107 protein-coding genes, 1 tRNA gene and 3 pseudogenes (1 of these 111 cut by a window edge) are annotated in these 113,347 nt (G+C 64.9%); 50 read left to right on the forward strand and 61 right to left on the reverse strand.

Annotated features, from left to right (window positions below; translation table 11 throughout):
* On the forward strand, positions 1-231 hold a 231-nt coding region (locus tag B5X73_RS10680; protein WP_139382740.1), incomplete at its 5' end, for an integrase core domain-containing protein.
* A 94-nt stretch (positions 232-325) separates the two neighbouring features.
* Here B5X73_RS10680 and B5X73_RS20640 read toward each other — a convergent pair.
* The 6 genes and pseudogenes from B5X73_RS20640 to hppD form a co-directional block, all read right to left on the reverse strand.
* On the reverse strand, positions 326-625 hold the full coding sequence (locus B5X73_RS20640; RefSeq protein ID WP_139382741.1) for a hypothetical protein: 300 nt from the start codon (positions 623-625) through the stop codon (positions 326-328).
* Positions 626-1,078: 453 nt separating this feature from the next.
* Positions 1,079-1,300 (reverse strand): annotated as a pseudogene (locus B5X73_RS20645) (FAA hydrolase family protein); the annotation flags it as partial.
* A 90-nt stretch (positions 1,301-1,390) separates the two neighbouring features.
* Positions 1,391-1,858 (reverse strand): annotated as a pseudogene (locus B5X73_RS10685) (fasciclin domain-containing protein); the annotation flags it as partial.
* Positions 1,859-2,046: 188 nt separating this feature from the next.
* Positions 2,047-3,027, reverse strand: coding sequence for a fumarylacetoacetate hydrolase family protein (locus B5X73_RS10690; RefSeq protein ID WP_079521674.1), 981 nt, complete (start codon positions 3,025-3,027; stop codon positions 2,047-2,049).
* Positions 3,028-3,042: 15 nt separating this feature from the next.
* Positions 3,043-4,353 (reverse strand): homogentisate 1,2-dioxygenase, encoded by a 1,311-nt coding sequence (gene hmgA, locus B5X73_RS10695; protein WP_079521675.1) that lies wholly within the window; start codon positions 4,351-4,353, stop codon positions 3,043-3,045.
* 48 nt (positions 4,354-4,401) lie between these two features.
* Positions 4,402-5,490: a 4-hydroxyphenylpyruvate dioxygenase gene (hppD, locus tag B5X73_RS10700; RefSeq protein WP_036115843.1), complete on the reverse strand. Its 1,089-nt coding sequence runs from the start codon at positions 5,488-5,490 to the stop codon at positions 4,402-4,404.
* An 89-nt stretch (positions 5,491-5,579) separates the two neighbouring features.
* Between hppD and B5X73_RS10705 the strand changes: the two genes are divergently transcribed.
* Positions 5,580-6,035, forward strand: a complete 456-nt coding sequence (locus tag B5X73_RS10705; RefSeq protein WP_079521676.1) for a MarR family winged helix-turn-helix transcriptional regulator — start codon at positions 5,580-5,582, stop codon at positions 6,033-6,035.
* 131 nt (positions 6,036-6,166) lie between these two features.
* Here the strand turns inward: B5X73_RS10705 and B5X73_RS10710 are convergent, their stop codons facing one another.
* Together B5X73_RS10710 and B5X73_RS10715 are read right to left on the reverse strand one after the other, a co-directional pair.
* Complete coding sequence (locus tag B5X73_RS10710; protein WP_043692373.1) at positions 6,167-7,675, reverse strand: peptide MFS transporter; 1,509 nt, start codon at positions 7,673-7,675, stop codon at positions 6,167-6,169.
* 70 nt (positions 7,676-7,745) lie between these two features.
* Complete coding sequence (locus B5X73_RS10715) at positions 7,746-8,594, reverse strand: tryptophan 2,3-dioxygenase (protein ID WP_079521677.1); 849 nt, start codon at positions 8,592-8,594, stop codon at positions 7,746-7,748.
* A 229-nt stretch (positions 8,595-8,823) separates the two neighbouring features.
* On the opposite strand from B5X73_RS10715, the gene pdhA reads away from it, so the two are divergent.
* From pdhA to B5X73_RS10735, 4 genes are all read left to right on the forward strand, one after another.
* Positions 8,824-9,903, forward strand: a complete 1,080-nt coding sequence (gene pdhA, locus B5X73_RS10720; protein ID WP_036118354.1) for a pyruvate dehydrogenase (acetyl-transferring) E1 component subunit alpha — start codon at positions 8,824-8,826, stop codon at positions 9,901-9,903.
* Between the two features lie 12 nt (positions 9,904-9,915).
* Complete coding sequence (locus tag B5X73_RS10725) at positions 9,916-10,896, forward strand: alpha-ketoacid dehydrogenase subunit beta (RefSeq protein WP_036115856.1); 981 nt, start codon at positions 9,916-9,918, stop codon at positions 10,894-10,896.
* A gap of 13 nt (positions 10,897-10,909) precedes the next feature.
* Positions 10,910-12,316: a dihydrolipoamide acetyltransferase family protein gene (locus B5X73_RS10730; protein ID WP_079521678.1), complete on the forward strand. Its 1,407-nt coding sequence runs from the start codon at positions 10,910-10,912 to the stop codon at positions 12,314-12,316.
* Between the two features lie 164 nt (positions 12,317-12,480).
* Complete coding sequence (locus B5X73_RS10735) at positions 12,481-12,771, forward strand: DUF6916 family protein (RefSeq protein WP_079521679.1); 291 nt, start codon at positions 12,481-12,483, stop codon at positions 12,769-12,771.
* Here B5X73_RS10735 and B5X73_RS10740 read toward each other — a convergent pair.
* From B5X73_RS10740 to B5X73_RS10755, 4 genes are read right to left on the reverse strand one after another with little or no spacing between them, the layout of a single operon-like run.
* Positions 12,764-13,285, reverse strand: a complete 522-nt coding sequence (locus B5X73_RS10740; protein ID WP_079521680.1) for a GNAT family N-acetyltransferase — start codon at positions 13,283-13,285, stop codon at positions 12,764-12,766. The two genes, B5X73_RS10735 and B5X73_RS10740, sit on opposite strands and share 8 nt — an antisense overlap.
* A complete protein-coding gene (locus tag B5X73_RS10745; protein ID WP_079521681.1) occupies positions 13,285-13,818 on the reverse strand; it encodes a phage tail protein in 534 nt (177 codons plus the stop codon). The genes B5X73_RS10740 and B5X73_RS10745 overlap by 1 nt, the downstream gene beginning before the upstream one ends.
* 21 nt (positions 13,819-13,839) lie before the next feature.
* The gene (locus B5X73_RS10750) at positions 13,840-14,370 is read right to left on the reverse strand and encodes a phage tail protein (RefSeq protein ID WP_079521682.1); all 531 of its coding nucleotides are present in this window, start codon (positions 14,368-14,370) and stop codon (positions 13,840-13,842) included.
* Positions 14,371-14,391: 21 nt separating this feature from the next.
* Positions 14,392-14,922 carry a phage tail protein gene (locus tag B5X73_RS10755; RefSeq protein WP_079521683.1) on the reverse strand — a complete coding sequence of 177 codons (531 nt, stop codon included), beginning with the start codon at positions 14,920-14,922 and terminating at the stop codon, positions 14,392-14,394.
* A 189-nt stretch (positions 14,923-15,111) separates the two neighbouring features.
* On the opposite strand from B5X73_RS10755, the gene B5X73_RS10760 reads away from it, so the two are divergent.
* Together B5X73_RS10760 and B5X73_RS10765 are read left to right on the forward strand one after the other, a co-directional pair.
* On the forward strand, positions 15,112-19,566 hold the full coding sequence (locus B5X73_RS10760; RefSeq protein ID WP_079521684.1) for a putative Ig domain-containing protein: 4,455 nt from the start codon (positions 15,112-15,114) through the stop codon (positions 19,564-19,566).
* Positions 19,567-19,647: 81 nt separating this feature from the next.
* Positions 19,648-20,112: a YehS family protein gene (locus tag B5X73_RS10765; RefSeq protein ID WP_043692352.1), complete on the forward strand. Its 465-nt coding sequence runs from the start codon at positions 19,648-19,650 to the stop codon at positions 20,110-20,112.
* 24 nt (positions 20,113-20,136) lie between these two features.
* Here the strand turns inward: B5X73_RS10765 and B5X73_RS10770 are convergent, their stop codons facing one another.
* The 4 genes from B5X73_RS10770 to B5X73_RS10785 form a co-directional block, all read right to left on the reverse strand.
* On the reverse strand, positions 20,137-20,457 hold the full coding sequence (locus B5X73_RS10770) for a hypothetical protein (protein WP_036115867.1): 321 nt from the start codon (positions 20,455-20,457) through the stop codon (positions 20,137-20,139).
* A gap of 42 nt (positions 20,458-20,499) precedes the next feature.
* A complete protein-coding gene (locus B5X73_RS10775; protein WP_079521685.1) occupies positions 20,500-21,921 on the reverse strand; it encodes a tryptophan--tRNA ligase in 1,422 nt (473 codons plus the stop codon).
* Positions 21,922-22,011: 90 nt separating this feature from the next.
* Positions 22,012-22,932 carry an arginase gene (rocF, locus tag B5X73_RS10780; protein ID WP_079521686.1) on the reverse strand — a complete coding sequence of 307 codons (921 nt, stop codon included), beginning with the start codon at positions 22,930-22,932 and terminating at the stop codon, positions 22,012-22,014.
* A gap of 93 nt (positions 22,933-23,025) precedes the next feature.
* Positions 23,026-23,958, reverse strand: coding sequence for an AraC family transcriptional regulator (locus tag B5X73_RS10785; RefSeq protein WP_217699769.1), 933 nt, complete (start codon positions 23,956-23,958; stop codon positions 23,026-23,028).
* 136 nt (positions 23,959-24,094) lie between these two features.
* Between B5X73_RS10785 and B5X73_RS10790 the strand changes: the two genes are divergently transcribed.
* Positions 24,095-24,925 (forward strand): oxidoreductase, encoded by an 831-nt coding sequence (locus tag B5X73_RS10790; RefSeq protein ID WP_079521687.1) that lies wholly within the window; start codon positions 24,095-24,097, stop codon positions 24,923-24,925.
* Positions 24,926-24,933: 8 nt separating this feature from the next.
* Here B5X73_RS10790 and B5X73_RS10795 read toward each other — a convergent pair.
* From B5X73_RS10795 to B5X73_RS10810, 4 genes are all read right to left on the reverse strand, one after another.
* Positions 24,934-25,009: transfer RNA gene (locus tag B5X73_RS10795), tRNA-Thr, on the reverse strand.
* A gap of 16 nt (positions 25,010-25,025) precedes the next feature.
* A complete protein-coding gene (locus tag B5X73_RS20650) occupies positions 25,026-25,943 on the reverse strand; it encodes an SPOR domain-containing protein (protein WP_079521688.1) in 918 nt (305 codons plus the stop codon).
* 65 nt (positions 25,944-26,008) lie between these two features.
* Positions 26,009-26,767: a type III pantothenate kinase gene (locus B5X73_RS10805; protein ID WP_079521689.1), complete on the reverse strand. Its 759-nt coding sequence runs from the start codon at positions 26,765-26,767 to the stop codon at positions 26,009-26,011.
* Positions 26,764-27,744: a biotin--[acetyl-CoA-carboxylase] ligase gene (locus B5X73_RS10810; protein ID WP_079521690.1), complete on the reverse strand. Its 981-nt coding sequence runs from the start codon at positions 27,742-27,744 to the stop codon at positions 26,764-26,766. The genes B5X73_RS10805 and B5X73_RS10810 overlap by 4 nt, the downstream gene beginning before the upstream one ends.
* A 200-nt stretch (positions 27,745-27,944) precedes the next feature.
* On the opposite strand from B5X73_RS10810, the gene B5X73_RS10815 reads away from it, so the two are divergent.
* Entirely contained in the window at positions 27,945-28,292 is a 348-nt protein-coding gene (locus B5X73_RS10815) for a hypothetical protein (RefSeq protein ID WP_036115884.1), read from the forward strand.
* 18 nt (positions 28,293-28,310) lie between these two features.
* Positions 28,311-29,075 carry a M90 family metallopeptidase gene (locus tag B5X73_RS10820; RefSeq protein ID WP_079521691.1) on the forward strand — a complete coding sequence of 255 codons (765 nt, stop codon included), beginning with the start codon at positions 28,311-28,313 and terminating at the stop codon, positions 29,073-29,075.
* 6 nt (positions 29,076-29,081) lie between these two features.
* On the opposite strand, the gene B5X73_RS10825 is transcribed toward B5X73_RS10820, so the two are convergent.
* The 5 genes and pseudogenes from B5X73_RS10825 to B5X73_RS10845 form a co-directional block, all read right to left on the reverse strand.
* Complete coding sequence (locus B5X73_RS10825; RefSeq protein ID WP_036115890.1) at positions 29,082-30,467, reverse strand: ATP-binding protein; 1,386 nt, start codon at positions 30,465-30,467, stop codon at positions 29,082-29,084.
* A 56-nt stretch (positions 30,468-30,523) separates the two neighbouring features.
* Positions 30,524-31,216 carry a response regulator transcription factor gene (locus B5X73_RS10830; RefSeq protein WP_036115892.1) on the reverse strand — a complete coding sequence of 231 codons (693 nt, stop codon included), beginning with the start codon at positions 31,214-31,216 and terminating at the stop codon, positions 30,524-30,526.
* Positions 31,216-31,545 (reverse strand): PepSY domain-containing protein, encoded by a 330-nt coding sequence (locus B5X73_RS10835; RefSeq protein ID WP_139382742.1) that lies wholly within the window; start codon positions 31,543-31,545, stop codon positions 31,216-31,218. The genes B5X73_RS10830 and B5X73_RS10835 overlap by 1 nt, the downstream gene beginning before the upstream one ends.
* Before the next feature lie 34 nt (positions 31,546-31,579).
* Entirely contained in the window at positions 31,580-32,593 is a 1,014-nt protein-coding gene (gene dusA, locus B5X73_RS10840) for a tRNA dihydrouridine(20/20a) synthase DusA (protein ID WP_079521692.1), read from the reverse strand.
* Between the two features lie 110 nt (positions 32,594-32,703).
* A pseudogene (locus tag B5X73_RS10845) lies at positions 32,704-33,710 on the reverse strand (IS3 family transposase).
* Positions 33,711-34,098: 388 nt separating this feature from the next.
* On the opposite strand from B5X73_RS10845, the gene B5X73_RS10860 reads away from it, so the two are divergent.
* The 3 genes from B5X73_RS10860 (at position 34,099) to B5X73_RS10870 (ending at position 37,039) form a co-directional block, all read left to right on the forward strand.
* Entirely contained in the window at positions 34,099-35,016 is a 918-nt protein-coding gene (locus B5X73_RS10860) for an endonuclease/exonuclease/phosphatase family protein (RefSeq protein ID WP_079521695.1), read from the forward strand.
* Positions 35,013-35,465 (forward strand): hypothetical protein, encoded by a 453-nt coding sequence (locus B5X73_RS10865; RefSeq protein WP_079521696.1) that lies wholly within the window; start codon positions 35,013-35,015, stop codon positions 35,463-35,465. Before B5X73_RS10860 ends, B5X73_RS10865 begins: the two co-directional genes overlap by 4 nt.
* A gap of 392 nt (positions 35,466-35,857) precedes the next feature.
* Complete coding sequence (locus tag B5X73_RS10870) at positions 35,858-37,039, forward strand: zinc ribbon domain-containing protein (protein WP_139382744.1); 1,182 nt, start codon at positions 35,858-35,860, stop codon at positions 37,037-37,039.
* Between the two features lie 189 nt (positions 37,040-37,228).
* Here B5X73_RS10870 and B5X73_RS10875 read toward each other — a convergent pair whose 3' ends face one another.
* Both B5X73_RS10875 and B5X73_RS10880 read right to left on the reverse strand, forming a co-directional pair.
* Positions 37,229-38,263, reverse strand: a complete 1,035-nt coding sequence (locus tag B5X73_RS10875; RefSeq protein ID WP_139382745.1) for a phage portal protein — start codon at positions 38,261-38,263, stop codon at positions 37,229-37,231.
* Entirely contained in the window at positions 38,263-39,063 is an 801-nt protein-coding gene (locus B5X73_RS10880; RefSeq protein ID WP_176167811.1) for a phage terminase large subunit family protein, read from the reverse strand. Before B5X73_RS10880 ends, B5X73_RS10875 begins: the two co-directional genes overlap by 1 nt.
* A 249-nt stretch (positions 39,064-39,312) precedes the next feature.
* Between B5X73_RS10880 and B5X73_RS10885 the strand changes: the two genes are divergently transcribed.
* Positions 39,313-39,570, forward strand: coding sequence for a pyocin activator PrtN family protein (locus B5X73_RS10885; protein ID WP_079521699.1), 258 nt, complete (start codon positions 39,313-39,315; stop codon positions 39,568-39,570).
* Between the two features lie 74 nt (positions 39,571-39,644).
* Here the strand turns inward: B5X73_RS10885 and B5X73_RS10890 are convergent, their stop codons facing one another.
* Positions 39,645-41,111 (reverse strand): Shedu immune nuclease family protein, encoded by a 1,467-nt coding sequence (locus tag B5X73_RS10890; protein WP_079521700.1) that lies wholly within the window; start codon positions 41,109-41,111, stop codon positions 39,645-39,647.
* A 704-nt stretch (positions 41,112-41,815) separates the two neighbouring features.
* Entirely contained in the window at positions 41,816-42,184 is a 369-nt protein-coding gene (locus B5X73_RS10895; RefSeq protein ID WP_079521701.1) for a hypothetical protein, read from the reverse strand.
* 654 nt (positions 42,185-42,838) lie between these two features.
* Between B5X73_RS10895 and B5X73_RS10905 the strand changes: the two genes are divergently transcribed.
* The gene (locus B5X73_RS10905) at positions 42,839-43,537 is read left to right on the forward strand and encodes a lysozyme inhibitor LprI family protein (RefSeq protein ID WP_217699770.1); all 699 of its coding nucleotides are present in this window, start codon (positions 42,839-42,841) and stop codon (positions 43,535-43,537) included.
* Positions 43,538-43,585: 48 nt separating this feature from the next.
* Positions 43,586-45,004: a peptidoglycan-binding domain-containing protein gene (locus B5X73_RS10910; protein WP_079521703.1), complete on the forward strand. Its 1,419-nt coding sequence runs from the start codon at positions 43,586-43,588 to the stop codon at positions 45,002-45,004.
* Positions 45,005-45,344: 340 nt separating this feature from the next.
* On the opposite strand, the gene B5X73_RS10915 is transcribed toward B5X73_RS10910, so the two are convergent.
* Positions 45,345-45,725 (reverse strand): hypothetical protein, encoded by a 381-nt coding sequence (locus tag B5X73_RS10915; RefSeq protein WP_051943962.1) that lies wholly within the window; start codon positions 45,723-45,725, stop codon positions 45,345-45,347.
* Positions 45,726-46,154: 429 nt separating this feature from the next.
* Here B5X73_RS10915 and B5X73_RS10920 point away from each other — a divergent pair, with 429 nt between their 5' ends.
* Positions 46,155-47,114 carry a YVTN family beta-propeller repeat protein gene (locus tag B5X73_RS10920; RefSeq protein WP_079521704.1) on the forward strand — a complete coding sequence of 320 codons (960 nt, stop codon included), beginning with the start codon at positions 46,155-46,157 and terminating at the stop codon, positions 47,112-47,114.
* Positions 47,115-47,157: 43 nt separating this feature from the next.
* Here the strand turns inward: B5X73_RS10920 and B5X73_RS10925 are convergent, their stop codons facing one another.
* From B5X73_RS10925 to B5X73_RS10945, 5 genes are all read right to left on the reverse strand, one after another.
* On the reverse strand, positions 47,158-47,544 hold the full coding sequence (locus tag B5X73_RS10925; RefSeq protein ID WP_079521705.1) for a VOC family protein: 387 nt from the start codon (positions 47,542-47,544) through the stop codon (positions 47,158-47,160).
* Positions 47,541-47,798, reverse strand: coding sequence for a hypothetical protein (locus tag B5X73_RS10930; RefSeq protein WP_079521706.1), 258 nt, complete (start codon positions 47,796-47,798; stop codon positions 47,541-47,543). Before B5X73_RS10930 ends, B5X73_RS10925 begins: the two co-directional genes overlap by 4 nt.
* A gap of 114 nt (positions 47,799-47,912) precedes the next feature.
* Complete coding sequence (locus B5X73_RS10935) at positions 47,913-48,248, reverse strand: J domain-containing protein (protein ID WP_051943965.1); 336 nt, start codon at positions 48,246-48,248, stop codon at positions 47,913-47,915.
* On the reverse strand, positions 48,245-48,958 hold the full coding sequence (locus B5X73_RS10940; RefSeq protein WP_079521707.1) for a hypothetical protein: 714 nt from the start codon (positions 48,956-48,958) through the stop codon (positions 48,245-48,247). Before B5X73_RS10940 ends, B5X73_RS10935 begins: the two co-directional genes overlap by 4 nt.
* A 5-nt stretch (positions 48,959-48,963) precedes the next feature.
* Complete coding sequence (locus B5X73_RS10945) at positions 48,964-49,800, reverse strand: DUF2167 domain-containing protein (RefSeq protein ID WP_079521708.1); 837 nt, start codon at positions 49,798-49,800, stop codon at positions 48,964-48,966.
* Positions 49,801-50,167: 367 nt separating this feature from the next.
* On the opposite strand from B5X73_RS10945, the gene B5X73_RS10950 reads away from it, so the two are divergent.
* Positions 50,168-50,992, forward strand: a complete 825-nt coding sequence (locus B5X73_RS10950; RefSeq protein ID WP_079521709.1) for a plasmid replication/partition related protein — start codon at positions 50,168-50,170, stop codon at positions 50,990-50,992.
* Between the two features lie 73 nt (positions 50,993-51,065).
* Positions 51,066-51,584, forward strand: coding sequence for a hypothetical protein (locus B5X73_RS10955; protein WP_079521710.1), 519 nt, complete (start codon positions 51,066-51,068; stop codon positions 51,582-51,584).
* Here the strand turns inward: B5X73_RS10955 and B5X73_RS10960 are convergent, their stop codons facing one another.
* From B5X73_RS10960 to xth, 5 genes are all read right to left on the reverse strand, one after another.
* Positions 51,585-52,418 carry a methyltransferase domain-containing protein gene (locus tag B5X73_RS10960; RefSeq protein ID WP_079521711.1) on the reverse strand — a complete coding sequence of 278 codons (834 nt, stop codon included), beginning with the start codon at positions 52,416-52,418 and terminating at the stop codon, positions 51,585-51,587.
* Positions 52,415-55,462, reverse strand: a complete 3,048-nt coding sequence (locus B5X73_RS10965; RefSeq protein WP_079521712.1) for a sensor histidine kinase — start codon at positions 55,460-55,462, stop codon at positions 52,415-52,417. The genes B5X73_RS10960 and B5X73_RS10965 overlap by 4 nt, the downstream gene beginning before the upstream one ends.
* Before the next feature lie 80 nt (positions 55,463-55,542).
* Positions 55,543-56,400, reverse strand: a complete 858-nt coding sequence (locus B5X73_RS10970; RefSeq protein WP_079521713.1) for an alpha/beta hydrolase — start codon at positions 56,398-56,400, stop codon at positions 55,543-55,545.
* Positions 56,397-58,559 carry a hybrid sensor histidine kinase/response regulator gene (locus B5X73_RS10975; RefSeq protein ID WP_176167812.1) on the reverse strand — a complete coding sequence of 721 codons (2,163 nt, stop codon included), beginning with the start codon at positions 58,557-58,559 and terminating at the stop codon, positions 56,397-56,399. Before B5X73_RS10975 ends, B5X73_RS10970 begins: the two co-directional genes overlap by 4 nt.
* Before the next feature lie 110 nt (positions 58,560-58,669).
* Positions 58,670-59,560, reverse strand: a complete 891-nt coding sequence (xth, locus tag B5X73_RS10980; RefSeq protein WP_079521715.1) for an exodeoxyribonuclease III — start codon at positions 59,558-59,560, stop codon at positions 58,670-58,672.
* A gap of 493 nt (positions 59,561-60,053) precedes the next feature.
* Between xth and B5X73_RS10985 the strand changes: the two genes are divergently transcribed.
* On the forward strand, positions 60,054-63,080 hold the full coding sequence (locus B5X73_RS10985) for a TonB-dependent receptor (RefSeq protein WP_079521716.1): 3,027 nt from the start codon (positions 60,054-60,056) through the stop codon (positions 63,078-63,080).
* A 100-nt stretch (positions 63,081-63,180) separates the two neighbouring features.
* On the opposite strand, the gene B5X73_RS10990 is transcribed toward B5X73_RS10985, so the two are convergent.
* Positions 63,181-63,573: a hypothetical protein gene (locus B5X73_RS10990; protein WP_139382746.1), complete on the reverse strand. Its 393-nt coding sequence runs from the start codon at positions 63,571-63,573 to the stop codon at positions 63,181-63,183.
* Positions 63,574-63,830: 257 nt separating this feature from the next.
* Between B5X73_RS10990 and B5X73_RS10995 the strand changes: the two genes are divergently transcribed.
* Complete coding sequence (locus B5X73_RS10995; protein ID WP_079521718.1) at positions 63,831-64,607, forward strand: ferredoxin--NADP reductase; 777 nt, start codon at positions 63,831-63,833, stop codon at positions 64,605-64,607.
* A gap of 74 nt (positions 64,608-64,681) precedes the next feature.
* Here B5X73_RS10995 and B5X73_RS11000 read toward each other — a convergent pair whose 3' ends face one another.
* Positions 64,682-65,344 carry a protein kinase family protein gene (locus B5X73_RS11000; protein ID WP_176167813.1) on the reverse strand — a complete coding sequence of 221 codons (663 nt, stop codon included), beginning with the start codon at positions 65,342-65,344 and terminating at the stop codon, positions 64,682-64,684.
* Between the two features lie 83 nt (positions 65,345-65,427).
* Between B5X73_RS11000 and B5X73_RS11005 the strand changes: the two genes are divergently transcribed.
* From B5X73_RS11005 to B5X73_RS11015, 3 genes are all read left to right on the forward strand, one after another.
* Complete coding sequence (locus tag B5X73_RS11005) at positions 65,428-66,198, forward strand: DUF3298 and DUF4163 domain-containing protein (protein WP_176167814.1); 771 nt, start codon at positions 65,428-65,430, stop codon at positions 66,196-66,198.
* Positions 66,198-66,680, forward strand: coding sequence for a DUF456 domain-containing protein (locus B5X73_RS11010; RefSeq protein ID WP_079521720.1), 483 nt, complete (start codon positions 66,198-66,200; stop codon positions 66,678-66,680). Before B5X73_RS11005 ends, B5X73_RS11010 begins: the two co-directional genes overlap by 1 nt.
* A 71-nt stretch (positions 66,681-66,751) precedes the next feature.
* Positions 66,752-68,518, forward strand: a complete 1,767-nt coding sequence (locus B5X73_RS11015) for a DUF885 domain-containing protein (protein WP_079521721.1) — start codon at positions 66,752-66,754, stop codon at positions 68,516-68,518.
* A 97-nt stretch (positions 68,519-68,615) separates the two neighbouring features.
* Here B5X73_RS11015 and B5X73_RS11020 read toward each other — a convergent pair whose 3' ends face one another.
* Positions 68,616-69,281: a PAQR family membrane homeostasis protein TrhA gene (locus tag B5X73_RS11020; protein WP_036115938.1), complete on the reverse strand. Its 666-nt coding sequence runs from the start codon at positions 69,279-69,281 to the stop codon at positions 68,616-68,618.
* Positions 69,282-69,392: 111 nt separating this feature from the next.
* Between B5X73_RS11020 and B5X73_RS11025 the strand changes: the two genes are divergently transcribed.
* Entirely contained in the window at positions 69,393-70,220 is an 828-nt protein-coding gene (locus tag B5X73_RS11025; protein WP_079521722.1) for a universal stress protein, read from the forward strand.
* A 161-nt stretch (positions 70,221-70,381) separates the two neighbouring features.
* Positions 70,382-71,050 carry an energy transducer TonB gene (locus B5X73_RS11030; protein WP_079521723.1) on the forward strand — a complete coding sequence of 223 codons (669 nt, stop codon included), beginning with the start codon at positions 70,382-70,384 and terminating at the stop codon, positions 71,048-71,050.
* Positions 71,051-71,092: 42 nt separating this feature from the next.
* Here B5X73_RS11030 and B5X73_RS11035 read toward each other — a convergent pair whose 3' ends face one another.
* Positions 71,093-71,386 carry a hypothetical protein gene (locus tag B5X73_RS11035; protein ID WP_036115944.1) on the reverse strand — a complete coding sequence of 98 codons (294 nt, stop codon included), beginning with the start codon at positions 71,384-71,386 and terminating at the stop codon, positions 71,093-71,095.
* A 163-nt stretch (positions 71,387-71,549) separates the two neighbouring features.
* Here B5X73_RS11035 and B5X73_RS11040 point away from each other — a divergent pair, with 163 nt between their 5' ends.
* Both B5X73_RS11040 and B5X73_RS11045 read left to right on the forward strand, forming a co-directional pair.
* Positions 71,550-72,128, forward strand: coding sequence for a cysteine dioxygenase (locus tag B5X73_RS11040; protein WP_079521724.1), 579 nt, complete (start codon positions 71,550-71,552; stop codon positions 72,126-72,128).
* A gap of 46 nt (positions 72,129-72,174) precedes the next feature.
* Positions 72,175-73,542: an FAD/NAD(P)-binding protein gene (locus B5X73_RS11045; RefSeq protein ID WP_079521725.1), complete on the forward strand. Its 1,368-nt coding sequence runs from the start codon at positions 72,175-72,177 to the stop codon at positions 73,540-73,542.
* A gap of 132 nt (positions 73,543-73,674) precedes the next feature.
* Here B5X73_RS11045 and B5X73_RS11050 read toward each other — a convergent pair whose 3' ends face one another.
* Both B5X73_RS11050 and B5X73_RS11055 read right to left on the reverse strand, forming a co-directional pair.
* Positions 73,675-74,688, reverse strand: coding sequence for a zinc-binding alcohol dehydrogenase family protein (locus tag B5X73_RS11050; protein ID WP_079521726.1), 1,014 nt, complete (start codon positions 74,686-74,688; stop codon positions 73,675-73,677).
* A gap of 22 nt (positions 74,689-74,710) precedes the next feature.
* The gene (locus tag B5X73_RS11055; protein ID WP_079521836.1) at positions 74,711-75,895 is read right to left on the reverse strand and encodes an MFS transporter; all 1,185 of its coding nucleotides are present in this window, start codon (positions 75,893-75,895) and stop codon (positions 74,711-74,713) included.
* A 115-nt stretch (positions 75,896-76,010) separates the two neighbouring features.
* Between B5X73_RS11055 and cls the strand changes: the two genes are divergently transcribed.
* Both cls and B5X73_RS11065 read left to right on the forward strand, forming a co-directional pair.
* Positions 76,011-77,432, forward strand: a complete 1,422-nt coding sequence (gene cls / locus B5X73_RS11060) for a cardiolipin synthase (RefSeq protein ID WP_079521727.1) — start codon at positions 76,011-76,013, stop codon at positions 77,430-77,432.
* Positions 77,433-77,584: 152 nt separating this feature from the next.
* On the forward strand, positions 77,585-78,346 hold the full coding sequence (locus B5X73_RS11065) for a carboxylesterase family protein (protein ID WP_079521728.1): 762 nt from the start codon (positions 77,585-77,587) through the stop codon (positions 78,344-78,346).
* Positions 78,347-78,405: 59 nt separating this feature from the next.
* Here B5X73_RS11065 and B5X73_RS11070 read toward each other — a convergent pair whose 3' ends face one another.
* The 5 genes from B5X73_RS11070 to B5X73_RS11090 form a co-directional block, all read right to left on the reverse strand.
* The gene (locus tag B5X73_RS11070) at positions 78,406-78,798 is read right to left on the reverse strand and encodes a hypothetical protein (protein WP_036115958.1); all 393 of its coding nucleotides are present in this window, start codon (positions 78,796-78,798) and stop codon (positions 78,406-78,408) included.
* Between the two features lie 30 nt (positions 78,799-78,828).
* Positions 78,829-80,061, reverse strand: coding sequence for an MFS transporter (locus tag B5X73_RS11075; protein ID WP_079521729.1), 1,233 nt, complete (start codon positions 80,059-80,061; stop codon positions 78,829-78,831).
* 92 nt (positions 80,062-80,153) lie between these two features.
* Positions 80,154-81,167, reverse strand: coding sequence for a Gfo/Idh/MocA family oxidoreductase (locus tag B5X73_RS11080; protein ID WP_079521730.1), 1,014 nt, complete (start codon positions 81,165-81,167; stop codon positions 80,154-80,156).
* Between the two features lie 2 nt (positions 81,168-81,169).
* Positions 81,170-82,162 carry an inositol 2-dehydrogenase gene (gene iolG, locus B5X73_RS11085; protein WP_079521731.1) on the reverse strand — a complete coding sequence of 331 codons (993 nt, stop codon included), beginning with the start codon at positions 82,160-82,162 and terminating at the stop codon, positions 81,170-81,172.
* Positions 82,155-83,021 carry a MurR/RpiR family transcriptional regulator gene (locus B5X73_RS11090; RefSeq protein WP_036118388.1) on the reverse strand — a complete coding sequence of 289 codons (867 nt, stop codon included), beginning with the start codon at positions 83,019-83,021 and terminating at the stop codon, positions 82,155-82,157. Before B5X73_RS11090 ends, iolG begins: the two co-directional genes overlap by 8 nt.
* A gap of 202 nt (positions 83,022-83,223) precedes the next feature.
* Between B5X73_RS11090 and B5X73_RS11095 the strand changes: the two genes are divergently transcribed.
* From B5X73_RS11095 to B5X73_RS11135, 9 genes are all read left to right on the forward strand, one after another.
* Positions 83,224-84,267: a sugar ABC transporter substrate-binding protein gene (locus B5X73_RS11095; RefSeq protein ID WP_051943979.1), complete on the forward strand. Its 1,044-nt coding sequence runs from the start codon at positions 83,224-83,226 to the stop codon at positions 84,265-84,267.
* Positions 84,268-84,284: 17 nt separating this feature from the next.
* The gene (locus B5X73_RS11100; RefSeq protein ID WP_079521732.1) at positions 84,285-85,445 is read left to right on the forward strand and encodes an ABC transporter permease; all 1,161 of its coding nucleotides are present in this window, start codon (positions 84,285-84,287) and stop codon (positions 85,443-85,445) included.
* A gap of 11 nt (positions 85,446-85,456) precedes the next feature.
* Entirely contained in the window at positions 85,457-86,245 is a 789-nt protein-coding gene (locus B5X73_RS11105) for an ATP-binding cassette domain-containing protein (RefSeq protein WP_036115970.1), read from the forward strand.
* A 15-nt stretch (positions 86,246-86,260) separates the two neighbouring features.
* Positions 86,261-88,231, forward strand: a complete 1,971-nt coding sequence (gene iolC, locus B5X73_RS11110; protein WP_079521733.1) for a bifunctional 5-dehydro-2-deoxygluconokinase/5-dehydro-2-deoxyphosphogluconate aldolase — start codon at positions 86,261-86,263, stop codon at positions 88,229-88,231.
* Positions 88,228-90,153: a 3D-(3,5/4)-trihydroxycyclohexane-1,2-dione acylhydrolase (decyclizing) gene (gene iolD / locus B5X73_RS11115; RefSeq protein WP_036115975.1), complete on the forward strand. Its 1,926-nt coding sequence runs from the start codon at positions 88,228-88,230 to the stop codon at positions 90,151-90,153. Before iolC ends, iolD begins: the two co-directional genes overlap by 4 nt.
* Complete coding sequence (iolE, locus tag B5X73_RS11120; RefSeq protein WP_079521734.1) at positions 90,150-91,058, forward strand: myo-inosose-2 dehydratase; 909 nt, start codon at positions 90,150-90,152, stop codon at positions 91,056-91,058. The genes iolD and iolE overlap by 4 nt, the downstream gene beginning before the upstream one ends.
* Positions 91,055-91,852 carry a 5-deoxy-glucuronate isomerase gene (gene iolB / locus B5X73_RS11125; protein WP_043692272.1) on the forward strand — a complete coding sequence of 266 codons (798 nt, stop codon included), beginning with the start codon at positions 91,055-91,057 and terminating at the stop codon, positions 91,850-91,852. Before iolE ends, iolB begins: the two co-directional genes overlap by 4 nt.
* A gap of 27 nt (positions 91,853-91,879) precedes the next feature.
* Entirely contained in the window at positions 91,880-93,403 is a 1,524-nt protein-coding gene (locus tag B5X73_RS11130; RefSeq protein ID WP_079521735.1) for a CoA-acylating methylmalonate-semialdehyde dehydrogenase, read from the forward strand.
* 115 nt (positions 93,404-93,518) lie between these two features.
* Positions 93,519-94,829 (forward strand): carbohydrate porin, encoded by a 1,311-nt coding sequence (locus B5X73_RS11135; protein WP_079521736.1) that lies wholly within the window; start codon positions 93,519-93,521, stop codon positions 94,827-94,829.
* A 97-nt stretch (positions 94,830-94,926) separates the two neighbouring features.
* On the opposite strand, the gene B5X73_RS11140 is transcribed toward B5X73_RS11135, so the two are convergent.
* Positions 94,927-95,118 (reverse strand): CPXCG motif-containing cysteine-rich protein, encoded by a 192-nt coding sequence (locus B5X73_RS11140; protein ID WP_036115984.1) that lies wholly within the window; start codon positions 95,116-95,118, stop codon positions 94,927-94,929.
* Positions 95,119-95,229: 111 nt separating this feature from the next.
* Between B5X73_RS11140 and B5X73_RS11145 the strand changes: the two genes are divergently transcribed.
* The 4 genes from B5X73_RS11145 to msrB all read left to right on the forward strand — a co-directional run bounded on the left by B5X73_RS11145 (position 95,230) and on the right by msrB (position 98,036).
* Positions 95,230-95,940, forward strand: coding sequence for an HAD family hydrolase (locus B5X73_RS11145; RefSeq protein ID WP_079521737.1), 711 nt, complete (start codon positions 95,230-95,232; stop codon positions 95,938-95,940).
* Between the two features lie 153 nt (positions 95,941-96,093).
* Entirely contained in the window at positions 96,094-97,023 is a 930-nt protein-coding gene (locus tag B5X73_RS11150) for a YihY/virulence factor BrkB family protein (RefSeq protein ID WP_303048759.1), read from the forward strand.
* On the forward strand, positions 97,020-97,367 hold the full coding sequence (locus tag B5X73_RS11155) for a glycine zipper 2TM domain-containing protein (protein WP_079521739.1): 348 nt from the start codon (positions 97,020-97,022) through the stop codon (positions 97,365-97,367). The genes B5X73_RS11150 and B5X73_RS11155 overlap by 4 nt, the downstream gene beginning before the upstream one ends.
* Before the next feature lie 78 nt (positions 97,368-97,445).
* Positions 97,446-98,036 (forward strand): peptide-methionine (R)-S-oxide reductase MsrB, encoded by a 591-nt coding sequence (gene msrB, locus B5X73_RS11160; RefSeq protein WP_079521740.1) that lies wholly within the window; start codon positions 97,446-97,448, stop codon positions 98,034-98,036.
* A gap of 90 nt (positions 98,037-98,126) precedes the next feature.
* Here the strand turns inward: msrB and B5X73_RS11165 are convergent, their stop codons facing one another.
* Positions 98,127-100,463, reverse strand: a complete 2,337-nt coding sequence (locus B5X73_RS11165; RefSeq protein ID WP_079521741.1) for a S9 family peptidase — start codon at positions 100,461-100,463, stop codon at positions 98,127-98,129.
* A gap of 117 nt (positions 100,464-100,580) precedes the next feature.
* Positions 100,581-101,393: an SDR family NAD(P)-dependent oxidoreductase gene (locus B5X73_RS11170; RefSeq protein WP_079521742.1), complete on the reverse strand. Its 813-nt coding sequence runs from the start codon at positions 101,391-101,393 to the stop codon at positions 100,581-100,583.
* A 173-nt stretch (positions 101,394-101,566) separates the two neighbouring features.
* On the opposite strand from B5X73_RS11170, the gene B5X73_RS11175 reads away from it, so the two are divergent.
* Positions 101,567-102,025 carry a PA2169 family four-helix-bundle protein gene (locus B5X73_RS11175; protein WP_036115995.1) on the forward strand — a complete coding sequence of 153 codons (459 nt, stop codon included), beginning with the start codon at positions 101,567-101,569 and terminating at the stop codon, positions 102,023-102,025.
* Positions 102,026-102,528: 503 nt separating this feature from the next.
* On the opposite strand, the gene B5X73_RS11180 is transcribed toward B5X73_RS11175, so the two are convergent.
* From B5X73_RS11180 to B5X73_RS11200, 5 genes are all read right to left on the reverse strand, one after another.
* Entirely contained in the window at positions 102,529-103,050 is a 522-nt protein-coding gene (locus B5X73_RS11180; protein WP_079521743.1) for a hypothetical protein, read from the reverse strand.
* Between the two features lie 60 nt (positions 103,051-103,110).
* Positions 103,111-103,884 carry a YdcF family protein gene (locus tag B5X73_RS11185; protein ID WP_079521744.1) on the reverse strand — a complete coding sequence of 258 codons (774 nt, stop codon included), beginning with the start codon at positions 103,882-103,884 and terminating at the stop codon, positions 103,111-103,113.
* Positions 103,885-103,950: 66 nt separating this feature from the next.
* Positions 103,951-104,322, reverse strand: a complete 372-nt coding sequence (locus B5X73_RS11190) for a response regulator transcription factor (RefSeq protein WP_079521745.1) — start codon at positions 104,320-104,322, stop codon at positions 103,951-103,953.
* Between the two features lie 64 nt (positions 104,323-104,386).
* Positions 104,387-105,031, reverse strand: a complete 645-nt coding sequence (locus B5X73_RS11195; protein WP_079521746.1) for a response regulator transcription factor — start codon at positions 105,029-105,031, stop codon at positions 104,387-104,389.
* On the reverse strand, positions 105,028-106,965 hold the full coding sequence (locus B5X73_RS11200) for a PAS domain-containing sensor histidine kinase (RefSeq protein WP_079521747.1): 1,938 nt from the start codon (positions 106,963-106,965) through the stop codon (positions 105,028-105,030). The genes B5X73_RS11195 and B5X73_RS11200 overlap by 4 nt, the downstream gene beginning before the upstream one ends.
* 254 nt (positions 106,966-107,219) lie before the next feature.
* Between B5X73_RS11200 and B5X73_RS11205 the strand changes: the two genes are divergently transcribed.
* Positions 107,220-107,780: a helix-turn-helix transcriptional regulator gene (locus tag B5X73_RS11205; protein WP_176167815.1), complete on the forward strand. Its 561-nt coding sequence runs from the start codon at positions 107,220-107,222 to the stop codon at positions 107,778-107,780.
* 3 nt (positions 107,781-107,783) lie between these two features.
* Here B5X73_RS11205 and wrbA read toward each other — a convergent pair whose 3' ends face one another.
* Positions 107,784-108,383, reverse strand: a complete 600-nt coding sequence (wrbA, locus tag B5X73_RS11210) for an NAD(P)H:quinone oxidoreductase (RefSeq protein ID WP_079521749.1) — start codon at positions 108,381-108,383, stop codon at positions 107,784-107,786.
* Between the two features lie 102 nt (positions 108,384-108,485).
* On the opposite strand from wrbA, the gene B5X73_RS11215 reads away from it, so the two are divergent.
* The 3 genes from B5X73_RS11215 to B5X73_RS21025 are packed head-to-tail and all read left to right on the forward strand — an operon-like array spanning position 108,486 to position 109,987.
* Positions 108,486-108,755, forward strand: coding sequence for a hypothetical protein (locus B5X73_RS11215; protein ID WP_079521750.1), 270 nt, complete (start codon positions 108,486-108,488; stop codon positions 108,753-108,755).
* A gap of 60 nt (positions 108,756-108,815) precedes the next feature.
* Positions 108,816-109,802, forward strand: coding sequence for a hypothetical protein (locus B5X73_RS11220; RefSeq protein WP_079521751.1), 987 nt, complete (start codon positions 108,816-108,818; stop codon positions 109,800-109,802).
* A gap of 8 nt (positions 109,803-109,810) precedes the next feature.
* Positions 109,811-109,987, forward strand: a complete 177-nt coding sequence (locus B5X73_RS21025; RefSeq protein WP_156108800.1) for a hypothetical protein — start codon at positions 109,811-109,813, stop codon at positions 109,985-109,987.
* A 37-nt stretch (positions 109,988-110,024) separates the two neighbouring features.
* On the opposite strand, the gene B5X73_RS11225 is transcribed toward B5X73_RS21025, so the two are convergent.
* Positions 110,025-111,593: an alpha-amylase family glycosyl hydrolase gene (locus B5X73_RS11225; RefSeq protein WP_079521752.1), complete on the reverse strand. Its 1,569-nt coding sequence runs from the start codon at positions 111,591-111,593 to the stop codon at positions 110,025-110,027.
* Positions 111,594-111,758: 165 nt separating this feature from the next.
* Here B5X73_RS11225 and B5X73_RS11230 point away from each other — a divergent pair, with 165 nt between their 5' ends.
* Positions 111,759-113,347 carry the 5' portion of an alpha-amylase family protein gene (locus B5X73_RS11230; protein WP_079521753.1) on the forward strand. Its footprint extends 67 nt past the window's final position, so 1,589 of the gene's 1,656 nt are visible here — the first part of the coding sequence; the start codon lies at positions 111,759-111,761; its stop codon lies beyond the right edge, outside the window.

Raw genomic sequence — 113,347 nt, forward strand, 5'->3', positions numbered from 1 at the left:
CACGGCATCGTTCAAAGCATGAGCCGAAAGGGGAACTGCTGGGACAACGCCGTCGTCGAACGCGTCTTCCGAAGCCTTAAACAGGAGTGGTTCGGCGAGGAAACCTTCCCGACCCGAGCTTTGGCATCACAAGACGCGATCGACTACCTGGTTCGCTATTACAACCACGAGCGCCTGCACTCCGCGCTCGACTACCGCCCGCCGGCCGAGTTTGAGAGGATGGCGGCTTAACGCTCCTATGCGTGGTCCTCAAATACCCGGCCACTACAGCCTTGCGCGCGCTGCTTTTAAAGAGAAGCCCCGCACGGCAACGTGCGGGGCTTTTTCATTCGTAGCGTAGAGATACGCCGATGACAAGCGTCTGCGCAAGCTGGAACAGTCCCGCAAGTGGCTTGGTGAACGGTCCTTTTGGATTGCCCGGTGCGACGCGAAAAACGTAGGTGTCCATTCCGACCCAACGCACACTTGTTTCGTGATTGCGGCCCGGAGCACCGCAATCCACGAGATGCGCCTCGCTCTCTTCGCCTACACTCACCCAGAGGCAGCCGTGCTGGCTGACCTCCTGCGCGGAAGATTGATCCCATCGCCAGTGAACAGTCACATTGCCGAGGGCACCGATGGGCACGCTCACGACCTGAGGCGACGCGGTTACGCTGCCTACCGGCGGCGGACAATTGTGGTAACACCGGACACCGCGGCCCCTCGTTGCTCGAATTCCACTTTCGCCGGGCCTCAAAGAAAGAGCATGAGCGAGCTCATCCCTTTGCTGCGGAGGCGGGTCGTAAGCGCGCGGCTCTCCGTCGACGCGTTTCCTGGTAAGCGAGAGGGCGTCGGCGATCGCATCATCACGCTCGCCGTCCTCCGGCCTTGTCGGTCCGCAAAACACAATGACCAGTGCGAACGCGGCACATCCGACGATCCAGCACACCGTCTTCATGACTTGATCCAATGAAAGGATCGGCACACGGTACCGCGCCAAGCTTACTTCTGCTGTAGGAATTCCCTGCTTCGGAGCTAGGCATGTTCTCCTGTCATCAGGGAACAGTACTTCCTTCGCCCACAGCGAGTGATCGAGCGATTATGCTTTCTGGACCACTTGCTCGATCGAACTGAAGATCGATACGCCACGCTTGTCGGTGACCTCGATTTTCACCGTATCGCCAGAGGACAGGAACGGCGTCGCCCGCTTACCGTCGCGCAAGGTTTCGACCGTGCACTGCTCGGCCAGGCAGGACGCGCCCTTACCGGTGTGTTCGTTGGCGATGGTGCCTGAGCCGACCGGCGTGCCGGCGGTGAGCGGAGGGGCCTTTCTGTAGAAGCGCGCTCCGCGCGCGATGCTCTAAAAAAGTAAGCCCCGCACGGAAACGTGCGGGGTTTTTTCATACCTGACTTACGGCGTCAGAACCTTGTCGACAACGTGGATCACGCCGTTCGATTGCAGCACGTCGCCAATGGTCACGTGCGCAACACCGCCCTTGGCGTCGGTCACTTCGAGTGTCTTGCCAGACTGCATCACCGTGAGCGGCTCGCCCTGAACCGTGGTCAGGCTCGCCTTGCCATTACCCTTGGTAATCAGTGCCATAAGGTCGGACGCGGTGTAGCGACCCGATACCACGTGATAGGTAAGAATCTTGGTCAGCGTCGCCTTGTTCTCGGGCTTGACCAACGTATCGACCGTACCGGCCGGTAGCGCATTGAACGCTTCGTTGGTTGGGGCGAACACAGTGAAGGGACCCGGTCCCGACAGCGTATCGACGAGCCCGGCAGCCTTCACGGCAGCAACCAGCGTGGTGTGGTCTTTCGAGTTGACGGCGTTCTGGACGATGTTCTTCGTCGGATACATCGCGGCGCCACCGACCATGACCGTCTTCTGCGCGTCCATGGCGTCGTCGGCGAAAGCAACATTGATCACGCCGCAAGCGGCCGTGAGGGCAAACGCGACGTGAAGCGTGCGAGCAAGCATGCGACTTTTCATGGCGGATCCTCTGTCCCCGTGATTGGGGTACCAATAGATACGCACGCATGAGTCGCCCGGATGCGGGGCCGTCAGTTTTTTTGAATGCGCTGTTCGATCGAGCCGAAAATGCTCACACCCTTCTCATCCGTGATGTCGATCTTCACGGTATCGTCGAAGGAAAGAAACGGCGTCGTCGGCTTACCGTCCCGCAGTGTCTCAACCGTACGCTGCTCGGCGAGGCACGAAGCCCCCTTGCCCGTGTCCTCATTCGCAATCGTGCCCGAGCCCACCAGCGTGCCGGCGGTCAACGGGCGCGTCTTTGCCACATGAGCAACGAGCTGCGAGAAGTCGAACTGCATATCGACACCGCACTCGGCCTCACCAAACCATTGGCCGTTGATCCACGTCCGCATCGGCAGGTGCAGCTTCTCGTCTTTCCACACGTCGCCCAGCTCGTCGGGCGTGACGAACACTGGCGACAGCGCGGAACGCGGCTTGGACTGCAGAAAGCCGAAGCCCTTCGCCAGCTCGCCGGGAATCAGGCCACGCAACGAAACGTCGTTGACCAGTCCGATCAGCTGAATGTGGCCAGCCGCCTGTGCGGGGGTCACGCCCATCGGCACGTCATCGGTGACGACCAGCACTTCGGCCTCAAGGTCGATGCCGAAGTCCTCGCTGGGCACGACGACCGGATCGCGGGGCCCAAGAAAGCCGGCGCTGGTCGCCTGATACATCAGCGGGTCGGTGTAGAACGAGGCCGGCACTTCCGCGCCACGGGCACGGCGGACGCGCTCGACGTGAGGCAGATAGGCACTGCCGTCGACGAACTCATAGGCACGAGGCAGCGGCGCGGCGAGCTTCGTCACGTCGAGATCGAAAGCACCGGTCGCCCTGCCCTCGTTGAGATCTTCCGACAATGCGTTGAGGCGCGGAGCGATGGCATTCCAGTCGTCGAGCGCGGCCTGCAACGTCGGCGCGATGCCCGCCGCTTTCACGGCGCGGGTTAGGTCACGACTGACGACGACCAGCGTGCCGTCACGGCCGCCTTCCTTCAGTGAAGCGAGTTTCATGGATGTCCTTTGCGATCAGACCGTCGGCGGCGTGAAGTGTTTCTTCAGGCCGCGCCAGCATTCGTAATAATCGCCCTGCAGCGCTTTGGATGCCAGCGCCTGGCGGGTGGGGCGGATGACCTTGCGGGTCTCGAACATGAAGGCCATCGTGCCCGTGATGTGGTCGGGACGCGAGACATCGGCGCCCGAGGCCTTCTCGAAACTCGCCGCGTCCGGGCCGTGGCCGCTCATGCAGTTGTGCAGGCTCGAACCACCCGGCACGAAACCACCGGCCTTCGCGTCGTACGCGCCATCGATCAGGCCCATGAACTCGCTGGCCACGTTGCGATGGAAGTACGGCGGGCGGAACGTGTGCTCCGCCACCAGCCAGCGCGGCGGAAAGATCACGAAATCCATGTTCGCCGTGCCCGGGGTGTCGCTGGCCGAAGTCAGCACGGTGAAGATCGACGGATCCGGGTGATCCACCGCGATCGAGCCTATCGTGTTGAAGCGGCGCAGGTCGTATTTGTAGGGCGCGTAGTTGCCATGCCACGCGACCACGTCGAGCGGCGAGTGGTCGATGGTGGCCGACCACAGCGCGCCCTGGAACTTCGCGATCAACGCAAAATCACCGTCGAGATCCTCGTAGGACGCCACTGGCGTGAGGAAGTCACGCGGGTGGGCAAGTCCGTTCGCGCCGATCGGACCGAGGTCGGGAAGGTGCAGCTGCGCCCCGAAGTTCTCGGCGACATAGCCACGCGCTTCGCCGTCCGGCAGCTCGACCAGGAAACGCACGCCACGCGGGACCACCGCGATCTCAAGCGGGGCGACGTCGAGCACGCCCAGCTCGGTGCGAATGCGCAAGCGACCCTGTTGCGGCACGATCAGCAGCTCGCCATCGGCATCGTAGAAGTAACGACCTTCCATCGAGCGATTGGCACAGTAAAGGTGGATACCGATACCCGCCTGCTCTTCCGCGCCGCCGTTGCCACCCATGGTGACCAGACCGTCGAGGAAATCCGTCGGGGTGGACGGCATCGGCAACGGATCCCAACGCATCTGGTTGGGTGTGGCCGGCGCTTCCTGGAAACGGTTATGGAAGGTCTCGTGGCCCAGCGCCGAGAACGGCGAGTGCTGCGCGGCGGGACGGATCCGGTACAGCCAGCTGCGCCGGTTGCGGTGACGCGGCGCGGTGAACGCGCTGCCGGACAACTGCTCGGCGTACAGGCCGTGAGCGACCTGTTGCGGCGAGTTCTGTCCGGTCGGCAGCACGCCGGCGACCGCTTCCGTGGCGAACTCGTTGCCGAAGCCGGTCTGGTAGGCGCGGGTGTCTTCGATGTGGCTCATCGGGGTCCTGTCGCGCGCGAGGCGCGCTCCTACGTGTCGACGGTGATCTTAGAGTACGCCGCGACGCATCTGGTCGCGCTCGATGGACTCGAACAGCGCCTTGAAGTTGCCGTTGCCGAAGCCCTCGTTGCCTTTGCGCTGGATGATCTCGAAAAAGATCGGCCCGATGTTGTTCTGGGTGAAGATCTGCAGCAGCAGCTTCTTCTTGGTCTCGTCGTCGGCGTCGATCAGCAGCTTGTTCTTCTGCAGGCGCGGGATGTCTTCACCGTGGTCGGGCACGCGGATGTCGATCACTTCGTAATACGTGTCCGGGGTCTCGAGGAAAGCCACGTCCTGCGCACGCATCGCTTCCACCGACTCGTAAATGTTATCGGTGAACAGCGCGATGTGCTGGATGCCCTCGCCGTTGTATTCGCGGATGTACTCGTTGATCTGCGACTTTTCGTCCGACGACTCGTTGAGCGGGATACGGACCATGCCGTCCGGCGCGGTCATCGCCTTCGACACCAGGCCGGTCTTGGCGCCCTTGATGTCGAAATAGCGGATTTCGCGGAAGTTGAACAGGCGCTCGTAGTAATCCGACCACTTCTGCATGTTGCCGAAGTGCAGGTTGTGGGTCAGATGATCGATGAAGGTGAGGCCGAAACCCTTCGGGTGCCGGTCGACGCCCGGAATCCACTCGAACTCCGAATCGAACACATCGCCCTTGGCGCCATAGGTATCGATGAGATACAGCGCACAGCCACCGATGCCCTGGATCGTCGGGACATTCAGCGCCAGCGTGTCGGCTTTGTCCGCGATCTTCTCAGCGCCATTCGACAGCGCGGTGGCCTGCACGTCGGTCGCCGGACGGTTGAAACGGATCGCGAAGCCGCAGGCGCTCGGACCGTGCGCGGCTGCGAAATCGGACGCGAAGGAGTTCGGCTCTTCGTTGACCAGGAAATTGCAGTCGCCCTGGCGATACAGGGTGATAGCCTTGGTCTTGTGCTTCGCCACGGCCGTGAAGCCAAGCTTCGGAAACAGCGTGTGCAGCAGCGCGCTGTCGGGCGCGGCGAACTCGACGAACTCGAAGCCATCGACACCCTGCGGGTTTTCGAAGGTGGTGACTTCCATACCGATATTGGGCTGGGCGCTCATGGGCGATACTCCTGGCTTGGGCACGGCTTACGCCGTCGACTCGCACCTTATAGTTTCACTTGTAACCATTTGCAAGGACCAGCGCAGCAATGACCTTTGAACCCGTGCCCGCCCATGCCCCGCTGGAACTGGAGCACTTCCTGCCCTACCGCCTGTCGATCCTGTCGAACACGGTGAGCCAGTCGATCGCCGCGGAGTACGAGGACCGGTTCCAGCTCAGCATGACCGAATGGCGCGTGATGACGATTCTGGCCCGGTTCCCCGAGATTTCGGCGCGGGAGGTGGTCGAGCGGACGGCCATGGACAAGGTCGCCGTAAGCCGGGCCGTGGCGCGGCTGGTCGAGAAGGGGCGCGTGGATCGGGGCACCCATGACGGGGACAAGCGCCGGTCCGTGCTGCAGCTGTCCGAGGCCGGATGGGCGATTCATGACGAGGTCGCGCCGATGGCGCGGGCGCATGAGCGGGATTTGCTCGCGAAGCTGGACGAGGGCGAGAGGGCCCAGCTCAACAGCATTCTGGACAAGCTTCTCGATACGGCGCGGTAAAACCACACCGCGACCGCTTATGTAGGAGCGCGCCCCGCGCGCGATGGGTGATGCGAGGTGGCGGCATTACCGAATCGCGCGCAAGGCGCGCTCCTACAGTGACACGAGGCGTTGTGAAACGAGACGCCGCGTCATTTCACCCCGTGCATCAACCGGTTGATCAGCGGTGCGATCACGAACAACACGATGCCTGCCCCGATCAAGAGCTCGAAGCTGAAGGTGAACCCGCTCAGCGCGGAGCCCACGGTCATCCCTGTCTCGCCGCTGATATGACCCGCCAGCAGGCCGGACAGGTTGTTGCCGATCGCCGTGGACAGGAACCACCCACCCATCGCCAGGCCGACCACGCGCAGCGGCGCCAGCTTGGTCACCATCGACAGGCCGATCGGTGACAGGCACAGCTCGCCGATGGTCTGCATGACGTAGCACAGCGCCAGCGGCCAGAACGGGATCAGGTTGTCCGTGCCGACGAGCGCGCTCAGCGCGTACATCAGCACCAGGAAACCCAGCGCGTTGAACATGAGGCCGAGGCCGAACTTGCGCGGAATCGACGGTTCCTTGCGGTGCCGTGCCGACCAGCCCCAGGCCAGCGCCACGATGGGCGCAAAGACCAGGATCGCCGCCGAGTTCACCGACTGGAACCAGCCGGTGGGAAATTCCCAGCCGCCGAACATGTGACGATCGACGATGTTCTGCGCGAGGAAGTTGAACGAGCTGCCGGCCTGTTCGAAGAACATCCAGAACAGCACGTTGAAGGCGAACAGCAGCAGCATGGCGATGACGCGGTGGATCTGGATGCGGTCGTGCCGGACGGCCTCGACGACCAGCATCGCGGCCACGCCGATGAAGAGCACGCCGAGCAGCCACGCGATGAAGATCGCACCCGCCTTGGCCATCAGCAGGTAGACCAGCGGAATGGCGACGAGGATGCCGACGATCACGGCGATAAGGCTCTTGCCCTCGTGGCGCTCCGGCGGCGGCACGCCGACGCCCTTGAGCTGTTTCTTGCCGATGAGGAACCAGATGAAGCAGATCACCATGCCGACGCCGGTGGAGGCGAAGACGGCGCGGTAGTTGTCCTGCAACGGCGTGTTGCTCATCACCGAGGCGATCCAGCCGGTGATCAGCGGGGCGAGAAAGCCGCCCATGTTGATGCCCATGTAGAAGATGGTGAAGCCGCGATCGCGGCGGTCATCGCCCTGCGGATAGATCTGGCCGACCAGTGAAGAAATGTTCGGTTTGAACAGGCCGTTGCCGACGATCACCGTGGCCAGACCGGCGAGGAACACCTGCTGGTTCGGCACCATCACCATGAACAGGCCCGCGCCCATCACGGCGGCGCCGACGAGGATCGAGCGCTGGTAACCGAGGATGCGGTCGGCGACCCAGCCGCCGAAGATGGCCGACGCGTAGACCAGCGCGAGGTACGCGCCATAGGTGCGGCTGGCGTAGCCCTGCCCCGACGCATCGCCCTTGAAGAACTCCGCCACGATGTACAGCGTCAGCGCCCAGCGCATGCCGTAGAAGGCGAAGCGCTCCCAGAACTCGGTCATGAACAGCATCCACAAGGGGCGCGGATGCCCCAGGGTCTGCGGATAGTCGGGCACGGGCCGTGTCTGGCTTGGGGCGGTCGGTGTCATGGCTTCCCTTGGCGATGGATCGGTCGATCGATCAAGGGTGTTTAGCTGGACCGGGCGGGAACGTCAAATGTCAGGTGCCCAGGATGGTGCGTACTTCGATCAGCTCGGGGAAGAAGCTCTGCTCGAGCGCCTTGCGCAGGAAAGCCACGCCGGAGGAACCGCCGGTGCCGGTGCGGAAGCCGATGATGCGCTCCACGGTTTTCATGTGGCGGAAGCGCCAGAGCTGGAACGATTCCTCGATATCCACGAGTTGCTCACTGAGATGGTACTCAGGCCAGTGGCTGGCGGTGTTTTCGTAGATGCGCTTGAAGACCGGCAGCAAGGCGGGTTCGCGCTGCCACGGCTGGCTGGTATCGCGTTGCAGCACGCTCGACGGCACCGCGTGCCCGCGGCGTGCGAGGAACCGCAGGTATTCGTCGTACAGCCCGGGTGCCTCGAAAGCAGCCCTGAGGCGCTCGTGGGCAAGCGGATCGTGCTCGAACACGCGCAGCATGTCGGCGTGTTTGTTGCCCAGCACGAACTCGACGATGCGGTACTGCAGCGACTGGAATCCGGAGGACGGACCGAGCACGTCGCGGAACTGCAGATACTCCGTGGGGGTTAGTGTCTCGAGCACGCCCCACTGCTCGTAGAGCTGGTGCTGGATATGTTTGACACGGGCAAGGATTTTCAACGCGCGATCGACGTCGTCCACGCGAAGATGCACCAGCGCCGCGTCCAGCTCGTGGATCAGCAGTTTCAGCCAGAGCTCCGAGGTCTGGTGCTGGATGATGAAGAGCATCTCGTCGTGCTGGGGCGGGTTGCTGCGGGGCTCCTGCGCGGACAGCACCTTGTCCAGTCGCAGGTAGTCGCCATACGTGAGGCGCCCGTCGAGGTCGGTACGGATGCCCGGTTCGAGGTCGCGCTGAGGATTGGTCATGGGTGAGTCGATTCGCAAAAAGGAGTCTGGAAGCCCTGAAACCCGCGCCACGCCGCCATTCCGGGGCTGCGACGGCCGGTCTCATGCTGCGCCGTGCCTTGCCGGGTGATAATACCCCTGATATCTAGTCCGGCTCGCAATGATCGAAAAGCCGCTCGTGCCCCGCTGGATGGGCCGTCCGCTTCCCCACTCGTGCGTGTCGTTTCTAACCTTCCCCTGGGAGCGAGTCGTGTCCGTCGCCGCCAAGTTCGAAATCGAATACCTGCAGTACCTTGACCAGGATGGCAAGGAAACCGGTAAGGAACTCCCTGAATTCGCAAAGGATCTCGACCATATGGTCGAGCTCTACAAGCTGATGGTCTCCACACGCGTCTTCGACGCCAAGTCGATCGCGCTGCAGCGCACCGGCAAGCTCGGTACCTACGCGTCGTGCCTCGGTCACGAGGCCGCGCACGTCGGTATCGGCAGCGCCATGCGACGTGAAGACTCCCTCGCGGTGTCCTACCGCGAATACGGCGCGCAGCTGTATCGCGGCGTCAAGCCGCGCGAGGTCTACACCTACTGGGGTGGCGACGAGCGTGGCAACGACTTCGCCGACGCCCCCGCGCACGACTTCGCCTGGTGCGTGCCCATCGGTACGCAGTGCCTGCACGCCGCCGGTTCGGCGCTCGCCTTCAAGATCCGCAAGGAACCGCGCGTGGCGGTCTGCACGATCGGTGACGGCGGTTCGTCCAAGGGCGACTTCTACGGCGCGATCAACGTCACCGGTGCGCAGAACCTGCCGCTGGTCGCCGTCATCGTGAACAACCAGTGGGCCATCTCGGTCCCGCGCCGCATCCAGAGCGGTTCCGGCACGCTGGCCCAGAAGGGCATCGCGGCCGGCCTGTTCTGCATCCAGGTGGACGGCAACGACATCATTGCAGTACGCAAGGCGATGGAAGACGCGCTCGAGCGCGCCCGTTCCGGCCAGGGTGGCAGCGTGATCGAAGCGGTGACCTACCGCCTCGGCGACCACACCACCGCCGACGACGCCCGTCGCTACCGCGGCGAGCAGGAAGTGAAGGACGCCTGGGAGCGCGACCCCGTGCCGCGCCTGCGCAAGTGGCTCGAAGCCAAGGGCAAGTGGGACGACGCGAAGGAAGAGGCCTGGAAGGCCGAGTGCGATGACTGGATGGACAACGAGGTCAACGCGTACCTGGAGACGAAGAACCAGCCGGCCACGGCGATGTTCGACTACCTGTACGCCGAAGTCCCGGCCGACCTCGAAGCGCAGCGTGACTACGTCGCTTCCCTCGATCGCAAGTCGTAAGGATCTCTTCCCATGGCACAAATCACTCTGATCGAAGCAGTGACCCAGGCGCTCGCCTACGAAATGCGCAACGACGAAAGCGTCGTGGTGCTCGGTGAGGACGTCGGCGTCAACGGCGGCGTGTTCCGCGCCACCCAGGGCCTGCAGGAACAGTTCGGCGAAGAGCGCGTCATCGACACGCCGCTGGACGAAGGCACCATCGCCGGCCTGACCATCGGCCTGGCCGTGCAGGGCATGAAGCCGGTCGCCGAGGCGCAGTTCGAAGGCTTCATCTACCCGATGATGGAGCACATCGCCTGCCACGCCGCGCGCATGCGCAACCGCACCCGCGGTCGCATGACCGTGCCGGCCGTGTGGCGCGCCCCCTGGGGCGGCGGCATTCGTGCGCCGGAGCATCACTCCGAGGCCAACGAGCACCTGTTCACCAACATCCCGGGCCTGCGCGTGGTCATGCCGTCGTCCCCGGCGCGTGCCTACGGCCTGCTGCTCGCCGCCATCCGCGATCCGGATCCGGTGATCTTCTTCGAGCCCAAGCGCATCTATCGCCAGTACAAGGAAGAAGTGCCCGATGACGGCGAAGCGCTGCCGCTCGACGTGTGCTTCGTGCTGCGCGACGGCACCGACGTCACGCTGGTCACCTGGGGCGCGCAGGTCAAGGAATGCCTCGAGGCCGCCGACGAACTCGCCCAGCAGGGCATCAGCGCCGAAGTCATCGACGTCGCCACGCTGACCCCGCTGGACTTCGACACGATCGCCGAGTCGGTCGGCAGGACCGGCCGCTGCGTGATCGTGCACGAGGCGCCGAAGACGGCCGGTTTCGGCGCGGAAATCGCCGCCCGCCTGTCCGAGGAATGCCTGTACAGCCTGCTCGCGCCGGTCGAGCGCGTCACCGGCTTCGATACCCACATCCCGCTGTTCCGCCTGGAAATGAAGTACCTGCCCAGCGTCGAACGCATCGTCGAAGCCGCCCAGCGCACGCTCGCCGCCTCCTGAGGAAACGATAGACATGGCCGACATCAAGACCTTTTACCTGCCGGACCTCGGCGAAGGCCTGCCCGACGCGACCGTCGTCGAGTGGCACGTCAAGGAAGGCGACACCATCAAGCTCGACGCCCCGCTGGTGTCGATGGAAACCGCGAAGGCCGTCGTCGACGTGCCGTCGCCCTTCTCCGGCACCGTGAAGAAGCTGCACGGCGGCGTGGGTGACATCATCGAAACCGGCGCGTCGCTGGCCGACTTCGAAATCGATCCGAACGCCCGCCAGCGTGCCGAAGCCGAATCCACGGGTCACCACCACGGCCCGAAGAAGAGCGTCGGCAGCCCGGCACCGGATGACGCGTCCAAGGTCGTCGCCTCCGACGACGGTGGCGAGATCGAATCCGATGGCAAGGCCCCGGCACAGCGCGAAGACGAAGGCACCGTCGTCGGCGCCATGGTCAGCGGCAACGCCGTGCACACCGAGCAGGTCTCCAGCGCCGGTGGCGTCAAGGCCGTACCGGCCGTGCGCGCGCTGGCGAAGAAGATGAAGATCGACCTCACCCGCGTGTCGCCCACGGGCGCCGGTGGCGTGATCACCATGGCCGACGTGAAGAACGCCGCCGCCAACGGAGGCGCCGCGCTCGGCGCATCCGGCTCGCAGCCTGCCGCACCCGCGCGCCCCGCCTCGGCCCAGCACCTGGCACCCTCGTTGCCCGAGCCGGGTCCCGCCCCCTCGCGTACGCCGGTGTCGCTCGCCGGCAAGGCCGTGCGCACGGCGCCTCCGGGCAAGGACGCGATGGGCCAGCCGGAACAGCTCAAGGGTGTCCGCCGCAACATGGCACGCGTCATGGCCGATGCGCATGCCCAGGTCGTCCCGACCACGATCGTCGACGATGCCGATCTGCATGCCTGGATCGGCAAGCAGGACATCACCGCGCGTCTGATCCGCGCCATCGTCGTGGCCTGCAAGGCCGTGCCGGCGCTCAACGCCTGGTTCAACGGCAAGGACCTGACCCGCACGCTGCATCCGCACGTGGACATCGGCATCGCTGTGGACACCGAAGACGGCCTGTTCGTGCCCGCGCTGCGTAACGCCGACGTGCTCGACGGTGCCGGTGTCCGCGCCGCGATCAAGCGACTGCGTTCGTCGGTCGAGGATCGCAGCATCCCGGCATCGGAACTCTCCGGCTACACCATCAGCCTGTCCAATTTCGGCATGTTTGCCGGTCGTTACGCTACGCCGGTGGTGGTGCCGCCGACCGTTGCGATCATCGGTGCGGGCAAGCTGAGCCACGATGTGGTCGCCGTGATGGGCGGTATCGAAGTGCATCGCCGCATGCCGCTCTCGCTGACCTTTGACCACCGCGCGGCCACCGGCGGCGAAGCGGCGCGCTTCCTCAAGGCGATGATCGACGATCTGGGCCTGCCGCAGTAAGTCGCAGCGATCCTGTGGGTCCATTCGCGCGCGGGGCGCGCTCCTACACGATGGTGTAGGAGCGCGCCCCGCGCGCGATGCTTGCAGTTTGTAGGAACGCACCATGTGCGCGATGCTCCCCCCATCGCAACCGACCTGCCTTGCAGGTCACCGGGAGGGCACCCATGCAGTTCTTCGAGATGCACCACTTCGCCGGCCATGTGAACGAGACCTTCGAGGCCGACGTCGACACCGGGGACGGCAACGCGCCGTTCGTGCTGATGCAGGTGCAACCGCTGGCTTCGGCGTCCTCGTTCCGCCAGGCGTTCTCGCTGCTGTTCCACAACACGGCGGCCATTCTTTTCGCCCAGCGCACCTACACGATGCGCCATCCGCAACTGGGCGAATTCGGTATCTTCCTCGTGCCCGTCGCGCGCGATCGCGACGGCTTCGTCTACCAGGCCGTCTTCAACTAGCGCGCATGCGCCGGTGCATGCCGCCGGCCGCGCCTTCATCGACGAATCCCAGACGCTCGTAGAGCCGCATGGCGGCGGGATTGTTCACGGCCACGCTCAGCGTGACGGCGGGAGCGAGAGCACGCGTCGCCCGCAAGAGCGCCGTGCCGATACCCTGCCCGCGCGCGTCCGACACGAGTGCGATGTCGACCACGTGCCACGCCTCCCCGGTCACGTCGAGGTAGTAGCGACCGATGTCACGACCCTCACGTTGAAGCACGAAGAAACGTGCGCGGGGGAAGTGACTGATGAAGTGAATGTGCTGCATGCCGAACTGCTGGTCGGAAAAAGCCATGCGTTCCGCTTCCGCCCAGCCGGTGCCTGCCAGCTCGTCGTCGCGCGTCTGCCGATACAGCACGCGCAGGAAAGGAAGGTCGCGCTCGTCGCAATCCTTCAGTCGTAGGCCGGCGACCGCCACTGACTCCGCCAGCTTGTCATCGGCATGACCCGCGACGGGAAAGCCCGGCAGGCGCATCAGTTGAAGTTCGGATAGACGCCCTGCAGCGCGATGCAAAAATTCAGCGCAAGGGACGGCTGTCGGTTTTCGTGCGGCAGCCCGGAACCGGCCGGCTGTATCGCCAGCGGAGACATCGACGTGGACGGCACGGCGCCCGGGAGGAAAGGCGATGTCGTGCTGGGAGTAACCAGCGCGCTGCCTGCGGAGGGAACCGAGGTTCGTTTGGTCTGATCGCGTTGTGCATAAATCGTCGCAGCGTGTCCGTGCGATGGCATCTCCGTCATGGTCAGCGCATGTTGGAATTCACCGTACGCATTGCCCGCCGACCGCGGCGTCAGCCCTGGCCCGGCACCGATGCCCCCGGGCGCACGCGAGGTGAGGTTGGGCAACATGAAGGTCGAGGAACCGTTGCCGCCGTAAGTGATCCCCAGCAAGGAATACAGCGCCGTGTACTGCGTCACCGGCAACGTCGCACCGTTACAGAATGCCCAGTCGACCGGGGCGAAGTCGAAGGCGAAAACCTGTATTTCGCCGAAGTAAGGTTCGGTCATGTCGTAGTCGCCTGCGAGGGATCAGGAAGGAGTGGGATAGATGCCGGTGTACGCGATGCAGAACGGCACGCTCAGGGTCGGCATGAGATTGTTGTGCGGCTGCGAGCCCCCCTGATTGCCGACGGCGGACACCGCCAGCGCGTAGCTGGTCAGGCCCGTACTGTCCGGGGTGTACATCGTGTCGGGCGCGATGCCGCCGAGTACGGCACCCGAGCCGGGCGTGGCGCTGGTACCCGCGTCGGTGGTCGCCACGCACGTATGGTTGTGCATGGGCAACTGAGGCGTGGATAGTGTCACCGTTTCGGTGCCGACTTTCTGCCCTGGCACGTAGCTGGAGAGCCCGGGCCCCTGCCCTTGCCCGACCGGGATCCGGCCGCGCATATCAGGCACGCCGAACGTGTTGACCCCGTCGCCGCCGTAGGTGGTGCCCAGAAGGACGTACAGCGTCTCGTAGTCACTGATCGGGACCAGGCTGCCGTCGCAGGCGAGCCACCCATCCGGCACGCGACTGAATCCGAACATGCGTATCTCGCCGATGTAGCACTCTGACATGGTCGATCTCCTGGTTCGGCGTCAGCTGCGTGACGGGAAGATGCCGGTCATGGCGATGTTGAAACCGAGCGCGCTAAGAGGCTGCAGGTTGGGATGCGGCTGACCGCCGCCGGCCATACCGATCGTCGAAGCCGCCAGCGGCGTCGGATGGCCCGGCGTGGCATAAAAATTCTCCGCACCCGAGCCACCGTAGAGCGCATTGGTGGGCAGCTTTACGGTGCCGGCCAGTGTGGTGGCATTCAGGGGATGCGTGTGTGCAGGCATCTGGCTCTGCAGCAAGGTCACGGTCTCGAGACCCGCCGTCGAGCCGACGGCATACGCCGGCGGTTGCCAGTTTGGATCGACCGAAGGTCCCGAACCCACCGGTGTACGACTGCGCAGGTCGGGCAGCCCGAACGTGGTGCGGCCGTCGCCGCCGTAGTGCACGCCAAGCAGCGAGAACAACGCCTGGTTCTGCTGCACTGGCATCAACTGGCCGTTGCATGCCGCGAAACCCCTGGGCGCGAAGCTGAACCCCGCGAGCATGATCTGCCCGACGAAATAGTTACTCATCCGATATCCCCTGCGTTCTACCGCGTCAGCCGACGGCTGCGTCCATGGACTGTGGTCCATGGAAAGAGTGCAAACAAGTGGTTGGATTCAAGTTCACGTCAACGTTGCCGATTAGACACACTGGTGGCGTCGAACGGCTGCGCATAATGCGCTCGCAGGCGACTGCTTCAGCGGGATTCAGGGGTTCACATGACATCGTTATTCTTCGGCGGCCGTCCTGCGGTCGCGCCGGCTCGTACGCGTTTGCGCGCGACTTCGTGGCTGTTCGGTGTGTGCCTGCTCGTTCTGAGTGGACTCGCGCACGCTATCGGTTGTCCGCCGCAATCGATTACCGTCGCTTCAGGCGGCTCTGTCAAAACCGACCTGACCAGTTGCTCGGCGACAGGCATCGGTGGTTACCAGAGTCCGCCACAACACGGTCTCAACCAGAACAGTGACAACAACAACTCGACCAGCCAGGTTTTCTACACGAACAATGGAGACGGTTCGACCACCGACAGCTTCTCCGTTATCGACAGTGACGATAATTCGGTGATCCCCTTCACCGTCACGGTGCAGCAGACCAGCCCGTCCGTCACGACGACCACCCTGCCCGACGCGACGGTAGGCACCGGGTACAACCAGTCGCTGGCCGCGTCGGGCGGCTCGACGCCGTACACCTGGAGCCTGACCGGCGGTAGCCTGCCCAACGGCCTCACCCTTTCCTCGGCAGGCGTAGTCACTGGCACGCCGACCCAGGCCGGCAGCTTCAACCCAGTGTTCACGGTGACCGACAGCGGCAACCGCACCGCGTCGCGTGCCATCGCTCTCAACGTGTCCGCCCCGACCCTGGCGATTACGCCGGCGACACTGCCTAACCCCGTGATCGGGACGGCCTACAGCCAGACGCTCGGCACGTCCGGCGGTACCGCGCCGTATACCTATTCGATCAGCGGCGGCACGCTGCCGCCCGGCATCAGCGTCTCCAGTACCGGCAACGTGTCCGGCAACGCGACGACGCCCGGCAACTACAGCTTCACCGTGAGCAGCACGGACAGCTCCACGGGCAGCGGCGCGCCTTTCAGCACGACGCGGACCTATGCGGTCACCGTCAGCGCACCCACGATCACGGTCGCTCCGGTCACCTTGCCGAACCCGACGGTCGGTGTGGCCTATTCGCAAACTATCAGCGCTTCGGGCGGCACCGCGCCCTATACCTTCGCGATAACCGCGGGAGCCCTGCCGGCCGGCATGACCCTCGCCGGCGGCGGCGCTCTCAGCGGCACACCGACGGCGGCGGGCACCTTCAATTTCACGGTCACGGCCACCGACAACGGCGGCTTCACCGGCAGCCGCGCCTACACCATCACGGTGGCGGCGCCGACCATCGCGATCGCCCCAGCCAACCTGCCCAACGCTGTGGCCGGCCAGGCTTACTCCAGCACGGTCACCGCCAGTGGCGGAACCGCGCCCTATGCGTTCGCTGTCACGGGCGGCTCCCTGCCCAGCGGTATCACCCTTTCATCGACCGGCGTGCTGTCAGGCACGTCCACGGTGGCCGGCACGTTCAACTTCACGGTCAGCGCCACCGACAGTTCCAGCGGGGCCGGTGCACCGTTCAGCGGCTCGCGTGCGTATTCGCTCACGGTGGGTGCGCCCTCCGTAGTCGTCGCACCGGCCACGTTGCCCAACCCGACCGTCGGCGCGGCCTACTCGCAGACCGTGACCGCTTCGGGTGGCACGGCACCCTACACGTTCGCCGTCACGGCCGGTGCCACGCCCTCCGGGCTGAGCCTGAGCGCGGCCGGTGTACTCAGCGGCACGCCAACCGCTGCGGGTACGTTCAACTTCACCGTCACGGCCACCGACGGCAACGGCTTCGATGGCGCGCGCGCCTATACCGTGACGGCCGGCGGACCGACGCTGGTGCTTACCCCGACCAGCCAGCCCACGGGGCACGTCGGCCAGGCCTACACCGCGTCGTACTCGACGACGGGCGGTACCGCGCCTTACCACTACACGGTGACCGGCAACCTGCCGACCGGGCTTTCGCTGGCGGACAACGGCACCCTCAGCGGGACGCCGACGCAGGCGGGCAACTTCCCGGTCGCTATCCACGTCACCGACAGCAGCACGGGTGCGGGCAGCCCGTTTACGGCGACAGTCAACATGACGCTGGCCGTCGATGCGGACCCTCTCGTGCTGACGCCCGCCAGTCCGGCGCTGACGGCCACCTACGGCGTCAGCAACAGCATCACATTTACCAGCAGCGGCGGCTCGGCACCGCGCACCCTGTCACTCACCGGTGCGCTGCCGGCGGGCATGAGTTTCGATCCGGCGTCCGGTGTGCTGTCCGGTACGCCGACCGTGACCGGCAGCTTCCCCTTCACCGTGACGGTGACCGACGGCAGCCTGACGCCAGCGATACTCAGCCGGAACTACACGCTGACCATCGCGGCCGTCACCGTGGTCGTCAGTCCGGCCACGCTGCCGGGCGGTGTCGTGGGCACCGCCTATAGCGGTTCGCTCAGCGCCAGCGGAGGTGCCGCGCCCTACACCTTCGCGGTGAGCACGGGCGCGCTGCCCGAGGGCATCACGCTTTCACCGGCGGGCGCGCTGTCCGGTACGCCGACGCGCAGTGGCGCGGTGAGCTTCACCGTGCGTGCGGCGGATGCGCATGGCATGGCCGGCACGCAGGCGTACTCGGTCACCATCGGCGATGCGGTGCCCGTGGCCGTCGCCGATACGGCCAGCACGGCGGCCAACCAGGCGGTGACGATTCCGGTGACGGCGAACGATACCGGCGTGATCACGTCGGTGGCCGTTGCCGCGGCGCCGACTCACGGCACCGCCGTGGCCGACGGCACGTCGGTGCGCTACACACCGGCGACCGACTTCTTCGGTACCGACACCTTCACCTACACGGCCATCGGTCCGGGCGGTCGCTCCCATGCCGCGACGGTGACGGTCAACGTGCAAGCGGGTGCGCTACCCGTGGTGCCCGACCAGGCGGTGACGGGTGTCGCCGGTCAGGCGATCAACGTCAAAGCGACACAGGGCGCCAGCGGCGGTCCGTTCACCGCGGTGACCCTCGTCACGCCACCGGCGGCGGGAACGGCCACGGTGAACGGCACCACGATCTCCTATACTGCCCCGGCGGATGCCAGCGGTACGCAGCGTTTTACCTATACGCTCACCAACGTGTTCGGCGTCTCGCAGCCCGCTACGGTCACCGTGACGGTGCAGCCGCGACCGGTGGCGGTGGCGCTGACCGCCACGGTCGGTGCCGGCCAGTCCGTGCAGGTGGACCTGACCGGCACCGCGCGAGGTGGCCCGTTCACCGACGCCGCGGTGGTGTCGCTCTCGCCCGCGCAGTCGGGCACGGCCACGATCGTGAAGACCGCCGCAGGCTATCGTCTGGACTTCACCGCCGCCGCGGCGTTCTCCGGGCAGGCGCAGCTCGTCTACACGCTGTCCAACGCGTATGCCGTCTCGCAGCCGGCCACGGTGACGATCACGGTGACCGCGCGGCCGGATCCGTCACGCGATCCGGAAGTCACCGGCATCCTCGGTGCGCAGGTGGACGCGACGCGTCGCATGGCGACCGGCCAGATCAGCAACTTCCAGCAGCGCCTGGAATCGCTGCACGGCGCCGCGTCGTCGCGCTTCAGCAACGGTCTGAGCTTCAGCTCCGGCGGCGGACGAAATGCCGTGCAAAGCGAGCGTCCGGGCAAGGGTGTGGCCGAGTCCATGAACGATCCCGACGCGCCCGCCTTCCTGCAATCCGACGCGCGCCCGGCGCCGACCCAGAGCGGTGGGCAGGCGTCGCCGGACGACGTGTCGTTCTGGACCGGCGGTGCCGTGAACTTCGGCGCGACCGACCGCGGCGCGGCGAGCAACGGTGTCGACTTCACCACCTCGGGTGTCAGCGTGGGAGCGGACAAACGCCTCTCCAACGCGCTCACCCTGGGGCTCGGCGTGGGTTACGGCCACGACGCCAGCGACATCGGCAAGATGGGCAGCCGCAGCACCACCACGGCTTACAACATGGCGCTGTACGCGAGCCTTCGGCCGAGCGACAGCACGTATGTCGATACCCTCTTGGGTTACCAGTGGCTGGACTTCGATGCGCGGCGCTATGTCACGGCGGATGGCGGCCGCGTTACCGGCAGCCGCAACGGCAGGCAGGCCTTCGCCTCAGTGGCCTTCGGCTACGAGCACGACGATGGCACCACGCGACTGACGCCCTACGGGCGACTGGACGTGGCACGCGCGCAGCTCGACGGCTACACGGAGCGTGGTGATGCCACCTATGCCCTCGATTACCGCGGACAGACGGTGCGCACCTCCACGGGCGCCCTCGGCCTGCGTGCGGAGTTCCGCCTGAAACGCGATTTCGGGACGCTGGTACCGCGTGTGCGCGTGGAGTATCAGCGTGACTTCCAGGGCGCCAGCAACGCGAAGATGTCCTACGCGGACCTGCTGGCCGGGCCGCTTTACCGGGCCAACGTCGGCGATACCGCACGCAACCACACGTTGCTGGGCCTCGGCGTCCAGGCACAGTTCGACAGCGGGCTGACGCTGCGCGCGGAATACCAGGCGTTGTTCGACTCGGGCACGCATGCCAACCAGTCGATCCTGCTGGGCATCGAGAAGGCGTTCTGACCGGCCGCGGATCCACGCATCGACACGGTGCGTGGATCCGCTTCGGTTCCTGCGGCAGATCCGCCGGTGTACCCTAGGCCGATGCTCAATAACGACACCCTCCGCAGCATCCGCTACATGCTCGACCTCGGCGAGGTCCATGTGGTCGAGATCCTCAAGCTCACCGGCTTCGATGCCACCCGCGAACAGGTCGCTCCCTGGCTGCGCAAGGAAGACGAGCCCGACTTCGTCGAAATGCCGGACATCGCGCTGGCGCACTTTCTCGACGGCCTGATCATTCATCGCCGCGGCCGCGACGAGAGCCAGCCTCCCCGCCCGGTCGAGGCGCGCATCAACAACAACCTCGTGCTGAAGAAGCTGCGCGTCGCCTTCGAACTGAAGGAGGACGACATTCTGGCGCTGATGGCGAACGTGGGTTTCCGCGTGTCGCGCGGCGAGATCAATGCGCTGTTCCGCCAGCCGAAGCACAGCAATTTTCGTCTGTGCGGCGATCAGTTCCTGCGGAATTTTCTCAAAGGCCTGACGGCGCAGGTACGTGGGGCGTGAGAGGGACGCATGGCAGCGAGCGCCTCAGCGCCGCCGCCATACCAGCTGCCGCACGATGAGCGCCACGACCAGCACGGCGACGAACGCTCCGTACGCCCAGAGCGCCGGCACCACCTGCTGCCAGATGGCGCCGCTCTTCGGACCGAACTGATCGGCCGCGGGCAATTGCACCGCGTCGAAGGCGATCAACGCCGACTGGATCGCCGCGGTCACGGCGGCTAGCAACGCCAGCACATCGAAGCTGCGCCGCGTGCCGTTGGTCAGCAGCGACTTCGGATAGCGCCAGTACGCCCAGCCCAGGACGATCAGCCAGGGCGCCAGCAGCATGAGCGCGAGATAGCGCATGCGTCAGGCGCCTTGCCCGATGTCGCCGGGACGGACCATGCCTCAGCCCGCCGCCTTGTTCGCGGCTTTAGCCGCCGCTTCGTCCGCCGTCACGGCGGCAAGCACGTCGAGTGCCGTACGCAGGCGAAGGACCAGAGCGGCGCGAGCCGCCTCGTCCGGATACGACTGACCTTCGGCGACGACCGCGCCGTCGACCAGCAGAACGATACGGTCGCCCTGCGACTCGAGCGCGGCCTGAGCGCCACCCAGCGTAGCGAGCGTCTGGCGCAGCGTCCCCGCGGCTTTGGGATCGGCGAAGGACCGTGACAACAACAGCTCTTCGCCGTCCGCGCCGAACAGGCGGAAACGGAAGCTGCCGTCATCCTCCCGGAAGCTGGCGAAACGCGGCGGCTTCGCTTTCGGCGCGGTGGCCGGCGCAGCCGCAGCGGTGGGCTCGTCAGCCACCTTCCGACGATGACGCGCGTTACGCAGGCCGACGGCCTCGCGCAGCGTTTCCACCAGCGGACCGGCGATGGCGCGTGCCTTGGCCGCACCGGCAAGAAGGATGTCCTCCATGTCGTCGGGTCGGGCCATCAGGTCTTCGTAACGTGCGCGCATCGGCGCGACGTCGGCCTCGACGCGCTCGAACAGCACCGTCTTGGCCTCACCCCAGCCGATACCGCCGTGCAGGGCTTCTTCGAAGGCCTGCGTCTCCGCCGGTGTGGCGAACGCCTTGAAGATGGTGAACAGTGCGGAGTTGGCGCTGTCCTTCGGCTCACCCGGCGCACGCGAATCGGTGACGATTTTCATGATCGCCTCGCGCATGCCCTTCGTGCCGCCCTCGAACAGCGGAATCGTGTTGTCGTAGCTCTTGGACATCTTGCGACCATCGAGGCCCGGCAGGGTCGCCACCTGCTCTTCGATGTGCGCCTCGGGCATCACGAAAAACTCGCGCCCGTAGGTATGGTTGAAGCGCTGCGCGATGTCGCGCGCCATTTCGATGTGCTGGATCTGATCGCGGCCGACCGGCACCTTGTTCGCGTTGAACGCGAGGATGTCCGCCGCCATCAGCACGGGGTACATGTAGAGACCCGCCGTAACGCCGGCGTCCGCGTCTTCCTGCTGCTCGATGTTGCGGTCCACGGCGGCCTTATAGGCATGCGCACGGTTGAGCAGACCCTTGCTCGTCACGCAGGTCAGCAGCCACATCAGCTCCGGAACCTCAGGAATATCGGACTGCCGGTAGAACGTGGCGACATCCGGATCCAGACCCGCGGCCAGGAACGACGCGGCGATCTTCAGACGGGACGCCTCGACGCGGTCGGCGTCGTCGCTCTTTATCAGAGCGTGATAGTCGGCCATGAAGTAGAACGCATCGACGTTCGGATCCTTGCTAGCCAGAACGGCCGGGCGGATCGCACCGACGAAGTTGCCGAGATGCGGCGTGCCAGTGGTGGTGATGCCGGTGAGGACGCGGGTATGCATGGGAACCTGATGGGCTACGGACGATAACCGTCCGAGTGTAGCCCGCGAGGCGGCCCGGGGGCGACCCGGGCCTGCGACGCGTCGCCGCGATCAGCGCATCAGGGTGGATTTACCGAACAGCGATTCCACCAGGTCCACCGCCAGCTTGGCGGTCTGGTTGCGCTTGTCGAAGGCCGGATTCAGTTCGACGATGTCCAGAGAGCCTACCCGGCCGGTGTCGGCGATCATCTCCATCACCAGCTGGGCTTCGCGGTAGTTGGGTCCTCCGCGCACCGTCGTGCCTACCCCGGGGGCGATCGACGGATCGAGGAAGTCGACGTCGAAGCTCACGTGCAGATGGGTGTCCTCGTCGACGCCGGCCAGAGCCTCTTCCATCGCCGCCTTGATACCGATCTCGTCGATGTAACGCATATCGTAGATGTCGATGCCCACCTCGTGGACGAAACGCTTTTCGCCCTCGTCCACGGAGCGGATGCCGATCTGGCGGAAGACGTCCGGCGAGGTGGCCGGCACCGTGCCGCCGATATGGGTCAGGACGTCTGGGCCGTAGCCGCACAGGCAGGCCACGGGCATGCCGTGGATGTTGCCGGACGGGGTGATCTGGCTGGTATTGAAGTCCGCGTGGGCGTCGAGCCAGAGCACGCGAAGCTTCTTGCCCGTGTCACGGCAGTGACGCGCCACGGCCGAAATCGAGCCGATCGCCAGGCAATGGTCACCGCCGAGCATGATCGGCAGGTGCCCCTCGGTGAGCGCGGCATGGATCGCGTCGTGTACCGCGGTGTTCCAGGCCACGACGGCGTCGAGGTGGCGATAACCGTCCACCGGGGGCTCCCACGGATTCAGGGGGCCGACCAGGTTGCCGCGATCGACCACATGCATGCCGCGCCTGGCCAGGCGCTCGGCCAGACGGGCGACGCGCAGGGCCTCGGGGCCCATGGAGCTGCCGCGGTGGCCGGCGCCGATATCGGTGGGGGCGCCCACGAGGGCAACCGAACGGGTGGTGGGACTCATCGGGATGTACTCAGCATCCGGCAAGTTTACACGGGCCTTTAAAACACCCACGTTGCAGCGCGTCAGGGCATGTGAAGACCGACAGGCCTCCGGTCAGTGCGATGAGACGTAGGGCGACGGCGTCATAGCCGCGGGCAGCGCGAAGTTCCGCTTCATGCGCTCGACCTCTTCGACCGGTGGCCTGCCGAACAGGCGCTTGAACTCGCGACTGAACTGCGACGCGCTTTCATAACCTACCGCCGTTGCCGCCGCCGCTGCTGTCGCGTGCTCGCGAAGCATGAGCAGACGTGCCTGATGCAGCCGTGTGGACTGGACGTAGCGCATGGGCGACGTCCCGGTCATCGCGCGGAAGTGGACATGAAACGTCGGCGCGCTCATGGCCGCTTCATCGGCCAGTTCGTCGACGCTCAGCGCATCGCGGTAGCGGCTGTGGATCATCCGTATCGCTCGCGCCACCATGCCGAACTTGCCTTGCTGTGCCAGCGCGGCGCGCAGCGACCCGCCCTGCGCACCGGACAGTATCCGGTAGTAGATTTCGCGCACGAGCGCCGGGCCCAGAACGTCAGCTTCCGGTGGCCTGGCCAACGCTTCGAGCAGGCGAAGCACGGATACCGCGAGCGCATCCTCCATCGGCGAGGCGTACAGCCCTCGCGGAGACGCGGTGGACGATCCCTGTCGTTCGTCGATCCGCATGCACAGGTCGGCCGCCATCCCGTGATCGAGACGAAAGTAGATCGCCAGCAACGGTTCTTCGGCGGACGCATCGGTCTCCATCGTGAAGGGCACGGGCACCGAAACCACCAGGTAATGCTCGGCGTCGTAGACGAAGACCTCATCACCCAGCAGCCCCCGCTTGCGCCCCTGCACCACCACGACGATGCCGGGTTCGTAGAGCACAGGCGTACGACTCAGCGGCCGGTCGGACCGCAGGAGCCGCACGTCGGCCAGCGGCGTCAGGGTGTAACCCTCCGCGGGTGCGAGCTCGCGAAGCAGGTCGATCATGCGGCGTCGGAGGTGGAAATCCATGCCGACATGGTCCGCCTTATCGCCTGTCCCGGCAATCGTCACTCATAGGATCAGGCAAGCATGCCACACCCCAGGCCATGGGAGGCAAGGGGTGCGGAGCCTAGCATGGCTCCCCTACCTGACCAGGAGAGCATCCATGTCCAGCAAGACCTTTTTCATCACGGGCGTCAGCAGCGGTTTCGGCGAGGCCCTCGCCCGCGAGGCCCTCGCTGCCGGCCATCGCGTGATCGGCACCGTGCGCAACGACGAGGCGCGCCGTGCGTTCGAAGGGCTCGACGAGACGCGCGCCCACGGCATGCTTCTCGACGTCACCGATATCGATGCGATTCCTGCCGCCGTGTCCGACGCGGAAGCGCGCTTCGGACCGGTCGATGTGCTCGTCAACAACGCCGGTTACGGGCACGAAGGGATCTTCGAAGAATCGCCGCTCGAAGAGATGCGCCGACAGTTCGAGGTCAACGTGTTCGGTGCCGTGGCGGTCATGCAGGCCTTCGTGCCACGGTTTCGCGAACGCCGCCGCGGCCACATCGTGAACATCACCTCGATGGGCGGCTTCATCACGATGCCGGGCATCGCCTACTACTGCGGCAGCAAGTTCGCTCTGGAAGGCATCAGTGAGGTGCTGGGCAAAGAACTGAGTCCGTTCGGCGTCCATGTCACCGCCGTGGCACCCGGCAGCTTCCGTACCGACTGGGCGGGCCGGTCGATGCAGCGTTCACCGCGCAGCATTCCGGACTACGACGCGACGTTCGATCCGATCAGGCAGGCACGCCAGGAGAAAAGCGGCAAGCAGCTCGGCGATCCGGCAAAGGCGGCGAAGGCGATGCTCGCGCTTGTCGAGTTGCCCGCTCCGCCAGCGCATCTCCTGCTCGGCAGCGATGCATTGGCTCTGGTCCGCGACAAGCTCAAGGCGATGGCGGACGACATGACGAGGTGGGAAACACTGACGCGCTCGACGGATGGTTGATCATCCGATGGTGCCGACACCCGGATTCGAACTGGGGACCTACCGCTTACAAGGCGGTTGCTCTACCAACTGAGCTATGCCGGCGAAGTCGCGAAGTTTATCAGAAGCAGCCCGTTGGTCGAGCACTCACCGCCGGATTGCGCAGGTTGCGGCGAAGGTCGGCGCCACCGTCATCCGGGACAACCACATCCAGCCACCAGACCGGCGTCGTCTCCGTACGCTCACTCATCCGTGCGGGGAACCCGGCGGCAACGACTTCGTCGCGGCGCTTGCGGGCGTTGGCGGGATCATGAAAAAGGCCCAGCGCAACCGAGTTCTGCAACTCCCCCTGGGCCGTCACGACGAAATAATCCTTGATGCCCTTCGCTTCGAGCCGACGGGCCTGGGCCAGCGCCAGTTCGCGTGTCGACTGCGAAGGAAGGAACACGCGCCAGCCGCGGGATTCGCTGGTCGTCTCCTGGCGCTGACGGCTGCGGACCGTGCGCGGTGCGATGGCCGTACGCGCGGTGCGCAGGTCGACCTGATTGGCGAAGGGACCGATGGCCAGGCATTTGTAGCTGCGGCGGGGACTGGTCGGCGCGTCGGGCTGTGTCGGCGCGGTATCCACCGCAGCCCGGGGCGCCGTGGGTGCCGGTTTCGCCGCGGCGGCAGCCAGCGCCGCTGTCGCCGAGCTGCCGGAGACCGGCGTCACGGGCGAAGAACTACCCGGCGTGCTCTTTGCAGACGTCGCGGGTGGCGTTGGCGCTGCTGCCGGGGCCGGTGCCGGTGCCGGTGCCGGTGCCGGTGCCGGTGCCGGTGCCGCCATGCTGGACGTGGTCGTGCCGGCCGCAACCGGGCGCCCGGCAGCGGCCGCGGGCGCCGTACTCGCGCCTGCGGGCACTTCGGCCAGCAATTTCAGTCGGGGCACGCCGCTGTCAGTGGGATCCACCGCGTGCTTACCGGTATCGCCCAGCAGCAGCCACGCGGCTACCGCGATATTGAGGGCGATCAGCAAGACGAAGAACAAACGCAGCAGCATGGTGGCCTTGGGCTTACGGTGGGGCCTGCTCGCGTTCCCCTGTAAGAACCGGCGGCGTCCGGATTCTAGGCGATCTTGGCGGTTTCGGTGTGTGCTTTGGCCCAGACGGCCAGACCCCGAAGGACGGTATCGGGCACGAGCAGCACCTCGCGCTCGAGCAATGGCGCCAGTACAGCCGCATCGCCGCCACCGAGGGTCACCGTGGGGTGGCCGCCAAGCAGGGGTGCCGAACGCTCGACAAAGCGGTCGACCAACGCGGCGCAGGCCTGCCAGCAGCCCGATGCCAGGCCATCGGCGGTGTTATCGGCAAGGTCGCGTACCGCACCTGCGCCACCCGGGCGTACCTGCACGGTCGCGCCCAGTACGGATTGCTGCATCAGCAGCGGCCCCGGTGCGATCCATCCGCCGAGGTGCCTGCCGTCGGCATCCAGCGCATCGAGCGTCAGAGCCGTGCCGACGCTGGCGAGGACGCAGGGCGAGCGACCCGCCGCGTGCGCATCGACCAGGGCAAGGAAGCGATCCACGCCGAGGCGATGAGGTTCGGCATACGCATTCGTGACGCCGCAGGCTTGCGCGGGCGTACGGACCCAGACCGGCGGGAGGCCGAACGCCTTCTGCGCCGCCACGGCGACCGCGGTCTCGCGGGCGGGATCCACTACCGACGCACCGACGACACGAACCGGCGCCGGCCAGGACGCCCACAACGTCGCCAGTTCGTGCGCGATATCCGCATCCCAGCCAAAGGCCCCGCGATGACTGAATTCGGCGCCATCGAGCAGCGCGAATTTCAGTCGCGTGTTGCCGAGGTCGAGCAGAAGAATCACGCGCCACTCCTGCGGACGGAGACATCCGCACTATCGACGGTCACGGACTGGCCGTCGGCACGACGCACACGCAAGGCACCGCGCTCGTCGACACCCTCTCCGGTGGCGTTGTACTCGCCGCGAGGATCGATGACGCGAAGTGGCTGGTCGCGCAACAGGTCGTTGGCCGCGTATTCGTCGGCAAAGGCCGCGAAGCCATGTCGCTCGAACGCGAGCAGCCCCTCCGCAAGCGCGGACACGACCGCCGCGGCGACGCGATTGCGTCCCGGCGGCTGGCCGCCAGTGAGTTCCGCCAGGTCGGTGATCGGTTGTCCCGCACGCTCGTGCAGCGTGTCCGGGAGCCGGATGTTGAGACCGACGCCGATGATCGCCGCGCAGGGACCGGAGTACTCGCCGGACAGCTCCACCAGGATGCCGGCCAGTTTGGCCTGACCCGCCAGCACGTCGTTGGGCCACTTGAGCCCGGCCGTGCGGACGCCGAGGTCGTCCAGCGCGCGGATCAGCATGACACCCACGGCCAGCGAGAGGCCCGACAACGACGCGAACCCCGAGTCGAAACGCTTCAGCACCGACAGGTACAGGTTCATGCCCGGCGGCGAGAGCCAGGTCCGGCCGCGCCGCCCGCGCCCTGCCGACTGGGCTTCGGCCATGACGAAAGCCAGGTCGTCCAGCGTGGGAATACGCCGCGCCAGCTCGCTGGACGTGGAGTCGATATCCCAGTGCACCTCGAGCATGCCCACGTGCGACGAAAGCGCAGGCTCGAGCGCCGTGCGGATGCGCTGACCGTCAAGCAGTTCGGTCGCCCACGGAAGCCGGTAGCCGCCGCCCACCTTCGCTTCGACGGGCACGCCTTTCAGACGAAGCGTCTCGATCTGTTTCCAGACGGCGGCACGGGTCACACCGGCCTGACGGGCCAGAGTGGCGCCGGACACGGCATCGCCGCCGGCAAGGGCTTCCAGGAGGTCGCGTGCGAGCATGGGCTGCCGTAAGGCCGTCAGGCGGCCGGTGTCGGGGGGAGGGAGAGCCGGGGCATCGGGTAATTCTAGGGCAGCCGCGAGGATTTCGCCCGCATGGCGCCGCAGAGCCCGATGACACACCTCCAGCACTGGCACCGTTTCGAAATATCTGAGAGGATCGGTCGGTCCCCCGGCACGTCCGGGGCCCACGGGGTATACCGATGAACGCCAGACCCTACATCTTCGGATGTCTGTGCCTCGTCGGTGCCATCGGCACCGCCGCCGCTTCCGACGTCAGCGTGACCAACAGCCTGCTTTCGCTGGGCCGGTCGGTGTCGTCGTCGTTCGATGCCGGATCCACCTCGCGCTCCAGTTCCAGCCAGAGCAGCCGCGACAGCGGCAGCGGCGACGTGACCACCGCGAGGCAGGTCAATAACGCGCAGGCCAGCCCGGGTCAGGCGCCCATGCCACCCCCCGTCGAGGCCGACGCCGATATGCATGATGGCTCTTCGAGCGGTCACGGCGCGGGGCCGACCTGGCAGTCCATGCTTCCCGGGTCGATCTTCTAAGAATCCGCCGGCCGTCGTGTGAGCGTTTTCCAGTCGTTACTTGCGCGTTTTCGCGCCCCCGTCCCGCCCATCGACGACACACTCTGGGCACACGCCCTGACCCGCGTTCCGCTGGCGAACGCGCTGGACGCGCCGCGAGCCCACTACCTGCGCCAACTCGCTGCGTATTTTCTCCACACCAAGCGATTCCACGCACTGGGCGACGCCGCGCTGGATGATTTCTGGCGTCTTGCCATCGCCATGCAGGCCAGTCTCCCTGCCCTGCCGCACGGCCCGAAGGTCTTCAAAGGCTGGACCAATGTCCTGGTCTACCCCGGCGAATTCAACGTCCGTCGCAGTCACCATGACGCACCCACCGGCGTGATCACCGAGAGCGACGACACCCTGATCGGCGAAGCGTGGGAGCGCGGCCCGATGATCCTTTCGCTGGCCGACGTGGCGCTGGATCTCGAAGCCCCGTGGGATGGCGTCAACGTGGTGATCCACGAAATGGCGCACAAGCTGGACATGCTCGCCGGCCCCGCCAATGGCGTGCCGCCTCTACCGGGGGGCATCAACCGAAGGGAATGGATCGGGAGCATGCAACAGGGCTTCGAACGACTCTCGAAGGCGGTGGGTCGTCGACGCAAGACGGCGATCGATCCCTATGCGGCGGAAGCGCCCGAGGAATATTTCGCGGTGACAAGCGAAATGCATTTCTCGCAGCCCGCCTTGCTGCGTGAGGCGGAGCCGGACGTGGCGCGCCTGCTCGATGCCTATTACGGACCATCGCCTGCGGACTGACGATCCTCAGGCGGGCGGAATACGCACGCTGAAACGTGCGCCACCGAGCTCTTCCGAGTGATCGACGTGCAGCTCGCCCTGGTACGCCTTGACGATGTCCTGCACGATCGACAGCCCGATACCGTGGCCCTGCACGCGCTCATCGCCGCGCACGCCACGTTGCAGGATCTTCTCGATCTTTTCGTCCGGAATGCCGGGGCCGTCGTCTTCGACAATGAGTTCGAGACCCGCGCGTCCGCGCACCTTCGCCACGGAACGCGCGGTGAGCAGGACGCGATGGGAGGCCCACTTGAAGGCGTTCTCGACCAGGTTGCCCATCAGTTCCAGCAGATCGCCCTGCTCGCCCGGGAACGAGACGCCGTCTTCGATCTCGAACTCGCACAGCACGTTCTTTGCGGCGTAGACCTTTTCCAGGCTCTGCACCAGATCTTCCGCATGACCGGCGATCGGCTCGACCGAGGCGATGGTGCGACGACCTGAAGTGGCCGCGCGAGACAGCTGGTAAGCGACCAGCTCGTCCATCTTGCGCACCTGCTCGAGGATGTCGCCACGCAGCGAGCGCGCGTCGGCTTCGTTTTCCAGTTGCGAGCGCACGACGGCCAGCGGGGTCTTCAGGCTGTGCGCCAGATCGGCCAGGGTGTCGCGATAACGCGTACGCTGCTCGCGCTCGCTGTCGATGAAGGCATTTAGACGCTTGGTGAGTACCGTCAGTTCCATCGGATACGGGCCGTCGAGGTGGTCGCGCGTGCCGCGCTCGATATGCGCGAGATCGCTCGATACACGGCGCAACGGCAGCAGGCTCCAGCGCAGCAGGAACAGCTGCAGCAGCATGAGCATCATGCCGAGCATGGCCAGCCAGAGGAACTGCGTCCGACGGTAGGTCGCCACCTGCCGCTCGAACTGATCTTCCGTCTGCGCGACGGCGAAGGTCAGCGGCACACTGCGTTTATCGGTACTGTCCAGCGACACGCCGTAGCTGAAGACATAGAGCTTGCCGCTGCGCGTTTCCACCGGCTCGAACGCCGTCTCGCCGGGCGACAGCATGCGCACGAAATCGAAATCGCGGCCCAGTGCCGACGACGACTCCCAGCGGAAACCGTCGTTGCCGACGATGATCGCGTAGAGCCCCGAGCCCGGCCGCGAGAAATCGGGATTGGGCTGACTGTCGGGCGTGGTGACCTTTCCGGCGCGGGTGATGTCGGTACCGGTGATATAGGCGATGGCGTAGTTGTGCAGCCGGTCGTGCATGGCCGACAGCTCGGACGCGTAGTTGGCCTTGTTCTGCGCCAGGCCCGTCAGGCCCAGAAAGGCGGCCAGCGCGAAGCCCGTCGCCAACGCCGCGCGCGCGGCCAGCGACAGCGGCCGGCGTTTGGTCGGTGGAGCGTTATCCATGCGTCCAGCTTACCTCGGGACGGTGCAGCGACTTTGCTGCACCGTCCACGGTTCGCTCAGTCTTCGTCCGCTTCGTTACGCGGAATCGCGAAACGATAGCCGCGACCGCGGACGGTCTCGATCGGCTTGAGCGCGCTTTCGGGATCCAGCTTACGGCGCAGGCGGCCGATGAAGACCTCCAGCACGTTGGAATCGCGGTCGAAATCCTGCTGGTAGATGTGCTCGGTGAGGTCGGCCTTGGAGACCAGCTCACCCGCGTGCAGCATCAGGTATTCGAGGACCTTGTATTCGTAGCTGGTCAGGTCGACCTGACGGCCTTCGACGGTGACCGTCTGCGCCGTGGTGTCGAGCTTGATCGGGCCGCAGGCGAGGACCGGCTTGGACCAGCCGCTCGCACGACGCACCAGCGCATTGATACGGGCCAGCAGTTCCTCGACGTGGAAGGGCTTGACCAGGTAGTCGTCGGCGCCGTGCTTGAGGCCTTCGACCTTGTCCTGCCAGCTGCCACGCGCCGTAAGGATGAGAATGGGATAGCGCTGGCCGTGCTCGCGCAGGGCTTTGACCAGATCCATGCCCGACAGCTTGGGCAGGCCCAGATCGATGATGGCAAGGTCGAAGGGGACCTCGCGACCGAGGTACAGGCCCTCTTCGCCGTCCTGGGCGGCATCGACGGCGAAGCCGTCACGTTTCAGCCGCGCGGCGAGGGTCTCGCGAAGCGGGGCCTCGTCCTCAACGAGCAGGATGCGCATCAATGTTTCTCCTTGTTGTCCCCGGCACTGGCGTCCAGGGGCTTGGCGGTTTCGGTTCGGACGGGCACCACGCGGACGTGACCGTCCAGCGTAAGGACCTTGACCCGGTATTCGGTGATCCGGCCGCGCTCGACGAGTCGCGTATCCGCCGACAGCACTTTTCCCCCGGTGTCCTTCTGGACCTTGCTCACGGCCTGCTCCAGCGTCAGCGACTGGTCCGCCTGGGCGGCCACGGGCAAACTGACGCAGAGCGCGGCGAAAAGTAGCGGACGAAACGTGATTTTCATGTCTGGCGCGGGCAGCACGACGGGCAGTAGTCGACCGATCATGCCGAGGGGCGCCCCGCCTGAAGCTGAACGAAACCTAGGCGGCTTGCCGCAAGGGTGCCATCGCGGACTCGATGAGGCCCCAGTCGGCTCCCGGCAGGTGCGAGCCCTCGCTCAGCTGGCGACGGAATCCGCGCGCTCCCGGCTCCCCCTGGAACAGGCCGAGGATGTGCCGGGTGATGTGCTTGAGCTGGGTGCCACGGGCCAGTTCGGCCTCTATATAGATGCGCATGCGATCGAGCACATCGGCCCGGTCGGGCAGCGCCGTGCCGTAGAGGTCCGACTCCAGCCGGGCGAGCACGAACGGGTCATGGTAGGCGGCACGGCCAAGCATCACCCCGTCCACATGGGCCAGGTGCTCACGCACCGCCTCGACCGTGGTGATGCCACCGTTGATGACGATGGTCAGGTCGGGGAATTCGCGCTTCAGCCGGTAGACCCGCTCGTAGTCCAGCGGCGGAATTTCCCGGTTTTCCTTCGGGCTCAGGCCTTCCAGCCAGGCCTTGCGCGCGTGCACCACGAGAATGCCGACGCCAGCCTCGACCATCGTGGTGGTGAAACGCTGAAGGTCGGCGTATTCGTCCTGGTCGTCCACGCCGATGCGGCATTTGACGGTGACCGGGACATCCACGACGTCCGCCATGGCCCGGACGCATTCGCCGACCAGGTCAGGCTCGCGCATGAGGCACGCCCCGAACTTGCCGGACTGGACACGATCCGAGGGGCAACCGACGTTGAGGTTGATCTCGTCATACCCCGCCTGCGCGCCGAGGACCGCCGCCTTCGCCAGCTCGACCGGGTCGCTGCCACCGAGCTGGAGCGCCACGGGGTGCTCTTCGTGACTGTGCTCCAGGAGACGTAGCTGATTGCCGCGCACCAGGGCCGCGCTGGTGACCATCTCGGTGTACAGGCGGGCATGGGGCGACAAGAGTCGGTGGAAGTACCGGCAGTGACGGTCCGTCCAGTCCATCATGGGCGCAACCGTCAACCGCCACGCGTCGTTGTGTGGCGCCGTAGCCCTATCTGACGCGGCATTTACGAGGTTTTCCATGTTGCACGTTCTCGGGGATGGATGGAGATTTTAGAGGGTTTTCGTAAGCCCGGCGCCGACGTCCCCCCGCCTTCAGTAGCGGTCCGATCTTGAGTCCAGAATTACTGTAACTATTTTGCGTAGGCGGCGGGCGTCAGCCCGCCCAATGCTTTTTTCGGTCGCTCCTCGTTGTATTCACGACGCCAGTATTCGATTTCTGTGCGTGCGTGCAGAAGGCTGGGAAACCAGTGCTCGTTGAGGCATTCATCGCGCAGCCGTCCGTTGAACGATTCGATGTAGGCGTTCTGGTTCGGCTTGCCCGGCTCGATAAGCCTCAGCTGCACGCCGCGGTCGTGAGCCCAGGCGACCATCGCCTTGCCACAGAACTCCTTTCCGTTATCGCTATGAATTACCCTCGGTAGGCCGCGTGTGACGGCCAGGCGATCTATGACGCGCGTCACGCCGATGCCCGAGATGGCTCGCTCAATTTCTATGGCAACAGCCTCGTGCGTCCCGTCGTCGACGATCGTCAGGCATTTGATGACGCGGCCCTCGGCGGTGCGGTCAAACACGAAATCAATCGACCAAACCTCGTTCGCAGCCGCCGGGCGAAGCAGCGGCTGCCTTTCGGCCGGCGGGACTTTCTTTCTTTTGCGCCGCCGCACCTGGAGGCTGACCTCCTGATACAGGCGCTCCACTCGCTTGTCATTCACCGCCTGCCCGGCCTGGCGGAGCTTCAGATAGATCATGCCCACGCCATAGCGTTTATGGCGATTTGCCAGCGCGCAGATCATCTGGCGGAGTTCGACGTTACGGTCCGGGCGCGGCTCATAGCGGTAGGCGCTTGCGCTCATGTCGGCAATCGCCAGCGAACGGCGCTCGCTCAACTCTCGGCCGACAAGATAGCGCACCAGCTCACGCCGGTCCGGTGCGCTCACCATTTTTTTCGCAGGGCATCCTTGATGACCTCATTTTCCAGAAGCTGCTCGGCCAGCAGCTTCCTCAGTCAGCCGTTCTCGGTCTCCACGTCCTTAAGCCGTTTGGCCTCCGGCACGCTCATGCCACCGACCTTGCTGCGCCACAGATAGTACGAGGCCTCACTAAAACCGTGCTCGCGGCACAGGTCCTTGACCGGCATGCCGGCCTCGACCTCACGCAGGAACCCAATGATCTGCTCTTCGGAAAAACGCTTCTTCACGTCCAATCTCCTTCTCGTGGGGGATTGGACTCGAAACCGGGCCGCTACTCAAATCTGGGGGGGGGGGGCGTCGACCAGCTCGTTGCTTGCGAAGGGTGCGCAAGCGACAATCGCGGATATCTATAGGCAGGAGGCGGGAATGAACGACGAGCCCTACACAGGTGCGCATTCAGCCCGACAAAGGGACCACTGCCCCAACGTATCGAGGCCAGAACCGAACGCGATCGGAGGGGGGGAGTGTTAACTACGATCGGCGATTCCCTCGCCAGCATGCACGCGGGTGTTTGTGCACGCGCGGAGTCCAAAAAGGTAGCGCGAGCAGAACGGCATGGATGACGACCTCAACCAGACTCATCCAGAAATCCGTTTCGCGTGGTGGAACACAAGTCTGTCGCCGCCCGGAATCAAGAGCCGAAGTACACCGGAGCGCCTTACCTTCGTGACTAAGCAGCTTTCCGAATTGCGGTCAGTCGCCGGTTGGGACGTGCTCGGCTTAGGCGAAGTTGCGGCAAGCGATATCGAGGCAATCCTGGAGGGACTGAACCAGCCCAGCTTGGATAGCGTGCGCGTATCGGTGCCGCAGGGTAAAGCTGTGAACGACACAGCTTTAATCTTCAATCGAGACAAGCTAGCGTTCCAACGTGAGCAGTCTTTCTATGACGTGCACGGGGGCCGTACCCTGAAGGCGGGGCACTTGGCGCTTTTCGTCGAGCGAATCACTGAGCAGCCTCTCGCAATCGTCGTGGCACACTGGCCGGGACGGCGATTCACCGGCGAGCACGAACCTGCTCGTGCCAATTTGGGCATGACGTTACATAAGTCAGTTCAGGATCTGCAAGCGACGTGTCCGAACGTGATCGTTATGGGAGATTTCAACGACGATCCATCGTCTCCTTCGTTGGCGCGCCACCTGCTCGCTACGCGTGATCGCACGCTCGCGAAGAAGAAAAATCACATGCTATACAACCCTTTCTGGCGAAGCATGAGCGAATCTCAGCCGCTAGGAAGTACCGAACATAGCGTTTGCGGAACGCATTATTACAGCGGCCGAGAGGATTCGAACTGGTTCACTTACGACCAAATTCTTTTCTCCCCCGCGTTGCTCAGCGGCGACACCTTTGTACTCGAAGAGAGCGCCAGTTTAATCGTTCCGTTACCTGAGCTAGTCGAACTCATAACGTCCAAACGCTCCATATATGATCACTATCCTGTAGTCAGCACGATAATCGCGAGAACCATGTCATGACCGACTTTGTTAATGCATTTAGGATCGGACAAGCTGCGGCAGAGGAGTCGCGCGCAGCTAGAAAATCGATAAGCGAACTCATCGATCGCGTATCGAACGAGCTTAGCAATGCCACGGGCGGCCGCATTGAGCTTAAGGTGGAGCATTTCAATGTTTTCAAAGACACACTTGGCCCCATCATAGGAGCGCTGGCAACGCCGCCCAAGTACGTGAAAGAGACCTATTTGGCCGCAACCAACCCGCTCAATACCGATGGCAAATGGGTGAAGCTAATCGCGTGGGATCAGCCGCGAGAAGGCTTCCCATGCCGACTCGAATTCGGCAGCAAACAGCTGAACTGCTACGACATAGAGTCTCTTGAGGCCGCAATATCAGACGCTCTGTCTACGTCCGCGATCGGTGAAAAGCTTGCGGCGTTGATCGCGAGTGCGCCCGACGAGCCGTCCTAAGTTTGCCTCGTTGGTGCATCAAATTGCATCGCCATAAAGTTCCTGGCGATAGCGTGCCGCCCATTGGTACGCCTCAGTTTAGTTAGCTCATCAACTGCATCAAAAAAGGGGGGGGGGAGAAGCGCGCAGGCGAGGAGGGGGGACGACGCGCGCGGGAGAGTGCAGACGACCTCGCCCCCACCCCTCGCCGGACCCCGGCGGCCGCCACCCATGCAGGTGGGCAGCCGTGCAGTTTCGCTCACGAGACGTCGCCGCGCGCGGCGGCTCGCCGCGGCTCGCCATGACGCGTCAGGCGGCGCCCGCCACACATGGGCTTGCGGAGCGTTTCAGTGGCTCTGCTTGGCCGGCGGCGGAAACGCTACAATCGCCCCCTCTCTGGGGAGACGTTAAGGATGATCAGTCGCTTTGCGCTCGCTTGCTCTGCCTGTTCGACCCCAATTACGGCGCGCATTCAGATCGGTCACGAGGAAAGGCAGCGCCTGAGCGCCGTATGCCCAGCCTGCTTCGCCCCGTTTTCAATGACGTTGGACCTGTCCCATCCGCCCCACATCATCCCTGTCCTGATCGATGGTTGCCGCGTGGAAGAGGACAATAACGAAGCCGCCATCGTCGCCAATCTAGGCACCGGCTACGTCATATCACGCGGGCGACTGCACGATGACGCGTATTTTCCGGTCTTCGACATGCCCGAGCCGACCAAGGACGAGCTGGCGGCGTTCGGCGATGCTCGCCTGATCGACCTGACCGTCGCACTGGGCGGCCTCCCTGATGCGCAGGGCAAATGGCGTCTGGTACGCAACGCCTATCGCCATGCGCGTCTCGGCCGCTTCGAATTGTGCCAGCAGACCCTATCTACCCTTTACCCTGATGAAAAGCTTCCGGAGATCCCGATTGAAGCAGCTATCGTCACGTTTCTAACTCGCACACTGCATCCCTGCGGCATGCCACGCATGGAGAAATTGCTCAGCGATATCAGCGCCGTTCGCACACAGTTTCCCAACGAGTTCGAGCGCCTCCGCCTACACTTCCAAGCCCAACGCGATGATCGCTTGGATGATTACATGGAGGTCTTCCAGCACTTCTTCCGTGCATATGACGAATTCAACCAGACGCTGATTTACGTTCGTCGCGGCATCGACCTTCCCGAGGATCCATATGCCCCCTCGAGCGACTTCGATAATACAAAGTTGTACTACGGCGAAGCCTTCGAGTCGCTGGGGGCGGGCTTGGATTTCGCGATCGCTCTAAATAATGTCGCGAGCGGACGCGCCTTCGATAAGCTGCGGAATATAAGCCTTCAGGAGTATCGAAGGTCCGACAAGGGACGACGTGGCGAGGCGATCCGCGACAGCGACGTATTCGAGGTGTTCGTCGAGGAATACGACAACCAATTGCGTAACGCCTCGCACCACCGGTGGCTGCGGCTGAGCGACGACCGCTCTGAAATCACCTACCGCATCGGAGGAACTGGCGAGCGTCGCTCGCTAAGCTACGCTACATACCTGCTGCGCTGCGATCGCATCACGATGAGTTTGATGCTTTTGGCAAGTTTGGAATTGCTTGTCTTGCATTGATCCTACCCGGTTATCAGACGAACTATGCCGTCAAAAGCGGGGCAGGATGGCCATCCGATAGGCATCAAGAAGGAGCCTGCGGCGCTGGAATCACCCGTTCCGGGAATCTATGTCGAGGTCGGCGACGGCGACGGCGACGGCGAGATGAACGGAATAACGGGGAACGGGGTTACGAGTGGCGATGCGGATTTATCCCATGCCGGCAGGATCGCGAAACTTGATCGCCTCGACACCCAGCTCTTCGTTCACTGCCAACATGCGCTTCTCAATCGCCACAATCTCCGTCTGCACGAACGCCTCCCTTGCTTTCGTCACGTCGCCGAATCCGCCGGCGTTGCTCGGCACTACACCCAGCAGCTGAGGCGGTACACGGTGCGCAGCCAGCATGTCGTCGCGACTGGTGTTCTTGATCGAAGCGAAATGATCGCGGGCCCCTACCTCGCTGATCGGGATAAGACGAATCCCGTCCTTCTGGCCGTTCGGCGTATAGACGAAGAGATTGCGGAAGTTGCCCGGCCCTGTCGAATCTTTCAATGCCTGGCGGATCGCGTCGATATCGGCCGGATCTTGTGCCGCATCGGTCATTTGCAGGATGAATCCCGCGTGCGCCCCGTTGTCGTAATACTTTCGACGGAACAGCGTGGCCGATCGATTCAGCTGAACGGCATGCAGCGCGCTCATGTACTCCGGCACACCGTAGATTTCTTGGCGCACATCCACGTCGAACAGATGGACGATAGACCCGTTGTCGAACTGCAAGGGCTGGCCACCCTCGGGGGCGAACCAGAAATCATCGGGTTTCAGGCCAACGCGCGTCTGCATGGATGGCACGCGGGAGAGCTTGAGCAAGTGGCCGCTGATCGCATCGGCGCGCTGTAAATAGCCGTTGACAAACGTCACGAAGTCCAGCGCGAAGGCGGAGAACTCGCGCGTGGAGAGGTACGACGTCGGCACGAACGCTTCCACCAACAGGTTCCGTTTGAGAAACAGGGACGATGCATGGTGCCGGGCCGTACCCATGGTGTTCGCCAGCCCCCGCAGGTTGATCGGCGGCTCGTACCAGCGGCCATTGCGGAACAACTGGGCGTAGTCGAGCAGCGACGCACGATCGATCGGCTCGGGCTCGCCGAAAGTTAAGGCAGTCCCACGTGCCGCAGCGGCGTTTGGAAGGGTGTCTCTTGCGGTGGCCACGTGGGCCGTGGTGCGCCGATTGTTCTTGCTCATCAGGAAATCTCCACAATGGATCGGCCCCGGGCCAGTGGCCCGGCGAGGGGTTCGTAAATCAGGGTGTGCATCAATGACCCGGCGAGATCGGCGTGCCCGACGCCATCGGAGCGGCCCGCCGAATAGGTCACATGGCGACCGCTGGCGGTCACGGTCTTGCGGATGGCCAAGAAGGCGGCGGCGAGGTCCGTCCACCCAGCGTCGAACTCGAGGCGACCCTTGTCCATCACGTCGTAGGCCTTCATGACCATCTGGCCCTTTAGCTCGGGCGAGTAATGCAGGGCCCGCACGTTGGGGAAGAACTGGCGAACGAGCTCGAACACGCTCTGGCGGATGCCCGTCACGTCGATGGCGATATCGCGCACGTTGTAATGCCCGCACAAGGCCTTGATCTTGCCTGCCTGAGCCGAGAAGTCCGGGCCAGCCTGGGCGTGCTGTCCGACGAGCGCGCACTCGCCATTTGCACGGCCGCAATCAACCTTTTCGACAGCGCCATGAAGCCGGCGCGCGATCGGGCGGTTTCCGACCCCGGCTTCACCCAGATAACCTCCGCCGTGCGGCGGAAGGGCGGCGCGAGCCCCGCCCCCCCTGCCTATGGCTGAGCTAGGCGAAGACGCCGCACGGGCCATGCTGGGCCGTCTGATGGCTGCCGGCGTCATCGGGGCGGCCATGATGGATGGTTTCCACCCCATCATCGGCGGGGAGTGCTGATCATGATGCAGATACAAATGCCCACGCTTGCGGGTCGCTTCGCCCTTTGCGTCAACTGCCGCACCGAGCCCCGCCATATCGCACACCATGGTCGTTCCTTGTGCGAGACGATGCAGGCCGAGGTGCCGGCCGTCCGGCAAAGCCTCGAATGCCGCTGCGGTCGCTCCACGGGCCTGAACGCGTCGCTGGCCGGTGCCAAAACGGAGTGGGGTCAGCGCTTCGGCCAGTTCGCCTTGGCACTTCCTGCGGCAGTCTATTTGTCGAGGCGACACCGTACGAGCGCTAAGGAGACGGCGCATGCATGATGTCGCCGTCGCCTGGGCCATACAGGCTCAAAGATGAAGACCTTCTTCGCACTGATGGCGGAATACAGTACTGCCAACATTCCGCTCGAGCATGTCTGTCATTTATTCGGTCTCGGTACCGACGAAGCAGCCAAGCGAGCGAGCAGGCACCAGTTACCTGTGCCCGCCTATCGCGCGAGTAAGCAAAAATCGCCATGGATTGTCGACGCGCATGAGCTAGCGAAGTATCTGGACAGTCTGAAAATCAAAGCAGCAGACGCATGGGGTAGAGTTCGCGGCCTAACCGGGTAAACGGCGTAAGTAGCTTCGCAAAAAAAACGCCTGATGCGCGGCTACTTGGCTGAACTGGCTGCAACGACGACGCGTCAGAACGGAGGCTCGAACCCTGCGGAAGGGCGGGGTTCGGGCGACAGTGCCCGGTGAATCTCTCTAAGACGTCCCAAGAGCTCATCAAAGGCGACGACCGATACTCCGACAATGGCTGAACGGAAGAGATCGAAGGACTTTCGCATTCCGGCATCCGCTGGCGCGGTCCCGACAATGACGACTGAAGTAATGGCGTACCCGTGCTTATCGTGCAGCCCACTCCGCGCGCACAAACTCATCCAATCCGCCTGAAGCTGCGCCCTCTGGTCCAGTGCTTGAGCGACCGTCCCGGAAAGTTCGCTAGACGGAGGATGCACACCGCCTCGATACTCTCTCGCCAAAAGGGCGGTCCCGGGCGTTTTTATCTCGATCACAGCCAGACTGCCCGTCGAGGACGTTGCGGCCAGAAAGTCGGCAATCTTGCCACCGAATCGATAAACCGAGGTCCCGCCTACGTATGCAGAGCCAGATATAATCATTGCGGGAACTGCGAACGCCAAACTAAGGATGAACGGATTATCCTGCAAGAATCGCTGCCATTTATTTTCGCTCAGATCTCTCTTCAGCATGCCTTCGAAGCTGCTAATCAGCTGCGCCAGTGTGACGAGTTCGATTTCTTTTTTCAGCTGAAAGAGAGATCTGGGCTCTTCGGCAGCCAGAGCATTCGCGCTTGCGTAAACGAGCTTTAGCGCCGCGCTTCGATCACCCTTCGTCATCGCCAGCGCGGGGCCGCGAGCCGCCGCGAATCTTGCAATGGTTCCTGCCTTGTGTGCGCTAGCCAATTCCGGGTAGGCGTCCTTGTCCGAAGCGTGAAGCACGGCGTTGTGGGCCAAGATACGTCGTTCAACAAGTGAATCGCGCTGAAATTTCTGACTTAATCTCCGGAGCGCATCAACGAGCTCCCGAAAACGGTGTTGTCCTAAATAATAGGTGTCGCCCTTTCGTACTGCGTCATATGCGCCACCCTGACCGTGAATGACGAGCGAAGTTACGCCATCGATTTTTGCGACTGCGTCGCAAATGAAGCGATACTCCCAAAGAAGACCCAAACCCGAACCGTAGTCCTTCGAAAAGCCCTTGGGCAGCTGCTCCAGCAACGCTTCAAAGTCCGCTTCGTCATAAGGCAAATCAAAAGGGAATCCAACCTTTGCACTGACAGTAATAGTTTTCAGCGTTCCGTACTTTGGCTTGAGATAGTCAGCGTGCGCCGGGTTTGTATTCCTAGGCCACATCATTATTGCGGCCGGAATGACGTGGGCTAGCGCAACCATGGGATGCGGCCCACTCTCAAACGGCTGAACTGGGTCAGCGTCCGAGTACATAACCCAGACGCCACCGTTTTCGTCGGCGTCGTCCGGCTCCTCCCCTCCATAGTTGTCGGCGAAAAACTCCAGCGCCGCCTCGGGCGTCATGCCCAGGGCTATCCGTGCGGCTCGTCGATACTCTGTGGGGCGCTGGGACGGCATCTGCTTCTTCCTTGTACGGCTCTAGGTGCGACGAAAGTGCAACATAGCTGGCCATCTCAGCCCGTCAAGCCTTGTAGCGCAAGGGCTACGGACATTCGGCGGTCCAGTCCATCATTGGCGCAATCGATAGCTGAAGGTCTTTTCGATTGATAGCGTGCATGGCGAATATTCTACATGTGTGCCTCGGAACGCCAAGCGTTCTTGGTGATTGTGGCGATCGCCCACCGGAGGCTTTTCAGGCTTCGTTGTCCGGTGAACGAGTCCGTTCTCGGTGCTGAACACTCGACAGATACAGTGCCATCGCGCTCAAGCTAATGCCAATTCCAACGCTAACCCAGAACAGCCAAAGGAAGAAAACTGGCCTTCGGCATCGAACGAACTTGGCATCAAACGAAAAGGCCCCCTCACAAGGGACGTATGCCAGTGAGAAACCGCTCACTGCATACATCCAAGAGGTGGCCGCGACAACAGCAACGACTCCCATCGCAACGAACAGCCATTTCCTGGACCACCAACGCTTCTTCATGGATCGTCACCACCGTATGCAGTCTTCACTTGTGGCCCATTGACGCCTACTGACTCCGTCGAGAGCTGACATTATCTTGGAGCGAACGCCTCAGCCCAGCGATGGGTTTCGCGATGATCACCCAGTCCGAGCGCGTCGAACTCGTCCTGTCCTGCTTTCGCAATGACGCCAATGGCTCTCAATGCTTGGCTGATTGCAGTGTTGGGCCACGCATCACCATACCTTCGCTTCCGGGTGAAAAGATCACGTCGCCATTGAGCCACGCGATAGCGTCCTGGATGCCGTCGCCGCCAAAGTACTCGGTGGAAATGTAGGCTACTGCACTACTCTGGGACATCCGCAGCGCTACGTCGATCACTCCGGGAGCCATTGCAAGCAGGGCAGCCTCAGTTTGCGAGGTGATCGCCTTTAGCTCTGCAGCCAAGGAATCAGTCATCGGAACCAGTGCAAATCCCCGTGCCAAGGGACAGATAACAGCGTTTCTGAAGGGCGCTGTTTCGTCGAGCATCCAGCGCTCTTGACCAACCAATGCCTTAACGTCGTGCATGAAAGGTGACAGTCCTCAACAAAAGGGGAAGTCGAACTTCTTCATTAGTGCGCTTCGGTTCAAAAGTCGACCTTCCGAGTTTGCCCAGTCGCCTTAGGCGAGGCCCATCCGTTTCATCGTGACGACGTTCCAACTGCTTCGCGGGAACGAAGGCCTTTATTTCAGCGGTTTCCATGACCATGAGGATCCTTGGCCTGCGCCAGTCGTCCAACCGAACACCTGATCCGACGGCTTATCAAAAACTTCCTCGAAACGCACATTCCACTGTTGGCGAATATTTACCCGCTTCGATGGCGGCAATGGTCTGCCGCGTCACACCTAAGCTGGAGGGGGCCTGGAACCGTGGAAGGGGGTTGCAGGATCGCGACAGCGGCGAAGTAGATGCTGAAGACCACGACCAGCGTCGTCAGTCACACCTAGGCAAAACGCTCTCGCTGAAGCATAGCCATTCCATCGCTGGTTAGTGGAGGCCTATGTATGATTCGCGTGACATAAGACCCAAGACCGTGGGTAGTCGGGAACCAGACACGTACGATCCCTTTAGCAATAACGCCTGGTGGTGCGGACGCCCACTCCGACGCGACGGAGATCGCAGCGCCTGCGCCACTAAAACGTGTATATTTTGCCGTTATGTACCCGACTGACGGGGTCGTCATGGCCGGTGCTTCGTTCAATGGAGGATTTATGTGTCGTACCCCCTGGCTGGTCCTTGCGGCCCTTCTTGCCGCCTCGCCGGCCGGCTTCGCCGCCAGCTTCGACTGCGCGAAGGCCGCCACGCCCACCGAGAAGACGATCTGCGCCGATAGCGCCCTGTCCAGCCTGGATACAAAGCTGCAGCAGGCCTACAAGGAGGCGATGGCGGCCGCCGCACCATCCAGCAAGCCGACACTGCTGACCGAGCAGCGCCACTGGAACCGCTACGTGCGCGACGTCTGTACCGAGGGCGCATGCCTGACGCAGGCCTACAACGCGCGTATCGCGGTACTGTCGTCAAACGAGAAATACATCGCGGACACATCGAAGTGCGAGATCCCCGCAGGCAGGTCTTGCCGCAGCGTGATCACCATGCGCGATACGGGAGCCCGCGTGGACTCGTTCAATAAATCGCTGATCGGGAGCAAAAAACCGGGCCGTATCCTCGGCTGCGACAAGCTCATCGACCTGCCCGCCGGCGGCGGTTCCGACGGCAACCACAGCTACGGTGGCTTCTGCACACTGCAGTCGGGCACTGCACGCCAGCGTGTCCGCATCTGTAACGATGACATGGTTGGCCACTTCGCCATCGAGCCATCCACCGACGATTCAGCGTCGGGATTGCGCGATTTCACAAACAGCCAGTGCTTCGGCGGCTGACGATTCCGTTTCATCCCACCGATCCATCGATTACCAGGAGTTACGATCATGACGGACATGACCACCGACCAGCTTCGCACCATGCTGTTCTCCACGGAGAACAGCAACAATCAGGCGGCGCTCAATACCTTTAGTTACGCAGGCGGCAACAAGAGTTCCTATTCATTCGGCATGCTGCAGTTCGATGTCCGGACTGACCATGGCGGGGTCCAGGACTTCCTCCGCGAGAACGGCTTCTCGCAACAGCAAATCCAGATGCTCTCGCAGCACGGGGGACTCAGCGAGCAGGAACTGTCTGGACTGAATGCTCAACTCAAAGCCATTCCGCAGGACAAGATCGACACTTTTACCAACTCGCAGCTAGACGCCGCGACCGGTCGCGTAAGCGACGTCGTCGACCGCATCCAGAATAACAATCCGGTCGTCGGCCACGCTATCGCGGCCAGCCCGGAACTGCAGCTGGCCCTGGCCGACTACGACAACCAGTTCACGATCAGTGGCATCGACAGCGCCGCGACGCCGAACAACTCGATGCTTGCGTACCTCGAAGGCAAGAAGGTGACGCTTCCGGGCGGGACGCTTCAGCTTCAGGGTGACCATGTCTCGCGCGAAGACATACAGAAATTCATCAATGCGACCAAGTATGGTGTGGATCATCCCACCTCGGTGGCCAACCGCGAGATGCGCCTTGAGAAAGCGTTGCACGGCATGAGTCTGGCACAAGCCCAGGGTCAGCCCACGCAAAACGCACCGGCTTCCCCCGCCGCTGACGGTCCGACAGCATCGACGCCCGCAGCGCCGAATCCTACAGCGCCGACGGCGGCAAGCCAGACGCTGCGCGAAGGGCTGCACGACGATGATCGGGTCCGCGTCATGCAGGCCACACTTGTCGAACTGGGGTACAAGGACTCTCACGGGCGTACCCTGGAGGCGGATGGCAATTTCGGACCCGCAACGCGCCACGCCGTGGAAGCCTTCCAGCGCGATCACGGCCTGACAGCGGACGGCGCGGCAGGCAAGAACACCCTGCGTGAATTGCGTGATGCGAACGCTCATCGCGATGTGCCGCCTCCCAGCCTTGAGAATGCGGATCATGCGGGTAACGGGATGTACCGGCAGGCGCTCTTCGCCGTTCAGCGATTCGATGCGGAACAAGGACGTACGTCCGATCAGTACACCTCAAACTTTGCAGGCTCTCTGGCTGCGAAGGGGAAGGCGGAAGGTCTCGAACGCATCGATCAGGTGGTCCTCAGCGATAACCGCGACCGCGCATGGGCGGTTCAGGGCGACATGAACTCACCTTTCAAACGCTACGCCGAGGTGGACACCGTGCAAGCGGTCAATACCCCGCTGGCACAGAGCACCCAGGCGTGGGAGCAGTCTTCCGCACAGCAAGGTCAGATGCAGCAGACTGCGCCGACGCAACAGCTTGTGGAATCGCAGCCGAACCGCCAGCCGGGCATGTGAGCGGTACTAAGGGGCGTGCGTGAGCCGCCCCGGCTCCGTCGAATACCGCTGACGTGAAGGATCCCTCGCCAGACCTCGCTCACCACCGAGGTCACGCCCCGACCGGACCCGCGGCGGATCAAGCGCCCAGGCGGACCCGAGCAATCCAACGACCGCCGGTACGGTCCAGAGCAAAAGACGGGTCACCGGCTCGTCTATCCCTCGATCCATCACACTGAACGGGTTGATGTATCCGAACGGAGGAACGATAGCGAACAATAGGCACAAGGCCGCGGCCAGTCGAGCGCAATGGACGGCCAGCCCCGCCTTGCGCGAGGCTGGCCCACCCGGCAAAGCCGTGTTAGTGGATGTAGCCGCTTTCCGCCGGATTCGCTTCGATGCGAATCAGCTTCAGCGAGCCCATCTCACCCATGCCACCGCCGGAGAAGGTCAGCACGCCTTCGCCCTTGTAGTGAAATTCGGTGCGGTAGTTGTCGCTGCCGAAATGGAAAGGAATGAATGCCTTACCCGTCTGGTACGACTTCTGATCGGTCGGCGGTCCGATCAGGTCCATGATCTCCTTCGAGTACATGCCATCGTGGACCTTGGCGAACTTGCTGTCCGGCGCCGGCGTGCCGATGCGTTCGACCGCGTCGTCCGAACGGCCCGCGCTGAGCGAGATCGGGGCGTATACAGCGAGCACAGCGAGCGAAACCATCGCGACGAGTGATTTGAATTTCATGACGAACGACCTCTCCTTGAGTCTTGACAAAGCGACAGACAAAAGGGGAAGACGGCCGTCGGCGACGTGCCTGACCTGTGAGTGGCTCCCCCTTTAGGAAGAACGAAAAAAAGCCCCCTGAGGCCGCTTCGTTCTTCGACGCGATGGTAAGTTGTCGGGGCGGCAAAGGCAAAGATTGGCACGGCAAACGTGCCGTGTAGGAGTTCCCCTACAAGCAAACGAGACGTACGTCTCATTCGACGCGTCACCGCCCTGGGACGGACGCTGCGTCTCTCGTACATGGACGGAACGGCACCCCCTAGCCGCCCTATGGCGATTTGTCGGCGCCTCGGCTAACGTCGATACCTGCATGGCCGGGGAGGCCATCAAGGGGAAGGTTCCGCCACCCGCGCGGGATCACCGAAAGTAATCGTCTACAAGGACTTATCGATGACATTCGCTTCGACCGGCCTGCGTCGCCTGTTTGCCCTCGCCTTGGCCTGCACGGCCTTTCCCGCACTCGCCCGCAACGACAACGTGTACGTCGCCAGTCAATCGTCGGATACGGTTTCCGTGATCGATGCGGCATCCCATACGGTTACCGCCACGATTCCCGTCGGCAAAGCCCCGATCAGCCTCGCCGTCAGCCCGGATGGATCGACGGTTTACGTCGCCAACGCCAATAGCGACAGCGTAAGCGTCATCAACGCCGCGACCAACACGGTGACCGCAACCATACCCGTCGGAAACACGCCGAACGCGCTCGCGGTCAGCCCCAACGGCGCGGAGCTGTATGTTGCCAACGCGAATGAAAGCAGCGTGTCAATCGTCGACACCACCACCCACACCACGACGGCGACGGTGGCCGTGGGAGGCCTGCCCCTGACGATCGGCGCCAACGCCAGCGGCACGCGCGTCTACACCGGCAACGTGGGTGACCTTACGGTGTCGGTCATCGACACCGCCACTCACACGGTGACGGAGAACATGCCGGTAACGGCAAGTCCGGACTCTCTGGTCGTTGGTCCGCTGGGAGCACGGGTATACGTCGCCAGCTACAACGAGAACGTCGTATCCGTCATCGATACATTCAAGAATACGGTGACAGGCGTACTGAAGGCCGGTAAAGGCCCCGATGCCGTGGCAACGAGCCCGATCGGCATTCCGCTGTATGTCGCCAACGCGGATGACAACACCGTATCCGTCATCAATCCCTTTACGAAGACCGTCATCAGCACGATACCCGTCGGCACGTCACCCGCGGCGATCGCTTTCAACCGCCGCACGGGTCGTATCTACACCAGCGACTTCGGTTCGGACACCGTCACGGTTATCGACGCACGGACCAACAAGGTCATGGCAACCGTTGGCACGGCCCACCACCCCTCGTTCGTGGCGGTTCAGCCGTAAGCCGTCGCGCGACGCAGATTGCAGCCATAGGAAAATCGTCGAATCAGGCCTCGTGGCCGAGAGGATTTCCGATGTTCTGCGCGATCCGCCACAGGACACCGCTGGGATCGGTCAGCGTGAAGTCTCGCATCCGCCATGGGCGATCCGCGGGCGGCTCTGACCGGACGCCGTAGCGGCCGACGAGATCCTGAGCCTGCACATGACTCCACCACGCGTCCACATCGGCCACGAGCAAGTGCATCACGAAATTCGTGGCATGTTCCTCGACGTAGAAGCCTTGCAGAAGAAAGCTGCAGTTACCCGCATGGAGATACGCAAGGCCGTCGGATGACGATGCAACGGTGAAACCCAGGTCCCGGTAAAAACGCAGCGATAACTCGAAATCCTTCGCCGGGACGAAGGCCTTGATCTCCACCGTATCCAGCGTCATGACTCAGCCTTGACCGGCTCCGCAGGCCGTTGCGCGGGAACGAAGAAAGCCGAGATACGATCGGCCCAGATCAGCAAGCCGAGTCCCAGAACAGCGTCCACCACCGTGTGGTTGATCGAACCCAGTTCCGAGACGGCGCCCGCGTAGAGGCCCTTATGCACGTTGTAGGCGGTCAGCAGATAGCTGATGGCCGTCAAAATGCTGCTTGCACCCAGGTAGCGAAGAACCAGCGCGAACCATTGCCGTGGCGTCATAACCTAACCCCTTCCTTATCAGTCATCCGATGTCTGTCGGCCGAAGATAGCCTAAGCAGGCATCGGACGCCACGCAACCAGGCGCTCGACTCAACCCCGGCTCGCGGTGCGTTTTCAGTCCGGTCGCAACGAGCAACCCAGGTAGTAAGCCGCGTTCAGTTCCTTGGCGCGCTTCTGTGCGATCTCCCGGATCTCATCGCCGTGCTGGGTGAACTTGTCCGGGTGGTACTGGATGATCAGGGCCTGATAGGCCGCATTGATCTCCGCGCGCGTGGCCTCGGGCGACACGCCGAGCACGTCGTACCACGGGCGGCGGGTATCGAGTTGCAAGGGCGGCTTCGTGCCCGTCGCATCCGGCGTATCGTCCCTGGGGGTCGCCATCATCGCGGAGACGAATTTGTAGCCGATCGCCAGGCAGATCCCGACGACGACGATCTCCATCACGTTCATGCCAGAGCGCCTTCGATCTGTTGTAGGTAAGTCTGAAGCTGCTGGTGTCGATCACTGCCCGCCTCTTCGATGTCGAGCTGGCGTTGCAGTCGCGTGCGGATGGCATCACCGAGACGCCCGCGCTCATCGGCGTCCAGCAGCGCATGGGCGACGGCGAAAAGGTCGAACCGCTCGGCGGCACGCGCGCCCTGTTTACGAACGAGGTTCAACGCGTACGGCGCGCAGAGCAGCGCATCGGACGCCATGCCCGAGAACGTCTTCCCGGCGAGACCGGTGATCCTGCGCATGCGCCAGACACGCCACACCGCCGCGCCGATCGCTGCGTACAGGGCGATCATCCAGCCGAGCAGGCCGTACACGTTGCCCGCAAGTACCGCGGGCATCGCGGCGAACAGCAGCGCGACGACAAGGACGGGAAGCGCGGTGGCGGTCACTCCGGCTCGCCACGCTCGCAGTCCGTGCAGCGGCGCCGGGTTGCCAGGCTCCTTCTGCGACGACCAGCGCAGACGGAGCAACGCACGTGTCGGTGCGAAAAGGGGCGGCACGTAAACATGCCGCCCCGCCAGTTCGAACTCAGTGCCGACGGAAAACGACCAGCGTCCGTCGCGGCGCTCGAAGAACACCACTTCGTTGTGATAGAGCAGCAGCGTGGCGTCGTAGACATACATGCCCACGACGCCCAGCAAAAGCCACTCCGTGTTCGGCAACATCGCGATCAGGAGTTCTTGCGCGTGAACAGACGCTTGATCGCCCCGCCCACCGCGGCGAAGCCGATGAGGATGAACTTCCATGCCGCCGCGAGGAACGTGCCGATGATGGCGAAGAAACCCTTCTTCGCGGCGACGGCGGCAACACCGCCGGTAATCAGTGCGGCAAGGCCGTATTCGGCGACGCGGTCGCCCGTGTGGAAATCGCTGTAGGACTGACCCGGTGCGAATGCGAAGCCACCGAGCGTGCCCTTGAAGTCGGTCACCGCCTGGTTGAGGACCTGGGGGTCGGACACCAGCACGACGTTCATGACGCCGCTGCGCCCCAGGATGCGCGCGTTGTAGTTCACCACGTCGCTGTGCGATTTATCGCTGCGCGCGAGGAACGACCAGGTCAGCGACTTGAACTGGGTGTCGTACTGCGGCTTGTTCTGCCAGCCCACGAGGGTGAGCGTTTCCCAGCCTCGTGAACGACGCTCCTTGTTGCTCTCCTCGGTGCCCTGCTTCACGGACGCCAGAATGTCGTCGGGATCGAGTTTCTCGTCATCCTTGACGTAGCCGACATCGTCGTAGTCGAAGAACGCGGTCCACTTCATATCCGTCGGCGCAAGCGTGTACGTGTCCGCCTCGTCCGGTGGATTTTCCATCAGTTCGTTCAGGCGCCTGGTACCCACGGGATCGAGGAAGGCATAGCCGTCGGGTACATCGAGCGTGGCCTGCGCACCGAGCTGCACCTTGGTTGGGCCGACTTTCCACGGCAGGTCGGACAATTCGTTGGCGCTGGCAAGCGCGCTGACGAGGGACAGCGCGAGCGCGACTGCCAACTTCCTTGCAAATCCAGTCATGCGGGCTCTCCAGCGAGCTCAGAATGCCGAGGTAAAAGATAGAGGCGGACCACGAGAAGCTCCTTCCGGTGAGCAGGCACAAGCGCGACGAAACTCGCGCCCCCGGCGCGAATTCATGATTCCAGTGAAAGTCGTGCGAGCCCCCGGCACGACGTGCGAGAGTTTGCGACCAGGGCAACGGGAGCGTCAAGGCGATGTTCCGGCACCGGACTCTTGCCGGATACCGGCGGCCCTCCGGCGCGTGCGGCCGGACGCTCCGGCAAACTCAATCGGATCAACGGCTTTGCGCATGTGAACGACGGGACGAGCAGCGAAGCCGCGCACCCACTAGAATGCGCCCCCTCGCCGTCACCGCCCTGCCCTCCCCATGCATATCGTCGTCAACGAAGAACTCAAGGCTTACATCGACCCGCTGTCGGCGGACGAATACGAGGCGCTGGAGCGCAGCCTGCTCGCCGAGGGTTGCCGCGACGCGCTCGTGCTCTGGGGCGACACGCTGGTGGACGGGCACAACCGCTACGGCATCTGCCGCAAGCACGATATTCCTTTCAACACCGTGCAGAACGAGCGCTTTCAGTCGATCGACGATGTGCACCTGTGGATGATCGAGCAGCACCTGGGCCGGCGCAGCGTGTCCGATTTTCAGCGCGGCGTGCTGGCCCTGCGCAAGCGCGAAATCCTCGCCGAGCGACGCGCACGCATCGAGGCGAACGGCGGTGAAGAGAGGTCCGAGGTGCCCTTCGACACCGAAGGCGCTCAGCCAGCGGCCGCGAAGCCCGCCCGCTTCAACCCGAACGAGAGCCGCAAGGAAATCGCCCGCGAGGCAAGGATCAGCAGCAATCAGGTCGGCATGATCGAGAAGATCCGCAAGGAGGCCGCCCCGGAGGTGGTCGCGGCGGTCAAGTCGGGCACGCTGTCGATCAGCGCCGCCGCGGCGGTCGCCACCTTGCCCGAAGAAGAACAACGTGCGGCCGCCACCGGCGGCGATGCCGAGCTGAAGCAGGCCGCCAAACGGGTGCGCGAGTCGAAGCGCAAGCCGCGCGAGAAGCCGAGTGACGACGTGCTGGCCTTGCGCGAACAGATCGCCGACCTGGAAGCGGAAAACCGGAACCTGCGCCGCGAAATCGAGACCCTGCGGGTCCGTCTGGGCGAGAGCGTGCCTGAGGACGCCGATGAGGCCATGGCGGAGTAAGGTAGCTGCAAGGGGTCGGGAACTAGCATGGCCCCTCAGCGATCCAAGGCGTAATCCCCGGAGTTTGCCCCGCATGAAACCGATCGTCGTCCTCGCCACCCTGTTCCTCGCCGCCTCGACCGCGATGGCGCAGGACGCAACGAAGCCGCTGAACCTGCGTTTACCCGCCGACTACACGCCAGCCCCCGCCAGCAGCGCCCCCGCGCCTGCCCAGGCCGCCGACGCTAGGGTCTCCGCCGATCCCAAGGCTCCCACGGTGGCGCCGAAAAACGGCGGCGAGAACATCGCGGTCACGAAGTCCCGCCCGCTGGATCCCCCCGGTACCTACTACGGCGACACCAGTGGCCGCATGGACGGTGTGGAAGCCGACGATGGCACGCCGCGCTGCGACGACGCCACCTACAACAAGCCCCAGGTGCATGGCAGCGTCACCACCGGCGTCGTCAGCGCCAGCCATGGCGGCAGCGGCAACTACCAGGCCGGGGCGGTCAACCTCAGCCAGGCCTTCGGCAGCTGTGAGCATCCCACCGGCGGCGTCAGCATCTCCGTCGGTGCCGGCCAGGGCCACTTCGGCGGCGGCCGCATCCGCTGATCAGACCGAGCGGAACAGCACGATCCGCTCCGCTGCCTCAGGGTCCGGGTCGTCGCTGACCAGCCACGGCTGCCGCGCGAACGTACGCGTACACGGGCCCAGAGCCACCACACGCACGGCACGCCGGGCCGCCTCGGCTTCTATCCTGGCGACGACGTCGCGCAGGACGGTGCCGATGAACGGCGTGAACAGATAGAAGACGTCGACGCCGGAAAAATCCGCCTCGCGTGCATCGCCTTCGACGAACCGCACTCCCGTCAGCCCAAGTGACGTCGCCGCACGCGTCGCGACATCGACATAGCCCCCGTCGCGCTCGACGCCGATGCATCGCGCGCCCGTCAGGATGTGTGCCAGCAAGGGGACGTGACCCAGTCCCGAACCCAGATCCAGTACGACATCGCCTGCCGTGATGCCGCCTCTGGCCAGGCCGTCAACGATGTGCCGGGCGGGTGTGGGCTGGTAGAAGACCATCTCGGGCGGCAGCGGCCCGGCATCCGGAAGCGGCTCGTCCAGGGCCAGCACGCCGGCCAGGAGCGCGTCGAGCGGATCGTAATGCTGACCCGAGGGGATTCCGACGTCGAGCCAGGGCGCGAGCGCCTGCCTGCCTTCACCCGCGCGGATTCGTTCGCGCAGCGACTCGTACAACTGACGATCCACGGCATCGAGCGCGTCGAGGAGACGCACCACCCGACGAGTCAGCGTCGCATCGCGCAGACCGACCTGCCCGAGGTCGAGCCGGTCCGCCGCATCGGCTCGTACCAGAAAGGCATCGGGCCGATGCCAGTCCGTGCGTTCATCGAGCTCATCGAGGTAGGCCACCAGTCGCTCGTTCAATAATGTCTCTCCGGAAAACGGCGCCACCACCGACGCAGCCAGCTCATGCGCGACGGAAAGGCCCGATCCATCGGCACGCGCACGGCCACTTCGGTACCGCCCTGGAGACAGGCCGCGATGGTGGCGATGCCACCCATCGCATGCGCGCGCTCGCGTATCCCGCGCAGCCCCCAGTGACCCGCACGGCCGTCACGGGAAACGGCATCCTCGATGCCGCGGCCGTCGTCACGCACGTAAAAGAGCAGCATACCGTCATCTTCTTCGAGAACGACGTCGATGCGGCTCGCGCTGGCATGCGTCACCGCGTTGTGCACGGCTTCGCGTGCGATGCCATGCAGTTCGTCGCGCGCCAGCGGATCCAGATCGAGCACGTCGAGCCGCACGGTGACGATGACCGGCACCGTGTGATCGGACGCGTAGAAGCGCGCCATCGCTTCCAGAACGTCGTTCAGTAGCATGTCTTCCGTGCCGTGCGCGCGCAGGTCGCGGACGCGGTCACGCGCTTCGACGAGCGCTTCCTCCGCGCGGTCGAGCGCGCCTTCCATCGCCGTGCGTACCGGATCGTCCGGCGCGACGCGATTCGCGATCGCCTGGAAGCGCATGGTCAGACCGTGAATGCTCTGCAGCAGCGTGTCGTGCAGTTCGCGTGCGATGCGTTCGCGCTCCGCATGGCGTTCGTCCAGGCGCCCCCGCACGAGCGCCGCGACGCGCCGCCCCCTGAGCAGCAGGGCGATCCAGATGGCGAGGAGCAAGGCGGCGATACAGACCAGCGCGAACCACAGCGTCTGATAGAACGCCGGCGACACGGTGACCGCGATCGAAGTGCCCTGCTCGTTCCAGACGCCGTCCTCGTTGGACGCGGTCACGCGAAACACGTAATGACCCGGCGGCGGATCGGTGTACACGGCTTCGCGATCGGTACCCGCCTCGCGCCAGCGCGTATCCAGGCCATCCATCCGATAGCGGAAGCGCACGCGCTCGGGCATCGACAGGCTGGTCGCGGTGTAGGCGATGCGCAGCCGCTCGGTGTTCGCCGGAAGCGTGACGCTGGACGAGGCCGGCCAGGTTCCCGCATCCGTGGAAATTTCCCGGACCATCACCGACGGCGCGACCGGGTTGCGCCGTATGGCCGACGGATCGATCGACACGACGCCGCTGGTCGTCGCGAACCACAACCGTCCATCGTCGGCCACTACCGCGGTGGGCAACGGACGAAACTGCGCCGGCGTACCTGGCAATCCATCGAGCGAATCGAACAGCATGACCGGCGGACGGTAACCCGGCTCGTCGAGGGCCTGGCGCATGTCGGCCGAGGCGATCCGCGCGACGCCTTGCGCGGCGTTCATCCAGAAATCCCCGCGACGGTCGCGCACCAGTCCGGACACGCCGCGCAGCGGCTCGCCAGCCGTCGGAATGCTGCGCACGCTGCCGCCGCGAATGGCGGCGATACCCAGCTCGCCGCCCACCCATACGGTGTCGTCGTCGTCCAGCAGCGCGGTGACGTTGCCCACCTGCAGACCATCCGCCGCGCCGATCACCCTGTCGCGGCCCCCGTCGCGGACGATGAGCACGTTGCGCGCAAAACCCATCCACAACCGCTGCCGGGTGTCACGGAGCAACACCAGCGGCGAGGGGTCGTTGGATACGCTGGGTAGCGTGTCGTGAATCCAGCCCTCGCCCGTGTAGTGGTAAATGCCGGGGCGATTGATCGACAACCAGGCGCCGCCGTGGCCGTCGCCGACGATCGCCTGGACGCCCGTGTAATCGTCCGCGGGGAGCGATGCGAACGGCCGCGGCACGCCATCCACCATATGCCACAGACCGCGCGGTCCACCGAGCCAGGTCGCGTCGCCGTCGCGGGCCGCCGCCGTGATCGCTTCCGGGAACGCCGTACCGGTGACGTTCGTCGCGTCGACATGCGTCAGCGGACGGTTCTTCGTACCTACCCAGACCCCGTGCCCGGGCGCGGGGACCAGCGCGAAATCGGTGGCGCCGGGTGACAGCGGCGCGGGAAGCAGGCGTCCCCGGCGGAAGCGGTCGAGGCCGCGACTTCCACCCACCCAGATGTTGCCTTCGCGATCCTGGATCACCGCGCTGAAATAGTCGGAGCTGAGACCGTTACGTTCGACGAAACGCTCGGCCTCCGGACTGTCCGCTTCGATCGTCTGGCTGGCGAGCCAGTCGATGTGCGGAACGCGACGGATACCTTCGCCGAGCGTCGGCACCCAGAGCGCACCGTCGCGATCGAACAGAAGACCCGCCGACGACATGTGCAGCTTCGGCCCCGACAGCGCCGGGTCGCGTGCGCCGTTCCATGCCGGCCGCACGCCATCGTCGGCCTCGGCGACCCAGATGCTGCCATCGGGGGCCTCGGCGATGCGGTTGATCCGGCCGACCGCTCGCGTGGCGACCTCGAAACGCTGAGCACCCGGCGCCAGCCAAGACAGCGCCTGCTCCGTCGCGACCCAGAGTCGACCCTCGCGATCGACCGAGAGGTTACGCGCGCGCACCCCGGGCAGCCCCATGGCGGGACCGACCACGCGCCACCGATGGCCCGCCAGCGTGACCAGCCCATTGAAGGTCGCCGCCCAGACCCGCCCATCGGGCGTGCTGGCCATGGCGTAGATCGTCGCGGTCGGCAGGCCGGAACCCGCGGCGTAATGCGTGGCACGGTCGTGATCGATGAAGCTGGCCACACCGTAACGGAAGCCCACCCACAACCCGCCCGACGGGGGTGCGTACAAAGAGGCCACACTGGACGCGAGGAAGTCACCGCCTTCGCGGGGGCGATAACGTTCGAAGCGCACGCCATCGAACCGGTACAGCCCCGTCTGCGTGCCCAGCCACAGGTAGCCATCCGCCGTCTGCGCCAGCGCCGTCACCTGGCCGGGCGCACCTTCCCGCACCGTCCAGGCGGTGTGATAGAACTGCTCGATACGACGGTCGCGGCTGTCCCTTGCGGTGGCGTCCGAGGTGGGCCACCACCCGACCAGGACACCGAGCAACAGCCATATGCACGCGGCGAGCGCGCGTCCGGAAACCACCCCTGATCACCCCTCTCCGACCCGGTGGCAACGATACCTCTTCAGGGGTACCCACGTCGCCCGGCCGGAGGTGATACGGCTCAGCCCGCGAATCCCGCCTCGCGGACAAAGGCGACGGCGTCGGCCAGCACCCGGGCCGCCGCAGGTGAGCGCTGCGGGGAAGCGAGCACGTGTGCCGCGTGATCGTAGGCGATCAGACGGCAGCGTGACCCGGGCGAGCCCAGCCAGTCGAACGCCTCGCGCATGGCGGCGACCGACGTCAGCGTGTCATGGTCACCGGCACCGCCGTCCCACACGCCGAACAGCACCGGGCAGACGACATCGCGCAGGTGCCCTGGCTGCATCGTGCCGAGAAAGAGTCCGGCGACGGCGCGGTATCCGTCGGAGTGAATCACGGACGACCAGTAGCGCCGTTGAAACGGCGTTCGTTCGCCCGGCACGTCCACCGCTCCCTGCAGCCGAGCCGCGGCGCGAAGTTGCTCGGGATCGTAAACGCGGATACCGGGAGACCAGGCGACCACGCCGGCGACCTCAGGCGCATGTCGCGCCGCGAGGTCGAGCGCCAGCGATGCGCCCATCGAAGTGCCGACGAGCAGTACCCGTTCACCGAGTCGCAGTCCGATGCGCAGGGCCTCATCGGCGTCCGCGCGCCAGCGCTTAGCCGACGCACCTGCCATCGCCGTGGGCAGGTCGCTGCCGTGGTCACTGAGTCGGTTGAGGAACAGATGGGCGCCACACGCCTCGGCGATGGCCCGGTGCGCGGGATCCCCCTCCGCCTGACTGGCGGTGAAGCCGTGCAGATAAACCACCGCGAGCGGGAGCCGGCTGCGGGGTCGCCCCGGATGAAACACGATGCGTGCCTCGTTGTCCGGCTTGAGGCCGGGCATCGAGCGCTCGTGCCCGGCGACGTCCTCGGCCAGTGCCTCCAGATCGTTCACGCGCTGGCGGCCGCCTCGGCGTAACGCCGTTGCACGTCGACGAAGCGATGGACGGCCCGGGAGAGCGCATCCAGTTCTTCGGTGACGCGCTGTACATCCGCACCGGCATCGATCAGCAAGGCGATGTCGCCGCAGACGTGGTCGGCTCCTGGTACCCCCAGATTGCCCAGGACGTTGCGCAATGCATGGATGGCCTCGGAGGCGGCTGCGATATCGTGCGACTGGATCGCGGAGCGAAGCGAAACGCAGTGGTCGTCCGCCGTACGCGAGCACAGGTCGACGAAGGCCTTGAAGTCTTCGCGCGTGCTGAGCGCGCGCATCTCGTCGAGCGGCGAGCTCTCCTGCCGTCCCTGGGGCAAGCCGACCGCCGGATGCCAGTGGCGTGCCGCGTCGTCGAGACGACGCTCGTCGGCGATCGATTCGATCACGTCGAGCAGCCGCTGCGCCGCGATCGGCTTGGTGAGGTACGCGCGCGCACCGGCCTTGAACGCGATGCGTACGGCGTCGTGACTGGAGTCCGCGCTCAGCATCACGATGGGCGGTACCGCCTCGGTACGACGCGCCACCTCGATCCGTCCCAGCACGTCCCAGCCGGAGCTGCCCGGCATGTGCAGATCCATGAAGATCAGATCGAACGTCTCGGTCGACAGACGCGCGAGCGCCTCGTCGCCGCTGGCACTGAAGGTCGGCACATGCCCCGCGCGTTCGAGGATGCGACCGACAATCTCGCGATTGGCCGCGTTGTCGTCCACCACCAGGCAGTGCTGCGGGGCGACGCGTCCGCGATGGTCGTCGAGCAGATCCACCAGCGGTGTCTCCGCCACGCTTCGCGAACCGGCGGCCGCACGACGCAAGGGAAAACGCCAGACAAAGATGGTGCCGCCCATCGGATTGTCCATCACCTCGAGCGAGCCACTCATCTGCTCGGACACGTTCCGGACGATGTAGAGACCCAGGCCGACGCCTTCCTGGCGCCGGCTCTCGCCACCGCTGAGCTGATGAAAGGGATCGAACACGCGCTGCTTGTCGGCGTCGGCGATACCGATACCGGTGTCGCTCACGGTACAGGCGATGGTCGGGTCGTGGCCGCCGACGCCTTCATGCAACTCGATGCGCACGTCCACCGAGCCGCCAGGCGGCGTGAATTTCACCGCGTTGGACGCCAGGTTCGAGAGCACCTGCTCGATACGGCCCGGATCGCCACTGAAGACGCCCTCCACCGAGGCGTCGCGGGAGACGCTGAAGGTGACGCGCTTCTCGGCCGCATAAGGACGGCACACTGCGCCGACCGTACTCAGGACTTCGTCGAACGCGAACGCCTGATGGCGCAGGTTGAAACTGCCGCCGGCAAACGATGCCACGTCCAGGACCGCGTTGACCCGGTGGAGCAAGGCGTTGGCATTGGTCGCCAGAAGCGCGACCAGGCCGCGCTGGTCATCCGACATCACCGAGGTGTCGATCAGGGACGCCGCATGAATCACCGTACTCAGGGGAGTGCGCATCTCGTGACTCATCATCGAGATGAAACGATGCTGCGCTTCGCGCGACGCGATCGCCTCGGCGGACACTTCGCGCAAGGCGTACATCATCCGGTAAAGCATCACCGGCAACACGATGACCAGGGCCAGGGCGTATAAGGCGTAGGCGGGACGACTGAGCCAATAGCCATCGGGCGCCACGACCGCGAGAATCGCGACCGAGGCCACTACGCTGGCGGCGAACGCGCGGCGGCTGTATCTGACGCCGACGGCCACGGACAGGAACGGGAGGACGGCCGTCACCGTGATCACCAGCATGAACGCGGCCTTGAGAAGCACGGCCACGATGACGAAATTGGTGACGTTACCGATGGCGTCGATCACCGGCGTCTCGCGCGGCGCCCCGGCACGGACGAACAGCATCCAGAAGGTACTGAGGACGAACAGCAGAACGGCGACCGGGACGACGTGGTGCGATTCAGTGGCCATGGGCACCGGGCCATGCAGCCAGGCGGCGCTCCAGACGACGACGAACCCGAGGATCACCGCGCGCATCAACGAGACGTGGTACTCGCTGAAGCTGGCCACGATGCGGTCGATGCGCGGATTGCGCAGACGCTTCGCAACCTCGCTGAGCATCACTGGCTCGGCGCGTTTACCGCTACCGCCGTCGATCTTCATGCCAGCCTGAACCCGCGACTTCCCCCGATAGCCTCCTAGTCTATGATCTTGCGCGCCGCTGGCAAGTGCGGGTGGCGCATTCATATTGGTGAATTCGTTTACGTCGGGACTTACGCAGTCGGCCCGGATTTCCTGAGGACGGTCTTTTTTGCGGCGGTCTTTTTTGCGGCGGTCTTTTTCGTGGCCGTCTTTGTTGCCGCCGTCTTTTTCGTCGCCGCTGCCCGGGCCGGCTTGCCCAGTTCGACCCAGACGGGCGCGTGATCGCTGGCCTTGGGCAGATCGCGTACCCATCGGTCGACGTCGGACTTCTTCAGCCGGGTCGCAAGATCCGGCGACAACAGCAGGTGGTCGATCCGCAGGCCGCGATTGCGCGGCCAGTGCTGCCGGAAGTAGTCCCAGAAGGTGTAGATGGTTTCGTCCGGATGCATCTTGCGCAGGGCGTCGGTCCAGCCCTGGGCAAGCAGACGCTCGTAAGCATCCCGGCTTTCGGGCTGGAGCAAGGCATCCCGTCTCCAGTTTTTGGGGTCGTAGATGTCGCCGTCGGTCGGCACGACGTTGTAGTCGCCGGCCAGTACCACCGGATGACCGGAATCCAGCAATTGCCCGGCGTGCTGGATAAAACGCTCGAACCAGGCCAGCTTGTAATCGAACTTCGGACCTGGCCACGGATTGCCGTTGGGCAGATAAAGGCAACCGACGAGAACGCCATGGGCCGCCGCTTCGAGGTAGCGGCTCTGGAGGTCCTTTCTGTCGCCCGGCAGGCCGCGGCGGCTCTCTACGGGATCGGCACCCTTCGCGAGGATGGCCACGCCATTCCAGGAGGCCTGCCCGGCCCAGAGGGCACCGTAGCCTGCGTCATGGATCTCCGCGACGGGAAACGCCTTGTCCACCGCCTTGAGTTCCTGCAGGCAGACGATGTCCGGCGCCTCGCGCCCGAGCCACTCCAGCAAGTGCGGAAGCCGGGAGCGGATGCCGTTGATGTTGAAAGTGGCGATCTTCATGACGCAGGACTTTTCCCGACCCGGGGTGGACAGCCGGTGACGGCGGCACGTTGATGCACCTCTGGCCTGCCCGACCTTTGGCACGCCTTTTGCCACGATCCAAATGTAGACGGTGCGTGAAGGTTTGAGACCTCTGAAAATCCGCGTTTCGAAAAAATTTACACCCCTTGCGGATATGCCATTGGGCACCTTTGCGGCAAGACGTCGCGCCGGCATAAAAGCACCCAAATACCCATAGTTACACTTAATTTTGCTGCGTCGCAGCAAGACGTTTAGACGGCTGGACGGCCATCCGCCTGGGCGGTGCGTGCTCTGGACAACCCGAATCGCCTCATGTACACCTTGCGTTAAGTCCATTTGGATCGAGGCAAATGGGCGTGTCGCGATGGAGCGCGGGGAGGGGTCTTTCGGCTCCGTGCAAAGCGACAGGCGGGGGCCTGTCGTTACGGCCCCGTGTTGCCGTCAATTAATGGCATCACTTTCCGGGGAAGGCATGAAGAACCATTTTCTCACTCGCAGGAGCGCACTCGCACTGGCGGTCTGTACCTGCCTGGGTGGCGTTTCGAGCGTCTACGCACAGTCGACGACGGGTAGCATCAACGGCAGCGTGCCCGCAGGCGCCAATGAGACCGTCGTGGTCGAGAGCGGCACCGGCTTCCGGCGCGAAGTTCCGGTGGACGCACGCGGCCGTTATGCCGTTAACCAGATTCCGCTCGGCACGTATACCGTGACGCTCATGCGCGATGGCGCAGCGGTCGATACACGCAAAGACGTGAGCCTGCGCGTGGGTGCGAGCACCGATATTTCGTTCAATGCAGCGAGCGCCGCGCCTGCGTCCGATGCGACATCACTCAGCGGCGTCACGGTCACCGGCACAGCCCTTCCGAATATCGATGTCACGTCGGTCGATTCACGTACCGTGATCACATCCGAGCAGCTTGCCAAGCTGCCGCTGGGTCGCAGTGCCGAAGCCATTGCCCGCCTTGCACCTGGCGTGGTCAACAACGGCGGCGGATTTGCGAGCGACACCGGCCGCTCGGTCGCCAGTTTCGGCGGCGCCGCGGCCAACGAGAACGCGTACTACGTCAACGGCTTCAATACGACCGATCCGCTTAACGCGGTGGGCGGCCTGCAGTTGCCCTATGGCGCCATCGACCAGCAGGAAGTCTACACCGGCGGCTACAGCGCCCAGTACGGGCGTTCCGACGGCGGCGTCATCAGCCAGGTCGGTAAGCGCGGCACGAACGAATGGCACTTCGGTGCTCAGGTCCTTTGGGAACCCGCCTTTGCTCGCGCAAGCGCTGACGACCTGCACTATGCGCGCGTCCCCGCTACCGCACCCGCGGGCAATCTTTATCAGCCAAAGAGCCAGAATGACCAGTGGACGACCACGGTCAGCGCTTATGCAGGCGGCCCGCTGATCAAGGACAAGCTGTTCTTCTTCGTCGCGGGTGAGTTTGAAAAATCCGGCCGCCGTAACGTGAACGCCGTGGGCAATAACACTCCGGCATCGACCAACGACTATAGATCGCCGCGGTGGTACAGCAAGCTCGACTGGAACATCACCGATAGCAACATCCTCGAACTGACCGGCGCGTCCGACAAGCGCGAAGGTTCGGGTACGCGATACAACTACGACTACGCCAACCTCAACCGGACCAGCAAGATCGGTCCCGTCGATAACACGAAGACCGGCGGCGACCTGTATGTCGCCAAGTACACGAGTTACATCACGGACAACCTGACCCTCAGTGCCATGTACGGTCAGATGCGCTCGAAGAACTACGACCAGCCCGGCGACTATGACCCGACGTTGGCCCGGGTCGATAGCTCACAATTCCAGAATCCCGCACTGAACGGCGGCACCGCCATTCGCAATAATCAGGTCGATGACATCAGTCAGCCGGGCCGTAGCAATAAGGCCACGAACTTCCGTTTCGATGTCACCTATACGCTCGGTGACCACACGATTGCTGTCGGCATCGATAACGTCAAGTCGCGGGCAGACGACTTCGGCACGGCTAGCCCGGGTCCTGGATACGCCTGGAACTACGGCCAGCAGACGGACCCCACGCAGCCGATTTCCGATGCTCCGGGCATCAACTTCGTACCGGGTACGGCCGGTTATGCCAACGGGGCGGGCGGCTACTACGTCAGCCGCAACGTCGTAAACAACCTAGTCAATGTGCGCTCGGATCAGCGGGCTCAATACATCGAGGACAAGTGGCAGGTCACCGATACCGTGCTGCTGTCGCTGGGCATCCGCAATGATCAGTTCACCGACTACAACCAGTTCGGCCAGGCATTCATCACGCAAACGAAGCCGCAGTGGGCGCCTCGACTCGGCGCATCGTGGGACGTTAATGGGGATGGCAGCTTCAAGGTGTTCGGCAACGCCGGGCGTTACTACCTTGGCCTTCCTCTGAATCCGGCCACCGGCGCCGCCGCAGGCTATACGGCGACACAGCAGTACTACACCTACAGCGGAATCGATGCGACCGGTGCGCCGACGGGCCTGACTCAGATCAGCCAGCCAGTCTCGGCAAACAATTCGTACGGCATCCCACCCGATCCCCGTACGGTTGCGGGCAAGGGCCTGAAGGCTGAGAACCAGGATGAGTACATCCTCGGCTTTGACAAAACCTTCGGCGACCATTGGGTTTACGGCGCCAAGCTGACCAAGCGCGTGCTCAACTCCGCGATCGACGATTTCTGCGATGTCGGCCTCGTCACGGATAAGGCGGCGGCGCTCGGCTATGACATCGCATCGACGAACAGCTGCTACCTGATCAACGGTGGTCATTCCAACACCTTCACACTGATCGACACCGGAGGGAACGCCGTCAAGGTGCCACTCAGCCGCGAAGAAATGGGCTTCCCCGCGTTGAAGCGTCGCTATTACAGCCTCGAACTGTTCACCGAACACAACTTCGACGGTGTCTGGTACGGCAAGTTCGACTACGTGTTCTCACGCAGCTACGGCAATACCGAGGGTCAGGCTCGTACCGACACGCGCCAGGATGGTGCGGCCGGCAGCGTCGACTGGGATAACCGCTATGTCATGGAGAACGCCAACGGCCCGCAGGGCAATGACCATACCCACGTCTTCAAGGCGTATGGCTACTGGCAGTTCGCACCGGAATGGCAGCTGTCGGGCAACGTCCAGGCGATTTCCGGCGCACCGGAAGTTTGCACGGGCTACTACGGCGCGGGGCATACCGATCCGGTGTCCTACGGCAGCTCCTACCGCTATTGCAACGGCGAGCCGTCTCCCCCGGGTAGCCATGGCCGCCTGCCCTGGACGTTCCAGCTCGACCTCGGCGTGACCTACCGTCCGTCGTGGGGCGACCAGAAGCTCGCGTTCTCTGCGAACGTGTTCAACGTCCTCAACCAGCAGCGGGCGACGTTCCGTTATCCGGCAAGCGAGGGCCCGGCCAACACGCTCAATACGATCTACCGCGTACCGCTCTACACGCAGGATCCGCGTTACGGCCGTCTTGCCGTGACTTACGACTTCTAAGAAAGCGGACGCCCCAGATCCCTGTGTAACTCTTGCGCCCCTTCCCGGACACCGGCACCTCCCCGGTCGGTGTCCGGGGATCGGGCGCTCTTTTTTTTACTCAGCGGGCCTCGCCCGAGGCCGCCACCACCATCTCGATGTAGCCCAGAATCTCGGGGACCGGCAGGTCGAAGATGCCCGCGTCGCCGTTGTCATAGGCCTGGCGCCACACGGCGTAGCCGTCTCGCCAGCCTTCATCGGCGTCGGCGGGACCGTCGGTGGTGAGCAGACTGGCGTCCAGCGTGGCGCGGGACACGGCGGCGTGGTTCATCGCCGGCTGCAGGCCGCCGGGGACGCGATGGTTGCGCAGCTTCACGCCGAGGATGGACACGTGAAAGACCTCGCCATCCTCCGGCTCGCGGTCGATTCTGCGGATCGCCACGCGGGAGTCTTCCTCGCCGGGGCGGGTCCGGTAGGTCCAGGCCTGTCCGGGGGCGTAGGCGGGTCTTGTCACGATGGATTCCTCAATTCGCCGGCGGGTCTCGCATCTTAGCGGAAGCTTCGGCGTCGCCGTTCGGGGCCCGTCCGGAGCGGGCTGTGGCGGAATGCCGTATCCTTACGTCCATGAGCGCGCAGCCAATGTAGGGTGCGACGCGTCGCGCGAGGCAGCGCGGCCCGGCGGGCCGCTTCCCCAGCCAAGAACCCCCAAGGGCTCCCGCGCACGGCGCGGAGGCTCCGTCCCTTCTTGTCTTTACCGAGGTTCAACGCACCATGGTGGCACTGGCGACCGAGCACGTGATCGACGTGCATCACTGGAACGACACCCTTTTCAGCTTCCGCACCACGCGGGACCCGGGTTTCCGCTTCGAAAGCGGGCACTTCGTGATGATTGGCCTGGAAGTGGACGGGCGGCCGCTGATGCGCGCCTATTCCATCGCCAGCGCGCATTACGAAGAGCACCTGGAATTCTTCAGCATCAAGGTGCAGGACGGCCCGCTGACCTCCCGGCTGCAGCATCTGAAGCCCGGCGACCCGGTCATCGTGAGCCGCAAGCCCACGGGCACGCTGGTACTGAACGATCTGAAGCCGGGCAAGCGTCTCTACCTGCTGGGTACCGGCACGGGCCTGGCGCCGTTCATGTCGATCATCCGCGATCCGGAGACCTACGAGCGCTTCGACACGATCGTGCTGGCCCACGGCGTGCGTCACGTCAACGACCTGGCCTACTCCGACTACATCGAGAACGAGCTGCCGAAGCACGAGTACCTGGGCGACCTGGTGCGCGAGAAGCTCATCTACTACCCGACGGTGACCCGTGAAGTATTCCGGAACCGCGGACGCATCACCGACGCGATCGCCGACGGTGAGATGGCCCGGACGACCGGCCTGCCGCAGATCAATCCGGCCGAAGACCGCGTGATGCTTTGCGGTAGTCCCTCAATGCTGGAAGACATTTGCGTGTTGCTGGATGGCGAGGGCTTCCAGGCGTCGCCGCGGACGCGGGAGCCGGGGGATTACGTGATCGAGCGGGCGTTTGTGGAGAAGTAACGGAGCGTTTTTTGGAGGAATGGGGGGGGGGCGGCGTCTTCGCTGCGTTGGCTTTTCGCGCGCGGGGCGCGCTCCTACTTGCGTATTCTGCCCTGGCCTTCGTTGTCCCAGTAGCCGAAGATGCGGCGGGCGATGAGTTTGTAGAGGCGCTTGCCGGTGGCTCGCCACAGGCGTGAATGGGGGGCTGGCTGGGCCAGGATGGCCTGCTGGCGCGCTGACAGGCGGTCCGGGGCGTAGGTTCGCTTGTGTTTGAGCAGGTGGCGCAGGTCCTCCCGCGCCAGCAGGCGGAACAGCGAACCACGCCGGCCACGGGTCCAGGCGATCTGGAAATCCACCAGACCCGGCGTGCCGTCCTCGCGCACCAGCCAGTTCGGCTCCTTGGCAAGATCGTTGTGGACGATGCCGCGGCGGTGCAGCACGGCCAGCAGGCGAAGGGCTTGTGTGTAATAGGCGGGGTCCAGCGGCCGACCCAGCTGCATCGGCTGTCCCGCCATGTAGCTGCGCTCGAGCATCCGGCCATTCCACGCGAGCAGCCGTGGCACGCCGTCGATACCGTCCAGGCGTACCAGCGCCCTCGCCTCGCGCGCGGCGGCGCGACGTGCGAACCAGCGCGCCCACCAGCGTGCGGCAGCGATGTCGCGACGGATCAGAACGACACCGTCGCGCTCCACGCGCTCGATGCGACCGAGTTCGTCGGCCTTGAGCAGGGTGACCGTTTCCGTCGTTGCGCTATGCACGCCCTTCCTTCGATTCGTTGACGCGCTCTGCGCTGCGCGGCAGCTACGCTAAGATGACGATTCTCGCAGGGAGAGAATGCCGAATGTTGTCGCGACACATCCTGTCGCTGTGTTTTGTCGCCGTCGGACTCGCCGCCTGCCAGGATGGCGCGGACCGTTCGAACGCCGGGAACACGCCGCCGCCCTCCAGGGCGACCGCGCACAAGGATACCCAATCCAGCCAGGAAGGCCTCTACACGATGGAAGTGAAACTTCCCCAGCTGCCCACGTCGGCCGCGCCGTTGCGCGCCACGATCGAGCGCTACGTGGAGCGGCAGAAGCGCGCCTTCCTGGACAGCCTGGATGCCCCGGGTGCCCGCGAGCAGGCGAAAGAGCTGCCCTGGGACCTCAACCTGGACATCGCGGTCGCGGCTCGCACCGATCGCTTCATCAACGTGCAGGTCGACGGCTCCGCCTTCACCGGCGGCGCTCACCCCGCGCCCATCGTCGACAGCTTCACCTACGACCTGCGGAAGCGCCGCGTCGTGGACATTCGCGAGCTCTTCGACGATGCGCACGCGGCGGAGGGCGCCTTCGCCACCGAGGCCCGGCGCCAGCTGCTGACCGCGCTGGACGATCAGGACGACCCGCTGTCTTCGGACAGCCAGCAGATCGACGCGGGTACGGCGCCGGACAAGGATCACTACCGCGTGTTCACCCTCCTCACGGGGCCCGACGACAAGGTGCACGGGCTGACCTTCATCTTCCCGCCGTATCAGGTCGCGCCGTATTCGGCAGGGCCACAGGCGATCGATGTATCCAGCGACGCGTTTTCGGCCTATCTGAAACCCGAATACAGAGAGGCTTTCCGCTGATGGACCTGTTCCTCTACCTGCTCGCCGCCGCCCTGATCGTTGGGGGCGTGGCGGGCGCGGTACTGCCGATCCTGCCTGGCATCCCCATGATCTTCGGCGGCATCTGGCTCGCCGCCGCCGTGGACGATTACCAGCACCTGGGCGGGGGCTGGCTGTTGGCGATCGGCATCGTCGGCGCTGTGGGGGTCGCGCTGGACTTCGTCTCCGCCTCGCTGGGGGCAAAGAAAATCGGCGCCAGTCCGCGCGCCTTGTGGGGCGCGGGCGTCGGCACGACCGTCGGGATGTTTTTCGGCCTGCCCGGCTTGCTGCTTGGCCCCTTTCTGGGCGCCGTGGCGGGTGAGTTGTGGTCGGGCAAGAGCGTGCTGCGCTCGGCCCATGTGGGTATCAGCACCTGGTTCGGCATGTTGCTGGGCATCATCGCCAAGGCCGTGCTGTCGTTTCTGATGCTGGGAATGGCTGCCCTCGCCCTGCTCTTCAGCTGACCGCCGAAAGGCACATTGGCGGCCCCGACCCGCAAAGGCTAGTCTCGCCGGACTTCACCGGGGAGACACGCATGTTCAGACGACTGACCCTAGCGGCCGCGATCACGTTCGCGGTCGGCACCCTTCACGCCGAAACCGCGCCGCCGGCCTGGATCGCGCGCAGCAACGCCGATGCCCAACCGCTGCTGGACCTCACCGCCCGCTTCAGCCCCGAGTCCGCCACGGACATCGGCCTGAAAGGCTACGACGAGAAGACCGCCGATCTCGGGCCCGACGTGGACAAGCGCCAGCGTGCCGCGCTGGTCGAGGTGCGTCAGCAGGTCGCCAGACGCCTTGCCGAGGAGAAGGACCCCAACGTCAGCCAGGACCTGCAGATCCTGGCCAAGCAGATCGACGGCAATATCGAGGGTATCGATCTCAACGACAAGTATCTGCTGCCCTGGTTCGACGCCGGGCAGATGATCTTCAGCGGTGAGTTCTCTCTGCTGAACGCGCAGAGCACCCCGGAGCAGAATCAGGCCGCGCTGGGGCGGCTGAAGTGCTATGTCGGCATGGCGGCCGGTTGCACGCCACTGGTCGACCAGGCCAGGGCACGCACGACGGAGCGCCTGGGCGAAAAGGGCCTGCTCGGTCCGGTCAAGGCCGATGTCGAACAGAAGCTGGGCAACACGCAGCGCTATGTCGACGGCATCCGCAAGCTGTTCGCGGAGAAGAAAGTCGCCGGCAGCGACGAGGCGATGAACAAGCTCGACGCGCAGCTGAAGCAGTACAACGCGTGGGTGAAGAAGACGGTGCTGCCCCGCGCGCGTACCGACTTCCGCCTGCCCGAGCCGCTGTATGCGTACAACCTCAGGCAGGTCGGGCTCGACATCGCCCCGCGCGACCTGATCGGCCGCGCGCAGCTGGAATTCATGGAGACCACGTATGCGCTGCAGATGCTGGCGCCCGTCGTCGCCAAAGCCGAGGGTCTTCCCGATGGCGACTACCGCGACGTACTGAAAGCGCTGAAGAAAAAGCAGCTGGCGAAGGACAAGGTCGAGCCGGTGTATCACGAGGTACTGGGCAAGATCGAAAACACCATCCGCACGCAGCGCATCGTCGAATTGCCGAAGCGCCAGATGGCGATGCGCGTCGCCTCCGAAGCGGAGAATGCGCGCACGCCCGCACCGCACATGGATCCGCCGCCCTTCGTCGGCAATACCGGCCAGCGTGGCACCTTCGTGCTGACCACCGGCAACCCACCGGCCGACGGCGACGCGACGCAGACCTACGACGACTTCACCTTCGAGGCGGCGGCATGGACGCTCACCGCGCATGAAGGACGGCCAGGCCACGAGCTGCAGTTCGCCGCGATGGTGGAACAGGGTGTGTCGCTGACGCGCAGCATGTTCGCCTTCAACAGCGTCAACGTCGAGGGCTGGGCGCTGTATTCCGAAGCGGAGATGATGCCGTACGAGCCGCCGGCGGGTCAGTTCATCGCGCTGCAGTTCCGCCTGTTACGTGCGGCGCGGGCGTTCCTGGATCCGATGCTCAACCTGGGCCTGGTGTCGCGCGATCGTGCGCACGACATTCTCGTGCACGACGTCGGCTTGTCCGAACCGATGGCCCGGCAGGAGCTGGATCGTTACACGCTCAATTCACCGGGTCAGGCGACGGCCTACTTCTACGGCTATACGCGCATCCTGCAGTTACGCGCGGAGACGCAGACGAAGCTGGGCGACAAGTTCGACCGCAAGGCCTTCAATGATTTCCTGATCGCGCAGGGGCTGTTGCCGCCGGACCTGCTGGCTGACGCCGTGCGTACGCGGTTCGTGCCGGCCGTATTGGATAAAAAATGACCGCCGCGAGGCGGTAACTACCTGTAGGAGCGCGCCTTGCGCGATGTTTTGGTGTCGCGCGCGAGGCGCGCTCCTACAGATCGGCGGCCGGGACGGTTCAATGCCCCGGGGCGTCCGGAATCACATAAAGCAGGATCGCCAGGTAGTGCAGCACGCTGCCGGCGAGTACGAACACGTGCCAGATCGCATGGTGGTACGGCATCTTCCGCGCCATGTAGAACGGCACGCCGCCGGTGTAGCAGAGGCCGCCCGCCAGAAGCAGCAGCAGACCGCCCGTCGGCACATTGGCACGCAGCGGTTCGATCGCCACCACGGCTACCCAGCCCATGGCCACGTACATCGCGACGGCCGCCTTCCGATAGCGTTTCAGCAAACCGAGCTCAGCGAGACTGCCGATGATCGCAACGCTCCAGATCGTCACCAACAGCCCCCAGCCCCATGCGCCCGGGAGCGCCAACAGAGTGAACGGCGTGTACGTGCCGGCGATCAGCAGGAAAATCGCGATGTGGTCGCAGGTGCGCAGGACGCGCTTCGCCATCGAACCCGGGATCGCGTGATACAGCGTGGAGGCTGCGTAAAGCAGAATCAGGGAGCCGCCGAAGACCGAGCTGGCCACCACGGCCCGCGTGCCGCCGTACATGGCCGAGAACGCCACGAGCACGGCAAGCCCCGCGATGCTGAGCACGAGCCCGATCGCGTGGATCACGCTGCTGGCGACTTCTTCACCGAGGGGATAGCGCGGCTCTGCGCTGTCGAAGGACATGGGCTTTTCCGGAATACGTCGAACCCAGAGGGTAACCGATCCGGGCCGTTATTGAGAAAAGGTCGCAACTGGGACATTGACCGCACCGCCCCCGTCGTTGTTCCATGGGCCATGACCCTCGAACTGCTCGTGCATATCGCCCGACTTCCGCCGCAAGGCGCCGGCCTGCGTGCGGCCCTCAGTCTGGCGGCACGACTCGGTTCACGGCTCGACGCGCTGCACGTGGTCGACCTTCCCGCCGCCGCCTTCACGGTACCGGAAGCCGTACCGATGCAACTGGACGCGGTCCGCCAGCGGGCTACCGATGCAAAAGCGGTGTCGGGCGACTGGGCGACGCTGATGGCCACCCGCGGCCTGAAGGGAAACTGGCGCGTCGGCAACGGCGACACGGTCACCCTGCTTACGCACGCGGCGGCAGGTTACGACCTGCTGGTGATGGAGCGTTCTTCGACGATGCGCGGCGATGCGCCGGTGGGTTTCGGTGTCGTCTCGCGCACGGTGTTCGGTTCCAGTCGTGGCGTGCTGGTGGTACCCGAGGCGGCGCCGGTGGAAACGCTGGGCGAACACGTGCTGATCGCCTGGAGCGGCAGTCGGGAGTCGGCACTGGCGGTGCGATCGTCGTTGCCCCTGCTGCGCAAGGCCGCGCGCGTGACCGTCATCGACGGCAGTCGCGATGAAGACCTCGGGACCTGCGCGTTGCCCGACACCGACATCTGTGGCTGGCTCGACTCGCACGGGGTGAAGGCCGAGGTGCGCCGTCTCGATGAAGGCGCACGCCCATCGCCGGGGCCCGCACTGCTCGAAACCGCGCATGCGGAAAAGGCCGACCTGATCGTGATGGGGGCCTGGGGACGGTCGCGGCTGTCGGAGATGGTCCTGGGAGGGACGACCCGCTACCTCTTCATGCAGTCGGATGTGCCCATGCTGGTGGCGCACTGATTGCGTCACCGCTAACCGGTATAGCCATCCAGACGTCCGCTATTGCAACTTCCCGCGAAGCCTGCCTAATCTGCCATCGGACCTGAACACGATCCCCGCCAGTCCCCACTGGCCGTGTTCCCGACCGCGCTGCTCCTTCCCCCCATTGCAGGAGGTGGCTCATGTCGTTCGCTCGTCCGCACGTCCTTGCCGGAGTGCATCCGGATACCGTCCGCATCGTCGCGATGAGCGCGGCGATCGCCCTCAATGCCGCCGCGCTCCTCGCCGTCATGCGACCGATGGTGGCGGATATCGCCACGGCGCCCCTCGTCCAGGAACCCATCCGTCTCATCGAGCACCTCACGGAGCCGAAGCCGGTTCCGCCGCCGCCGATCGATCTCAAGCCGTTGCCGGTCAGACCGCCCCATCCGGTGACGACCGTGACCCGGCATGTCGAAAGCCCGCCCGTGCAGACGGCGGTGCCGACGGATGAGGGAACGGCGCCCATGGTGCCTCCGGCGCCCGTTCAGGTCGCACCCGTTTCACCACCCGCTGTCCAGCCGGCGCCCGTCGAGGCCACGCTGGCCTATGTCTCGGCGCCCGCGCCGACCTACCCGCGCGCCGCTATCCAAGGCCGCATGCACGGCACGGTGACCCTGCGCGTACTGGTGGACGAAAGCGGTAAGCCGCTGGACGTGGTGATCGAGAGCAGCAGCGGCCATCCCGTGCTCGACAAGGCGGCACGCGATCAGGTGCTGGCGAAGTGGCGCTTCCAGCCGGCTCAGCAGAACGGCCAGAAGGTTCAGGCCTGGGCCCGCATCCCGATCAGCTTCGACCTCAGGAATCTCTGAGGTCGCGACGAGGGGAGCGACGCCCGTCGCTCCCCTTCATGCTCAACGCGAGGCGGGCATCACCACCACGTCCGGGCGACGGCGGGTGGCGCGTGCGACGGCCCAGACGATCAGCGCCAGCGCGGCGACCGGCAACAGCACCGGGATCAGGGCCAGGGCGACCATCGGAGCGACAAGGAGCAAGGCCAGCCCACCGATGGCGGCACCGATCAGACTGGCGAACACGCTGAAAACGCCGCCGATGATGCCGAAGACCAGCTTCAGCACCGCGCCGATGAGGGCGAATACCAGCCAGAAGCCGGCGGCCATTACGACAAGCGAGGTCAGGACGATCATGGCGTTGCACTCCGTGGAAGGCCGCCCGGTGGGCGGGTTCATGGTCTTGGATGCACGCAAGGAATCGAAGGTTTAAAGCGTCAGTCGAAAGCGCGGGGTTACGAGGGTTTAACGGACGCCATGCTCCACTTCCCGCCAGTCGATTCTTGGGACGGCCCAGCACATGGGTAAGCGTTTTTCCATCGTCAGGGCCTTGCGCGACATCGCGTTCGACCTGTCGGATGTGGGGCACCCGGATCTCGCCTCCATGGGGCGGGAGGTCGGTCGTGCGCTCCACGCACACAGTAATGCGCTGACCGATCTGCTCGGCCCGCTGCGCGAACGCCGGAAGGGCTTCGAGCGGTGGATCCTGGCCGAGCGGTCGAAGCCGGCGGTTAGCGTGATGATCATGGTCTGGCCGCCCGGCTACGCCACGCCCGTGCACGATCACGGCGGGCTGTGGGGCCTCGAGGCCACCATCTCGGGCGCACTCGAGGTCGAATCGTTTGAAAAGAGCGAGGACCGGCATTCGCTGCGCAGCATCGGCCGCACCTGGCTGGGCCCGGGCGACTCGACCTGGTTCGACTCGGCGGACATCCATGCCCATCGCTGTCGCAATTTGTCGCGGCATGACACGGCGCTCACGCTTCACGTGTACGGTGGCGATCTGGCACAGTACCTCGCGTATGAGCAGCCCGGTCCTTCGGGACACTGGATCGCACGACCGAGGCAATCGATCATCGCGGGACGCCTGACGGCCTGACGGTCTACGGCCCTCCACCCCAGCCATCGGGCGAAGGACCAAAAGCATGTTTCATAAAGTCGCCATCATCGGCGGTGGCGCGGCAGCGGCGACGCTGGTAAGTGAGTTGCTGGAGCGGCGTACGCCCCAGCCCTTGCATCTCGACTGGTATGCCGGCTCGCCGGATGCCGGACGCGGTGTCGCCTACGGCACGCCCTCCGGGCGTCATCTGCTCAACGTCCGCGCGGCGTCGATGGGCATGTTCGTCAGCAAACCCGGCGGTTTTCTCGAGTACGCCCAGGGTCTCGACCCGAAGGTGACAGGCTCGGACTTCCTGCCGCGCAGGCTGTACGGCGATTTCCTGCGCTCGCGCGTCGAGCAGGCGGTCATGAATGCCCGCTCGTTCGGGCACGATATCAACGTGCATCCGTTCGAAGCCGACTCACTGGTGCCCTCGTCCGAAGGCGTCACCATCGGCTTCGGCGATGAAACGTCGCGCGCGGACGCGGCGGTGCTGGCGATCGGCTCCCTGCCCCCGCGCCCCCTCGCGGGCGTGGAAGACGCCGCGATCGCCAGCGGTCGTTACGTGACGGATCCCTGGCCGTTCATGGCCGCGGCGCAGGACGACGACCGTCCGTTGCGCGTGCTGGTGATCGGCCTCGGCCTGACCGCGGTGGACGTCCTGCTGGAGTTGTCGGCGCATTGGCCGAAGGCGCACTTCACCGCTCTGTCGCGCCACGGCAAGCTGCCCGAGCCGCACCTGGCCGCCGCGTCGGCGCCCACGGATGACGGCACCGAACTCATCGAAGCCATGCGGGACGATCCCAACGTCCGTGCCTGGCTGCGCCGCCTGCGCGAAGCCACGGCCGGCGCGGAAGACTGGCGCACGGTCGTCGACGGCATGCGTCCGCATACCCAGGGTTTGTGGCGCGAGCTACCCGCCGCCGAGCGTGCCCGCTTTCTGCGTCATGCGCGCTGGGCGTGGGAACGTGCACGCCATCGCATGCCGCCACAGGTGGCCGCGTCGGTGGCAAAGCTCGAAGCCGAGGGCCGTTTCGAACGCGGTCGAGGGCGCATGCGCGCGGTGAGGTTGTCGCAGGAAGGCAGCCTGGATGTCGTGCGCGCCCTGCCAGGCGGTGGCGAATCCACGGAGTCATACGATCTGGTCATCCAGACCGTCGGCCTGAACACCGACACCCAGCGCACGGAGCATCGCCTCGTGCGCCAGCTGGTGGTCGACGGGCTCGTCCAGCCCGATCCGCTGGGCATGGGCCTCCGCGCCGTGCCTGACGGCCACCTGCTCGACGGCAACGGCAAGGCGCGCGCCAACCTGTTCGCCATCGGGAGCATGCTGCGCGGGACGCTGTGGGAGTCCACCGCCATCCCGGAAATTCGCAAGCAGGCACAGAACGTCGCCACCATGCTAATCGACTAAATGTAGGAGCGCGCCCTGCGCGCGACAGGGGGGTGCCCTGCGCGCAACAGGGGGTGTGCTGCGTCGCCGCCTTGTTGGTTTTTCGCGCGCGGGGCGCTCTCCTACCCGCGCGCGGCTGTCGTGGACGGGTTGTCAGAATCCTTCCAGGACAATTTTTCCGATCGCCTTGCCGCTCTCGAGCAAGGCGTGCGCGCGACGCAGGTTGTCCGCATTCACCGTGCCCAGGTTCTCCCGCACAGTCGTGCGGATGACGCCCGCGTCGACCAGATTGGCCACCTCGTCGAGGATGCGCCCCTGCTCGGCCATGTCGTCGGTGCGATACATCGACCGCGCGTACATGAACTCCCAGTACAACGAGAGGCTCTTGCGCTTCATCAGGCGAACGTCGATCGCCTCGGCCGGGTCGTCGATCAGACCGAGTTTGCCCTGCGGCTTGAGCACGTCGACCAGCGCGGCATAGTGCTTCTCGGTGGCGGTCAGGCTGAGCACGTAGTCGACGCCCTCCGGAGCGACCGCGCGCACTTCGTCGGCCAGCGGCTTCGAGTGGTCCACCACGTGATGCGCACCCATCGACTCGACCCACGCACGCGTCTCGGGGCGCGACGCGGTACCGATCACCGTCAGGCCGGTGAGCCGGCGCGCCAGCTGCACCGCGATGGAGCCCACCCCGCCGGCGGCGCCGACGACCAGCAGGGTCGCGGGGCGCCCGGTCGTGCCGTGCGGAATACCCATGTGATCGAACATCAGCTCCCACGCGGTCAGTGCCGTCAGCGGAAGCGCCGCCGCCTCGGCCATCGAGAACGTCGACGGCTTGCGACCGACGATGCGTTCGTCGACCACGTGCAGCGCGCTGTTGCCACCGGGACGCTCCAGCTCGCCCGCGTACCAGACGCTGTCGCCCACCTTGAACCGCGTGACCTCGTCGCCGACCGCCACCACCGTACCGGCGACATCCCAGCCAAGGACCTTGTCGGCACCGGCGGGGTCGACGTTGCGGCGGATCTTGGTATCCACCGGATTGACCGAGACGGCCTCGACCCCGACCAGCAGGTCGCGGGCACCCGGCGAGGGGTCCGGCAGTTCCACATCGAGCAGGCTCTGCGTATCGGCGACGGGCAGCGACTTGCGGTAGACGACGGCTTTCATGCGTTACTCCTGGGAACGGGGATCAGGTGCCTGCGGGCACCGCCGGTGAGGCGCGGCGCTCCAGGGCGACACTGATCATCGTAGCAAGCAGCCCCGTGACGGTAACCGCAGCGCCGGCCAGACTTACCGTCGGCATCGGGAACCCGGCGGCCAGCACCGCGCCGCCAAGCCATGCGCCGCCGGCGTTGCCGAGGTTGAACGCGGCGATATTGAGCGTCGAGGCGAGGTTGGGCGCATCGCCCGCCACATGCACCACGCGGGATTGCAGCGGCGCCACGGTGGCGAACGCGGCGACCCCCCAGACGAATACGGTGACGATGGCGCCCACGGTCGAATGCATTGTCCAGGCGAACACCGCCAGCAGCAGCGACAGGACCACGAGTATGCCGATCAGCGACGGCATCAGTTTCCAGTCCGCAAGGCGTCCGCCGAGCATGTTGCCGATCGTCGTGCCCAGACCGAACAGCACCAGCACCGCTCCGGTCCAGTGCGGGCTCACGTGCGATTCCTGTTGCAGGATCGGCGCGATATAGGTGAACACGGTGAAGACGCCGCCGAAACCGAGCACGGTCATCGCCAGGGCGATCAACACCTGCGGTTCGCGCAGTACGCGAAGCTCGCGCGCCATGTGCGGCGCCTTGAGGTGGGGCAGCGCCGGGACCAGCCGGGCCACCGCGATCGTCGCGATCACGCCCAGCACCGTCACCGCCCAGAAGGTCGCGCGCCAGCCCGCCCACTGGCCCAGAAAGGTACCGAAGGGCACGCCGAGCACGTTCGCCAGGGTCAGGCCGGCGAACATCAAAGCGATGGCTCGCGACCGCTGGTTGGCTGGCACGAGGTGGGCGGCCACGATGGCGCCGATACCGAAGAACGAGCCGTGGCAGAACGCGGCGACCACGCGGGCACCCATCAGCACCTCGTAATTCGGAGCGATGGCGCAGAGCAGGTTGCCGAGGATGAACAGGCCCAACAACAGCAGCAGAGCGCGTTTGCGTTCCAGCTTCGCTGTCAGCGCGGCCAGCAGGGGGGCGCCGACCGCCACGCCGAGGGCGTACCCGGAGACCAGCATGCCCGCGGCCGGGATGCCTACTTTGAGGTCGGCGGCGACTTCGGGCAGCAGGCCCATGATCACGAACTCGGTGGTACCGATGGCGAACGCGGCCACCGCAAGTGCCAGCAAAGGCAGGCGGGACGAAGAGGCATGCATGGGACGGGCTCGATAGAAAGCGATGACGTCCATTGTCCTCGCGAGCCATTCGTGTAAAAACACTCAACCGCGACAAACACTGTTGTCGCAAACTGGAAAGTGGAGACCCCGGCGCATGATCGCCACGCTCATCGCCATCGCCGCGCTATGCCTGCATGCCGCGGGCGTGCTCGCCGCCATGCACGCGGTCATGAACGCCCGCACGGCGCAGGGCGCCTTCGCGTGGGTGCTCGGGCTGGTCCTCGTTCCCTACGTCACGCTGGTGCCTTATCTGTTTCTCGGCGCCAGCCACTTCGGCGGCTACGTCGACCTGCATCGCCAGCGTCAGGCGCGCTTCTTCATGCTGCACGAAGAAGCCGCGCATCCGGGCCACACCGGCCTGCTCGCGCCGTCGGTCCCGGTACACGACGACCGCTACGACGCGATCGGGCGGATGATCAACAGCGCGATGCACGGGGGGCACGCCCTGGCCCTGCATATCGACGGGGAAGCCGCCTTCACCGCCATGTTCGCCGCCATCGCCCGGGCCGAGCGCTACGTGCTGGTGCAGTTCTTCATCATTCACGACGACGTTCTGGGCCGTCGCCTGCGCGATGCGTTGCTCGAGCGCGCCGCGGCGGGCGTGCAGGTCTGCCTGCTTTATGACGGCATCGGCTGCCATGCCCTGCCCGACCGCTATGTGGAATCGCTGCGCTCGGGCGGTGTCGAGGTCCGTCGCTTCGCCACGCGACGCTGGCGCAACCGCTTCCAGCTCAACTTCCGCAATCACCGCAAGGTGCTCGTGGTCGATGGCGAGCGTGGTTTCGTCGGCGGGCTCAACGCGGGTGACGAGTACCTTGGCGCGAACCCGCCGCTATCACCCTGGCGCGACACGCATATGCAGATCGAGGGGCCCGCCGTGGCCGATCTGCAGCGCGTGTTCGCCGAAGACTGGTACTGGGTCACCGGGGAACGCCCTCCCTCGCTGCCGCCGCCGGAGCGGTGCGGCCGTGCGTCGACGATGATCGTGGCGACCGGGCCCGCGGACCGGCAGGAGAGCTGCTCGCTGTTCTTCACCCAGGTCATTCATGCGGCGCGGCGGCGCGTATGGATCACCACGCCTTACTTCGTGCCGGACCCGTCGGTATTCGCCGCGTTACGGCTTGCCGTGTTCCGCGGGGTGGACGTGCGCATCCTGATTCCCAGCCGGCCGGACCACCGCACGGTGTTCATGGCGAGCACGCTGTATGCGCACGAGGCGATCGTCGCCGGTATTCGCATGTTTCGTTACCAGCCCGGCTTCGTCCATCAGAAGGTGATGCTGATCGACGAGGACACGGCGGTGGTGGGCAGCATGAACCTGGATAACCGCAGTTTCCGGCTGAACTTCGAGATTGCGGCGCTGAATGTCGATGAGGCGTTCGCGGGCGAAGTCGAAGCCATGCTGGAAGCGGATTTCGCGAAGTCCGACGAGGTCAACGCCAATGACTACCGGCGCCTGTCGTACCTGCGCCGGGTGGCCTTGCATGTGGCCCGGCTGTTCGATCCGGTGCTCTAACGGGCACGCATGCCACCGACCGCCTTGTGTCCCTTCGCCTGTAGGAGCGCGCCTTGCGCGCGACACCTTTTCGCGAGAGCCTTGAGAGACAACGCAAGAACATGTCGCGCACAGGGCGCGCTCCTACATTGGTACCCGACGGGATTCAGTCCATGCTCCGCACCCTCGCCTTCCTCACCGCCATGACCGCCGTCGGCGCCTCCTCCGCGCCCGCGCAGTTCGTCGAGCGCAGCGTCGACGTCGCCGGCAAGACCTACCGTTATCAGGTCTTCGTCCCCGCCGACATCAAGCCCCACCCGGCCGTCGTGCTGTTCCTGCATGGCAGCGGCGAGCGCGGCAGCGACAACCAGAAGCAGATGTCGCAAGGCCTGCCGCCGTGGCTGAAACAGCACATGGATTTTCCGGCGGTGGTCGTGATGCCCCAGGCCCCGGACGATACCGCCTGGACCGACAAGGCCGATGCCGACATGGCGATGGCGGCGCTGGAAAAGAGCATCAGCGAGTTCCATGGCGACCGTAAGCACCTCTACCTGACCGGCCTTTCGATGGGCGGCTTCGGTTCATGGCAGCTGGCGGTGGATCATCCCGGGACGTTCGCCGCGGCGGCGATCATCTGTGGCGGCGTCACGCCGCTGGAAGGCGAAGGCCAGCGCCTTTACGTGCACGGCGTACCGGCGGGCACCGATCCGTCGGCGTGGGTCGCACAGAAGATCGGCAAGCTGCCGGTGTGGATTTTCCACGGTGGCGACGACAACGTCGTGCCGACCGAGCAGTCGCGCAAGATGAATGCGGCGCTGCTCGCGCGGAAGGCCGAGGTGAAGTACAGCGAGTTCCCGGGGGTGAATCATGGGTCCTGGGAGAAGGCGTATGCGACGCCGGATCTGTGGAGCTGGATGTTTGGGCATGCGCGCTGACGGCATTCACGCGTGTCGCCGGATTGAATCGCGCGCGGGGCGCGCTCCTACATTGACGGTCAGCTGTTGCGCATGCCGTGCATCAGCTGTTTGAAGCCGCCGGAGAAGATCGCCCAGCCGAGGCAGACGCCGATCAGCGCCCCCATCAGTTCGAACGACACGCGCAGGCCGATGCTGTCGGGGTCGTGCACCGCGGCCAGCTTCAGGCGGATCAGGGTCGGCGACTGAATGGGGACGAAGTTGAAGTAGAACAGGTCCCACAGGTCCTGCCCGGCGGCGAGCAACACCGACAGGGCGAACGCGACGCTGAGGTCCTTGCCATGGCTCCAGCCGTTGCTCTTGCCGAACGCCCGGACCAGCGCATAGAGGATGAAGCCGACCAGCAGCGCGATACCGCCGGTTTCGAGGGCACCGATGATGCCGAAGCCGGTCCAGCTGCGATCGTAGGGCATGGAAGGAACTCGTGAGGGGTCAGGCCCTCATTATGCCCTTGCGTCGGCCGGTTTCCCGCGTGCGTTCCCATCGCGGCCAAAACGCAGATAGAGCGAGGCTGAGAGGATCACCGCCGCGATCGAGGCAAAACCCGCCAGCAGGAAGATCGCCGGGTAATCGTAGATGCCTGCGACCCATCCACCGACCGGACCGGTCAGGCCCAGGGCGACGTCGAGGAAGACGGAATACGCACCGAGCGCCGCGCCCCGGTTGTGCGTGCTGACGCGGCTGACCGCCTCCACACCCAGCGCCGGGAACAGCAGGGCGAAGCCCGAGCCGGTCAATGCCGCACCGATCATGGCCGCGTGCGGGGTCACGCCCAGCCACAGCACCATCAGGCCCAGCGCCTCCACCGCCAGCGAGACCATCGCAACGCGGTAGCCGCCGAAGCGATCCACCGCATTGCCGAACACCAGGCGCACGCCGATGAAGCAGCTGCCGAAGACCGACAGCGACACCGCGGCGCCCTCCCAGCCCCGGCTGGCGTAGTAAAGCGCCACGAAGGTCGACAGCGAGCCGAAGCCGATCGACCCCAGCGCCAGACCGGCGCCATAAGGCATGACCCGCGAGAGCACGCTCCGGAAAGGCAGGCGCTCGCCGTGGCTGGGTGCCACCGCCGCCTTGGCCAGGGCGATGGGGAGAGCCACCAGACCGAGCGCGAAGGAGATGACGCCCAGCGCGATGAAGCCATAGTCACGGGCCAGGATCACGCCAAGCGGCGCGCCCAGGGCGATCCCGCCGTAGGTAGCGATGCCGTTCCACGAGATCACGCGCGCAGTGTGCTCGCCGCCGATGCCGCCGATACCCCAGGTGATGGAGCCCGTGCCGACCCAGCTTTCGGCGAACCCCAGGCCCAGACGACTGAGCAGGATCAGCACCAGCGACAACGCGGGAATCTTCGGCACCAGCGCGGCCAGAGCGAGGAACAGGCCCGCAAGGGCAAGCACCGCCAGACCGGCAAGCACCGTGCGCTTCGGCCCCATCGCATCCGCCATCCGTCCCGCATGCGGCCGGCTCAGCAGCGTCGCAAGGTACTGCGCGCTGACCGCCAGACCGGCGAGAACCGTGGAGTACCCCAGCGTCAGGTGTGCAAAACCCGGCAGCACGGCCAGCGGAATGCCGATGCAGAGGTAGCAGATGAAGGTGAAGACGACGGCGGAAAGAATCCGCGCCGTCACGGCGAAACGCCGCCCGCGTTGGGGAACCAGGGATGGGAGAGACATGATGGGCCGATTATAGCGCCTTGATGCTGCACTGCGGCACGGCGCCGGGTGAAGCGTTTTTCATGGTCACGCCCGCGGCCGGCGGTCGCCGGTCACAGGAGGACCGGCTGCCCGCTTTGCAGCGACTCACGCAACGCGACGGCGATCCGTGTCGCCTCTACCGCGTCGTCCATCGTCAGGTCGAACGGCGTGTCGTCGAGCACCGCATCGACGAAGTGCTTCGCCTGAGTCACGAACGCCGGCGCGAAACGCTCATAGAACGACGGGACCACGGTATTGCGCACGCCATTGGCATCCGCAATCTCCACCCGGTCCGCCCGCGGGTTACGCCCGACGCTGACCCGTCCGGCCGTCCCCGTCACGTCGGTGTGCGTGTCATGCCCATGGGCCTGCGTACGCGACGCATAGAACATGGCCATCCGGCCGCCTTCGAACTCGACGATGGCGATGCCGTTGTCCACGTCGCCGATGTCCTCCAGCGGCGGATACATCGCCACCGTACCGGTCGAATAGACCTTGGTCGCCTTCGGCCGGCCCAGCAGCCAGCGAGCCAGATCGACATCGTGCACGCTGCAATCCAGAAAGATGCCGCCGCTGGTCGGGGCGAACTTCAGGAAGGCGCCGCTTGGATCGGCGAGATCCGTCGTCTGCGAGTACACCAGGAACGGTCGACCGATGCCGCCGCCTTCGATGTGCATGAAGGCGTGGCGGTAGCTTTCGTCGAAGCGGCGGACGAAGCCGACCATCGCCCGCTTACCGGCCTTCGCCGCGTGGGCGGCGGCCCGGCGGCAGTCTTCCAGTTCAAGGGACAGCGGCTTCTCGCAGAACACGTGCTTGCCGGCGTCCAGCGCCTGCTCGATCTGCGTTGCGTGCAGCGAGGTGGGCGTGACGAGGAAGACGGCGTCCAGCGAAGGGTCGGCCAACATCTCCTCATACGAGGTGTGGATGGTCCCGACGCCCAGCGTGTCACGCGCCCACGCGCGCTCCGCCTCGACCGGGCTGCACACCGCCGCGAGCTCGGCGCGAGGCACGGCGCGCGCGAGGTTTTCTGCATAGCGCTGACCCAGGCGACCGAGGCCGGCCAGACCGATACGGAGGTTGGCCATCGTCAGATGCTCACCTCGACGACCTTGCCTTCGCGCCATGAGCGCGCGGCGGCTTCCGCCAGTTCCAGCGACTTGATGCCATCGGCAATGGTGGTACGAACGGGCGTGCCCGCGGCCAGCGCGTCGAAGAAGTGCGCAATCTCGGCGGCGTAGGCTTCGCGATAGCGCTCGAGGAAAAAGTGCTCCGGCAGGTCGTGCGCGATGCTGGTCGACGTATGCGAGACGACCTGGGTGGGCGCGACATTGCCCGCCTGCAACATGCCTTTGCTGCCGAGCACTTCGAAACGCTGATCGTAGCCGTACGCGGCGCGGCGCGACGTGTTGATCTGGCAGAGCTTGCCGCTCTTCGTCCGGATGGTGACGGCGGTGGTGTCGATATCGCCGGCTTCCTCGATCGCCGGGTCGGTCAGACAGCTGCCCATCGCGTGCACGCTCACGGCCTCGTCGGCCAGGATCCAGCGGAAGATGTCGAAATCGTGGATCAGCATGTCCTTGAAGATGCCACCGGAGCTCTTGATGTAGCTGACCGGCGGCGCGCCCGGATCGCGGCTGGTGACGATCAGCAGTTCCGGCGTACCCACTTCACCGGCATCGAGGCGCTTCTTCAGCGACGCAAACGTGGGATCGAAGCGGCGCTGGAACGCGATCATGCAGGTGACGCCCGCTTTCTCGACGGCGGCCTGGCACGAACGCGCACGCTCCACGTCGAGGTCCACCGGCTTCTCGCAGAAGATCGCCTTGCCCGCGGCGGCCGCGCGATGAATCAGGTCCGAGTGCGTGTCCGTGCTGGAGCCGATGACCACGGCACCGACCGCCGGATCGTTCAGCGCTTCATCGACGCTGGCGACCTTCGCACCGTGTTTGTCGGCGAGTTCCTGAGCGGAGGGCGCTTGCACGTCGACCACATAGCGCAGGCGCGCTTCGGGATGGCGGGCAACGTTGCCCGCGTGGATCTTGCCGATGCGACCGGCACCGAAAACGGCAACTTCAATCATCGTACTCTCCTCGGGGAAGTGTTTCTTCGACAGTCAGTTCGAGCTTGTAGGCCAGCGCGACGAACAGCGCCTGGCACAGGCACATGGTGCTGGTGAGACCGCGGAAGGCGAATGCGCTGCCCTCCTTCACCTTGAGCAGAACATCCGAGTGACGCGCCAGCGGACCGAGATCGCTCTCGGTGATGCCGAGCACGCCGGCCTTGTGCTGTTGCGCCACGCGCATGGCGTAGAGGGTTTCCTTGCCGAACGGTGGAAAGCTGATCGCGATCAGTGCATCACCCTTTCCGATGCTGCGCAACTGCTCGCGGAACATGCCACCCAGCCCGTTGACCAGGTGCACGCGCTTCTGCGTGTGCTGAAGTGCGTAGGCAATGTATGTGGCGATCGCGAACGAGCGGCGCACGCCGATCACGTAGATATTTTCCGCGGCGGCGAGCATGTCCACCGCTTTCTGAAAACGCACCTCGTCGATCCCGGCGGCGAGTTCGTCGAGACCGGCGCGGCTGGCATCGATGAAGCGCGAGGCGATCTCCGCCGCCGGCATGCTGCCCGTGCCGCCCTTGATGACGCTGCGAATGCGCTGCTTGTAGCTGCGCTGCGGCGCCGTCTGGGCCGTGAACGCGTTGCGGAACACCGCCTGCATCTCGGTGAAGCCCGAGTAGCCGAAGCGCTGGGCGAAACGGACGACCGCCGAGGCGTGCACGCCACAGCCTTCGGCGATCTCACCGACGCGCTGGACCATGATGGAACTGCGATGTTCCTCAAGGTAACGGGCGACACCCTGCAGCTGTCGCGGCAGGGCTTCGAATTCATCGGCGATGCGCTGCATGAGGGCATCGGCTTCGCTGCGTTTGGCCATCAGGCGCTCCACGGGGGACCGGCGGCATTCAACCACGATATGGAACAGATTTTCCATTTATTTTTTTGCTGCAATGCAAATTGCAACCGTGGAAAAGCAGGTCCATGCTCGGTCCGCTTTCGGCAAAAACAGCGGCCGCCCGGCCGTCGTCGCAGTTCGATATCCATCACCCGACCGCACGGCGGTCATCTGTGGAGGCCATATGCGTTCCAAACTGATCCACGCCTCGTTGGCGGCAGCTCTTGCCCTCGGTCTCGGCCTCGCCGCCCCCGCTTCCCAGGCGGCGCCCGGCGACCGGTATGTTCTCGTCACCCACGCCGCCGACTCGGATTCGTGGTGGAACACCATCAAGAACTCCATCAAGCAGGCGGGTGAGGATTTCGGCGTCGAGGTCGACTACCGCGGCTCGGGCAATGGCGACCTCGCCGAAATGGCCCGCCAGCTCGAGTCCGCCGCCGCCCGCAACTACAAGGGCGTCTCCTTCGATATCGCCAGCTTCGCCGTGCTGAAGGCACCGGCGGCCAAAGTCTCCGCGAAGGGCATTCCCATCGTCACGATCAACTCGGGCACCCCGGACGAGAGCAAGAAGCTGGGCGCCATCATGCACGTGGGCCAGGGCGAATACGACGCGGGCAAAGCCGCTGGCGAACGGGCCAAGGCCAAGGGCATCACCAGCTTCGTCTGCGTCAACCATTACGCCACCAACAATGCCTCGTTCCAGCGTTGTCAGGGCTTTGCCGAGGCCATCGGCGTGAAGGACTGGCGCAAGACCTCGATGATCGACAGCGGCATGGACCCGACCGTGGTCGCCAGCAAGGTCAGTGCCTACCTGCGCAGCAACCCGAAGACCCAGGCGATCCTCGCCCTCGGCCCCAACGCGGCGGAGCCGACCATCAAGGTCGTCAACGACATGCACCTGGCCGGCAAGATCGACTTCGGCACGTTCGACCTGTCGCCCGCCATCATCAACGGCATCAAGTCCGGCACGATCCAGTACGCGATCGACCAGCAGCCCTACCTGCAGGGCTATATGGGCATCGCCGCGCTGGTCATCGCGCACGACCAGAACACGAAGGACCCGGCCAAGATCATCGAGGCGCTGAAGGCCAACCCGAAGTTCCAGGCCCGCCTGAAGCAGTACGACCTCAAGCCCGTCTACACCGCCACGGGCGTCAGTTCAGGCCCTGCCTTCGTCACGAAGGACAACGTGTCCACCGTCGAGAAGTACGCCGGCCAGTACCGCTGACCGTCGGGGAGTGAACCATGAGCGCCATCAATGAGAGCGTTTCCAACATGATCCAGGAAAACCGCGCGACAACGCCGGAAGCACCGACCTCCACGGACGAACGCGTACGGCGGATCTCGCCGTGGCGCATCCTGCTCGACCGGCCCGAACTGGGCTCGATCGCGGGTACCGTGCTCGTCTTCGTCTTCTTCGGCATCTTCGCCGGCGGATCGGGCATGTTCGCGCTCGATGGCGTGATCAACTGGGCCCAGGTGGCGGGCTACCTCGGCATCCTGGCCGTGGGTGCCTGCCTGCTGATGATCGCCGGCGAATTCGATCTGTCGATGGGTTCGATGATCGGCTTCGCCGGCGTTCTCGTCGCCATCCCACCCATGTACATGGGCTGGCCACTGTGGGCGTCGGTACTGTTCGCCTTCGCCGGATGCATGGCGCTAGGCGCTCTCAACGGCTACCTCGTGGTCCGCACGAAGCTGCCGTCCTTCATCGTCACCCTCGCTTTCATGTTCATCCTCCGCGGCCTGACCCTGGTGCTGTCGACCGGCTTCGCCAACAGCACCATCGTCAGCGGCGTGGGCGACAAGTTCGCCGAAGACCCGGTCATCAACGCGCTGTTCTCGGGCACCACCCTGCACTGGTTGTTCACCGGTCTGGCCGGCATGAACCTGATCGAGAAGCTGCCCAGCGGCGACCCGGTCGTCGGCGGCATTCCCAAGGTGCTGGTGTGGTGGCTCGTCATGGGTGTCGCAGCGGGTTTCGTCCTGGCCCGCACGCGCTTCGGCAACTGGATCTACACCGTCGGAGGCGACTCCAACGCCGCCAAGAACGTCGGTGTGCCGGTGCGTCGCGTGAAGATCTCCCTGTTCGTGCTCACCGCGTTCTGCGCCTGCCTGTTCGGCGTGCTGCAGGTGGCCGACGTGGGCTCCGCCGCGGCCGATCGCGGCCTGCAGAAAGAGTTCGAAGCCATCATCGCGGTCGTCATCGGCGGCACCTTGCTCACCGGCGGCTTCGGCTCGGTGATCGGCGCCTGCTTCGGCGCGCTGATCTTCGGTGTCGTGCAGATCGGCATCTCGTATACCAACATCGATTCGGACTGGTACCGCGTGTTCCTTGGCGGCATGTTGCTGCTGGCGGTGCTGTTCAACCACTACATCCGCAGCCGCGCTGCGAGCACGAAGTGAGGAGCGCCACCATGGCCGACGATTACATTCTCGAACTCGACGACGTCAGCAAGTTCTTCGGTACCGTCATCGCGCTGCAGGGCGTGACCCTTCGCCTGAAACGCGGCGAGGTGCATTGCCTGCTCGGCGACAACGGTGCCGGCAAATCCACCCTGATCAAGACGCTCGCCGGCGTGCACCAGCCCAGCAGTGGCGAATATCGCGTCGAAGGCAAGGCGGTGAGGTACAACTCGCCGCGCGAGGCGCTCGACGACGGCATCGCCACGGTCTACCAGGACCTGGCTCTCGTTCCGCTGATGAGCGTGGCGCGCAATTTCTTCGCCGGACGTGAGCCGCGCAAGAAGATGTTCGGCGTGATTCCGGTCATCGACATGCAGTACGCCAACGAAACCGCACGCGACAAACTCGCGGAGATGGGCATCCGCGTGCGCGATGCCGGCCAGCCGGTCGGCACGATGTCCGGCGGCGAACGGCAGTGTCTCGCCATCGCCCGCGCCATCCACTTCGGTGCGAAGGTGCTGATCCTCGACGAGCCCACGGCGGCGCTGGGCGTCAAACAGTCGTGCAACGTGCTCAAGCTCATCCACAAAGCCCGCGAGCGCGGCATCTCGGTGATCTTCATCACCCATAACGTGCACCACGCCTACCCCATCGCGGACAGCTTCACGCTGCTCAACCGCGGCCAGTCCATGGGCACCTTCGCCAAAACCGACGTAACGAAGGAAGCGGTGCTCGACATGATGGCCGGCGGTACCGAGATCCAGAGCCTGGTCGACGAACTGGAAGGCCGCGCGGCCTGAACACGGATAACCCCCATGCGTAGTCTCCTTCCCCGCTCCCCCTCCCGCCCCATCGATGTCGCCTGCCTCGGCCGGCTCGCGGTGGATCTCTACGCCCAGCAGATCGGCGCGCGCCTCGAGGACGTCACCAGCTTCGCCAAGTATCTGGGCGGGTCGTCGGCCAACGTCGCTTTCGGCACGGCTCGGCTAGGCCTGCGCTCGGCGATGCTCGCCCGCGTCGGCGACGATCATATGGGGCGCTTCCTCACCGAGACACTGGAAGCCGAAGGCTGCGACATCAGCCAGGTGAAGACCGATCACGAGCGGCTTACCGCGTTGGCGATTCTCGGCATCAAGGATCGCGAGACGTTCCCGCTGCTGTTCTATCGCGAGAACTGCGCGGACATGGCGCTGACGCCGGACGATATCGACGAGCCATTCATCGCGCGCTGCCGTGCGCTGGCCATCACCGGCACACACCTGTCGCAACCGGGCGTGCATGCCGCCGCCACCCGCGCGATCGAACTGGCGCGCAAGCACGATGTGCGCACGGTGCTCGATATCGACTACCGGCCGGTGCTCTGGGGTCTGACAGGACGCGGCGAAGGCGAGCGCCGGTTCGTCGCCGCCGAGCATGTCACCGCTCATCTGCAGGCCAGCCTGCCCGGGTTCGACCTCATCGTCGGCACCGAGGAAGAGTTCCATATCGCCGGTGGCAGCGAGGACCTGCTCTCGGCACTCCGCGCGGTGCGCGGCATCAGTGCCGCGACGCTGGTCGTGAAGCGCGGTGCCGTCGGCTGCAGCGTCATCGAGGGGGTCATCCCTTCGGACATCGACGACGCGCCGACGTACAAGGGCTCGCGGGTGGAGGTCCTCAACGTGCTCGGCGCCGGCGATGCCTTCCTCTCCGGCTTCCTTACCGGGTGGCTGGATGGTGAATCCATCGAGCGCTCGTGCGCCTACGCCAACGCCTGCGGCGCCATCGTGGTGTCGCGCCACGCCTGCGCGCCGGCGATGCCCGGTCGCGCTGAACTCGATGCCTTCCTGTCGCGCGACGGTGGCATCCGTCGCCCGGACCTGGATGCCGAGCTCTCGCATCTGCATCGCACGGCCGTACCGCGCAAGGCGTGGAACGAGCTGTATGTATTCGCTTTCGACCATCGCACGCCCTTCTTCGAGCTGACGCGTGCCGCCGGCGGTGACGAAGCACGCCTGCCACGGCTGAAAGAGCTGCTGGTCGAGGCGGTGGCGGCGACCGAGCGCGCCGGACAACTGCACGGACACATCGGCCTGCTCGCCGACGACCGCTACGGTCAGGATGCGTTGAACGCCGCGACCGGGCGTGGCTGGTGGATCGGCCGCCCCGTGGAAGTGCCGGGGTCCAACCCGCTGGAACTCGAGCGTGGCCGGTCCATCGGCAGTCAGCTGATCTCGTGGCCGGCGGAGCACGTCATCAAGTGCCTGGTCGCCTTCGATCCGGATGCCACGCCAATGGATCGCGTGGAGCAGGAAACGCAGATCCGCTCGCTCTACGACGCGGCGAAGATCAGTGGCCATGAGTTGCTCCTGGAAATCATTCCTCCGGGCTGCAAGGACCCTTCGCAGCGCGACGAGCTGGTGCTGCGCTCCATGAAGCGTATCTACAACCTCGGCATCCGTCCGGACTGGTGGAAGCTTTGCCCGCCGCAGCGGGGGGCGTGGGCGGCGATCGACGCCCTGATCGCCGAACGCGATCCGCACTGCCGCGGCGTCTTGCTGCTGGGCCTGAATGCGCCGGTGGAACAGCTGGCCGCCGGATTCGCCGACGCGCTGGAGAGCGTGACCTGCCGCGGCTTCGCCGTGGGGCGCACGCTGTTCAGTGAGCCGGCCAAAGCGTGGCTGTCCGGGACGATCGACGATGAGGCGCTGGTGAGCCAGGCGCGCGCGGCGTTCGAACGGATGATCGCGTTGTGGCGCGAGGGACGGCGGGTGCCGCAGGAGCGAGTCACTGAAGGTGCGGCGGCATGAACAGGCTGGAATCGTCAACCGGGCTGGCTCCCACCACCGCCGGTGCGACCGTGCGGCTCACGACGGCGCAGGCACTCGTACGGTATCTCGCGGCGTTGCACGGGCGCGATGCGGACAGCGATGAGTCGGCGCCGTTGTTCGGCGGCGTGTTCGCCATCTTCGGGCATGGCAACGTGGCGGGACTGGGCGAAGCGCTGTATGGCATCCGCGATGAACTGCCGACGTACCGTGCGCATAATGAGCAGGCCATGGCGCATGCCGCGATCGCGTATGCCAAAACGCATATGCGTCGACGCATGATGGCGGTGACGACATCGATCGGCCCGGGCGCGACCAATCTGGTGACCGCGGCGGCGCTGGCCCATGTGAATCGTCTGCCGGTGCTTCTGCTGCCGGGCGACATTTTCGTATCGCGTGCGCCGGATCCCGTGCTGCAGCAGCTCGAGGACTTCTCGGACGGTACGGTGTCGGTCAACGATTGTTTTCGTCCCGTCTCCCGCTACTTCGATCGCATCATGCGTCCGGAGCAACTGCTGACGGCCCTGCCCCGCGCGATCCGTGCGCTGACCGACGCCGCGCTGTGCGGCCCGGTGACGCTGGCGTTACCTCAGGACGTCCAGGCCGAGGCATATGACTGGCCGCTTGCCTTCTTCGAACCGCGCGAGATCGTGTTCCGCGCCCCGCAGCCGACCGACGATGAGCTGATGCACGCGCTGGACGCCATCGAGGCGGCCGAGCGCCCGGTCATCGTCGCTGGCGGCGGCGCGTTGTACGCGAAAGCCACGCCGGAACTGCTCGCCTTCGCCGATAAGCACGGTGTGCCCATCTGTGAAACGCAGGCGGGCAAGGGCGCCCTGCCCTGGAATCATCCCCTGCATCTCGGCCCCGCGGGCGTCTGCGGGTCCACCGCCGCGAATGCCCTGCTCCGCGAGGCGGACCTGATCATCGCCGTGGGTACGCGACTGCAGGACTTCACCACCGGCTCCAACGCCCTGTTCGCTCATGTGCCGATCCTCTCGGTCAACGTCAACACCTTCGACGCGCTCAAGGGCAACGGCCTGGAGGTGATCGGCGACGCGGCGCGCGTGCTCGACGACCTCAGCTTCGGCCTGGAGGACTGGGCCGCTCCCGAAGCGTGGACGCTGCGCGCCCGGGACGTCGCGCGTGAGTGGGTCGACATCGTTTCCCGCATCACCGATGCGCGCCAGCCACCGGAAGGCCGTCTGCCCTACGACGGCGAAGTGATCGGCGCGGTGCAGCGTTCGTCGCCGCTTTCCGCACGTAGCGACATCGTCGTCTGCGCCGCCGGGACGCTGCCCGCCGAGCTCGAGAAACTGTGGCGCACGGAGACGCCCGGCGGCTACCACATGGAATACGGGTTCTCGTGCATGGGCTACGAGATCGCCGGCGGTCTTGGCGTCAAGATGGCCAGGCCGGATCGCGAAGTCATCGTCATGGTCGGCGACGGCAGCTACCTGATGATGAACTCGGAGATCGCCACCTCGGTGATGCTGGACGCCAAGCTCATCATCGTGCTGCTGGACAATCGCGGCTACGGCTGCATCAACCGCCTGCAGCAGGCCACCGGCGGCGCGCCGTTCAACAACATGTTCGACAACTGCGTCCAGGGAAAGCACGGTGCGCCGACGGTCGATTTCGCCGCCCACGCCCGCTCGCTGGGCGCCATCGCGGAACATGTCGCCGATATCGCCGGCCTCGAAGCCGCCATGGAGCGGGCCCGCGCCGCCGACCGCACCTACCTGATCAGCATCGACACCGACCACACGCGTACGACCGACGAGGGCGGCGTATGGTGGGACGTGGCGATCCCCGAAGTTTCCACGCGGGAGGCCGTGCGCGAGGCGCGCAGCGGCTACGAATCCGCCATCGTGGGCCGCAAGGCCAGGAACACGCCCGTATGAAGAACGATCCCATCCGTATCGGCATCAACCCGATTTCGTGGAGCAACGACGACCTTCCCTCGCTCGGCGGCGAGATCCCCTTGTCGACCGCTCTGACCGAAGGCAAGGCGATCGGTTACGAAGGCTTCGAGCTGGGCAATAAATTTCCCAGGGATCCCGTCGAGCTGCGTGACCTGATGGCCGGCTACGGACTCGACGTGGTGTCCGGCTGGTACTCCGGGCGTGTCGCCGAGCGCTCCGCGAAAGAAGAAATCGTTGCCGTCGAGAAGCATCTGCGCCTCCTGGCCGAGAACGGCTGCCAGGTCATGGTGTACGGTGAAGTCGCTCATGCCATCCAGGGTGAGCCGGTGCCGCTGTACAAGCGGCCCCGCTTCCGCACCGCCGACGACTGGAAGCGGTATGGCGAGAACATCACCGAGTTCGCGAAATTCACGCTGTCCCATGGCGTTCGCCTGGCCTATCACCATCACATGGGCGCCTACGTCGAATCCCCGGATGATGTCGACCAGCTGATGGCGCATACCGGCGATGAAGTCGGCCTGCTATTCGACAGCGGCCACACGTATTTCGGCGGTGGCGATCCGGTGGCCGTGCTCGACCGCCATATCGCCCGCATCTGCCATGTTCACTGCAAGGACGTGCGCCCCGGCGTGGTGCGTCTGGCGCGCAATCGTCACTGGACGTTCCTGGAATCCGTGCTCAACGGCGCGTTCACCGTGCCGGGCGATGGCGTGATCGACTTCGCAGCCATCATCGATCGCCTGAAAACCCACGGTTACCGGGGCTGGCTTGTGGTCGAGGCGGAGCAGGATCCGACGGTGGCGCCCAGCTACCGTTACGCGAAGAAGGGTTACGACACGCTTCGCTCGTTGCTCGACCGCGAGATGATCGGGGAGGTCGCATGAGTCTGCTCGTCAAGGCGATGCCCACCGGCGAAGCCATCGTCAAAGTCACGCCGGAAACCGCCCGCTGGCATCACGTGGGTTTCGAGGCGAGGCGTATCGAAGCGGGCTCAACCGTCGAGATCGCGCTGCCCGCCGACCGCGAGGGGTGTCTCGTGGTGCTCGTCGGGCGCGTCGATATCGCGGTGGCCGGCCACGCGTGGGAAGACCTCGGTGGCCGCGACAGCGTCTTCGACGATCGCTCGCCGCATGCCGTGTATGCACCGCCGTCATCCGTGTACACGATCACCGCGCGGACCGATGCCGAGCTGGCACTCGCTTCCGCACCGGCCACCGGCAAGTTCGCCGCGCGCCTGATCGAGCCATCGTCGATGAAGCGTTCGGCGCGCGGTACGGGCGCGAACACCCGCTACGTCTGCGACATTCTTCCGGAAACCGAAGACGCCGAGTCGCTGCTCGTGGTCGAGGTGCTGACGCCCGCCGGTCACTCGTCGAGCTATCCGCCGCACAAGCACGACACGGACGCACTGCCTGAAGAAAGCGTGCTGGAGGAAACCTACTACCACCGTGTCGATCCGCCGCAAGGCTTCGCGTTTCAGCGCGTCTACACCGACGAGCGCGACATCGACGAGTCGATGGCCGTCGGCAACCACGATGTGGTGATGGTGCCGCGTGGCTACCACCCCGTGGTGATGCCGCACGGTTACCGCGGCTACTACCTCAACGTCATGGCCGGTCCGCGCCGTGAATGGCATTTCCGCAACGATCCCGCCCACGAATGGATGATCGCGCGCTGACCGCGCCGCCATCGGAGTAAACAGAGTATGTCCGCCCAGCCGTCCACCCAGTCCCTCCCCCGCATCGGCCACTTCATCGCCGGCAAGCCGTACAGTGGTTCGCCCGCGGGCACCGCCCCGGTGTACGACCCCGCGCGCGGCGTGCCCGCCGCCGAGGTCGAGCTCGCCTCCGTCGACGATGTCGACGTCGCGGTGCGCGCGGCGCACGCCGCGTTCCCCGCCTGGTCGGAAACGCCGCCACTCAAGCGCGCGCGCGTGATGTTCCGCTTCAAGGACCTGATCGAGCGCGACATGGATCGCCTGGCGCGCGTGATCGTCGCGGAGCACGGCAAGGTGCTGTCCGACGCGAAGGGCGAGATCGTGCGCGGTCTCGAGGTCGTCGAATACGCCTGCGGCATTCCCGAATTGCTCAAGGGCGAGTACACCGAGCAGATCGCCAATGGCATCGACGCCTGGACCATGCGCCAGGCACTGGGCGTCTGCGCGGGCATCACGCCGTTCAACTTCCCCGCGATGGTGCCCATGTGGATGTTCCCCATGGCCATCGCCTGCGGCAATACCTTCGTGCTGAAGCCCTCCGAGCGCGATCCGTCGCTCGGCGTCGAGCTGGCCAGGCTGCTCAAGGAGGCAGGCCTTCCCGACGGCGTGTTCAATGTCGTCCATGGCGACAAGACCGCCGTGGACGCGTTGCTCGATCACCCGCTGGTTCGCGCGGTCAGCTTCGTCGGCTCGACGCCGATCGCCGAATACATCTACGCGCAAGGCTCGGCGAAGGGCAAGCGCGTGCAGGCTCTGGGTGGCGCCAAGAACCACATGATCGTCATGCCCGACGCGGATCTGGAAAAAACCGCCGACGCCTTGATGGGTGCCGGCTACGGTGCCGCCGGTGAGCGCTGCATGGCGATCTCGGTCGCCGTCGCTGTCGGCGAAGCGACCGCCGACGCACTGGTGGCGAAGCTCGCCCCTCGCGTGAAGGCCCTGCGCATCGGCAACGGCCTGGACGAGAGCATCGAGATGGGGCCTGTCGTGACCGGCGTGCATCGCGATCGCATCACCAGCTACATCGACGACGGCGAAGCCGCCGGTGCGGAGCTCGTGGTCGACGGCCGTGGCTATCAGGTGGCAGGCTGCGAACAGGGTTTCTTCGTCGGTGGCACGCTGTTCGACCGCGTGACGCCGGCCATGCGTATTTATAAGGAAGAAATTTTCGGGCCGGTGCTATGCGTGGTTCGCGTGCCGGATTTCGCCAGTGCGCTGAAACTGGTCGACGATCACGAATTCGGAAACGGAACGGCGATTTTCACGCGCGATGGACAGGTGGCACGCGAATTTGCCCATCGCGTTCAGGTCGGCATGATCGGAATTAATGTACCGATCCCCGTACCGATGGCGTTTCACAGCTTCGGGGGCTGGAAAAAGAGCCTCATGGGCGATCATCACGCGCATGGCCCCGAGTCGGTACGGTTCTACACCAGGCAGAAAGCCGTTACACAGCGTTGGCTGAACCACGATGAAAGCGCGGGAGCCGAATTCGCGATGCCCACACATTAGTCTGACAAAAACATTATTATGCGGCGGTTGAATGCGCGGGGAGCATTGTGCATTGCAACCAAGATAATCAAAAGCCATAAACGTAAAAGCATAATTTTTTCAGGGAGAAGGGTACATGCTCAACAAACTCGCAAAGGGTCCCATCGCGGGCGTGCTTCTCGCATGCCTCGGTCTGGGCGCTACGGCGGCGCATGCCGACGACCTCTCGACCAGCAAATATCTGTTCGGCGACTGGAACGGTGAGCGCACGCGTCTCGAAGACGCCGGCGTCAAGTTCGACCTCGGGTACGGTGGCGAAGCCGCGCACAACTACTCCGGCGGCACCAAGAACATCACGCGCTATACCGACCAGTGGAAGCTGGGCGCTTCGTTCGATCTGCAGAAACTCTGGGGCTGGAACGGCGCCGCGTTCAACATCGTCGTTACCGACCGTAACGGTCGCAACATCGGTGCCGACGCCAACATCGGCAACAACCAGCTGATCCAGGAAGTCTACGGTCGTGGCCAGACCTGGCACCTGACGGTCTTCTCGCTGGTGCAGAAGTTCTTCGACGACCGCCTGACCTGGAAGATCGGCCGTCTGCCGGTCGGTGAAGACATCAACCAGTTCTCGTGCGACTTCCAGAACCTGACGTTCTGCGGCGCGCAGCCGGGTAACATCGTCGGCGATTACTGGGTCAACTGGCCGACCAGCCAGTGGGCGACGGTCATCAAGTTCGACACCACGAAGGAAACCTTCGTGCAGATCGCCGCGTATCAGGTCAACCCGAAATATGTCGACGACTCCTACGCGTCGCACAACGGTCTGAAGCCGAACTTCCCGAGCGGCACCACCGGCGCGCTGATTCCTCTGGAATTCGGCTGGAAGCCGTCGGTCAACGGCCTGCCGGGTTCGTACCGCGCCGGCGTCTGGTACAACACCTCCAAGGGTGACGACCTGTACCTCAACACCGATCATCAGCCGCTCGCCGAGTTCGGTGGCCGCGCGCTGCAGCACGACTCCCGCAAGGGCGCGTGGATCACCTTCCAGCAGCAGGTCAACGGCGAAGCCGGCGGCAAGGGCACCACGGTGTTCCTGAACATCGCTTCGGCCGACCACGCCACCTCGGCGACGAACAACCAGATCTCGCTCGGCATGGAGTACAAGGGCATCTTCGATCGCCCGAACGACTTCATCGGCGCGGCCATCGGTGGTTCGCACGCCAGCGGCTACGCTGCCAAGAACCAGCGTCTGATCAACTCGATCACCGGCTCCGACACCGTCGTCAACGACGGTTACGAGAAGGTCGCCGAAGTGTTCTACAGCTACTCGCCGATTCCCTCGATCGCACTGCGTCCCAACCTGCAGTACATCAAGGATCCGGGCGGCAGCAAGCAGAACGATGACGCGTTCATCCTCGGCCTGAAGATGTCGGTCGCGTTCTAAGCGATCTCATCGGTGGTTGATTGAAAAGGCCTGGGGAAACCCGGGCCTTTTCGTATCCGGGCTATCGCCAGCAGGGTTGGCTCCTACCGGAACGACCTCACCCATCGTTTTCCGCCGAAGCGGTCAGGTCGAAAGTGTCATCCCCCTCGTCGACCACCAGCCGCATCACGATCGGCCGGCAGCACACCTGGCAATCCTCGATATACGTCTGGCTGCCGCCCGACGTATCGACGGCGATCTCAATGGTTTCCCCGCAATAGGGACAGGCAATATCGGTGAATTCGTACATATAGGGACCCTGTAGGAGCGCGCCTTGCGCGCGAACCGCTTTCGCGCCAACCTTGTAGGTTCCGCTTTACGGTTATCGCGCGCAAGGCGCGCTCCCACAGGATCTGTAGTCATGATCGATCTGGTCGGCTTCGACGGCGACGACACGCTCTGGCGCAGCCAGGAGTTCTACGACGACGCACAGGCGGCCTTCGAAGGCATCCTGGGCCGTTACGTGGATCTGACGGCCGATGGCCTGCGCGCGTCGCTCCTGGCCACCGAGCGCGGCAACATCGCGCTGTTCGGCTACGGCGCCAAGGGCATGGCCCTCTCGATGATCGAGTCGGCCATCGAGCTGACCGATGGCCGGATCGAGGCGCGGGATATCCACCGTATCGTGCGGCTGGCCAAGGACGTGCTGAGCCATCCTGTCGATCTGCTGCCGGGTATCCGTGAGGCCGTGGAGGCCGTGGCCGCCCACCATCGCGTGGTGCTGATCACCAAGGGCGACCTTTTCCACCAGGAGGCCAAGGTGGCGCGCTGCGGGCTGGCCGACGTCTTCCACCGGATCGAGATCGTCTCGGAGAAGGACACGGCAACCTATACGCGCCTGTTCCGGGACTTCGGCCTCACGCCGGACCGCTTCGCCATGGTCGGCAACTCGCTGAAATCCGACATCGCCCCGGTAGTCGCACTGGGCGGCTGGGGCGTCTACATGCCGTATCACAGCACCTGGGCCCACGAGCTGGTGGCCGATTTCGCCATGGGCGACCGGGTGATCGAGGTCGCCGGCGCTGAAGCCATCCCCGCAGCCATTGCCACCATGCACACCCGCGCGCCGTAGGAGCGCGCCCCGCGCGCGAAAAGCCAACGAAGCGGTGACGTCGCACCCCCCATCGCCCACAGCACCCCCACATTCCACGCCAATTTCGCGTGGTTGCCGCGAAGCTGCCCGATGAAACAAACGGGAGGCAGGCACGTGGATTCGAGGTTGAAGATGGGATGGCGGGTGGTCCGAACCACCATAAAGGGGTTCAGTGACGATGAGCTGATGACGCGGGCCGCCGCCCTCGCCTTCTACTCCGCGTTGTCCTTCGCGCCGCTGCTCGTGCTGTTGCTCTGGGTGGTCGCCTCACTGCGCCCCGAGTGGCAGGCGCAGCTGATCGACAGCCTGACCGGTCTGGTGGGCTCCCGCGCCTCGGATGCCGTGAAGCTCGTCATCGAGAACGCCAAGCAGAAGCCCAATGTCGGCAGCATGGCGGGGGTGATCGGCCTTGGCGTCACGCTGATCGGCGCTTCCGCCGTATTCGCCCAGTTGCAGGGCGCGCTCAACCGGGTCTGGAGCCTGCAGCCGCGCCCCGGCAAAGCCTCGCATGCGATTCTGACGTGGTTGCGGGCCCGGCTGCACGCGCTTGGCCTCCTGCTGTCGCTCGCCTTCCTGCTGGTGATCTCATTCTCGGCCAGCGCGATGATCGCGGTCTTCGTCCGTGGCGGCACCACGGGGTGGCATGTGCTGGAGACGGCGATCTCGCTGGCCGTCTTCGTCGTCATCTTCGGCGCCATCTACAAGGTGCTGCCGGACGCGATCATCGAGTGGCGCGACGCGGTCATCGGCGCCAGCCTGACCGCCCTGCTCTTCGTCGTCGGCAAATTCGCCATCGGTATCTACCTCGAGCGCAGCAACGTAGGCGGCCCGTACGGCCCCGCCGGTAGTGTCGTCGTGTTGCTCGTCTGGGTCTATTACTCGGCGCTGATCCTGTTGCTCGGGGCCGAACTGACCGAGGCGGTCGCGGAGGCGCGGGGCACACCGATTAAACCGCGGCCATACGCGATGTCGACCAGAACGGCTCCGGAGGGCGGGATTGACCCCCCCATCACGAGGCCGGAGGTATCCCTGTCGCAGCCCCAGAGAGAGGACAGATCATGAAGACCCATTTACTCGCCGCCGCCCTGTTCGCCGTCGCTACCGGCGCCGTCGTTTCCGCCCCGCCGGCCGATGCCCAGACGCGCCGCAGCCAGCATCAGGTCTGCCGCGACGTCCAGACCAAGGAGATCCAGTCCAAGGATGACAATCGCCTGATCGGCACCGGCGTTGGCGCCGTAGCTGGCGGCCTGCTCGGCCATCAGGTCGGTGGCGGCAAGGGCAAGACCCTTGCGACCGTCGGTGGCGCCGTCGCCGGCGGCTACGTCGGCAATCAGGTTCAGAAGAACCACCAGAACAAGAACGCCCAGTACGAGACCCACCGCGAATGCCATTGGGTCAACGACTGATCGTGTAAGCCAGACCCGCGAGGGCCGGTCTTATAGGGAGGGCGCCACCGAGCGCCCTCCCTGCTTTCCGGAGGCTCCATGCGCAACGCCGATCCTGCCCGCCGCCGCTTCCTGGGCGTCTTCGCCGCCACCGTCGCGGCATCCGCGTCCCTGCCCTTCCTCTTCCGCGCCACGCGCCCGGCGATGGCCGCCGACGCCCCGCCGTCCCCCGGTGGCACCGTGACGATCGATGAATTCGCCGCCGACAAGAAGCCGCTGGGAGCAAAGGTCGAGGCACGCGTGGTGCTCACCGACGACCAGTGGAAAGCGAAGCTCAGCAGCAAGTCGTACTACATCACCCGACACGAAGGTACCGAGCCGGCCTACACCGGTGAGAACTGGGACCGGCATGACGACGGCATCTACCGTTGCATCGGCTGCGACACGGCGCTCTACGACTCGGCGACGAAGTTCGAGTCCGGCACGGGCTGGCCGAGTTTCTGGCAGCCGATTTCGAAGCGGAACATCGTTCAGAAAACCGACCGCAGCCTTATCGAGGAGCGGATCGAAGTGAAGTGCGCGCGGTGCGATGCCCACCTGGGCCACGTGTTCGACGATGGCCCGGATCCGACGGGGCTGCGGTACTGCATGAATGCCGGGGCGATGCGGTTCGCTGCCATGACTGCCTGAGTGCGTACGTCAGGCATACCGGTTTTGGTGGAAGCCGGCCTTCTGGCGGATACAACGAAGTGGGCCGCCTTTCGGCGGCCCACTTTTTAATCAGCCACCCCGAGGCGGCATCGGTGTCAGCTGGAATTCCTTCGGCGGCGTTTCCCCCTTGAGGTAACGCACGAAGTAGTCCCAGCGGCGACGTGTCATGTACGTCGTCGCATCGCCGTAACCGTGATGCGCGTTCGGGATCATGACGAGGTCGAAATCCTTGTTCGCCTTGATCAGCGCATCGACCACCAGCAGCGACTCGTACGGCGGGACGTTATCGTCGAACGTACCGTGCGCGATCATCAGGTGACCCTTCAGACCCGAGACCCACTTCTGGTTGGCCTGGTCGTCGTAGTTGCTCTTGCCGTCCTTATCGGTAACCAGAAGACCCTGCCACTTCTCGGCCCAGTCGTCTTCGTAGTTGCGGTTGTCGTGATTGCCCGACTCCGAGATACCGACCTTGAACACGTCGCCATAGCGGAACATCGCGGTCGCCGTGGCGTTTCCGCCGCCGGAATGACCCCAGATGCCCACGCGGTCACCGTCCAGCCACGAGTACTTCTGCACCAGCTGCTTTACCGCCAGCACCTGATCCGGCAGCGTGTTGTCGCCGATGTTCTGGAAATAAGCGTCGTGGAAGGCCTTCGAGCGCCACGGCGTACCCATGCCATCGACGGCCACCACGACAAAGCCCAGTTCAGCCAGCGCCTGGTTATCGCCGTGTGCGGGAGCGAAGCTGCGCGTGCGCACCGATCCGGTCTGCGGACCCGGGTAGATGTAGACGATCAGCGGATATTTCTTCGACGGATCGAACTTCGATGGCTTGAACATCTGGCCGTAGAGATCGGTCTTGCCGTCACGCGCCTTCACCGTGAACGCGGTCGGTGGCACCCAGCCGATCGCCTTGAGACGCGAGATGTCCGCGCGTGCCACTTCCTTCACCGTGGCACCCGTGTCGGCACGACGCACCACCGCTACCGGCGGCGTGTCGATCGTCGAATACGAGTCGAAGAAGTACGTGCCGTCCTTCGACAGCGAGACGCTGTGATCGGCGTTTTCCGGCGTCAGCAGGGTCAGGCCCTTACCGTCGAAGCCCACCTTGTAGAACTGCTGGTAGTACGGATCGACGCCCTTCTCGCGGCCGACGCCACGGAACCAGATCGTCTTCGTTTTCGGATCGATGCGCAGCACTTCGGTGACGTTCCAGTCGCCCTTCGTGATCTGCGACTCGAGCTTGCCCGTCTTCAGGCTGTACATGTAGAGGTGACCCCAGTTGCTCCGCTCGGAGAACCAGATCACCTGGTCGGTCTCGGGCACGTACTGCCAGTTGGCCATGCCGTTGCCGCTTTCGTAATACGTCTTGGCCTTTTCCTCGAACACCGTGCGCACGTCGCCGGTCTCCGGGTTGGCGACGCGGAACCACTCATGCGCGTGGTCGCGCGAGGTGGAGACAAACGCGATGCTCCTGCTGTCGGCGGACCAGCGCACGTCGTCCCACACGCCCGGGCTGCACGACACGTCGTCGCACAGGGTCGAGCGATGCTGATCGGCGGGCATTTTGAAACGGACGACCTTCTTCGTCGGCACGTCGATCACGACGCGCTCGATCATGGTCACGTCCTTGTCGCCCGGCAGCGGGTATTTCCAGGTATCGACCTTCGGATGTCCGACATTGGTGCTGACCAGGGTCATCTCACCCGTTTTGCGCTGGTCCTGCTGGAACGTGGCGATTTTCTTCGAGTCCGGCGACCAGACGAGGATCGCCTCGTCGGTGTGCTTCCAGCCGGCATTGTCGGTGGCGTAACCGAAGTCCTTGATCCCGTCGGTGGTCAGCTGGGTTTCGGCACCGCTGGCCAGGTCGCGCGTCCACAGGTTCCAGTCGCGGATGAAGGCTTCGGACTTGCCGTCCGGCGACTTCAGGCCCGGCTCTTCGCCGTAGGCCTTGCCGCTGGCGTCTTTCCTGACCGCCGCCAGCTCGCACTTGCCGATGGCCTTGTCGCAGCTGTAGTTCTTGCCGCGCGAGGTAATGTCGAGGCCGTCGTCCGGGCGCACCGTGAAGGCGCTGACCGGGAGCTTGCCCGCATCGACCTTCTTGCCGGTGCTGGTGCTCAGCGCCGCCGCCACCTTGTCGCGATCGAACGCGCGTGATGCCTGACCCGTGGCCGCATCCACCGTGATGAACTGATCGCCGTCCTTGTCGTGGTCGCGATACCAGAAGTGGCCGTCATCGATCCAGGTGACGCGCTGGACCGAGTGGTCCACCAGGGTGGCCGCGTTGCCGAGGAAGGAATCGGCGCGCTTGTAATCGTCCGTGGTAACGGTCTGGGCCGAGGCGGAAGCCCCGATCAGTCCGAGGAGGACGGCGCCGGAAAGCGCCGCGTTGCGTTTGGTCGACATGTGGGGTCCCCATGACAGCGACAACGGCGCAGGGCGCGCCGCGAACCGGACGAGGCTAGCCGCCGCCGGGGCGCCCGGCGTATGCCATAGGTCATGGGCCCGGGCCGCCGCGGACCCTCAGTGGCCGCGGGGACCGGCCCGGAAGCGCCTGCCCTGCCGCTCCACCATGGCGAGGGCCACGCCGTCGGGCAGCAGTTTGAAAAGGGCCTTGATGACGCGATTGACCCAGCCATTCACGTAAACCGCCGTGCCCGAGTCAACGGCATCCAGCCCCTGGCGGGCCACGGTCGCCGCATCCATCCACAGATACGACGGCATTTTCGACACCAGCTCGCGGGAACCGGTGACGTCGTGGAACTCCGAATACGTGAAGCCGGGACAGACGGCCGTGGCGTGCACGCCGGTGCCCTTGCCCTCCAGCGCCAGCGACTGGGAGAACTTGATCATGTAGGCCTTGGAGGCCGCATAAAGGGTATGCCCCGCCGACCCGGGCACATGACCGGCCAGCGAGGCGACATTGACGATCCGGCCATAGCCACGCGCTTTCATGCCCGGCAGCAGGCGCCAGGCAAGCTCCGTGGGTGCGGTCATCAGCACCTGGATAAAGGCGGCATGCGCGGTCCAGGGTTGTTCTTCGAAATAGCCGGTGACGCCATAGCCCGCGTTGTTGATCAGCACGTCGATCGTGAGGCCTTGCGCGTCGAGCGCGGCGACCAGTGCCTCGGGGCCGTCCGTCCGCGCGAGGTCGAGCGGCGCGACGATCGCCTCGACGCCGTAGCTGTCACGCAGCTCGGTGGCGAGTTTTTCCAGCCGGTCGGCACGACGCGCCGTCAGGACCAGATCGTGTCCGCGTTTCGCGAGTTCGCGGGCAAAGGCTTCACCGATGCCGGCGGAAGCGCCGGTGACCAGCGCGCGACGTTTGGATGCCATGGAAAGTATTTCCTTGATGCACGACAGCGCTGAAGTATGCGCCAGGCTTAGATGAACGGAGCCCACGTGTGTTGATGCATGCGACGCGACTTTCACGACTCCGTGCACCCCCGGAACGCGAAGCTTGTGCTCCCGAAACGACTCGACCCGAGTCACCCCAAGGAGCCCAGACGATGACCAGCACCGACCACGATATCAAGGTTCTCAACAACCTCATCGAAACCACCATCGACAGCGCCGAGGGCTACGGCGAAGCCGCGAAGGATGCCGAGAATACGCGCTACGCCGCGACCTTCCAGGCCCGCGCCTCCGAGCGCCGTCAGGTGACGCAGCGTCTGCAGCAGCAGGTCCGTTCGCTCGGCGGCACGCCGGAAGACGACGGCACCGTGCTGGCCAAGGCGCATCGCATGTTCGTCGAACTGCGCGCCAAGATGAGCTCGAAGGACGACACGGCGATCGTCGACGAAGTCGAGCGTGGCGAAGACCACATCAAGGCGAAGTACGAAGACGCCCTGAAGGACACCGAAATCACGGCGGGCACGCGTTCGCTGATCAACGAGGCTTATGTCTCGGTGAAGAGCGGCCATGACCAGATGCGCGATCTGAAGCACGCGCTGCATGGCACGAATTGATTTCGCTTAAGCTTGAATGATGAAGGGCGGAGCTTTGGCTTCGCCCTTTTTTTTGGGAGCGAAGCCGTCGAGGCAGGGGCGCCGTCGGCTGCCCTGCTCTTCGCTAAGTCCTCCTTCGGCCTTCGCCTACGTGCGGAATCGCTCTGAGCACGACAGCCGACGGGGTCCTCCCACTCATGAGGATTCGTCAATGCAAAGCCACAAGCGAAAACCAGAGGACCTCGTGTTGCAGCGCGATGCATTGACGACTTCACGAGATTTGCAGGTGATGCCAGATCGCCCACTCTGCAGCGCTCTGCTCCACCCGCTCTGCTCGCCCAGCAAATTACTGTCGCGCTGCGAGGGAGTCGTCGGCTGCCATTCTTGGAGCGCTTCCGCACGTAGGCGAAGGCCGGAGGAGGACCTAGCGACAAGAATGGCAGCCGACGACTCCCTTGCCTCGGTCCCTAGCCTCGGTCCCTCGCCTCGGAGCGGCGTTGCAGCCCCGAGGCCGAAGCCAACCGTTACTGCGAAGAACCGGCGTCGTCTTCGTTCATCAGCGCGTTGATCTGGCTCTTGTGCGCTTCGTAGAAAGCCACGTTCTTCTGGTTGACCTTCTTCTGGTCGACATACGCGGACATCTGCGGGTTGCTCTTGGCTTCCGAGGCGATGGCCGCATTGGTGACGGCGAGGTTCGCCAGCAGGAACTCACGCGGGGTGAAATCGTATTTCTTGATCAGCGGCGCGATCCGCGGATCCGCATTGGTCACCTGGGCGGCCAGATCGTCGAGCGAATGGATCTTCGAGAAATCCGTCTTCGCGTCCTTTGGCTTGATGCCCTGCGCCTTGGCTTCCTGCGAGACCTTGACGATGCGGTTGAACACGTCGTCGTTGAGGTCGTAGTTCTGGATGGCCTGCTTGTCGGCAGCCGGGATCTGCGAAGCCGGGTTGGCCGCGGGCGCCGGAGCGGCTTCCTGGGCGAACGTGGAAACGGGGACCACCGAGGCGGTCGCCAGCAGCGCGGCAAGGATATAGCGAGACTTCACGGGCAACTCCTTCAGGTACGGGTTCGTGCTGGACGGTAAAACAGCTTAAGGCGCCGGATGTTACGTATGCGTCGGCGGCGTTGCGTTTTCTTCAGGAATCTTCGGCGCGTTCCAGCCCATGACGTTGTAGAGGCGATAGCGCCAGACCCCGACGTATTCGTGGATCGCAAAGTCGGCGAACGACAGATTTTCCGACGTCGGCAGCCAGTCGTAGCGGGCGGTCACGTAATCGCCACGGACCGGTTCGCCGTGAATGGCGAAATGGGAAAAATAGAGCATCGCCCGACGCAGGTGCACCGCCGACGAGACGAGCACCACCTTGTCCGCGCCGTAGGACACCAGCAGGGGCTTACTGAACTGGGCGTTCTGGAAGGTGTTCATGCTCTGCGCTTCGAGCATGAGATCCGCACGCGGAACGCCGAGGCGATCCAGGCTGATCGCATAAACGTCGGCTTCCGCCTGTTTCAGGTGCATCGCATCGCCGCCGCTGACCGCGACCTTGCAGTCCGCACCCGTCGCCTTGCACGCGCGATACAACTCGGCGGCGCGCAGGATGCGTCCGTTGGCGTAGAGGCTCGGCTCGATCGCCCCTGCCCCGCTACGGACGGTCCCCGCACCGAGCAGGATGATGACGTTGCGCTGGCCCCACTGGCTGACGTCGGGCGCATAGCCGGACTGCAGGTTGCTCAACAGCATGCCGGTCAAAGGGCCGCAGCCGGCGAAGAACAGCCACACGATCGCCAGCAGCATGAAGACGCGGCCGCTAAGGCGCCGGCGAAAACGCATCAGCACGAGGGCGATGACGAGGAGGAGCAGGAAGAGGGTCAGGGTCATGGGGCCGAGCGTAGCAAAGGCCGGTAACAATTGTGACCGCAAGTACCTCGCGCGCGGGGCGCGCTCCTACGGGACGCCGAGAGCTTTTTCGAGACAGGTGACGAGGGTGTCGCCGACGAAGGGTTTGCCGAGGTAGCAGAAGGCGCCGGCGGCCATGACGCTGTCGCGTACGTGGTCGTCCTGAAAGCCGGATACGAAGACGATGGGGTAGGTCCTGCCCCGCTCCAGGAGACGACGCTGCAACACGGTGCCGTCGATGCCGGGCATGTGGACATCGGTCACGAGACAGTCGACCCCGTCGTCGCCGCCGGGCCGGAGAAAATCCTCCGCCGAGGCGAACCCACGCGCTTCGTGCCCCAGCGCGCGGACCAGACTCACGGTGGCGAGACGCACCGCTTCGTCGTCATCCACGATCGCGACGATCCTGTTTCCGGCCAAGCTGGAACCCTCCGGGGCGCTGAGTGACGCTGGCTACAGTGCGCCCGCGCGCAGCCAGTGGGAATCATACGGAGGTGTGTGCACCCAGCGCTTCGGACATCTTGACCAGTTCCGCCAACGATCGTGCCGCCATCTTGCGCATCACGTTGCCGCGGTGGATCTTCACCGTAATCTCGGACAGACCCAGCAAGGCGCCCACCTGCTTGTTCATCAGGCCCGTGGTCACGTGCCCCATGACCTCACGCTCGCGCGGCGTCAGCGACGCGTACGCCTGACGCAGCGTGTGCAGGGCATCGGCATCGCGACGGCCCGAGGCATCCCGCTCGATCGCGTTGGTCACGGCGTCCAGCATGTCCTGGTCGCGGAACGGCTTGGCCAGGAAGTCGAGCGCGCCGGCTTTCATCGCACGCACCGACATCGGAATATCGCCGTAGCCAGTCATGAAGACGATCGGCAGGGGGTTTTCCATCGCCAGCAGCTGGGTCTGGAAGTCCAGTCCGCTGACACCGGGCAGACGCACGTCGAGCACCAGGCAGCCCGGCGCATCCGCGTTGTCGCGGGCGAGGAAATCGGCGGCGCTGCCGAAGGCGGCGACGGTGAGGCCGACGGAGCGGAACAGGGACGACAAGGCCTCGCGGATCGAGGCATCGTCGTCGACGATGCAGACGATAGGGGTCCGCGCGGCGTTGGCCACGGGCAAGCGGGTCATGCGCGAACCTCCTCGGCTACTGCGACGGGCAACGTGAAATGGAAAATCGCTCCCCCCTCGGAGCGGTTGGTCGCCCACAGGCGCCCGCCATGAGACTCGACGGTCGTGCGGCAAATGGCAAGCCCCATGCCCATGCCGCCACCGCGCGTGGTCACGAAGGCGTCGAACAGGTGGGGGGCGATGTGCTCGGGAATACCCGTGCCGGTGTCCTCGACCTCCACCAGCAGGCCCTCGGCGGACGCCCGCCCGCGGATCAGCAGGACGCGTGGCCGGTACACGGCGGACATGGCGCGGATGGCGTTGCCCATCAGGTTCACCACAACCTGCTGCAGCTGCACGCGATCGCCGCGCGGCATGGGCGCGTCGCGCGCGATGTCCACCTCGAGCACGATGTGGTGCTGGGTCAGTTCACCCTCGAGCAGCCGCGCGCTCTCATTAATCAGCGCGCCGAGATCGAAGTGCACGTGCTGTCGCGGTTCCTTGCTGGCCAGACTGCGGACGCGGTGCACCACTTCACCGGCGCGTCGTGCGTCATGCACCACGCGCTCGATGGCGTCGCAGGCTTCGGTGAGGTCGGGTTCGGGGCGCCGCAACCAGCGAAGAGCAGCCTCCCCGAGCGTGACGATGGCACCGAGCGGCTGGTTCACCTCGTGGGCAATCGACGCACTCATCTCACCCAGCGCCGTGACGCGCGCGGCCTGCGCCAGCTCGGCCTGCATCGAGATCAGCGCCCGCTCGGCGCGCTTGCGGTCGCTGATATCCACGACGCTGACCAGCACGCGGTCATAGCGCGAGGTACCGAGCGGCATGCTCAGGGCGAAGAGCACCGTCAGGCGCTCGCCCTTGAGGTTGACCATGTGCGTTTCGCCTTCGGCCAGTCCATTGCCCTCCAGGACGGTGAGCAGGACCTGGCCGAACGTGCGATCGGTAGCGGGCAGAAACCGGTCGAGCGGACCGATCAGCTGGTCGCGGCTATGCGCACCCAGCATGCGCAGCGTCGCCTCGTTGATATCGGTGACGCGCACCAGACCGGCGGCTTCCCTGATGAATTCCGGATGGGCCTCCAGGTAGGAGGCCAGCTCGACGACGCCCTGCTCGCGCAGTTCGGCGAGACGCTCCACTACCAGGGTGTAATCCTCTTCCCAGAGTGAAAAGCGGGCGGTGTCGAAGATGCCCCGGTAGCGACGTTCACTGTCCACCAGCGCCGCGTCCGCGGCGCGGCGCGCGGTCACGTCGGTGCCCGCCTCGAGGATCATGCGCGGCGCACCGCGCTCGTCGCGCAGCAGGGCGCAGCGCACGGAGACGATGACCACGCGGCCCTCGCGATGCTCCTGGATCAGTTCGCCCTCCCAGCGGCCGTCCCGGAACAGCGCGGCGTCGGCCTTGACTCGATCGCCGGCGAACGCGGTGGCCAGCAGTTCGCTCGCCCGGCGGCCCAGCGCCTCATTCGCGGTCCAGCCGTAGAGCTGCTCGGCACCCGCGTTCCAGAGCACGATCACGTCGTCCATGTCGCGGACGAAGATGGAGTCGTGGGTCAGCTCGATCAGCCGAGCCTGTCCCGCGATCGTCACCATGCGTTCGCGGTTGCGCAGGGCCAGCACGGCCGTGGTCGCAATGGCGGCGAGGCTGACGGCGCAGCGCATGGCCGGTTCCAGCGTCGGCACCCCATGCACACGCAGGAAGGCCAGCGTGGTCAGGAGCATGCAGGCCACCGCCGAGCCGATGATGGCGCGACGACTGCCCGTGGCGGCCATGAGCAGCACCACCACGAGGTACACGACCGCGACGGCCCCCTGCAGCGAAGTGAAGCTGTCGACGAGGAAGACGCACAGGGCCAGTGACGCTCCCGCGACTACCAGCAGCGCGGCCGCGCCCCTGCGCGGCTGCGCGACGGCGGCGTAGGCACGACTGTGCAAAGGCCTGTTCAGGGACATGGGCTCGGGTTCTGGCCTGGCGACGTAGACAGATTCGGCCGCGATCGTGTCCGAACGGGGTCAGGACGTCTTGCACGCCGGTGATGGTTTTTGACCGTTACGGCACAACCGCTACAAGAAAGCGCACGTGTCGATCGGTTAACCCTTTGGTATGGGACCGTACGACCGAATGTAGAATTCTGTCGACCCCCACTTCGCGCCTAGGCTGTCAGGGTGGGCGAATGGCCCATGCCACGTTCGACATGGAGCCTACGATGCGATTTGAGACCGAAGCCTTCGCCGGGACCGCCAGCCTCCGCGCCGTCGATCCGTCCGTCGCCCACCTGCTCGAGCAGGCCCTGACCGCTGTCGAAACCGATCTGGCCACGACCCGTGCCTGCGTCGCCCAGGTGGCCGCCCTCCTGGAACGTGAGGAGAAGGCCCGTCCGGCCGCTCAGACCGTGCCGCCGGACCCGGTGGTTCGTCGCCGCGTCGGTGCGGGTCTCGCACCGTGGCAGGCAAGGCGCGTCTCCGCCCATGTGAACGACAACCTTGGCTTTCCGATCACCATCGATCAGCTCGCGGGCATCGCCGGTCTGTCGAGCAGTTATTTCTGTCGCGCCTTCAAGGACACCTTTGGCGATCCGCCGCATGCGTACATCATGCGTCGCCGCGTCGAACGGGCGCAGAGCCTGATGCTGCAGACCCGCGAGCCGCTCAGCCAGATCGCGCTGGCCTGCGGTCTCTCCGACCAGGCGCATCTGTGCAACCTGTTCCGCCGCCTGGTCGGGCAGAGCCCGAGCCACTGGCGGCGGTCGCGCTGGCAGGAAGCCTGACCCTCAGCCGAAAAGTTTTGCGGCCACTTCGGCGATGTGCTTGCCCTGGAAACGTGCGCCGGCCAGTTCGTTTTCGCTCGGCTGACGGGAACCGTCGCTCGCGGCGAGGGTCGTAGCACCGTAGGGACTGCCGCCGGTCACCTCGTCCAGTTTCAGCTGGCCCTGGAAGCTGTAGGGAAGGCCCACGGGAATCATGCCCAGGTGCAACAGATTGGTAATGATCGAGAACAAGGTCGTTTCCTGACCGCCATGCTGGGACGCCGTGGACGCGAACGCGCCGCCGACTTTGCCGTTGAGCGCGCCACGTGCCCAGAGCGGGCCGGTCTGGTCGAGGAACGCGGCCATCTGCGAGGTGATCCGGCCGTACCGGGTACCCGTGCCGATGATGATGGCGTCGTACGACTCCAGCTCATCCACGCGGGCGATGGGCGCGGGCTGGTCGAGCTTGAAATGGGCGTTGCGCGCCACGTCTTCGGGCACGGTTTCCGGCACGCGCTTGATGTCGACGTGGGCACCGGCTTCACGGGCGCCTTCGGCCACGGCATGGGCCATTTTTTCGACATGACCGTACGTGGAGTAATAAAGAACGAGGACTTTCGCCACGGTGGATCTCCTCTTTTGAAAGCATCGGGAATGAAAAGGTAGGCACGCTGGCGTTTACGCCGCGTATCGGCGACGTCCCGCCAACGCATCGAGGTTAGTCGCATGTCGTACGCACGCATTGTCGATATCCGCTCCGCGCCGGGCCCCGCGCGCAAGTCCCACGCGTGGCAGGTGCTGCGTGAAGCGGCCCGGCTCGAGCCCGACGAAGATGCCCGCATCGCGTGGTATCGCGAGGATCCGATCGGTGTGCTGGGTCGGGAGACCGCCGAAGCATTGGTCGCTTCCGGAAGGTATGAGGAGGTGCTCGCGTTTCTGCGAGGTGTGCGGCGGGATCTCGGCCTTGAAGTACCGCACGGGTTCGGGGCGTTTTAGGAGGCTGGCGGAACCACCTCGCGCTAAAGTGGGCCCAACCAGGGACGCCGGACCACGACCGTGTCGATCGAAGAAGCGACCACCCCCAGCCGCCACGAGCCACTGACCGCCGAGCGCGCCTACGAGCTCTACTGGGCCGACCTGCTCGGCGACGCGCCCACCTTTTTCTGCGTGGGCCACGCCTGCACCGCCCAGCTGATCTGCGCCTGCCTCGACAAAGCCGAACAGAACCTGCGCATTCGCCCCTATTTCCGCTCACGTCGCATCGAAGATCACGCGGCGACCTGCGAAGTCGCCCACCCGGCGAACGAGACGAAAAAAGAAAAACGCCCCGACATCTTCGAGGCCGAACGCCCCGCCGATCATTTCCGCCGCCTCCCCGCCGTCACCGCCCCATCCGCGGAAAGCGCCGCGACCCGTGCAGGCGCCAGCGCCGCGGGCGATGCTCTCGCAGGCGCCAGCCCCGCCGGCGATCCCGCGGCAGCGGGCGCGACGCCCCGTGGCCCACGCCCCGGCGTCACCCCCCGCCCCAGCCACTACTATCGCCTCTCCTCGCTCGTCCAGAAATTCCTCGAGCACCGTCGCGACAAAGACCTCGCCGAGGCCGAAGTGGAGATCGGTGGAGAGACCACCACCTACGAGGCGCTGTTCCGCAACGTCTTTCGCCAGAAAGCCGTCGAGCTGACCGGAACCCGTGCGGTCTGGTGGGGCACGGCATCGCTGCGGGCCACCCGGGAAGGCGGGTACTACCTCCGCTTCTCGCGCCCCTTCCGGCACGACGACCAGGAACTGCGCCCGACCATCACGCTCACCGCGAAGGACATCGACGCCTATCCCGTGCGCAAGCTGCTTCGGGCGCGCCTCGACAAGCTCATCGCCGAGGCCGATGGCTATTGCGTGGTCTTCGTCTGGGCGAAGCCCTGGATGCCGAAGGATGCCGAAAAACCGTTCGTCCGCTTCTACGTCAACAATCTCGACCATATCGACGTACGCGGCCCGGAGATTCTCGAGGAACTGAAGAACACCTCCCGGGTCGGTAACGGCTAAGATGCCGCATGGCCCGAAAACGACGCTTCCGCCTCCCCTTCGTGCGACACCCGCACGACGCATCGCATGAATTCGACGACGCCAGTTACGACGGTGGCGTGTCGGGCGGCGCGTACCTGCGACATGTGGTCGTGGTCGCCGCTCTGATAGCCATCGTCGCGGCGATCCTGCGCTGGGTGATGTGACGCGCACTGCCCGTATGGACGGCGGGACACCCTTCGGTCACGAGAGGTAGATACGCCCCTCCGAGGGACGCAACGGACCTTGCCGGATATCGCCATAGGTCGACAGCACGGCGCGGCCGGCGGGCTCGTCGATCGGAAGAACGGCTGGAACCTCCGTGAAGTTCAGGCACACCACGATGCGCTCGTCGCCATCGACTCGCTCATACGCCAGCGCCTGATCGCTGACACCGAGAATGCGGACACTGCCGATGCTCAATGCGCGTGAGGCGCGTCGCATCCACAGCAGCGATCGATACAACGACCAGATCGACGAGGGATCGGCAGCCTCGGTTTCCACATTGCGGCTTGCGACGTCGTCGCCGAGCCGAAGCCATGGTGTGCCGTCGGTAAAACCCGCCCCGGGTGCCGGCGTCCAGCGCATCGGGGTCCGCTGCGGGTCCCGGCCAAGCCCCTTGTCCGGCTCGTTGATCTCGAACGGATCACGGACCTCGGCGCGCGGAATGGCTACGTCACGCATACCGATCTCGTCGCCGTAATAGAGCGTCGGGGTACCGCGCAGCGTCAGAAGGAGCATCGCCGCGACACGCGCCTGCGCGTCGCCGACGCGCGAAGCGATACGCGGCTTATCGTGATTGCCGAGCACCCAGTTCGGCCAGCCACCGGGAGGCAAGGCCGCTTCGTAACGCTCCACCAGCGACCCGATGGTGCGCGCGTCCCACGCGGCGCCGATCAGCAGAAAATTGAAGGGCAGATTCGCGCCCTGCAACCGGTCGCCGTAGTAGGCGACGATGCGTTCCAGCGGAAGGTACAACTCGCCGATCAGTACGCGGTCGGGAAACTCATCGACGACGGCGCGCATCGCCGCGACCACGTCCATCGTTTCGGACAGGTCCGCGATATGGGTCGGCAGAAAACGGTTGGCCTCGGAATCGATACCGTCGCGGTAGGCCGGATTGAGAGGATTGTCGCGGAATTCGGCGTCCTTCATCACGTGGTAAAGCACGTCGACGCGGAAGCCGTCCACACCACGCCGCAGCCAGAACCGCATCGACTCGAACATGGCCTCGCGCAGCGCGGGGTGTCGCCAGTTGAGATCGGGCTGCTTGTCGAGGAAGAGATGCAGGTAGTACTGGCCCGTGCCTTCATCGAAGGTCCACGCACTGCCGCCGAAGTTCGACAGCCAGTTGTTCGGTGGACCGCCGTCGGGCGCGGGGTCGCGCCAGAGATACCAGTCACGGAACGCGCTGTCGCGCGAACGCCGGCTTTCACGAAACCAGGGATGCTCATCCGAGCTGTGATTGGGTACGAAATCGAGGATGATCTTCAGGCCCAGCGCATGGGCGTCGGCGATGACCGCATCCATCCGTTCGATGTCGCCGAACAGCGGGTCCACGCCGCGGTAATCACTCACGTCGTAGCCGAAATCGGCCATGGGCGAGGGATACATCGGCGAGATCCAGATGGCATCGATACCGAGGTCGGCAAGATAAGGGAGTTTGCCGCGGAGGCCGTCGAGATCGCCGATGCCGTCGCCGTTGGCATCGGCGAACGAGCGGGGGTACACCTGGTAGATGACGCCGTTGCGCCACCATGAACGATCGGGCATGCGGTTTCCTCGGAGCATCGCTAACAGGGTTGCCCCCAGCGGGGCGGGAGCGCCGCCAGCAGGCTGGCTGTCGGCGATGGCTGAGCCTCGCCAATCCGTTGTGTAGGAAACGCCTTCACACGTCCCCCCGTACGCTCTCGCGAACCCGAAGCCGCGAGTGCCGTCATGATCAACGACCTCTGGTACAAAAACGCCGTGATCTACTGCCTGTCCGTGGGCAGTTTCCAGGACTCCAACGGCGACGGCATCGGCGACTTTCAGGGTCTGAGCCGGCGACTGGATTACCTGCAGGGGTTGGGCGTGACCGCCGTCTGGCTGATGCCCTTCCAGACCTCGCCGTTGCGCGACGGCGGTTACGACATCGCCGACTATTACAACGTGGATCCGCGCTACGGCACGCTGGGCGACTTCGTCGAGTTCACCCATGCGGCGCGGCAACGCGGCATGCGCGTGCTGATCGATCTCGTGGTGAACCACACCTCGGACAAACACCCGTGGTTTCGCGAGGCCTGCCGCGACCCCTCGTCGAAGTACCGCGACTGGTATGTCTGGTCGAAGACGAAGCCGGCCACCGCGGATGAGGGCATGGTCTTCCCGGGAGTGCAGAAGAGCACCTGGACCTATGACAAGCGCGCGAAGGCCTGGTACTTCCACCGCTTCTACGATTTCCAGCCCGACCTCAACACCGCCAACCCGTATGTACAGGCCGAGATCCTTAAAATCATGGGTTTCTGGACGCAGCTGGGTGTGTCGGGCTTCCGGATGGACGCGGTGCCCTTCGTCATCGCCACCAAGGGCGCCGACGTCAAGAAGCCGAAGGAGCAGTTCGACATGCTGCGTTCCTTCCGCGAACTGCTGCAGTGGCGGCAGGGCGACGCCATCATCCTTGCCGAAGCCAACGTGCTGCCCAAGGACGACCTGGAGTATTTCGGCGACGACGGCGACCGTCTGCAGATGATGTTCAACTTCCAGGTCAACCAGAATCTGTTTTACGCGCTGGCGGCGGCGGATGTGCGCCCCCTGGTCAAGGCGCTGGAAAAAACCAAACCGCGGCCGTCGACCGGTCAGTGGGCGCTGTTCCTGCGCAATCACGACGAGCTCGATCTGGGCCGGTTGACGAAGGCGCAGCAGGCGCGGGTCTTCGCCGAGTTCGGTCCCGACAAGGACATGCAGCTTTATGACCGCGGCATCCGCCGACGCCTGGCGCCGATGTTGCGCAACGACCGTCGCCGGCTCGAGCTCGCTTACTCGCTGATGCTCACGCTCCCCGGCACGCCGGTCATCCGCTATGGCGACGAGATCGGCATGGGCGACGATCTTTCGTTGCCCGAGCGCGAGTGCGCGCGCACGCCGATGCAATGGTCGACGGAACGGCTTGCCGGGTTCACCGACGCGAAGCGTGCCGTCGGCAAGGTCATCAGCGACGGGCCCTTCGGCTACCCGCACGTCAATGTCGCCGAGCAGCGCCGCGACCCCGGCTCCCTGCTCAACTGGATGGAACGCGTCATTCGCATGCGCAAGGAGGTGCTGGAGGTGTCGTGGGGTGACTTCGAGGTCATGCCGCTGGATGACGACGCGATCCTGATGATCCGTTACACATGGCGGGGCAACAGCGTGATGTTCCTGCACAACCTGTCGGACGCGCCGTGCGAGGCGGTGTTCCCGCTGGACGATCGCCTGACCAACCTGCTGTCGGACGATCACAGCGAGCAGGACCCGAACGGCCGCCATCGGATCCTGCTCGAGCCATACGG

The organism is Luteibacter sp. 22Crub2.1, assembly GCF_900167995.1.
GTDB lineage: Bacteria > Pseudomonadota > Gammaproteobacteria > Xanthomonadales > Rhodanobacteraceae > Luteibacter > Luteibacter mycovicinus.

Coding starts and splice junctions, on each gene's coding strand:
- B5X73_RS10690 (WP_079521674.1), bottom strand. CDS start 3,027: ATGAAACTCGCTTCACTGAAGGAAGGCGGCCGTGACGGCACGCTGGTC.
- hmgA (WP_079521675.1), bottom strand. CDS start 4,353: ATGAGCCACATCGAAGACACCCGCGCCTACCAGACCGGCTTCGGCAAC.
- hppD (WP_036115843.1), bottom strand. CDS start 5,490: ATGAGCGCCCAGCCCAATATCGGTATGGAAGTCACCACCTTCGAAAAC.
- B5X73_RS10705 (WP_079521676.1), top strand. CDS start 5,580: ATGACCTTTGAACCCGTGCCCGCCCATGCCCCGCTGGAACTGGAGCAC.
- B5X73_RS10710 (WP_043692373.1), bottom strand. CDS start 7,675: ATGACACCGACCGCCCCAAGCCAGACACGGCCCGTGCCCGACTATCCG.
- B5X73_RS10715 (WP_079521677.1), bottom strand. CDS start 8,594: ATGACCAATCCTCAGCGCGACCTCGAACCGGGCATCCGTACCGACCTC.
- B5X73_RS10725 (WP_036115856.1), top strand. CDS start 9,916: ATGGCACAAATCACTCTGATCGAAGCAGTGACCCAGGCGCTCGCCTAC.
- B5X73_RS10730 (WP_079521678.1), top strand. CDS start 10,910: ATGGCCGACATCAAGACCTTTTACCTGCCGGACCTCGGCGAAGGCCTG.
- B5X73_RS10735 (WP_079521679.1), top strand. CDS start 12,481: ATGCAGTTCTTCGAGATGCACCACTTCGCCGGCCATGTGAACGAGACC.
- B5X73_RS10740 (WP_079521680.1), bottom strand. CDS start 13,285: ATGCGCCTGCCGGGCTTTCCCGTCGCGGGTCATGCCGATGACAAGCTG.
- B5X73_RS10745 (WP_079521681.1), bottom strand. CDS start 13,818: ATGACCGAACCTTACTTCGGCGAAATACAGGTTTTCGCCTTCGACTTC.
- B5X73_RS10750 (WP_079521682.1), bottom strand. CDS start 14,370: ATGTCAGAGTGCTACATCGGCGAGATACGCATGTTCGGATTCAGTCGC.
- B5X73_RS10755 (WP_079521683.1), bottom strand. CDS start 14,922: ATGAGTAACTATTTCGTCGGGCAGATCATGCTCGCGGGGTTCAGCTTC.
- B5X73_RS10760 (WP_079521684.1), top strand. CDS start 15,112: ATGACATCGTTATTCTTCGGCGGCCGTCCTGCGGTCGCGCCGGCTCGT.
- B5X73_RS10765 (WP_043692352.1), top strand. CDS start 19,648: ATGCTCAATAACGACACCCTCCGCAGCATCCGCTACATGCTCGACCTC.
- B5X73_RS10770 (WP_036115867.1), bottom strand. CDS start 20,457: ATGCGCTATCTCGCGCTCATGCTGCTGGCGCCCTGGCTGATCGTCCTG.
- B5X73_RS10775 (WP_079521685.1), bottom strand. CDS start 21,921: ATGCATACCCGCGTCCTCACCGGCATCACCACCACTGGCACGCCGCAT.
- rocF (WP_079521686.1), bottom strand. CDS start 22,932: ATGAGTCCCACCACCCGTTCGGTTGCCCTCGTGGGCGCCCCCACCGAT.
- B5X73_RS10785 (WP_217699769.1), bottom strand. CDS start 23,958: ATGGATTTCCACCTCCGACGCCGCATGATCGACCTGCTTCGCGAGCTC.
- B5X73_RS10790 (WP_079521687.1), top strand. CDS start 24,095: ATGTCCAGCAAGACCTTTTTCATCACGGGCGTCAGCAGCGGTTTCGGC.
- B5X73_RS20650 (WP_079521688.1), bottom strand. CDS start 25,943: ATGCTGCTGCGTTTGTTCTTCGTCTTGCTGATCGCCCTCAATATCGCG.
- B5X73_RS10810 (WP_079521690.1), bottom strand. CDS start 27,744: ATGCTCGCACGCGACCTCCTGGAAGCCCTTGCCGGCGGCGATGCCGTG.
- B5X73_RS10815 (WP_036115884.1), top strand. CDS start 27,945: ATGAACGCCAGACCCTACATCTTCGGATGTCTGTGCCTCGTCGGTGCC.
- B5X73_RS10825 (WP_036115890.1), bottom strand. CDS start 30,467: ATGGATAACGCTCCACCGACCAAACGCCGGCCGCTGTCGCTGGCCGCG.
- B5X73_RS10830 (WP_036115892.1), bottom strand. CDS start 31,216: ATGCGCATCCTGCTCGTTGAGGACGAGGCCCCGCTTCGCGAGACCCTC.
- B5X73_RS10835 (WP_139382742.1), bottom strand. CDS start 31,545: ATGATCGGTCGACTACTGCCCGTCGTGCTGCCCGCGCCAGACATGAAA.
- dusA (WP_079521692.1), bottom strand. CDS start 32,593: ATGGAAAACCTCGTAAATGCCGCGTCAGATAGGGCTACGGCGCCACAC.
- B5X73_RS10860 (WP_079521695.1), top strand. CDS start 34,099: ATGGATGACGACCTCAACCAGACTCATCCAGAAATCCGTTTCGCGTGG.
- B5X73_RS10865 (WP_079521696.1), top strand. CDS start 35,013: ATGACCGACTTTGTTAATGCATTTAGGATCGGACAAGCTGCGGCAGAG.
- B5X73_RS10870 (WP_139382744.1), top strand. CDS start 35,858: ATGATCAGTCGCTTTGCGCTCGCTTGCTCTGCCTGTTCGACCCCAATT.
- B5X73_RS10875 (WP_139382745.1), bottom strand. CDS start 38,263: ATGAGCAAGAACAATCGGCGCACCACGGCCCACGTGGCCACCGCAAGA.
- B5X73_RS10880 (WP_176167811.1), bottom strand. CDS start 39,063: ATGGTGTGCGATATGGCGGGGCTCGGTGCGGCAGTTGACGCAAAGGGC.
- B5X73_RS10885 (WP_079521699.1), top strand. CDS start 39,313: ATGAAGACCTTCTTCGCACTGATGGCGGAATACAGTACTGCCAACATT.
- B5X73_RS10890 (WP_079521700.1), bottom strand. CDS start 41,111: ATGCCGTCCCAGCGCCCCACAGAGTATCGACGAGCCGCACGGATAGCC.
- B5X73_RS10895 (WP_079521701.1), bottom strand. CDS start 42,184: ATGCACGACGTTAAGGCATTGGTTGGTCAAGAGCGCTGGATGCTCGAC.
- B5X73_RS10905 (WP_217699770.1), top strand. CDS start 42,839: ATGGCCGGTGCTTCGTTCAATGGAGGATTTATGTGTCGTACCCCCTGG.
- B5X73_RS10910 (WP_079521703.1), top strand. CDS start 43,586: ATGACGGACATGACCACCGACCAGCTTCGCACCATGCTGTTCTCCACG.
- B5X73_RS10915 (WP_051943962.1), bottom strand. CDS start 45,725: ATGAAATTCAAATCACTCGTCGCGATGGTTTCGCTCGCTGTGCTCGCT.
- B5X73_RS10920 (WP_079521704.1), top strand. CDS start 46,155: ATGACATTCGCTTCGACCGGCCTGCGTCGCCTGTTTGCCCTCGCCTTG.
- B5X73_RS10925 (WP_079521705.1), bottom strand. CDS start 47,544: ATGACGCTGGATACGGTGGAGATCAAGGCCTTCGTCCCGGCGAAGGAT.
- B5X73_RS10930 (WP_079521706.1), bottom strand. CDS start 47,798: ATGACGCCACGGCAATGGTTCGCGCTGGTTCTTCGCTACCTGGGTGCA.
- B5X73_RS10935 (WP_051943965.1), bottom strand. CDS start 48,248: ATGAACGTGATGGAGATCGTCGTCGTCGGGATCTGCCTGGCGATCGGC.
- B5X73_RS10940 (WP_079521707.1), bottom strand. CDS start 48,958: ATGTTGCCGAACACGGAGTGGCTTTTGCTGGGCGTCGTGGGCATGTAT.
- B5X73_RS10945 (WP_079521708.1), bottom strand. CDS start 49,800: ATGACTGGATTTGCAAGGAAGTTGGCAGTCGCGCTCGCGCTGTCCCTC.
- B5X73_RS10950 (WP_079521709.1), top strand. CDS start 50,168: ATGCATATCGTCGTCAACGAAGAACTCAAGGCTTACATCGACCCGCTG.
- B5X73_RS10955 (WP_079521710.1), top strand. CDS start 51,066: ATGAAACCGATCGTCGTCCTCGCCACCCTGTTCCTCGCCGCCTCGACC.
- B5X73_RS10975 (WP_176167812.1), bottom strand. CDS start 58,559: ATGAAGATCGACGGCGGTAGCGGTAAACGCGCCGAGCCAGTGATGCTC.
- xth (WP_079521715.1), bottom strand. CDS start 59,560: ATGAAGATCGCCACTTTCAACATCAACGGCATCCGCTCCCGGCTTCCG.
- B5X73_RS10985 (WP_079521716.1), top strand. CDS start 60,054: ATGAAGAACCATTTTCTCACTCGCAGGAGCGCACTCGCACTGGCGGTC.
- B5X73_RS10995 (WP_079521718.1), top strand. CDS start 63,831: ATGGTGGCACTGGCGACCGAGCACGTGATCGACGTGCATCACTGGAAC.
- B5X73_RS11005 (WP_176167814.1), top strand. CDS start 65,428: ATGTTGTCGCGACACATCCTGTCGCTGTGTTTTGTCGCCGTCGGACTC.
- B5X73_RS11010 (WP_079521720.1), top strand. CDS start 66,198: ATGGACCTGTTCCTCTACCTGCTCGCCGCCGCCCTGATCGTTGGGGGC.
- B5X73_RS11015 (WP_079521721.1), top strand. CDS start 66,752: ATGTTCAGACGACTGACCCTAGCGGCCGCGATCACGTTCGCGGTCGGC.
- B5X73_RS11020 (WP_036115938.1), bottom strand. CDS start 69,281: ATGTCCTTCGACAGCGCAGAGCCGCGCTATCCCCTCGGTGAAGAAGTC.
- B5X73_RS11025 (WP_079521722.1), top strand. CDS start 69,393: ATGACCCTCGAACTGCTCGTGCATATCGCCCGACTTCCGCCGCAAGGC.
- B5X73_RS11030 (WP_079521723.1), top strand. CDS start 70,382: ATGTCGTTCGCTCGTCCGCACGTCCTTGCCGGAGTGCATCCGGATACC.
- B5X73_RS11035 (WP_036115944.1), bottom strand. CDS start 71,386: ATGATCGTCCTGACCTCGCTTGTCGTAATGGCCGCCGGCTTCTGGCTG.
- B5X73_RS11040 (WP_079521724.1), top strand. CDS start 71,550: ATGGGTAAGCGTTTTTCCATCGTCAGGGCCTTGCGCGACATCGCGTTC.
- B5X73_RS11045 (WP_079521725.1), top strand. CDS start 72,175: ATGTTTCATAAAGTCGCCATCATCGGCGGTGGCGCGGCAGCGGCGACG.
- B5X73_RS11050 (WP_079521726.1), bottom strand. CDS start 74,688: ATGAAAGCCGTCGTCTACCGCAAGTCGCTGCCCGTCGCCGATACGCAG.
- B5X73_RS11055 (WP_079521836.1), bottom strand. CDS start 75,895: ATGCATGCCTCTTCGTCCCGCCTGCCTTTGCTGGCACTTGCGGTGGCC.
- cls (WP_079521727.1), top strand. CDS start 76,011: ATGATCGCCACGCTCATCGCCATCGCCGCGCTATGCCTGCATGCCGCG.
- B5X73_RS11065 (WP_079521728.1), top strand. CDS start 77,585: ATGCTCCGCACCCTCGCCTTCCTCACCGCCATGACCGCCGTCGGCGCC.
- B5X73_RS11070 (WP_036115958.1), bottom strand. CDS start 78,798: ATGCCCTACGATCGCAGCTGGACCGGCTTCGGCATCATCGGTGCCCTC.
- B5X73_RS11075 (WP_079521729.1), bottom strand. CDS start 80,061: ATGTCTCTCCCATCCCTGGTTCCCCAACGCGGGCGGCGTTTCGCCGTG.
- B5X73_RS11080 (WP_079521730.1), bottom strand. CDS start 81,167: ATGGCCAACCTCCGTATCGGTCTGGCCGGCCTCGGTCGCCTGGGTCAG.
- iolG (WP_079521731.1), bottom strand. CDS start 82,162: ATGATTGAAGTTGCCGTTTTCGGTGCCGGTCGCATCGGCAAGATCCAC.
- B5X73_RS11090 (WP_036118388.1), bottom strand. CDS start 83,021: ATGGCCAAACGCAGCGAAGCCGATGCCCTCATGCAGCGCATCGCCGAT.
- B5X73_RS11095 (WP_051943979.1), top strand. CDS start 83,224: ATGCGTTCCAAACTGATCCACGCCTCGTTGGCGGCAGCTCTTGCCCTC.
- B5X73_RS11100 (WP_079521732.1), top strand. CDS start 84,285: ATGAGCGCCATCAATGAGAGCGTTTCCAACATGATCCAGGAAAACCGC.
- B5X73_RS11105 (WP_036115970.1), top strand. CDS start 85,457: ATGGCCGACGATTACATTCTCGAACTCGACGACGTCAGCAAGTTCTTC.
- iolC (WP_079521733.1), top strand. CDS start 86,261: ATGCGTAGTCTCCTTCCCCGCTCCCCCTCCCGCCCCATCGATGTCGCC.
- iolD (WP_036115975.1), top strand. CDS start 88,228: ATGAACAGGCTGGAATCGTCAACCGGGCTGGCTCCCACCACCGCCGGT.
- iolE (WP_079521734.1), top strand. CDS start 90,150: ATGAAGAACGATCCCATCCGTATCGGCATCAACCCGATTTCGTGGAGC.
- iolB (WP_043692272.1), top strand. CDS start 91,055: ATGAGTCTGCTCGTCAAGGCGATGCCCACCGGCGAAGCCATCGTCAAA.
- B5X73_RS11130 (WP_079521735.1), top strand. CDS start 91,880: ATGTCCGCCCAGCCGTCCACCCAGTCCCTCCCCCGCATCGGCCACTTC.
- B5X73_RS11135 (WP_079521736.1), top strand. CDS start 93,519: ATGCTCAACAAACTCGCAAAGGGTCCCATCGCGGGCGTGCTTCTCGCA.
- B5X73_RS11140 (WP_036115984.1), bottom strand. CDS start 95,118: ATGTACGAATTCACCGATATTGCCTGTCCCTATTGCGGGGAAACCATT.
- B5X73_RS11145 (WP_079521737.1), top strand. CDS start 95,230: ATGATCGATCTGGTCGGCTTCGACGGCGACGACACGCTCTGGCGCAGC.
- B5X73_RS11150 (WP_303048759.1), top strand. CDS start 96,094: ATGGGATGGCGGGTGGTCCGAACCACCATAAAGGGGTTCAGTGACGAT.
- B5X73_RS11155 (WP_079521739.1), top strand. CDS start 97,020: ATGAAGACCCATTTACTCGCCGCCGCCCTGTTCGCCGTCGCTACCGGC.
- msrB (WP_079521740.1), top strand. CDS start 97,446: ATGCGCAACGCCGATCCTGCCCGCCGCCGCTTCCTGGGCGTCTTCGCC.
- B5X73_RS11165 (WP_079521741.1), bottom strand. CDS start 100,463: ATGTCGACCAAACGCAACGCGGCGCTTTCCGGCGCCGTCCTCCTCGGA.
- B5X73_RS11170 (WP_079521742.1), bottom strand. CDS start 101,393: ATGGCATCCAAACGTCGCGCGCTGGTCACCGGCGCTTCCGCCGGCATC.
- B5X73_RS11175 (WP_036115995.1), top strand. CDS start 101,567: ATGACCAGCACCGACCACGATATCAAGGTTCTCAACAACCTCATCGAA.
- B5X73_RS11185 (WP_079521744.1), bottom strand. CDS start 103,884: ATGACCCTGACCCTCTTCCTGCTCCTCCTCGTCATCGCCCTCGTGCTG.
- B5X73_RS11195 (WP_079521746.1), bottom strand. CDS start 105,031: ATGACCCGCTTGCCCGTGGCCAACGCCGCGCGGACCCCTATCGTCTGC.
- B5X73_RS11200 (WP_079521747.1), bottom strand. CDS start 106,965: ATGTCCCTGAACAGGCCTTTGCACAGTCGTGCCTACGCCGCCGTCGCG.
- B5X73_RS11205 (WP_176167815.1), top strand. CDS start 107,220: ATGCGATTTGAGACCGAAGCCTTCGCCGGGACCGCCAGCCTCCGCGCC.
- B5X73_RS11215 (WP_079521750.1), top strand. CDS start 108,486: ATGTCGTACGCACGCATTGTCGATATCCGCTCCGCGCCGGGCCCCGCG.
- B5X73_RS21025 (WP_156108800.1), top strand. CDS start 109,811: ATGGCCCGAAAACGACGCTTCCGCCTCCCCTTCGTGCGACACCCGCAC.
- B5X73_RS11225 (WP_079521752.1), bottom strand. CDS start 111,593: ATGCCCGATCGTTCATGGTGGCGCAACGGCGTCATCTACCAGGTGTAC.